Annotated in this window: 94 protein-coding genes, 5 pseudogenes and 1 riboswitch (2 of these 100 running past the window's edge); of the genes and pseudogenes, 53 read left to right on the top strand and 46 right to left on the bottom strand. The window is 72.4% G+C overall.

Features of this window, described 5'->3' with window-relative positions:
- The 7 genes from ACZ4MF_RS19685 to ACZ4MF_RS19715 all read left to right on the top strand — a co-directional run.
- On the top strand, window positions 1-385 hold the 3' end of the coding sequence (locus ACZ4MF_RS19685) for an MBL fold metallo-hydrolase (RefSeq protein WP_467493241.1). It extends 1229 nt beyond the left edge of the window; only the last 385 of its 1614 coding nucleotides appear in the window; its start codon lies off the left edge, out of view; it ends in the stop codon at window positions 383-385.
- Window positions 386-404: 19 nt separating this feature from the next.
- The gene (locus tag ACZ4MF_RS19690; RefSeq protein WP_467493242.1) at window positions 405-1199 is read left to right on the top strand and encodes a thioesterase II family protein; all 795 of its coding nucleotides are present in this window, start codon (window positions 405-407) and stop codon (window positions 1197-1199) included.
- Window positions 1196-1990 carry a thioesterase II family protein gene (locus tag ACZ4MF_RS19695; RefSeq protein ID WP_467493243.1) on the top strand — a complete coding sequence of 265 codons (795 nt, stop codon included), beginning with the start codon at window positions 1196-1198 and terminating at the stop codon, window positions 1988-1990. The genes ACZ4MF_RS19690 and ACZ4MF_RS19695 overlap by 4 nt, the downstream gene beginning before the upstream one ends.
- A gap of 85 nt (window positions 1991-2075) precedes the next feature.
- Entirely contained in the window at window positions 2076-3770 is a 1695-nt protein-coding gene (locus tag ACZ4MF_RS19700; RefSeq protein ID WP_467493244.1) for an ABC transporter transmembrane domain-containing protein, read from the top strand.
- Between the two features lie 49 nt (window positions 3771-3819).
- Window positions 3820-5574 carry an ABC transporter ATP-binding protein gene (locus ACZ4MF_RS19705; RefSeq protein WP_467493245.1) on the top strand — a complete coding sequence of 585 codons (1755 nt, stop codon included), beginning with the start codon at window positions 3820-3822 and terminating at the stop codon, window positions 5572-5574.
- Between the two features lie 62 nt (window positions 5575-5636).
- Window positions 5637-6752 carry an ornithine cyclodeaminase family protein gene (locus ACZ4MF_RS19710; protein WP_467493246.1) on the top strand — a complete coding sequence of 372 codons (1116 nt, stop codon included), beginning with the start codon at window positions 5637-5639 and terminating at the stop codon, window positions 6750-6752.
- Window positions 6753-6758: 6 nt separating this feature from the next.
- Window positions 6759-8390, top strand: a complete 1632-nt coding sequence (locus tag ACZ4MF_RS19715; RefSeq protein WP_467493247.1) for an amino acid adenylation domain-containing protein — start codon at window positions 6759-6761, stop codon at window positions 8388-8390.
- On the opposite strand, the gene ACZ4MF_RS19720 is transcribed toward ACZ4MF_RS19715, so the two are convergent.
- Window positions 8366-9202, bottom strand: a complete 837-nt coding sequence (locus ACZ4MF_RS19720; RefSeq protein ID WP_467493248.1) for a putative nonproteinogenic amino acid hydroxylase — start codon at window positions 9200-9202, stop codon at window positions 8366-8368. The two genes, ACZ4MF_RS19715 and ACZ4MF_RS19720, sit on opposite strands and share 25 nt — an antisense overlap.
- 129 nt (window positions 9203-9331) lie before the next feature.
- Between ACZ4MF_RS19720 and ACZ4MF_RS19725 the strand changes: the two genes are divergently transcribed.
- Both ACZ4MF_RS19725 and gntD (ACZ4MF_RS19730) read left to right on the top strand, forming a co-directional pair.
- Complete coding sequence (locus ACZ4MF_RS19725) at window positions 9332-10900, top strand: condensation domain-containing protein (RefSeq protein ID WP_467493249.1); 1569 nt, start codon at window positions 9332-9334, stop codon at window positions 10898-10900.
- A gap of 56 nt (window positions 10901-10956) precedes the next feature.
- Window positions 10957-11991, top strand: a complete 1035-nt coding sequence (gene gntD, locus ACZ4MF_RS19730) for a guanitoxin biosynthesis L-enduracididine beta-hydroxylase GntD (RefSeq protein WP_467493251.1) — start codon at window positions 10957-10959, stop codon at window positions 11989-11991.
- Between the two features lie 82 nt (window positions 11992-12073).
- Here the strand turns inward: gntD (ACZ4MF_RS19730) and ACZ4MF_RS19735 are convergent, their stop codons facing one another.
- The gene (locus ACZ4MF_RS19735) at window positions 12074-14503 is read right to left on the bottom strand and encodes a non-ribosomal peptide synthetase (protein ID WP_467493252.1); all 2430 of its coding nucleotides are present in this window, start codon (window positions 14501-14503) and stop codon (window positions 12074-12076) included.
- A gap of 435 nt (window positions 14504-14938) precedes the next feature.
- On the opposite strand from ACZ4MF_RS19735, the gene rsgA reads away from it, so the two are divergent.
- Together rsgA and ACZ4MF_RS19745 are read left to right on the top strand one after the other, a co-directional pair.
- Window positions 14939-16033, top strand: a complete 1095-nt coding sequence (gene rsgA / locus ACZ4MF_RS19740; protein ID WP_467493253.1) for a ribosome small subunit-dependent GTPase A — start codon at window positions 14939-14941, stop codon at window positions 16031-16033.
- Window positions 16034-16249: 216 nt separating this feature from the next.
- A complete protein-coding gene (locus tag ACZ4MF_RS19745; protein ID WP_467493254.1) occupies window positions 16250-19891 on the top strand; it encodes a non-ribosomal peptide synthetase in 3642 nt (1213 codons plus the stop codon).
- A gap of 65 nt (window positions 19892-19956) precedes the next feature.
- Here the strand turns inward: ACZ4MF_RS19745 and gntD (ACZ4MF_RS19750) are convergent, their stop codons facing one another.
- On the bottom strand, window positions 19957-21039 hold the full coding sequence (gene gntD / locus ACZ4MF_RS19750; RefSeq protein ID WP_467493255.1) for a guanitoxin biosynthesis L-enduracididine beta-hydroxylase GntD: 1083 nt from the start codon (window positions 21037-21039) through the stop codon (window positions 19957-19959).
- Window positions 21040-21569: 530 nt separating this feature from the next.
- On the opposite strand from gntD (ACZ4MF_RS19750), the gene ACZ4MF_RS19755 reads away from it, so the two are divergent.
- Window positions 21570-25967 (top strand): amino acid adenylation domain-containing protein, encoded by a 4398-nt coding sequence (locus ACZ4MF_RS19755; protein WP_467493256.1) that lies wholly within the window; start codon window positions 21570-21572, stop codon window positions 25965-25967.
- On the top strand, window positions 25964-27253 hold the full coding sequence (locus ACZ4MF_RS19760) for a cation:proton antiporter (RefSeq protein ID WP_467493257.1): 1290 nt from the start codon (window positions 25964-25966) through the stop codon (window positions 27251-27253). The genes ACZ4MF_RS19755 and ACZ4MF_RS19760 overlap by 4 nt, the downstream gene beginning before the upstream one ends.
- Before the next feature lie 66 nt (window positions 27254-27319).
- On the opposite strand, the gene ACZ4MF_RS19765 is transcribed toward ACZ4MF_RS19760, so the two are convergent.
- The 7 genes from ACZ4MF_RS19765 to ACZ4MF_RS19795 all read right to left on the bottom strand — a co-directional run bounded on the left by ACZ4MF_RS19765 (window position 27320) and on the right by ACZ4MF_RS19795 (window position 36615).
- A complete protein-coding gene (locus tag ACZ4MF_RS19765) occupies window positions 27320-29086 on the bottom strand; it encodes an NAD(P)/FAD-dependent oxidoreductase (protein WP_467493258.1) in 1767 nt (588 codons plus the stop codon).
- Window positions 29083-30906 carry a non-ribosomal peptide synthetase gene (locus ACZ4MF_RS19770; RefSeq protein ID WP_467493259.1) on the bottom strand — a complete coding sequence of 608 codons (1824 nt, stop codon included), beginning with the start codon at window positions 30904-30906 and terminating at the stop codon, window positions 29083-29085. The genes ACZ4MF_RS19765 and ACZ4MF_RS19770 overlap by 4 nt, the downstream gene beginning before the upstream one ends.
- A gap of 99 nt (window positions 30907-31005) precedes the next feature.
- Window positions 31006-31746 (bottom strand): thioesterase II family protein, encoded by a 741-nt coding sequence (locus tag ACZ4MF_RS19775; RefSeq protein ID WP_467493260.1) that lies wholly within the window; start codon window positions 31744-31746, stop codon window positions 31006-31008.
- 419 nt (window positions 31747-32165) lie between these two features.
- Entirely contained in the window at window positions 32166-33614 is a 1449-nt protein-coding gene (argG, locus tag ACZ4MF_RS19780; protein ID WP_356033388.1) for an argininosuccinate synthase, read from the bottom strand.
- 158 nt (window positions 33615-33772) lie between these two features.
- The gene (locus tag ACZ4MF_RS19785; RefSeq protein WP_467493261.1) at window positions 33773-34246 is read right to left on the bottom strand and encodes an HIT family protein; all 474 of its coding nucleotides are present in this window, start codon (window positions 34244-34246) and stop codon (window positions 33773-33775) included.
- Window positions 34243-34740 (bottom strand): aminoacyl-tRNA deacylase, encoded by a 498-nt coding sequence (locus ACZ4MF_RS19790; RefSeq protein WP_467493262.1) that lies wholly within the window; start codon window positions 34738-34740, stop codon window positions 34243-34245. Before ACZ4MF_RS19790 ends, ACZ4MF_RS19785 begins: the two co-directional genes overlap by 4 nt.
- 219 nt (window positions 34741-34959) lie before the next feature.
- Window positions 34960-36615, bottom strand: coding sequence for a penicillin-binding transpeptidase domain-containing protein (locus tag ACZ4MF_RS19795; RefSeq protein WP_467493263.1), 1656 nt, complete (start codon window positions 36613-36615; stop codon window positions 34960-34962).
- A 284-nt stretch (window positions 36616-36899) separates the two neighbouring features.
- Here ACZ4MF_RS19795 and ACZ4MF_RS19800 point away from each other — a divergent pair, with 284 nt between their 5' ends.
- Complete coding sequence (locus ACZ4MF_RS19800) at window positions 36900-39242, top strand: glycosyl hydrolase family 95 catalytic domain-containing protein (RefSeq protein ID WP_467493264.1); 2343 nt, start codon at window positions 36900-36902, stop codon at window positions 39240-39242.
- Window positions 39243-39569: 327 nt separating this feature from the next.
- Here the strand turns inward: ACZ4MF_RS19800 and ACZ4MF_RS19805 are convergent, their stop codons facing one another.
- Window positions 39570-40136 carry a TetR/AcrR family transcriptional regulator gene (locus ACZ4MF_RS19805; protein WP_467493265.1) on the bottom strand — a complete coding sequence of 189 codons (567 nt, stop codon included), beginning with the start codon at window positions 40134-40136 and terminating at the stop codon, window positions 39570-39572.
- 84 nt (window positions 40137-40220) lie between these two features.
- Here ACZ4MF_RS19805 and ACZ4MF_RS19810 point away from each other — a divergent pair, with 84 nt between their 5' ends.
- Both ACZ4MF_RS19810 and ACZ4MF_RS19815 read left to right on the top strand, forming a co-directional pair.
- The gene (locus ACZ4MF_RS19810) at window positions 40221-41144 is read left to right on the top strand and encodes an SDR family oxidoreductase (RefSeq protein ID WP_467493266.1); all 924 of its coding nucleotides are present in this window, start codon (window positions 40221-40223) and stop codon (window positions 41142-41144) included.
- Between the two features lie 269 nt (window positions 41145-41413).
- Window positions 41414-41857: an AfsR/SARP family transcriptional regulator gene (locus ACZ4MF_RS19815; protein WP_467493267.1), complete on the top strand. Its 444-nt coding sequence runs from the start codon at window positions 41414-41416 to the stop codon at window positions 41855-41857.
- Here ACZ4MF_RS19815 and ACZ4MF_RS19820 read toward each other — a convergent pair.
- On the bottom strand, window positions 41791-42537 hold the full coding sequence (locus ACZ4MF_RS19820; protein ID WP_467493268.1) for a TioE family transcriptional regulator: 747 nt from the start codon (window positions 42535-42537) through the stop codon (window positions 41791-41793). The two genes, ACZ4MF_RS19815 and ACZ4MF_RS19820, sit on opposite strands and share 67 nt — an antisense overlap.
- Before the next feature lie 134 nt (window positions 42538-42671).
- On the opposite strand from ACZ4MF_RS19820, the gene ACZ4MF_RS19825 reads away from it, so the two are divergent.
- On the top strand, window positions 42672-43829 hold the full coding sequence (locus ACZ4MF_RS19825; RefSeq protein ID WP_467493269.1) for an erythromycin esterase family protein: 1158 nt from the start codon (window positions 42672-42674) through the stop codon (window positions 43827-43829).
- 28 nt (window positions 43830-43857) lie between these two features.
- Window positions 43858-44256 (top strand): ACT domain-containing protein, encoded by a 399-nt coding sequence (locus ACZ4MF_RS19830; RefSeq protein WP_467493270.1) that lies wholly within the window; start codon window positions 43858-43860, stop codon window positions 44254-44256.
- A 23-nt stretch (window positions 44257-44279) separates the two neighbouring features.
- Here ACZ4MF_RS19830 and ACZ4MF_RS19835 read toward each other — a convergent pair whose 3' ends face one another.
- The 4 genes from ACZ4MF_RS19835 to ACZ4MF_RS19850 all read right to left on the bottom strand — a co-directional run bounded on the left by ACZ4MF_RS19835 (window position 44280) and on the right by ACZ4MF_RS19850 (window position 48485).
- A complete protein-coding gene (locus ACZ4MF_RS19835; protein WP_467493271.1) occupies window positions 44280-44459 on the bottom strand; it encodes a hypothetical protein in 180 nt (59 codons plus the stop codon).
- A gap of 152 nt (window positions 44460-44611) precedes the next feature.
- Entirely contained in the window at window positions 44612-44782 is a 171-nt protein-coding gene (locus ACZ4MF_RS19840) for a hypothetical protein (protein ID WP_402065645.1), read from the bottom strand.
- Between the two features lie 12 nt (window positions 44783-44794).
- Window positions 44795-47599, bottom strand: coding sequence for a lantibiotic dehydratase (locus tag ACZ4MF_RS19845; protein ID WP_467493272.1), 2805 nt, complete (start codon window positions 47597-47599; stop codon window positions 44795-44797).
- A gap of 1 nt (window position 47600) precedes the next feature.
- Window positions 47601-48485 (bottom strand): thiopeptide-type bacteriocin biosynthesis protein, encoded by an 885-nt coding sequence (locus ACZ4MF_RS19850; RefSeq protein WP_467493273.1) that lies wholly within the window; start codon window positions 48483-48485, stop codon window positions 47601-47603.
- Window positions 48486-48841: 356 nt separating this feature from the next.
- Here ACZ4MF_RS19850 and ACZ4MF_RS19855 point away from each other — a divergent pair, with 356 nt between their 5' ends.
- Window positions 48842-49555 (top strand): LmeA family phospholipid-binding protein, encoded by a 714-nt coding sequence (locus ACZ4MF_RS19855; RefSeq protein ID WP_467493274.1) that lies wholly within the window; start codon window positions 48842-48844, stop codon window positions 49553-49555.
- Window positions 49556-49733: 178 nt separating this feature from the next.
- Here the strand turns inward: ACZ4MF_RS19855 and ACZ4MF_RS19860 are convergent, their stop codons facing one another.
- Entirely contained in the window at window positions 49734-50798 is a 1065-nt protein-coding gene (locus ACZ4MF_RS19860; protein ID WP_467493275.1) for a cobalamin-independent methionine synthase II family protein, read from the bottom strand.
- Between the two features lie 190 nt (window positions 50799-50988).
- On the opposite strand from ACZ4MF_RS19860, the gene ACZ4MF_RS19865 reads away from it, so the two are divergent.
- Both ACZ4MF_RS19865 and ACZ4MF_RS19870 read left to right on the top strand, forming a co-directional pair.
- On the top strand, window positions 50989-52080 hold the full coding sequence (locus ACZ4MF_RS19865; RefSeq protein ID WP_467493276.1) for a MerR family transcriptional regulator: 1092 nt from the start codon (window positions 50989-50991) through the stop codon (window positions 52078-52080).
- Window positions 52047-52670, top strand: coding sequence for an FMN-binding negative transcriptional regulator (locus tag ACZ4MF_RS19870; RefSeq protein ID WP_467493277.1), 624 nt, complete (start codon window positions 52047-52049; stop codon window positions 52668-52670). The genes ACZ4MF_RS19865 and ACZ4MF_RS19870 overlap by 34 nt, the downstream gene beginning before the upstream one ends.
- A 25-nt stretch (window positions 52671-52695) precedes the next feature.
- On the opposite strand, the gene ACZ4MF_RS19875 is transcribed toward ACZ4MF_RS19870, so the two are convergent.
- Together ACZ4MF_RS19875 and ACZ4MF_RS19880 are read right to left on the bottom strand one after the other, a co-directional pair.
- Window positions 52696-53184, bottom strand: coding sequence for a GNAT family N-acetyltransferase (locus ACZ4MF_RS19875; protein WP_467493278.1), 489 nt, complete (start codon window positions 53182-53184; stop codon window positions 52696-52698).
- Between the two features lie 10 nt (window positions 53185-53194).
- Entirely contained in the window at window positions 53195-54037 is an 843-nt protein-coding gene (locus ACZ4MF_RS19880; protein ID WP_467493279.1) for an alpha/beta fold hydrolase, read from the bottom strand.
- 299 nt (window positions 54038-54336) lie between these two features.
- On the opposite strand from ACZ4MF_RS19880, the gene ACZ4MF_RS19885 reads away from it, so the two are divergent.
- The 4 genes and pseudogenes from ACZ4MF_RS19885 (at window position 54337) to ACZ4MF_RS19900 (ending at window position 58332) form a co-directional block, all read left to right on the top strand.
- Window positions 54337-55065, top strand: coding sequence for a hypothetical protein (locus ACZ4MF_RS19885; RefSeq protein ID WP_467493280.1), 729 nt, complete (start codon window positions 54337-54339; stop codon window positions 55063-55065).
- A 796-nt stretch (window positions 55066-55861) separates the two neighbouring features.
- Window positions 55862-56496: pseudogene (locus ACZ4MF_RS19890) on the top strand (alpha/beta hydrolase fold domain-containing protein); the annotation flags it as partial.
- A 406-nt stretch (window positions 56497-56902) separates the two neighbouring features.
- On the top strand, window positions 56903-57472 hold the full coding sequence (locus tag ACZ4MF_RS19895; RefSeq protein ID WP_467493281.1) for a methyltransferase family protein: 570 nt from the start codon (window positions 56903-56905) through the stop codon (window positions 57470-57472).
- Between the two features lie 110 nt (window positions 57473-57582).
- Window positions 57583-58332 carry an SDR family NAD(P)-dependent oxidoreductase gene (locus tag ACZ4MF_RS19900; RefSeq protein ID WP_467493282.1) on the top strand — a complete coding sequence of 250 codons (750 nt, stop codon included), beginning with the start codon at window positions 57583-57585 and terminating at the stop codon, window positions 58330-58332.
- A gap of 48 nt (window positions 58333-58380) precedes the next feature.
- Here ACZ4MF_RS19900 and ACZ4MF_RS19905 read toward each other — a convergent pair whose 3' ends face one another.
- Entirely contained in the window at window positions 58381-58551 is a 171-nt protein-coding gene (locus tag ACZ4MF_RS19905) for a hypothetical protein (protein WP_467493283.1), read from the bottom strand.
- 29 nt (window positions 58552-58580) lie between these two features.
- On the opposite strand from ACZ4MF_RS19905, the pseudogene ACZ4MF_RS19910 reads away from it, so the two are divergent.
- From ACZ4MF_RS19910 to ACZ4MF_RS19920, 3 pseudogenes are all read left to right on the top strand, one after another.
- Window positions 58581-58876 (top strand): annotated as a pseudogene (locus tag ACZ4MF_RS19910) (sensor histidine kinase); the annotation flags it as partial.
- Between the two features lie 118 nt (window positions 58877-58994).
- Window positions 58995-59180: pseudogene (locus ACZ4MF_RS19915) on the top strand (MerR family DNA-binding transcriptional regulator); the annotation flags it as partial.
- Window positions 59181-59183: 3 nt separating this feature from the next.
- Window positions 59184-59550: pseudogene (locus ACZ4MF_RS19920) on the top strand (aldo/keto reductase); the annotation flags it as partial.
- A 162-nt stretch (window positions 59551-59712) separates the two neighbouring features.
- Here ACZ4MF_RS19920 and ACZ4MF_RS19925 read toward each other — a convergent pair.
- The 6 genes from ACZ4MF_RS19925 to ACZ4MF_RS19950 all read right to left on the bottom strand — a co-directional run bounded on the left by ACZ4MF_RS19925 (window position 59713) and on the right by ACZ4MF_RS19950 (window position 67652).
- On the bottom strand, window positions 59713-61155 hold the full coding sequence (locus ACZ4MF_RS19925; RefSeq protein ID WP_467493284.1) for a phytoene desaturase family protein: 1443 nt from the start codon (window positions 61153-61155) through the stop codon (window positions 59713-59715).
- 76 nt (window positions 61156-61231) lie between these two features.
- A complete protein-coding gene (locus ACZ4MF_RS19930; RefSeq protein ID WP_467493341.1) occupies window positions 61232-63502 on the bottom strand; it encodes an FdhF/YdeP family oxidoreductase in 2271 nt (756 codons plus the stop codon).
- An 84-nt stretch (window positions 63503-63586) separates the two neighbouring features.
- Window positions 63587-63664: a 50S ribosomal protein bL37 gene (locus tag ACZ4MF_RS19935; RefSeq protein ID WP_466384113.1), complete on the bottom strand. Its 78-nt coding sequence runs from the start codon at window positions 63662-63664 to the stop codon at window positions 63587-63589.
- A 62-nt stretch (window positions 63665-63726) separates the two neighbouring features.
- Window positions 63727-63987, bottom strand: coding sequence for a hypothetical protein (locus ACZ4MF_RS19940; protein WP_467493285.1), 261 nt, complete (start codon window positions 63985-63987; stop codon window positions 63727-63729).
- A 13-nt stretch (window positions 63988-64000) separates the two neighbouring features.
- Window positions 64001-66565 carry an ATP-dependent Clp protease ATP-binding subunit gene (locus tag ACZ4MF_RS19945; protein ID WP_467493286.1) on the bottom strand — a complete coding sequence of 855 codons (2565 nt, stop codon included), beginning with the start codon at window positions 66563-66565 and terminating at the stop codon, window positions 64001-64003.
- Window positions 66566-66698: 133 nt separating this feature from the next.
- On the bottom strand, window positions 66699-67652 hold the full coding sequence (locus ACZ4MF_RS19950) for a Dyp-type peroxidase (RefSeq protein ID WP_467493287.1): 954 nt from the start codon (window positions 67650-67652) through the stop codon (window positions 66699-66701).
- A gap of 172 nt (window positions 67653-67824) precedes the next feature.
- Here ACZ4MF_RS19950 and ACZ4MF_RS19955 point away from each other — a divergent pair, with 172 nt between their 5' ends.
- A complete protein-coding gene (locus tag ACZ4MF_RS19955) occupies window positions 67825-68754 on the top strand; it encodes a LysR family transcriptional regulator (protein ID WP_467493288.1) in 930 nt (309 codons plus the stop codon).
- A 14-nt stretch (window positions 68755-68768) separates the two neighbouring features.
- On the opposite strand, the gene fdhD is transcribed toward ACZ4MF_RS19955, so the two are convergent.
- Complete coding sequence (gene fdhD / locus ACZ4MF_RS19960) at window positions 68769-69605, bottom strand: formate dehydrogenase accessory sulfurtransferase FdhD (protein ID WP_467493289.1); 837 nt, start codon at window positions 69603-69605, stop codon at window positions 68769-68771.
- Window positions 69593-71896, bottom strand: a complete 2304-nt coding sequence (locus ACZ4MF_RS19965) for an FdhF/YdeP family oxidoreductase (RefSeq protein ID WP_467493290.1) — start codon at window positions 71894-71896, stop codon at window positions 69593-69595. Before ACZ4MF_RS19965 ends, fdhD begins: the two co-directional genes overlap by 13 nt.
- A 149-nt stretch (window positions 71897-72045) precedes the next feature.
- On the opposite strand from ACZ4MF_RS19965, the gene ACZ4MF_RS19970 reads away from it, so the two are divergent.
- Together ACZ4MF_RS19970 and ACZ4MF_RS19975 are read left to right on the top strand one after the other, a co-directional pair.
- A complete protein-coding gene (locus tag ACZ4MF_RS19970) occupies window positions 72046-73329 on the top strand; it encodes a molybdopterin molybdotransferase MoeA (RefSeq protein WP_467493291.1) in 1284 nt (427 codons plus the stop codon).
- A 94-nt stretch (window positions 73330-73423) separates the two neighbouring features.
- Window positions 73424-73795 carry a thioesterase family protein gene (locus tag ACZ4MF_RS19975; protein WP_467493292.1) on the top strand — a complete coding sequence of 124 codons (372 nt, stop codon included), beginning with the start codon at window positions 73424-73426 and terminating at the stop codon, window positions 73793-73795.
- A 10-nt stretch (window positions 73796-73805) separates the two neighbouring features.
- Here ACZ4MF_RS19975 and ACZ4MF_RS19980 read toward each other — a convergent pair whose 3' ends face one another.
- The 3 genes from ACZ4MF_RS19980 to ACZ4MF_RS19990 form a co-directional block, all read right to left on the bottom strand.
- A complete protein-coding gene (locus ACZ4MF_RS19980) occupies window positions 73806-74168 on the bottom strand; it encodes an NUDIX hydrolase (protein ID WP_467493293.1) in 363 nt (120 codons plus the stop codon).
- Window positions 74169-74249: 81 nt separating this feature from the next.
- Window positions 74250-75131 carry a diacylglycerol kinase family protein gene (locus tag ACZ4MF_RS19985; RefSeq protein WP_467493294.1) on the bottom strand — a complete coding sequence of 294 codons (882 nt, stop codon included), beginning with the start codon at window positions 75129-75131 and terminating at the stop codon, window positions 74250-74252.
- Between the two features lie 64 nt (window positions 75132-75195).
- Window positions 75196-76800, bottom strand: a complete 1605-nt coding sequence (locus ACZ4MF_RS19990) for an FAD-binding oxidoreductase (protein ID WP_467493295.1) — start codon at window positions 76798-76800, stop codon at window positions 75196-75198.
- A 130-nt stretch (window positions 76801-76930) separates the two neighbouring features.
- On the opposite strand from ACZ4MF_RS19990, the gene ACZ4MF_RS19995 reads away from it, so the two are divergent.
- Together ACZ4MF_RS19995 and ACZ4MF_RS20000 are read left to right on the top strand one after the other, a co-directional pair.
- Window positions 76931-77530, top strand: a complete 600-nt coding sequence (locus ACZ4MF_RS19995) for a TetR/AcrR family transcriptional regulator (RefSeq protein ID WP_362817762.1) — start codon at window positions 76931-76933, stop codon at window positions 77528-77530.
- Window positions 77527-79110, top strand: a complete 1584-nt coding sequence (locus ACZ4MF_RS20000) for a glycerol-3-phosphate dehydrogenase/oxidase (RefSeq protein WP_467493296.1) — start codon at window positions 77527-77529, stop codon at window positions 79108-79110. The genes ACZ4MF_RS19995 and ACZ4MF_RS20000 overlap by 4 nt, the downstream gene beginning before the upstream one ends.
- Before the next feature lie 139 nt (window positions 79111-79249).
- Here the strand turns inward: ACZ4MF_RS20000 and ACZ4MF_RS20005 are convergent, their stop codons facing one another.
- Window positions 79250-80701, bottom strand: a complete 1452-nt coding sequence (locus tag ACZ4MF_RS20005) for a WGR domain-containing protein (RefSeq protein WP_467493297.1) — start codon at window positions 80699-80701, stop codon at window positions 79250-79252.
- Between the two features lie 92 nt (window positions 80702-80793).
- The gene (locus tag ACZ4MF_RS20010) at window positions 80794-81465 is read right to left on the bottom strand and encodes a TetR/AcrR family transcriptional regulator (protein WP_467493298.1); all 672 of its coding nucleotides are present in this window, start codon (window positions 81463-81465) and stop codon (window positions 80794-80796) included.
- 160 nt (window positions 81466-81625) lie between these two features.
- On the opposite strand from ACZ4MF_RS20010, the gene ACZ4MF_RS20015 reads away from it, so the two are divergent.
- Window positions 81626-82411, top strand: a complete 786-nt coding sequence (locus ACZ4MF_RS20015; RefSeq protein ID WP_467493299.1) for an SDR family NAD(P)-dependent oxidoreductase — start codon at window positions 81626-81628, stop codon at window positions 82409-82411.
- A 64-nt stretch (window positions 82412-82475) separates the two neighbouring features.
- On the opposite strand, the gene ACZ4MF_RS20020 is transcribed toward ACZ4MF_RS20015, so the two are convergent.
- The 4 genes from ACZ4MF_RS20020 to ACZ4MF_RS20035 all read right to left on the bottom strand — a co-directional run bounded on the left by ACZ4MF_RS20020 (window position 82476) and on the right by ACZ4MF_RS20035 (window position 86104).
- The gene (locus ACZ4MF_RS20020; RefSeq protein WP_467493300.1) at window positions 82476-83444 is read right to left on the bottom strand and encodes a threo-3-hydroxy-L-aspartate ammonia-lyase; all 969 of its coding nucleotides are present in this window, start codon (window positions 83442-83444) and stop codon (window positions 82476-82478) included.
- A 22-nt stretch (window positions 83445-83466) separates the two neighbouring features.
- Window positions 83467-84105, bottom strand: coding sequence for a helix-turn-helix transcriptional regulator (locus ACZ4MF_RS20025; protein WP_467493301.1), 639 nt, complete (start codon window positions 84103-84105; stop codon window positions 83467-83469).
- 98 nt (window positions 84106-84203) lie between these two features.
- On the bottom strand, window positions 84204-85190 hold the full coding sequence (locus tag ACZ4MF_RS20030; RefSeq protein ID WP_356033277.1) for an aldo/keto reductase: 987 nt from the start codon (window positions 85188-85190) through the stop codon (window positions 84204-84206).
- 209 nt (window positions 85191-85399) lie between these two features.
- Window positions 85400-86104 carry an SDR family oxidoreductase gene (locus ACZ4MF_RS20035; RefSeq protein WP_467493302.1) on the bottom strand — a complete coding sequence of 235 codons (705 nt, stop codon included), beginning with the start codon at window positions 86102-86104 and terminating at the stop codon, window positions 85400-85402.
- 168 nt (window positions 86105-86272) lie between these two features.
- Between ACZ4MF_RS20035 and ACZ4MF_RS20040 the strand changes: the two genes are divergently transcribed.
- Window positions 86273-87412, top strand: a complete 1140-nt coding sequence (locus ACZ4MF_RS20040; RefSeq protein WP_467493303.1) for a 4Fe-4S binding protein — start codon at window positions 86273-86275, stop codon at window positions 87410-87412.
- Window positions 87413-87885: 473 nt separating this feature from the next.
- On the opposite strand, the pseudogene ACZ4MF_RS20045 reads toward ACZ4MF_RS20040, so the two are convergent.
- Window positions 87886-88270, bottom strand: a pseudogene (locus tag ACZ4MF_RS20045) (ABC transporter ATP-binding protein); the annotation flags it as partial.
- A gap of 365 nt (window positions 88271-88635) precedes the next feature.
- Window positions 88636-88848: riboswitch (cobalamin riboswitch) on the bottom strand.
- 134 nt (window positions 88849-88982) lie between these two features.
- On the opposite strand from ACZ4MF_RS20045, the gene ACZ4MF_RS20050 reads away from it, so the two are divergent.
- Window positions 88983-89783: an SAM-dependent methyltransferase gene (locus tag ACZ4MF_RS20050; protein WP_467493304.1), complete on the top strand. Its 801-nt coding sequence runs from the start codon at window positions 88983-88985 to the stop codon at window positions 89781-89783.
- A 415-nt stretch (window positions 89784-90198) separates the two neighbouring features.
- Window positions 90199-91677, top strand: a complete 1479-nt coding sequence (locus ACZ4MF_RS20055) for a glutamate-cysteine ligase family protein (RefSeq protein WP_467493305.1) — start codon at window positions 90199-90201, stop codon at window positions 91675-91677.
- Window positions 91678-91683: 6 nt separating this feature from the next.
- Here the strand turns inward: ACZ4MF_RS20055 and ACZ4MF_RS20060 are convergent, their stop codons facing one another.
- The 3 genes from ACZ4MF_RS20060 to ACZ4MF_RS20070 form a co-directional block, all read right to left on the bottom strand.
- Entirely contained in the window at window positions 91684-93057 is a 1374-nt protein-coding gene (locus ACZ4MF_RS20060) for a S41 family peptidase (protein ID WP_467493306.1), read from the bottom strand.
- A 115-nt stretch (window positions 93058-93172) separates the two neighbouring features.
- The gene (locus ACZ4MF_RS20065; RefSeq protein WP_467493307.1) at window positions 93173-93589 is read right to left on the bottom strand and encodes a nuclear transport factor 2 family protein; all 417 of its coding nucleotides are present in this window, start codon (window positions 93587-93589) and stop codon (window positions 93173-93175) included.
- A gap of 52 nt (window positions 93590-93641) precedes the next feature.
- Complete coding sequence (locus ACZ4MF_RS20070) at window positions 93642-94007, bottom strand: winged helix-turn-helix transcriptional regulator (protein WP_467493308.1); 366 nt, start codon at window positions 94005-94007, stop codon at window positions 93642-93644.
- A 130-nt stretch (window positions 94008-94137) separates the two neighbouring features.
- Here ACZ4MF_RS20070 and ACZ4MF_RS20075 point away from each other — a divergent pair, with 130 nt between their 5' ends.
- The 3 genes from ACZ4MF_RS20075 to ACZ4MF_RS20085 all read left to right on the top strand — a co-directional run bounded on the left by ACZ4MF_RS20075 (window position 94138) and on the right by ACZ4MF_RS20085 (window position 96683).
- Window positions 94138-94788 (top strand): FMN-dependent NADH-azoreductase, encoded by a 651-nt coding sequence (locus ACZ4MF_RS20075; RefSeq protein WP_467493309.1) that lies wholly within the window; start codon window positions 94138-94140, stop codon window positions 94786-94788.
- A gap of 441 nt (window positions 94789-95229) precedes the next feature.
- Entirely contained in the window at window positions 95230-96024 is a 795-nt protein-coding gene (locus tag ACZ4MF_RS20080; RefSeq protein ID WP_467493310.1) for a thioesterase family protein, read from the top strand.
- Between the two features lie 56 nt (window positions 96025-96080).
- Entirely contained in the window at window positions 96081-96683 is a 603-nt protein-coding gene (locus ACZ4MF_RS20085) for a flavin reductase family protein (RefSeq protein ID WP_467493311.1), read from the top strand.
- Between the two features lie 9 nt (window positions 96684-96692).
- Here ACZ4MF_RS20085 and ACZ4MF_RS20090 read toward each other — a convergent pair whose 3' ends face one another.
- Window positions 96693-97454: a PDC sensor domain-containing protein gene (locus ACZ4MF_RS20090; protein ID WP_467493312.1), complete on the bottom strand. Its 762-nt coding sequence runs from the start codon at window positions 97452-97454 to the stop codon at window positions 96693-96695.
- A gap of 37 nt (window positions 97455-97491) precedes the next feature.
- Window positions 97492-98241: a FadR/GntR family transcriptional regulator gene (locus ACZ4MF_RS20095; protein WP_467493342.1), complete on the bottom strand. Its 750-nt coding sequence runs from the start codon at window positions 98239-98241 to the stop codon at window positions 97492-97494.
- Window positions 98242-98341: 100 nt separating this feature from the next.
- Here ACZ4MF_RS20095 and ACZ4MF_RS20100 point away from each other — a divergent pair, with 100 nt between their 5' ends.
- The 8 genes from ACZ4MF_RS20100 to ACZ4MF_RS20135 all read left to right on the top strand — a co-directional run bounded on the left by ACZ4MF_RS20100 (window position 98342) and on the right by ACZ4MF_RS20135 (window position 106493).
- Window positions 98342-99373: an ABC transporter ATP-binding protein gene (locus tag ACZ4MF_RS20100; protein WP_467493313.1), complete on the top strand. Its 1032-nt coding sequence runs from the start codon at window positions 98342-98344 to the stop codon at window positions 99371-99373.
- Window positions 99374-99407: 34 nt separating this feature from the next.
- Window positions 99408-100604: an ABC transporter substrate-binding protein gene (locus ACZ4MF_RS20105; protein ID WP_467493314.1), complete on the top strand. Its 1197-nt coding sequence runs from the start codon at window positions 99408-99410 to the stop codon at window positions 100602-100604.
- A 3-nt stretch (window positions 100605-100607) separates the two neighbouring features.
- The gene (locus ACZ4MF_RS20110; RefSeq protein ID WP_467493315.1) at window positions 100608-101501 is read left to right on the top strand and encodes an ABC transporter permease; all 894 of its coding nucleotides are present in this window, start codon (window positions 100608-100610) and stop codon (window positions 101499-101501) included.
- Between the two features lie 24 nt (window positions 101502-101525).
- Window positions 101526-102341, top strand: a complete 816-nt coding sequence (locus ACZ4MF_RS20115) for an ABC transporter permease (RefSeq protein WP_467493316.1) — start codon at window positions 101526-101528, stop codon at window positions 102339-102341.
- A 39-nt stretch (window positions 102342-102380) separates the two neighbouring features.
- Window positions 102381-103046: a maleylpyruvate isomerase N-terminal domain-containing protein gene (locus ACZ4MF_RS20120; RefSeq protein WP_467493317.1), complete on the top strand. Its 666-nt coding sequence runs from the start codon at window positions 102381-102383 to the stop codon at window positions 103044-103046.
- A 75-nt stretch (window positions 103047-103121) separates the two neighbouring features.
- Window positions 103122-103403, top strand: coding sequence for a hypothetical protein (locus ACZ4MF_RS20125; protein ID WP_356033231.1), 282 nt, complete (start codon window positions 103122-103124; stop codon window positions 103401-103403).
- Between the two features lie 215 nt (window positions 103404-103618).
- Window positions 103619-105370 (top strand): carbohydrate binding domain-containing protein, encoded by a 1752-nt coding sequence (locus ACZ4MF_RS20130; protein ID WP_467493318.1) that lies wholly within the window; start codon window positions 103619-103621, stop codon window positions 105368-105370.
- A 241-nt stretch (window positions 105371-105611) separates the two neighbouring features.
- Window positions 105612-106493, top strand: a complete 882-nt coding sequence (locus tag ACZ4MF_RS20135) for a DMT family transporter (RefSeq protein WP_467493319.1) — start codon at window positions 105612-105614, stop codon at window positions 106491-106493.
- A gap of 33 nt (window positions 106494-106526) precedes the next feature.
- Here ACZ4MF_RS20135 and ACZ4MF_RS20140 read toward each other — a convergent pair whose 3' ends face one another.
- Window positions 106527-107135 carry a TetR/AcrR family transcriptional regulator gene (locus ACZ4MF_RS20140; RefSeq protein WP_467493320.1) on the bottom strand — a complete coding sequence of 203 codons (609 nt, stop codon included), beginning with the start codon at window positions 107133-107135 and terminating at the stop codon, window positions 106527-106529.
- 82 nt (window positions 107136-107217) lie between these two features.
- Between ACZ4MF_RS20140 and ACZ4MF_RS20145 the strand changes: the two genes are divergently transcribed.
- Entirely contained in the window at window positions 107218-108039 is an 822-nt protein-coding gene (locus ACZ4MF_RS20145; RefSeq protein ID WP_467493321.1) for an SDR family oxidoreductase, read from the top strand.
- Between the two features lie 156 nt (window positions 108040-108195).
- Window positions 108196-109425 (top strand): polysaccharide deacetylase family protein, encoded by a 1230-nt coding sequence (locus tag ACZ4MF_RS20150; protein ID WP_467493322.1) that lies wholly within the window; start codon window positions 108196-108198, stop codon window positions 109423-109425.
- Window positions 109426-109827: 402 nt separating this feature from the next.
- Here ACZ4MF_RS20150 and ACZ4MF_RS20155 read toward each other — a convergent pair whose 3' ends face one another.
- Window positions 109828-110436: a 3-oxoacyl-[acyl-carrier-protein] synthase III C-terminal domain-containing protein gene (locus ACZ4MF_RS20155; RefSeq protein ID WP_467493323.1), complete on the bottom strand. Its 609-nt coding sequence runs from the start codon at window positions 110434-110436 to the stop codon at window positions 109828-109830.
- A 12-nt stretch (window positions 110437-110448) separates the two neighbouring features.
- Here ACZ4MF_RS20155 and ACZ4MF_RS20160 point away from each other — a divergent pair, with 12 nt between their 5' ends.
- The 3 genes from ACZ4MF_RS20160 (at window position 110449) to ACZ4MF_RS20170 (ending at window position 113337) form a co-directional block, all read left to right on the top strand.
- Window positions 110449-110886 (top strand): alcohol dehydrogenase catalytic domain-containing protein, encoded by a 438-nt coding sequence (locus ACZ4MF_RS20160; protein ID WP_467493324.1) that lies wholly within the window; start codon window positions 110449-110451, stop codon window positions 110884-110886.
- A 158-nt stretch (window positions 110887-111044) separates the two neighbouring features.
- Entirely contained in the window at window positions 111045-111335 is a 291-nt protein-coding gene (locus ACZ4MF_RS20165; protein WP_467493325.1) for a hypothetical protein, read from the top strand.
- A gap of 388 nt (window positions 111336-111723) precedes the next feature.
- A complete protein-coding gene (locus ACZ4MF_RS20170; RefSeq protein ID WP_467493326.1) occupies window positions 111724-113337 on the top strand; it encodes a glycosyltransferase family 2 protein in 1614 nt (537 codons plus the stop codon).
- A 12-nt stretch (window positions 113338-113349) separates the two neighbouring features.
- Here ACZ4MF_RS20170 and ACZ4MF_RS20175 read toward each other — a convergent pair whose 3' ends face one another.
- Window positions 113350-114508: the 3' portion of a bifunctional glycosyltransferase/CDP-glycerol:glycerophosphate glycerophosphotransferase gene (locus tag ACZ4MF_RS20175; RefSeq protein WP_467493327.1), read on the bottom strand. Its footprint extends 1049 nt past the window's final position; only the last 1159 of its 2208 coding nucleotides appear in the window; its start codon lies off the right edge, out of view — the gene reads right to left on this strand; the stop codon is at window positions 113350-113352.

Below are 114508 nucleotides of genomic sequence, written 5' to 3' on the forward strand. Positions count from 1 at the left end.
CGACCGGGTGCGGGACATCGCCGGCGAGGTGGACGCTCTCTTCGTCGGACTGGAGTGCGTCGGCGCGCCGTTGGGCTGGCTCTACGGCCCGCTGATGGAGGTCAAGCTGTCCCGCGAGCACAACAAGGCGCGCCGCCTGAAGGGTTCGGACGCGACCCTGGCCGACCGGCTGGCCCGGCAGGTGGGCGCGCGGCATGTCTACGCGTACGCCATGGGCCTCGAACCATGGCTCAAACACCTCACCGGCTCCGAGTACGACGCCGCGTCCGAACCGGTGCGGCAGAGCCGGGTGCTGGCGGAGTTGTGCGAGCGACGCTCGGTGGGCTCGGAGCTGCTGCACCGGCAGGCCGAACGGGCCTGGCCGGCCGCCGGGCGCCGGTCCTGAGCAGGCCGGGCTCCCGTCGATGAGCGACTCCACCGCCGCCGGACGCCCGCTGAGCGGGCGCGAACTGGTGCGCCCGCGGCCCCGGCCTGCGGCGCACACGGTCCTGTACTGCCTCCCGCACGCCGGCGGCGGCGCCTCGGCCTACCGGGACTGGCCGGATGCCCTGCCCGACTGGGTGGAGGTGGTGGCCGTACAGCTCCCCGGGCGCGAGCACCGCGTCGCCGAGTCCCCGTGCGTCGATCCGGCCCGGCTGGCGGCGGCCGTCCGCGCCGATGCCGTCCGGCACGCACGGCCGTACGCCGTGTTCGGGCACAGCATGGGCGCCCTGCTCGGCTTCGAGGTCGCGCGCCTGCTGTGCGCCGACGACGGGCTGCGCGCTCCCGCGCTGCTGGCCGTCTCGGGGCTGGACCACCCCGCGTCGGAGCGGATCCGCCCGGCGCTGTCCAGGCTGCCCGAGCCCGAACTCGTTGACTGGATCGCTGGGTTGGGCGGGTCGCCCGCCCAGGCCCTGGCCCACCCGCAGCTGCTGGAGCTGCTGCTGCCCGCGCTGCGGGCCGATCTCCGGTGGCTGGAGGACCACACGTACCGGCCGGGTCCCCGGCTGCCGTGCCCGGTCTCGGCGTTCGCGGGCGAGCGGGACGACCGGGTCACGCTGCCGGGCCTTGAGGCCTGGGCCCGGGAGACGACCGAGACGGCGACCGTACGGCGCTACCCCGGCGGCCACTTCTGCACCGTCGAGCAACTGTCCGCCCTCGCCCACGACCTGGCGGGCGATCTCGCCGAGGCACTGGACACGGCGGAGGCGGTGCGGTGAGCGCAGGTCCACAGCGCTGGCTGATGGAGTGGCAGGCGCCCGCGTCGGCGCCGCTGCTGCTGGTGTGTCTGCCGCACGCGGGCTCCGGAGCCGTCCAGTTCCGTGCCTGGCAGGAGTTCGCCGGCCCCGGGATCGGCGTGGTCGCCGTACAGCTGCCCGGGCGGGAAAACCGGTGGCGGGAGGAGCCCGCGACGCGCGCCGAGGACGTCGTCGAGGCGCTCGTTCCCGCACTGGCCGCGCGGCTGGACCGCCCTTACGTGGTGTTCGGGCACAGCATGGGCGCCCTGCTCGGGTACGAGGTGGCCCGTGCCCTCGGCAGCCGGTCCGGGCAGTGGCCGCTCGCCCTCGTCGCGTCCGCGTGCCGGGCGCCGGACGACCAGGGGGAGCCGACCGGGGCCGCCGGTCGCAGCGACCGCGACCTGGTGGCCGAGCTGGCCGCGGACGGTGCCGTCCCCGAGCACGTCGTGACCAACGACAAGCTGGTCTCCCTCCTGGGCCGCCCGCTGCGCGCCGACCTCACGCTGTGCGATCGCTATCTGCCGCCGGCCACGCTCCGGCGGCTGCCGTGTCCCGTCCACGCCTGGCGCGGCAGCGCGGACCTCGGCGTCACCGACGGGCACGCCCGGCGCTGGCGCGCCTGGTCCGCCGTACCGGGCGGCCTGCGCCGGTTCGACGGCGGACACCTGTACCACCTCGGCCGTCCGGCCGAGGTCGTGGACGCCCTGTGCCGGCTCGGGGCGGACGCCCTGAAGGCCGCGCCGGAGCCAGCGAAGGAGACCGCCGAGCACTGACCCTGGCCACCGCCGGCCGACGCGGCCGTCCCGTCCCCTCGTCCCCGATCCCCGCGCTCGCCGAGACTCGTCAGAAGGAATCGTGTTGCCGAGGAACAACCCACTGTCAGACGTCGGAGAGCCCGATCTCCGGTCGCCCAGGAAATATCTGCTCTGGCTGCTGCGCCGGCAGGCCGGCACGGCGTCCCTCGGCGTGTTCTGGGGCACCCTGTGGATGGCCAGCATGGGGCTCACCCCGCTGGCCATCGGACGGGCGATCGACGCCATCGCCCGCAAGGACACCGGCGGACTCGTCGGGTGGACCGGCGTCATCGTCGGGCTCGCCCTCGTGACCACCGCCGGCAGCCTGCTGCGGCACCGGTGCGACACCATCGGCCGCCTCAAGGCCAACTACCTGACGATCCGTCTCGTCGCCCGGCAGGCGGTCCGGCTGGGCGTCCGGCTGCGCGACCGCGTGGCCGAGGGCGACGTCGTGACCATCGGTACGGCCGACATCTCCCGGCTCGGGGCGCTGCCCGGCGCGGTCGCCCGCGGCACCGGCAGCGCGGTCACCGTCGTCGTCGTGGCCGTCGTCCTGCTGTCCACCTCCCTGTCTTTGGGACTGCTGGTGCTCATCGGCGTCCCGGTCCTGCTCGCCGGCACCGGTCCGCTGCTCAGCCCGCTGCACAAACGTGTCGGCCGCTACCGCGACCTGGAGGGCGAACTCACCGGCCGGGCCTCGGACATCGTGGCCGGGCTGCGGGTACTGCGCGGCATCGGCGGCGAGAAGGCCTTCGGGGAGCGCTACCGCAAGGACTCCCAGCGGCTGCGGCACGCCGGTGTGGAGGTCGCCAAGGTGGAGTCGGTGCTCCCGGCCGCCGAGGTGCTGCTGCCCGGTGTGTTCGTGGTCGCCGTGGTCTGGGTCGGCGCGCGGCTCGCCGTCGGCGGGCACATCTCCGCGGGTGACCTCGTGTCGGCCTACGGCTACGCGGCGTTCCTGATGCTGCCGATGCGCACCGCGACGTCGGCCGTGCAGGTGCTCGTCGCCGCCGACGTGGCCGCCCAGCGCGTCGTACGCGTGCTCGCGGAGGCACCCGACGCCACCACCGGCACCCGGCCGGCCGAGCTGCCGGACGCGCCCGATCTGGTCGACGCCGAGACCGGTCTGACGGTGCGTCATGGCCGGCTCACCGCCGTCGTGTCCGCGTCCCCCGAGGAGAGCGCCGGCATCGCGGCGCGGCTCGGGCGGTACCGCCCGGGCGAGGTGTCCCTCGGTGAGGTGCCGCTGTCCGCACTGCCGGTGGAACAGGTGCGCCGGCACGTCCTGGTCGCCGAGGACGGCGACACCCTCTTCTCCGGAGTGCTGCGCGACGAACTCGCCTGCGGGCGTACCGAGGAGGAGCTGCGGGCCGCGCTGCACAGCGCCAACGCGCAGGACATCGTCGAGGCGCTGCCCGACGGGCTGGACAGTGTGGTGGCCGAGCAGGGCGCCACCTTCTCGGGCGGTCAGCGGCAGCGGCTGCGGCTGGCTCGCGCGCTCGTCGCGGATCCGCCGGTGCTCGTCCTGGTCGAGCCGACCAGCGCGGTGGACGCGCTCACCGAGGCGGCCGTCGCCGAGCGGCTGCACCGGGCGAGGCAGGGGCGGACCACCGTGGTGATGAGCACCAGCCCGCTGCTGCTGGACCGTGCCGACGAGGTCGCGTTCGTCGTCGACGGCAAGGTGATCGCCACCGGCACGCATCGCGAACTCGCCACCCGGACGCCCCAGTACGCCGCCACCGTCCTGCGGGACGGGACATGACCGACCGCGTTCTCGCCCGATCGATCGCCGCTGTGCGAAGGAGTGCCCCGTGAGTCTCCCGGTCGCCGACGCGCCGGAGGTGCGCCGTCAGGTCCGAAGCCTGGTCAGAGGCCATTTCGGCCTCCTCGGCCGCACCGTCCTCTGGTTCGTGCTCGCCACCGCGTGCGGGCTGGTCGTGCCCGCGCTGCTCGGCCATCTGGTCGAAGGCGTGGAGAAGGGCATCTCCACCACCCGGGTGGACGTCATCGTCGTGGTGATCGCCGGACTGCTGCTGGTCCAGGGCGTGTTCACGCGCACCGCCCGGCTGCTGGGCGCCCGGCTCGGCGAGCAGGTGCTGGCCGACATCCGCGAGGGCTTCGTACGCCGGGTGCTGGCGCTGCCGCTGTCCGCCGTGGAGAAGGCCGGTACCGGTGATCTGCTCACGCGCAGCACCCGGGACGTGGACGCCCTGTCCAACGCCGTACGGATGGGAGCCCCGGCCATTCTCGTGGCGAGCCTGTCGGTGCTGCTCACGTTCGTGGCGCTGCTGGTGACCAGCCCGCTGATGGCGCTGCCGTGTCTGGTGGCGGTCCCCGTGATCTGGGGGTCGACGCGCTGGTACCTCAGGCGTGCGCGCTCCGCCTACCTTGCGGAGGCGGCCAGTTACTCGGATCTGACGCAGGGGCTCGCCGAGACGGTGACGGGTGCGCGTACGGTCGAGGCGCTGGGCCTCGGCGAGCGGCGGCTGTCCCGGACGGACGAGGACGTGCGGCGCTCCAACGCGGCCGAGCGGGGCACCCTTTTCCTGCGCAGCGTGTGGTTCCCCCTGATGGACTTCGGCTACATCCTGCCGGTGGCCTCGACGCTGCTGTTCGGCGGCCTGTTCTACGTGCACGGATGGGTGAGCCTCGGGGAGGTCACGGCGGCCGCGCTGTACACCCGCGCGGTGATCGACCCGCTGGACGAACTGCTGGGCTGGCTGGACGAGTTGCAGGTCGGTGACGCCTCGCTGGCCCGGCTCGTCGGCGTCGGCGCGGCCGTCCCGGAGGCCGTGGGCGGCGGGCGGCGCCCCGAGGACCACCGGCTGGCGGCGGACGGGGTCAGCTACGCCTACCGGACGGGCCACGACGTCGTCCGCGACGTCACCCTGCGGGTGCGGGCCGGGGAGCGGGTGGCCGTCGTCGGGCCGTCCGGAGCGGGAAAGTCGACACTCGGCCGGATCCTCGCCGGTGTCCACGCCCCGCGCGAGGGCTCGGTCACCGTCGGGGACGTACCGGTGGGCGAGCTGCCCCTGGAGGAGCTGCGCCGGCATGTCGCGCTGGTCACGCAGGAGCATCATGTGTTCCTCGGGACGGTGCGCGACAACGTGACGCTGGCGGACCCCGAGGCGGCGGAGGAGCGGGTGTGGAACGCGCTGGACGCGGTCGACGCCGGGGACTGGGTGCGCGAGCTGCCCGACGGGCTCGCCACCGAGCTGGGCTCCGGCGGCCACGAGGTCTCCCCCGGCCAGGCACAGCAACTGGCCCTCGCCCGGCTGGTGCTCGCCGATCCGCACACCCTGGTGCTCGACGAGGCCACCTCGCTGCTCGACCCCCGGGCGGCCCGGCACCTGGAGCGTTCCCTGGCGGCCGTGCTGCGCGGCCGTACCGTCATCGCCATCGCCCACCGGCTGCACACCGCGCACGACGCCGACACGGTGCTCGTCATGGAGGACGGGCGGATCACCGAGCGCGGCAGCCATGACGACCTGGTCACCGCAGGCGGCTCCTATGCCGCGCTGTGGGACTCCTGGCACGGTCCGGCCGCCGATGCCCCGGCCGGCTGAGCACGGCCCGGCCGGGGCGCACCACCCTCCGGAAGCGGGACACGAACCATCGGGAGAGTGACGTGAAACCGGACCCCACCCTGGTAGTCGATGCCGCGGCCGTCGCGACGATCGTCGGCGAGATCGGCATCGGCCCGTTGTACGACCTGGCGATCGAGCGGCTGACCGAGGTGCTCACCTCGGCCGGCCCCGCTCCCGCCGCTCCTCCGGCGCCTTCTCCTCCCGCTCCCGTCGAGATGAAGGCGCGCGACGGATTCCTGCTCACCGCACCCCGGCTGGGTCTGCTGGAATGGATGCCGGCCGTCCGGCACGGGGCGACGGTCTCCATGAAGCTGGTGGGCTACCACCCGCACAATCCGGTCAAGAACCAACTGCCCACGATTCTCTCGACGTTGCTCGCCTTCGACGTCGACTCCGGTCATCTGCGCGCGATCGTGGACGGCACGTTCGCCACGGCCGTCCGCACCGGTGCGGCCTCCGCCCTGGCGACGCGCACGCTGGCCAGGCCCGGCGGCTCGGTGCTGGGCCTCGTCGGCTGCGGCGCCCAGGCGGTGACCCAACTGCACGCGCTCGCCCGGGTGTTACCACTGACCGAGGTGCTGGTGTGTGACAGCGACATCCGCGCGGAGACCACCTTCGCGGCGCGGGCCCGGGTGCCCGAGGGGCTGGTCCGGGTCGCCGAGCCCGCGGAGGTCGAGGAGCGCGCCGACGTCCTGTGCACGGCGACCTCCGTCGCCCCCGCGCACGGGCCGGTGATCCAGGGCACCGCCCTGCGCCCCTGGGCGCACATCAACGCCGTCGGCTCGGACATGCCCGGCAAGACGGAGCTGCCCGTGGAACTGCTGCGGCACGCCGTCGTCGTCCCCGACCACCGCGAGCAGGCCGTGGCCGAGGGCGAGTGCCAGCAGCTGCGTCCGGACGAGATCGGCCCCTGCCTGCCGGACCTGCTGAACGATCCCCGCCGGCAGCGGGAGCTGCGTGGCCTGCGAACCGTCTACGACTCGACCGGGCTGGCCCTGCAGGACCTCGTGATGGTCGAGCTGCTGGAGGAACTGGCCCTCGACGTGGGCGCCGGAGAACGGCTCGTGATCGAGGCGACCGCCCACGACCCACAGGACCCCTACGGGTTCCTGCCCGAATCGGTCACGCGGGCGTGCTGGCCCGCAGAGGAGGTGTGACCCCCCATGTCACAGCACACCGAACCGCCGGCTCCCCCCGACGACTGCGCCCCGCCGGGACATCACCGGGGACCGGTCGTGGACATCGGCGCGCGGACCGCCCTGGACCTGGTGGACCGGGAGACCGCGGCCCGCCCCGACGCCTTCGCGGTCCGCGAGCAGGGCCGCCGGCCCGTGTCGTACGCGGAGCTGGACCGGCTCGCGAGCACCGTGACCGACCGTCTCCTCGGGGAGTTCGGCGTCGGCCGCGGGGACACGGTGCTGATCGCCGCGCGCGCCGGAGTGGACTTCACGGCGGTGGTGCTCGGGACCCTGCGGGCCGGGGCGGCCTATCTGCCGGTGGACATGACCTATCCGCGCGAGCGCATCGAGCAGATCTTCCGCTCCAGCAGCGCCCGGCTGATGGTGCTGGACGACGGCGTGCGCGGCCCCGCCGTCCCGGGCACGGACACGCCGACGACGACGCTCACCCGGCTCCTCGTGGAGTACGCCGATCCACCGCCGCCCCGGCCGCGGATCGCCCCCGAGGACGCGTCCTACGTCATCTTCACGTCCGGCTCGACGGGCGCGCCGAAGGGCATCGTGCAGACGCACCGGACCCTGGCCAACCTGGCCGCCTGGCAGACGGGGGGCTCCGGGCTCGGCCGGGAGCGCCGGGTGCTCCAGTGCGCGCCGCTCACCTTCGACGTGTCGGTCCAGGAGATCTTCTGCACGCTCGCCTCAGGCGGCTGCCTGTGCGTGCCGCGGCCCGAAGTGCGGCGCGATCCACGGGACCTGATGGGCTACATCATCGGTGAGGCCGTCGAGGTCGTGGACTTTCCGCAGTCCCTGATCGACATCCTCATGTCCCTGCCCGTCACGCTCGAAGACGCCCCGGCCCTGCGGCACGTCATCAGCGCCGGGGAGACCGTACGGGTCACACCGGAGCTGTCCGGGCTGCTCACCCGGCGCCCCGAGATCACCCTGCACAACCACTACGGGCCGGCCGAGAACCACATGGTGACCAGCCACTCGGTGAGCGCGTCGAGGGGGAATCTGGAACCGCGCCCACCGGTCGGGTCCCTGGTGTGGAACACCTACATCCGCATCCTGGACGAGGAGTTGGCACCGGTGCCCGACGGCGAGGTGGGCGAGGTGTACATCGGCGGGGTCGGTGTGGCGCGCGGCTACACCGACCCCGGCCTCACCCGGACGGTGTTCGTGGCCGACCCCTTCGTCCCCGGGGCGCGGCTGTACCGCACGCGCGACCGGGGGGTGTGGCGCACCGCCGACGGCACGCTCCAGCTGCTGGGGCGGATCGACGACCTGATCAAGGTGCGGGGCAACGCGGTGGAGCCCCGGGAGCCCGAGACCCGGCTCGCGGCCCTGCCGGGGGTGAAGGACGCGGCGGTGTTCGGGGTGGCGCGGGCGGACGGCGGAACGGAGCTGCACGCGGCGCTCACCGGGGATCCGCCGCTGGCCCAGGAGCTGCGCCGTTCCCTGCTCGCCGTGCTGCCGGACTACATGGTGCCGGTGCGCTGGTGGGTGACCGACGAGCTGCCGTGCTCGGCCAACGGCAAGCTGGACCGCCGGGCCCTGCCGGGCCCGGGAGCCAGACAGCTGGCTGTGGTCCCTCACCAGTCGAACGCCTCGCGGTAGCCCCGCTTCTCGATGCAGTACGTCCGGAACGCCCGGGCCTTGTCGACCATGACTTCGTCCCCGGTGCGCCGGGCGGCCTCCAGGAACCAGTCGAAGGCGGCGGTGACCGGCGCGCGCCGCTCGAAGTGGAGCGCGGCGAACCGGCGGAAGGAGGTGCGCAGGGTGCTCCGGGTCAGCTCCGGTCCGCAGCCGATGAGTTCCTCGATGTCGGCCTCGGTCACCTCGGGGAGATCCATCAGCCGGACGGGTTGCGTCGCGGGGAGGTCGCCGCGGATCTCGACGGGTTCCTCGGCGTCCGCGAAGTCGAGGCAGAGGGAGAGCCGGGCGGGTCCGGCGGCACTGCGAGCCGAATGAGGATGTGTGGTGTGAATTTTCCAGACCTCACCAAGACGGAGGTGGTAGACGAGATTCCCCTCGGAATGCAGGGATTCCTCACTGGTGCGCAGCGGAACCTGCAGCCTGGTGCCCGGTTCGGCGAATTCGAGAAAGTCGACGTGCGGGGCGAGAATTCCGTCATCGAGGCTGAAGATCCGGACCCACTGGAGCCGGTCCAGCGGGAAGTGCTCGGTGACGAGAGACATGACGCCGGGCAGTCGCCGGCCCAGCTCGGTGAGGCTCAGGCGGTCGCCGTGGGGCCGGAACGCGGTGTCGGAATCGGCACCGGAGCCGTTGGCCAGCACGTGGGCCGACCAGGAGCCGAAGGTGAAGGCGTCGTACTCGCCGCCGGGGTCGTGCCGGTCCACGAGCGCCAGCTCGGCTTCCAGGCCGTGGGAATCGATGGGCAATACCGCAAGTCGCTGCGACTTGAGCATGGAGAATTCCCTTCATTGCCGGGCGCGTTGAGACAGCGGAAATCCACTGACTTCCGTTCGCCACCATAACGCTACCTAGACAGGCAATCTGTCAATCCCCGAAAACCCGCCGACCTATCGAGGGGAACCATGACCGATCCGATCCAGGAACTGTGCCTGCTGTTCGCCCGGGCGCTGGAGTTGGAGTACGTGACCGAGGACACGGACTTCTACCTGGCCGGTGGGCACAGTCTGTCCGCGCTGGCGCTCGCCGTGTCCGTCGAGGAGGCGGCGGGGGTTCCGGTGCGGGTGCGCGACATCTTCGAATGCGCCACGCCGAAGCTGCTGGCCGCGCGTCTCGCCGAGGCACGCGCCACCGCGGCCGGCGCCCGTCCCGCGCCGTCGTCGCACCCCGGCCCCGTGCCGGAGTCGGTCCGCTGGCTGTGGCTGGCACGCCAGGGCGAACACGGCGGGACGGGCGCGTACACGGTGCCGTGTCTGCTGCGCGGCGAGGGGGAGGTGGACACCGGGCGACTGGCCACGGCCGTCGCCACGCTGCCCGAGCGCCATCCGGCGCTGCGCACGGTGTTCGTGGAGCGGCAGGGCAGCCCCGAGGCGGTGGTCACCGACCGGGCGGCCCCGCTGGACGTGGTCGATCTGCGCGGCGGCCCCCTCGCCGACGGCACGCTCGAGGGGCTGGTCCACGCACGTGTCGAGGTCCCCTTCGACCTGGCGGAAGGCCCGCTCTTCCGCGCGACGCTCTTCCTGCTCCCCGAGGGCGCCTGGTGGCTGCTGCTGACGGCAGATCACCTGGTGTGCGACGGGCGGTCGTTGCGGATCCTGGCCGCCGAACTCGTCGCGGTGTACGGCGGGTTGTCCGTCCCCGGTCCCCGGTCAGCGCCCGGACCGGGGCGGGTAACGCGTTCACGGGAGGCGTCGCTGGCGTACTGGCGTGCGCTGCTGACTCCGGCGCCGGTGCCGCTGCTGCTGCCCGTGGACCGGCATCGGCGGGGGCGGGCGGGCGCGGTGACGGACACCGTGGTCCTGGACATCGAAGCGCGGCTGGTGGAGCGGCTCCCCGCGCTGGCCGCGGCCGCGCACGCCGGCACCTTCGCGCCGCTCGCGGCGGCCGTGGCCAGTGCGCTGGGCGAGCTGACCGGCAGCACCGACGTCTGCCTCGGCACCCCGGTGGACCGCAGGTCCCTGATCGGCCGGGACGGCGCCGTCGGCTTCCACGTCGCGACGGTCCCGCTGCGGCTGGATCTGTCCGGCCGCGCCGACCCGGCCGCACTCGTGCGCCATGTGGCGGCACGCACGGCGGACGCGCTCGATCACAGCGAGGTCGCCTTCGACGAACTGGTGGCGACCCTCGACCCGCCCCGGGCGCAGGGGCGCGGTCCGTTCTTCGACGTGTGGGTGGCGCTCTACCCGCACATCGACACCGGCCCCGCCGGACCGGGCGGCATCGCACTGCACGGCGGCCCCTTCCTGCTCCGGCAGGGCATGTTCGAGCTGTCGTTCCAGTTCGTCGAGCACGCGCGGGGGCTGCGGCTGTGCCTTCAGTACGACACCGCGCGCTACGACCGTGACACGGCCGAGCAGGTCGCCGGCCTCGCCCTCGCCGAACTCGGCCGCATCGCCGGGGAACCCGGGGCACCGCAGCCGCCTTCGGAGCCCGCGCCGGCACCTGCCTTCCAGGGCTTCCGTTTCGACACGTGACCGTCGCCCCGCCCTTACGCCTCCCCCTCCTCCTCCCCTTGCGACAGGAGACGCACATGACCACGATCCCGGACACCCTCCCGCTGACCGAACTCCGGCTGACGCCCGACGAGGCCGCCGAGACGGCCCGGCTGACCGGGAGCCTCGCCCGGGACCACCCCGCGGCGGACGGCGAACGCCTGCTGGAGGAACTGCCGTTGCTGGCCTCCCGGCTGCCCGAGCGGGTCCGCCGGTTCCTGCGTGCCTTCCAGCTGGACCGGGCGGGCGGGTACTGCGCGATCAGCGGTCATCTGGTGGACGACGAGCGGATCGGCCCCACTCCGGCGCACTGGCGCGACGAGCGGGTCCATCCCGAACTGCCGGAGGAGATCCTGCTGTTGCTCTACGCCGCTCTGCTCGGCGAGCCCTTCGGCTGGGCCACCCAGCAGGACGGGCACCTGGTCAACGACGTGTTCCCGGTCAAGGAGTACGAGACCCTGCTGCTCGGCACCGGCAGCCGGACCGCGCTCACCCTGCACACGGAGGACGCCTTCCATCCGTACCGGGCGGACTACATCGTCCTGGCCTCGCTGCGCAATCCGGACGGCGTGCCCGTGACGGTGGCGGAGGCCGACTTCACCACGCTGCCCGCGGACGTGCTGGACGTGCTCTTCGAGAGTCGGTTCCGGATCATCTCCGACGACTCCCACCTGCCGCACAACAACACCGTCAGCACACCGGAGGACCGCCGGATCTTCGCCGGCATCACGCGCCTGATCGCCGGACTCGGCCTGGTACCCGTGCTGTTCGGCTCCCGGACGGATCCGCTGCTGTGCTTCGACGCCACCCACATGTCACCGCCCGAGGACGATCCGCAGGCGGTACGCGCCTTCGCCGCCGCCCACGGGCTGCTCACCCGCGCCGCACGCCCGTGTGCGCTGGAGCCGGGCACATTCGTGTTCCTCAACAACCACCGGGTGGTGCACGGCCGCGAGGCCTTCACGGCGCGCTACGACGGCACCGACCGCTGGCTCAAGCGGGTGAACATCACCCACGACCTGCGCAAGTCACGGAGTCTGCGGCGGTCCGTGGGGACCCGGCTGATCGGCTGAGGCGGATCCGGCCGTGACGGCTGCGCGCCGAGGCAGGTCTCCCGGGTTGTCGGGCCGGGTGCCCGGTGCACCCGGCCCGGGGTCACGACCGGGTGGCCGCGGCCGCGCGGCAGACCCCGGCCACCGTGGGCTCGGCGAAGAAGTCGTCCAGCTCCACCCGCAGTCCGGCCCGGTTCTCCAGCTCGACCAGGAGCAGCGCGGCGGCCAGGCTGTGGCCGCCCAGGTCGAAGAAGTCGTCCTCGGGAGCCACCGAGCCCACCCCCAACACCTCGGCGAAGAGCTGAGCGATCTGGCCGGCGAGGGCATCGGCGCACTCCTCGGCCCTCGGAAGGGAGGAATCATGGCGCTGTTCCGGTACGGCGGCCCGCAGCAGCTCCGCCGCGCGCTCGGCGAGGGCGGCCCGGTCCACCTTGCCGTTGCGGGTGAGCGGCAGGGCCTCCAGCCGGACGAGCCGGCCCGGCACCATGTGGTCGGGCAGCACCCGGCGCCCTCCGGCGCGTACGGCGTCCGGGTCGGCGTCGCCGCACAGGAATCCGACCAGGGCGGGCGAGCCGTCGGCCCCGTCGGCGGCGACGGCGACGGCGGACGCGACGCCCGGCAGCGAGCAGAGCCCGGCCTCGACGTCGCCGAGTTCCACCCGGTGGCCGCGGATCTTGAGCTGTCTGTCGGCCCGGCCCAGGAACTCCACACCGGCGGGCGTCCACCAGCCACGGTCCCCGGTGCGATAGCGCCTGCCGCCCGGCTGTCCCGGCGCCTCGGTGAACAGGCGCGCGGTCAGGGCGGGGTCGTTGACGTAGCCGTCGGCCAGCGCGGTCCCGGACAGGTGGATCTCGCCCGGGAAGCCCGGCGGCAGCGCACGGCCGCGTTGGTCGAGGACTTCGAGGACGGTCGTGTCGAGGGGCCTGCCCACGGGGAAGCCGTGCCGGGGGCGTTCGGTGCAGTCGTAGGCGGTGGAGCCGACCGAGTTCTCCGTCGGCCCGTACTCGTTGACCAGCCGTACGCCGGGCGACAGGCGGAAGTGACGGGCGATCAGTTCGGCCGGGCAGGCCTCACCGGCCACTGTGACCAGGCGCAGACATCCGGGTGCGGCGAGCGCGTCGAGCAGGACCCGGTACAGGGACGGCACCAGGGTGATGTGTGTGGCGCGGTGCCGCTGCGCCAGGGCTGCGACGCGCTGCGGCACCAGCCGGTCGGCCTCCGGCAGGAGCAGCAGCGTGCCGCCCGCGCCGAGGACGGAGAACAGGTCGGAGACGGAGCTGTCGAAGGAGAGCGAGGGCACCTGCACGAGCCGGGTCCCGCCGTCCAGTTCGTGGTAGCGCCGCTTCCAGGCCAGGTATCCCGCGACGGCGGAATGCCGGATCGCGACGCCCTTGGGCGTTCCGGTGGAGCCGGAGGTGTAGATGACGTAGGCCAGATCCTGCGGGCCGGGCGGCGCGGGCAGGTCGTCGGGGTCCGTCGCGGGCTCGGGCGGCGCGGTGAGCGCGTCCGCCGCCAGGACGGGAACCGGGTGGCCGACGCGCGGTCCGGTGCCGTCGGTGACCAGGGCGGCGCAGCCGGCGTCGGCGAGGACGAAGCGCAGTCGCTCGGGCGGCAGGGCGGGATCCAGGGGTACGTAGGCAGCCGCGGCGCGCAGGATGCCGAGGATCACGGCCACGGCCTCGGCGCTCTTGGCCACGGAGGTGGCCACCCGGTCGCCGGGCTTCACCCCGGCCGCGCCGAGGCCGCGGGCGACGGCGTCTGCGCGGGCGCTCAACTCGGCGTAGGTGAGCCGTCGTTCACCGTCCACGACGGCGATCGCGTCCGGGGTCGCGCGGACCCGGTCGAGGACGGGCTCCAGCAGGGTGCCCGGCGGCTGCCGCGGGGCGTAGCCGGCGCGTTCCCAGCGGGCCACCTCTGCGCGGTCCTCGGGCGCGGCCAGGTCGATGTCCGCGCAGGTGGTGTCCGGTTCGGTGCAGGCGCCGAGCACGGTGACCAGGCAGCGCAGCACGACGGCGGCCCACCAGGGGTCCTGCCGTCCGGTGTCGCAGGAGGCGTGCAGGGTGCGGGCGCCGTCGGCTCCGTGGCGCAGGCCGACCACGAGGGCGGTGTCGGGGGGCGGCGGGCCGGGCAGCCGGTCGGAGCGGACCAGGAGGGCGAAGGGCAGCGCGGGGTCGGTGTCGGCCACGCCGGGCGCCTGCCGCAGCGCTCGGTCGACGTCGAGGATCAGCTCCCGCAGGGTGGCGTCCGTCGCGGTCCCGACCGGGCAGAGAAGGGTGCCACGGGGCCCGGCGACGGCGAGCACCGGTTCGGCCAGGTCCTCGGCCGCGCGCAGGACCAGGGCCGCGGCGGCGGCCAGGACGACGAGTTCCTCCAACGGGCGTTCTCCGGCCACGCGTTGCAGGCCCTGCCGTGCTGCCGGGGTCAGTTCCTCGGAGAGTTCGGCGCGTCCGCGCGCCCCGGACTCGGCCAGTCTGGCCCGCAGTGGGGTCGGCGTCGCGGCCGTGGTGTTCCGGCGTACGTTTTCAGAGCTCATGACGGGTCCTCAAGGGGGTCGGAGCAAGGAATGTCCTGCCGGAAATCCAGGATTCACTTCCCTTCGGGAAGCATTCCAAAACACTGGATTCCGCCACCGTAAAATCACGTTCAGCAAAGCTGTACGGAGCACTTCTGGATTCCATGGACGAGTGTCGTCCAGGTCATTTAATTCACTGCCCGGGAGTCTGAAAACAGGCTGCCCATTTTTCCGCATCACCACTCTGACCTGTGCCGATGATGCCACCTGGGCGAAAGTCCCATTAGTGTCACCGATTGCAGGATAGCAGCGGAGGAGATCGCTATACAGCCCCCCGCTTCCCTACGGCACAGCAACCTCAAAATCTCACCGTAAAACACTTGGCCGACGCCTCGCCACTATGGCACTCTCGACGGGGAAGGTCACGATCGTGAATGACGAAAGGACCGCACATCCATGACGCCCGAACCGGAGGAACTGACTCCACTCGGTTGGGACGAGGGCTTCGCCGGGAGCTGGACGACCGCCCTCGAAGACCTCGACCCCAGGTGGCGCGGCCTGGCCCGCCCCGCCCGCGTGGTCCGGGTGGACCGCGGGGTGTGTACGGTCCTCGACGGCGCCGGCGAGCAGCGCGCCCGGGTCTCCCTGCCGCCCGCGCTCCGCCAGAGCACCGAGGGCCAGCCGGCCGTCGGCGACTGGGCGGCCGTCGTCCCGCCCGAGACGGGGGACGAACTCGCCGGGTTGGTGGGCCTGTTGCCGCGCCGCTCCGCGTTCACCCGGCGGGCCGCCGGGCGGGAGACCGTGGAGCAGGTGGTCGCCTCGAACATCGACGTCGTCTTCGTCGTCGTCCCCCTGACGGGCCGTCAGCGGCTGCGCACCATCGAGCGCTATCTCGCGGTGGCCTGGCAGAGCGGCGCCCAGCCGGTCATCGTCCTGACCAAGGCCGACCTGTGCCCGGACGTCGCCGAGGCCGTGCAGGAGGTCGAGTCCGTGGCCTTCGGGGTGCCGGTCGTCCCGCTGAGCGTCCGCCGCGAAGAGGGCGTCGAGGCGCTGTACGACCATTTGCGGCCGGGGCGTACGGTCTCGCTGGTCGGCGCCTCCGGCGTCGGCAAGTCCACACTGGTCAACCATCTGTACGGGCAGGACCGGCAGGCCACCCGCGAGATCCGCAGCGACGGCAAGGGCCGGCACACCACGACGCATCGGGAGCTGGTCCCGATGCCGGACGGCGCCCTGCTCATCGACACCCCCGGGATGCGCGCGCTGGGTGCCTGGGACATCGAGGAGGGCCTCCAGCAGGCCTTCGGCGATGTGGAACAGCTCGCCGGCGAGTGCCGTTTCGGCGACTGCCGGCATCAGGGCGAGCCGGGGTGCGCGGTCAACGCGGCCGTCGACGCGGGCGATCTCTCCGGGGATCGCGTCGCCAACTGGGAGAAGCTCCAACGCGAGCAGCAGCGGCTGGAGTTGCAGCAGGACAGCCGGGCCCGCGCCGAGGAGCACAAGCGCGTCCGTGCCCGTCAGCGCGCGCTGAACCGCCGTCCACACCGCTGAGGCCGCCCCACCGCACCGCGTGCGCCTTACGGCCCGGGCGGGCGCGGTCCGGGCTCCCGGCACCGGGCCGACCGCTGCGTCGCCGCGCCGTGGGACCGGCGCTCACCGGTCCGCTCCGCGACCCGGCGGCGCATCCCTGAACCGTCCCTCCCCCACCAGCTCGGCATACCCCGTCCGGCGCCTCGGCCGAGGTGCCCCGTGGCAGAGGAGATCGTGGTGAGCGTTGCGGAAGGCCGAGCGCGGGTGACCGTCGCGCTCGACGACGAGACCGGTGCGGCGCTGCGCGCGCTGTGCGCGGCGGCGGGTGCCGAGACGCCGACGGCGGCAGCGGCCCTGCTCCGGATCCTGCTGCACCGGCTGACCCGGAGCACGGTCACTCCCATCCGGGTCGAACTGCCCGGCGGAGACGCGGTATTGAGCCCGCCGTTCGACCCGGACACCGGCTTTCGGGCCTGTCTGCGCGTGGAGCAGCGTGCCATGGAGGCGGCAGGTGTCGGCGCGTCGAGCCTCCGGAGCCGCACCGGTGTCACGCTGGTGGCGCCGGGGCACACCGTCGTCGCCGCCGAGAGCCCGGACCCGGCCGCCGTCCCGCTGACCGTGCAAAGCGACGCCTGCGACGCGCGCGGTGCCCGACGCACGGCGGCCCAACTCGCCCTCCTGGCACGGGAGGCCTGCGCCGCGCCGGACACCCCGGTGGGCCGCCTGCCGGTCCTGCCGCCCCGCCAGCACGCCGGTCTGCTCGCGCTCGGCACCGGACCACAGCAGCCGCTGCCGCACCACCGCACGGTGCTCGACCTGTTCGCCGAGCAGGTGCGCCTGCGCCCCGACGCCGGCGCCGCCGTCTGCGGCGACCGTGCCTACACGTACGCCGAACTCGACGGCATGGCGGACCGGTTGGCCGCGCGGCTGGCCGCGACGGCGCCGACCGGGCCCGAACGGATCGTCGCCCTGGTGTGCGCCCGCACCGAGTGGATGCTGGTCTCCCTCCTGGCCGTCCTCAAGACCGGCTCGGCGTTCCTGCCGCTGGACCCGGAGCAGCCGGCCCGCAGGCTCCGTGCGCTGCTTGCCGGCAGCATGGCGGTGGCGGTGCTGGCCGACGCCGCGCGGGCCGAGCTGCTGTCCGGCACGGACCGGCCGGTCGTGCCCCTCGGCCGGGACGTCCCCGCCGGCCCGGCCCCGGTACGGCTGCGGCCGGCGGGTCCCGGGGATCTGGCGTACGTCGTGTACACCTCGGGCTCCACCGGCTCCCCGAAGGGGGTCATGGTCGAGCACCTGGGCATCCTCAACACGGTTCTCCACCGCATCGGCTATTACGGTCTCGGCCCGGACTCCCGGCTCCTCCAGGTCGACCCGGTGCACGCCGACGCGGGCATCTCCGACGTGCTCTCCGCCCTCGGAGCCGGGGCGCAGCTGGTGGTGCTGGAGCGGGAGCAGCTGATCGATCCCGACGAGGTCGCGGCCGTGATCCGGCGGGAGGACGTGACCCATGTGCAGACCGTCCCCAGCCTCTACCAGCTGATCCTGGACTACGCCGGGGACCGGCTGCCCTCACTGCGTCAGGTCGTCCTCGGCGGCGAGCGCCTCACCGCGGCTCTCGCCGCCCGCCATCACCAACTCCTGCCGCACGCCGAGCTGTTCAACGAGTACGGCCCGTCCGAGGACAGCGTCGCCACTACACTCGTCAAGATCGAACCGGGTGTCGAGGAGCCGCCCGTGGGCCAGCTGTTCCCGAACAAGACGGTGGACCTCCTCGACGAGCACGGCGTGCTGGTGCCGTTCGGCGCTCCCGGGGAGATCTGTGTCGGCGGCGTCGGGCTCGCCCGCGGCTACCTCGGCGACCGACGGCGCACCGAGGAACGGTTCACGGCGAACCCGGTGCGCGGCGGGGAACGCATGTACCGCACGGGCGACCTGGGGCGATGGTTGCCCGACGGCAGCCTGCTGTGCCTGGGCCGGATCGACGACCAGGTGCAGATCCGGGGCCACCGGGTGGAGCCCGGCGAGGTCGCCGAGGTGCTGGCCAAGGCTCCCGGGGTGCGGAACGCGGTGGTGGTGGCGGTACCGGGCGGCGCGGACGGCGCGCTGCGGCTCGTCGCCTATGTCGTCGGCGCGTGCGAGCCCGCCCGGCTGCGGACCCATCTCACCGAGCGGCTGCCCGCACACCTGGTGCCCGACGCCTATGTCCCGCTTCCGGCGCTCCCGGTGACCTCCATCGGCAAGCTGGACCGCGCCGCGCTGCCGGCCCCGCCGGCCCCGGGAGCACAGGCCGAGGAAGCGGCCGGGGGCGCACTGACCGGAGCCGAACTCCGGGTCGCCGAGGTGTGGTCGGCGGTGCTGGGCCGCGGCGTGCGGCAGCCGGACGCCGACCTGTTCGCGCTGGGCGGCCACAGCCTGATCGCGGCCCGCATCGCCAAGGAACTCGGTGTGGCGGTCAGCACGGTCTTCGCCCGCCCGACGGTACGGCGGCTCGCGGCCGCGCTCCCCGAAGGCGCCCCGGTTCCGGCGGCGGCCCCCGCTCCGTCCCGGGGAGACGAGCAGGCCTTCCCGCTGTCCCGGGCCCAGCGCAGGGTCTGGCTGACCTCACGGCGCACCCACGCGGACCGCTTCATCGTCGCGGACCTCGTCCGCACCGGCCGCACCCTCTCCCCCGGCACGCTGCGCACCGCGCTGGAGGCCGTCGTCGACCGCCAGGAGTTGCTGCGGGCTCGGGTCCGGGCCTCGGGGGCGTCGGCCGAACTGACGGTGGCCGACCGGCTGCCCGACGGCGTACCCCTGCGTGTGACCCAGCTGCCGGGGGCCGATCCCGACGGGCCCGAGGTCCGGCAGGCGCTGCGAGCCGCCCGGGCCGTGACCTTCGACCTGGACCGGGCACCGCTGTTCGAGGTGTGCCTGATCACCGGCCCGGCCGGCGGCGACCTGCTGACGGTCAGCGCGCATCATCTGGTCTACGACGGTGCCAGTGTCACGGTCCTGCTGGACGATCTGTTCACGGCGTACGACGCGGTCGAGCGGGACGGCCGTGCCGAACTGCCCGCGCTGGACTACCAGTACCGCGACTGGGCCGCCGAGGAGCGGGCCTGGCTCGCCTCTCAGGAGGCGGCGCAGCAGGAGGCGTTCTGGCGGAAGCGGCTGGAAGGGGTGCGGCCGGCCCCCGAGTTGGTGGACCCCGCGCGCCGGGGGCGGCGCCGGGGCTCAGCGGGGCTGGTCCGGCGCACGCTGGCGGCCGACTCGCTGCACGGCGCCCCGGGAACGCCGTACGCCGTGGTGGTGACCGCGTTCACCGCGCTGCTGCATCGCACGACCGGAGCGACGGATCTGCTGCTGGGCTTCCCCGCGAGCCTGCGGCACACCGCGGCGGCCGACGCGCTGGTCGGCTACTTCGCCAATGCGGTGCCGCTGCGCCTGGAGTTCGCCGCCGAGGACGAGCTGGGCGCGCTGCTGGCGCATGTGGGAGAGCGCGTCGTGGAGGCGTACGAGCACGCGCGGCTGCCCTTCGACGTCCTCGTGGAGCGCCTCGGCATTCCGGCGCAGCAGGGCCGGAGCGTCCTGCTCGATCTGGGCGTGAGCTGGGAGAACGCGACCGTCGGCGGTGCTGCCCGGCAGGTCGAGGACGTGCTGGCGGACACGTTGCCCGCCGACAGCGACCTGTGGCTGTACGCGAGCGTCCACGGCGAGGTGCTGCACCTGGATCTCACCTACGACCGGAACCTGGTGACGCCGGACGAGGCGGCCGGCTTCGCCGACGATCTCGCGCGTCTGGTGTCCGCCGTGGTGGGCGAACCGCTCACACCGGTGAGCGCGGGCTCCCGCGGCCGGGAGGAGGCGGAGGTATGGGACACGACGCGTTACGACTTCTGACTCCGCAGCGTTCTCCGCGGGCCGCGGGGCGGCCCGCCGGTGCGGGCCGCCACCGCGCCGGTGACTCAGACCAGGGCCCGGCCGTGCGGTGCGTAGCGCCGTCCGCTGGCCCGGCGCAGGTCGGCCAGGACGTTGATGCGGCGCAGCCAGCGGTCGGTGCCGTCGTAGCGGGCGGCGAAGGGCCTGCGGCCGTGCACGGCACGCTTGTTGTCGACGATGAGCAGCTCGCCGGGGCCCACCACGACGTCGCGGAGGCCGGCGTCGATGGCGGCGATGGCCGCGTCCAGGGCCTCCAGCGCCTCGCCGTCGAGGGTGCGCGGCATGAAGGCCGGGTCGATCCGGATGTAGGGGGCCTCACGGTCGCCGTAGAGGACTGCCGTGCGCCGGGGCTCGCTCTGCTGGTCCGCGATGTCGCGGAAGGCCTCGGCGACCCAGCTCTCCTCGTCCACTCCTGTGGTCCGGCTGTTGAACGCTGCGGTGTGCGACTCGTCGGGCCGGATGACGAACCGTTCCTCGAAGAGCAACCGGCGCACCCGGTCGTCCAGTTGGACGTCCTGGACGGTGGCGAAGGTGGTCGGCACGCGGTCGTGGTTGCGGATCCCCGCCAGCATGATCCAGTCGGCGCGCAGCGGGTGGAAGGCGTCCTCGTTGTGCCACTCCAACGGGGTGGTGGAACTGGAGCCGAGCTGTTCCGCCTCGTGTCCCTTGATCGGGAACAGGTCGAGGACCAGGCGGCCGCGCTGCTGGGTCAGGAAGGAGACCGGATCGCCGAGGAACGTGCCGAACAGGAGCAGCAGGGCCGTGGTCCGCTCCGCTTCGGCACTGACCGGCTCGTGGACGTAGTCGGTCGGGGTCGGCCCGGCCAGCGCCTCGGACACGGGCAGGTTGGCGACGACGAGGCCGCCGTAGGGGCGTCCGGTGATCCGGAAACGCACGAGGTGGGAGCGGATCCGCACGGGCATCTCGTGGGCGAGCAGGGTCAGTTGGTCGAGTCGCCGGTCGAGCGGCTGCTCGTGGTTGTCGTCCAGGGCCGCCTCCGCCAGGTCGTGCAGGGCGGTGCGCTCCGCATCGGTCAGTTCCAGGCAGGGCATGCCGTCGTCGGCCCGCTTCGGGAGTTCCGCGACGGGAAGGGCTCCGCTGAGGTTCATGAGGTGTGCTTTCCTTTTCTCTATTCAGGCAGTGTTCGGGACAGGCGAACCCTCACGAGAGTTTTGGAACACACGGAGACCCGGGCCGAAGCAAACCTCTTCCGGCTTAAAATCCAGGAAAATTCGACCCGGTCGAGAATTTCCCGAGCGGCGCTTCGGAAACGCGGTCGGGCGCCCCCGTGCTCCCATTTCATCCACCGGCCGCCGTCCCCACGTCGCCGGAATAGACTGGGCGGAAGCCTAGTCTCACCACGGAAAATACCCCAGCGGCTCGTCATGTGAGCCGCATCACTCCCAGCGTCTCCTCGCCCTCCGCAGCCGCCAATCATATTCGGACCGGCGAGGGTCTCGACGTATTACGTCACCCCAGCCGGGTACCGGCCAGTTTTTTCTGACACGCGCCTTCTCCAGCCCTTTTCGAGCCCGAGGAGCCACCATTGCCGAAAGGCCCCGACCCTACCTCCGGACCGACCTGTTCCGCGCCCGAGACCACTCTTCTCGGCCATGGTGCGGAAAGGGACCCCGCCGCCGTGCGCGTCCACTGGCTCGCCGCGCTGAAGGGCATCCGCCGGGAGCCCCTGCTCCAGCCGGGCGGGGCGAGTGCGCCGGTGCCCGAGGCCGCGGGCTTGCCGGCCGAACGGACCGCGGCCCTGCGGCACATGGCGGGCGACGACCCGGTCGGCCTGCACCTGCTGCTCCTCGCCGCGACCCGGCTGTGCCTGGGCGCGTTCGGCGCCGCCGAGGACCTGGCCGTCCTGTGTCCCTCTCCGGACGGCTCCGGCGCCGAACTCGCCCTGCACACCCGGCTCGCACCGGACACGCCGATGACCGAGTTCCTCGCCTCGGCCCATGCCGACCTGGTCGCCGCGACGCCGTTCGCCTGGCGCCACCGTGACCCGCTCGCGTCCCGGCTCGAAGCCGCCGGTGCCGCCGAGTCCGGCGCCCTCGCCCAACTGTCCGTGCGCTGGGGGCCGCAGAGCGGGCCCCCCGCGGGGGTCGAGGTGCGCGGGCACCTGGCGGAGGACGGCACCCTGCGGGTGGAGGTCGCCGCCGCCCACGAGCGGGTTCCGGCGGCCGTGGCCGCCCTGCCCCGGTGTGTCGCGGCCGCGCTGGCCGACCTCGCCCGCGATCCGCGGCGCCCCGCCCGCGAGCTGGATGTCCTCGGCCCGGCCCAGCGCGCGGAGTTGGAGCACCGGAGCGGTCTGCCGCTGCCGGCCGCCTACCCCGCCCGCACCCTCGTCGACCTGGTCGACTCGGCCGCCGCGCACCACCGCGACAAGGCCGCCGTGGCCGCGGACGACACCCGGCTGACGTACGAGGACCTCGTCACCCGCTCGGCGTTGCTCGCCGCCACGCTGCGCGCCGAGCACGGGATCGGCCGCGGTGACCGGGTCGCCGTGGTGCTGCCGCGCGGCGCCGCGCTCGTCGTGGCCGTGCTGGCCGTGCTGCGCGCGGGCGCCGCCTGGGTACCCGTCGACCCCGCCCATCCCGCACAGCGCGTCAGCCATCTGCTCCGGCTGAGCCGGGCCAAGCTCCTCATCGGCGACCACCGCCCCGCCGGCCCCGCCCTGCCCACACTGCCCGCGGACCGGGTCCTCGACCCGCAGCCCCCGGCGAGCCACCCGCCGTCCGCGCCGCGCGTACGGCCCGCGGACGAGGCCATGGTGCTCTTCACCTCGGGCTCCACCGGCCTGCCCCGCCCGGTGAGCCTGCGGCACGACCAGCTGTGCCACAAGGCGGTCAGCTCGGCGCGACAGCTGGGCATCGACGCCGGCGTGCGGTGCGCCCTGCTCTCGTCGCTCACCTCGGACGCCACGGCGTACCAGATCTTCGTGACGCTCGGCGCCGGCGGCACGCTGATCGCCCTCGGGGCACCCGACGAGCTGGACCCCGTCACGTTCTGGGAGCGGATCCGCGCCGAGCGGGTCACCCTCGTCAACTGCGTGCCGGGCCTGCTCTCGGCCATGCTCGACGCGCTCCCGCCGTCGGCCGGCCTGCCCCTCGGCCATCTGATCCTCGGCGGTGACGCCGTACCGCGCGGCCTGATGGCCCGTACCCGGGGCCGGTTGCGCATCGGCAGACTGGTCAACCTCTACGGCCCGTGCGAGGCGACCGTGGAGTGCGTGTCGTACGTCTGTGACGGCGACCGGGCCGCCGAGCTGATGGCTGTGCCCATCGGCGCTCCCTCGCCGGGCTTCGGCGTGCTGCTCGTGACGCCCTGGGGCACGCTCGCACCCGTCGGCGTCCCCGGCGAGATCTACGTCGCCGGGCCGGGCGTGGCGGCCGGCTATCTCGACGCGCCCGAGGCCACGGCCCGGCGGTTCGTGGCCTGCCCGGTCGGCGACATCGGCCACAGCTTCCGCACCGGCGATCTCGCCCGCTGGAACGCCGACGGCACACTGGACTTCCTCGGCCGGATCGACGGGCAGGTCCAGCTGCACGGCCACCGGGTGGAGCCGGGCGAGGTGGAACAGGCGCTGGTACGGCTCGCCGGCGTGCGGGAGGCGGTCGTCCTGCCCCACTCCGGCGGCCGGGACGCCGTGACCCTGGCCGCCTGGTACACGGCCGACACGCCCCTCGAACCCGGCGTCGTACGGGCCCGGTTGGCCGAGCACCTGCCCGCGCACATGGTCCCCGCCCAGCTCACCCGGCTGGCCGAGCTGCCCCGCACGCCGCACGGCAAGACCGACCGTACCGCGCTCGCCGCCTTGCCCGCGCCCCGCCCGCAGACCACGTGGATGCCGCAGGACAACGCGGCACGGACCGTGGCCCGCGCCTGGGAGAGCGTGTTCGGGCACCCGCCCCGCGCCGCCGACGAGGACTTCTTCGCGGCCGGCGGCCACAGCCTCACCGCCGCTCAGCTCGTCAGCGCCCTGTGCGCGGCGGAGCCGGAGTGCGGAGTGGCCGTACGGCAGATCTTCACCGCGCGCACCCCGGCGGCCCTGGCCGAGGCGGTACGGCAGGGCCCGCGCCGCACCCCCGCGTCCTCGCCCGGCGCACCCCCGCAGCCCGTCCCCGACGAAGCCGCCGAGACCGAGGCAAGCAACGCGCAGCGGCGCATGTGGCTCCTGGAAGCCCTGGACGAGGGCGAGTTGCGTGCCTACAACATGGTCGAGGCGTACGAACTCGACCGGCCGCTGTCGCCGCAGGCACTGCGCGCCGGAGTGCGCGCCCTCGCGGTGCGGCACGAGTCGCTGCGCACCACCTTCGAGATGCCGCGCGACGGCACGGGGGCGGTGCTGCGGCAGGTCGTGCGCGACGTCGCGGACCTGGACCTGGAACCGGTGCTGGAGCGGGTCGCTCCCGACCGGTTCGAGGCCGCCCTCGCCCGGGCACGGGACGAGGAGACGCGGTGGCGCTTCGACCTGGCCGGCGGTCCGCTCCTGCGGTTGCGCCAACTGAGCGCCGAGGGGCGGCCGTCCGTCCTGCTGTTCAACATCCACCACTGCGTCAACGACGGCTGGTCGTACTCCGTCCTGCTGCGCGACCTGCTCACCGCGGCCGCCGCGTTCGAGGCGGGCCGTCCGTACGAGCCGCCCGCGCTCGCGGGCCACCGCGCGCACACCCGGGCGCTGGCCGGCCGGCTGGCCGGACAGAGCGGCGCGGCCCACGCGGCGTACTGGCGGCAGGCACTCGCCGGACTGCCGGTGCTCGCGCCGCTGCCCGCGGACCACGAGCCGAGTACGGTGCGCGCCGGCGCGGGCGGGCAGGTCCGGGTGGCCCTGGGCGAGGAGCGGACGCGGGAGCTGCGCGCCCTGGCCGTGCGGGCCGGCACCACGCCGTTCATGGTGTGCGTGGCGGCGGCGCGCGTGCTGCTGCACCGGCTGACGGGCGTCGCGGACCTGCCGCTCGGCACGGTGGTCGCGGGCCGTTCCCAGCCCCGACTGGCCGAGGAGGTGGGGCTGTTCGCGAACACGGTCGTGCTGCGCACCGTGCTGGATCCGACGGGCTCCTTCACCGATCTGCTCGACCGGGTCCGGCGGACGGCACTCGATGTGCAGGAACACGAGGAGTACCCGTTCGACCGGATCGTGGAGGATCTCGCGGTGCGGCGGGAGCCGGGCCGTAATCCGCTGTTCGACGTGCTCGTCGAGACGGTGATGTCACCGACCGTCGAAGCCGGCACGGGCGACGGCCGGCGCACCGCCCGGCATCTCGACGATCCGCCGGAGGTCAGCGACTTCGACCTCTGTCTCGGCTTCCTGATCGCGGAGCCCGGGTCCGGCCGCCCCACGGAGATCCGCGTCGGCTATCGCAGCGACCGGTACACCGCGCGGGGTGCGGCCCGGATCGGCGAGCGGCTGCGCGAGATCCTCGACGCCGTGCTGCGCGAACCCGACGCGCCGCTGCCCGGACTGCCGCTCTCGTCCGACGGCGCCGGAGCGGCCCGTACGACCACCGAACTGCCCCTGTCCGAGGGCGCCGTGCACGCGCTGGCCCGGATCAGTGGCGGCCGGGCGGCGGAGGAGCTGGTGGTGCTGACCTCCGCGGTGGCCCGGGTGGCGGCGGACACGGGCGGCGCCGGGGAGGTCCAGGTACAGCGGTCGGGGGCGCGGGTGCCCTGCCCGGTGGACGCGGGGGCCGCGACGACCCCGGCCGACCTGGTGGTCGCCGTGGACCGGGCGGTCAGGACGGGAGCCCCGGCCCGCGTACTGCCCGGGGTGCTCGTGGCGTCGGAGGCGGTCGCGGCGCCCGCCGCCGGCGTGCCGCTGAGCGTGACCCTGCTCGCCCCGGCCGCGGCCGGCCGGCGCGTGCTGCGGCTCGACGCGGGCCCGGGGGCCGCGGGACAGCGCACGGCCGAGGCCCTGCGGCACGAGCTCGACGCGGTGCTCAGCTCGTTCGCCCGGCCCCGGGAGCCGTTCCCGCACCGACAACCGCCGTGCGAGGCGTCCGTCGCGCACGGCGCCGACCCCAGGAGGAATGCGTGAGTCCGGACGCGTCCATCACCCATCTCGTCGGAGCGTCGGCGGTCGTCCTGCTGGCCGCCAACCTCGGCGGCTGGGCGTCCAGGAAACTCGGACAGCCCAGCATCGTCGGCCAGTTGATAGCCGGCGTCGCCCTCGGCCCGAGCCTGCTGAACCAGCTGCCCGCCGTCGTCGGCGACACCCTGTTCCCGAAGGCCATCGCACCGATGCTGACCGGGCTGAGCCAGGTGTCCCTGGTCCTCTTCCTCTTCGTCGTCGGCTACGAACTCAACCTCGACCTGCTGCGCGGCAGGTCTCGTACGGCGCTCGGCGTCGCGGCGGCCGGCTTCGCCGTGCCGATGCTGCTCGGCGCGGGCGCCGCCCTGCTCTTCCACGGCACGCTGGAACAGCTCGGCGCGCCCCGCGGCATGCCGGTGAGTTCCGTGCTCTTCCTGGCCGTCGCGGTGTCGATCACGGCCGTTCCCGTACTGATCGTCGTGGTGCGCGAGAACGGGCTGGCCGGCACCGTGCCCGGGGTCCTCGCGGTCTCGGCAGCCGGGCTCATCGACGTCGTGGGATGGGCGGTCCTGCTCGGCACCATCATGGAGCGCGGCGACGGCTCCGGCATGTCGCTGCCGGCGCGGCTCGTCCTGCTCCTCGTCTTCGTCGCCGTGATGGTGTGGCCGGTCCGCCTGCTGCTGCGGCGCGTGCTGCGCTCCCCGCACGTCTCCGCGCAGGCCCGGCTGGCGCTGCTGATCGGGTTCGCCTTCGCCGCCGCCTGGGGCACCAGTGTGCTCGGCCTGCATGTGATCTTCGGCGCGCTGCTCGCCGGTGTGGTCACCCCGCGCGAGCCGGACGGAACGCTGGACCCGGAGCTGGTGCACTCCCTGGACGGTGTCGGTTCGCTGCTGCTGCCGTTCTTCTTCGTGGTGTCGGGGCAGAGCGTCTCCATCGGCGCGCTGGGCGGCACCGCGGTGGCCGTCCTGGTGGGCGTGACGGTGCTCGCGGTCGTCGCCAAGGTGGGCTCCGGCGCGCTCGCGGCACGCGCCTGCCGGCTGGACCGGCGGACCTCGCTGACCATCGGGGTGCTGCTCAGCACGCGCGGGCTGACCGAGCTGATCGCCCTCAACGCCGGTTTCGAGGCCGGGCTGTTGAGCGGGCGGCTCTACACCGTTTTCGTGCTGATGGCCATCGCCACCACGCTTCTCACACAGCCCCTGCTGGTGCTCTGCCGCCGGATGCGGACGCCGGACGACGACGCGCTCGCCTCGGCGGATCCGGTGTCCGCGGGAACCGCGCGCGGTCACTGACCCGCACGGCACGGACGGCGGGTTCGCCCCCATGTGGGCGAACCCGCCGCGTGCGGGCGTGGCCCGCTACGACTCGTCGGGCGTGGCGGCCCGGTACAGCCGGCGCATCTCCGCCTCCAGTTGCGCGAGCTGTTCGGGGCGCGGCCGGCTCCGCGGGGTGAACAGGCCGTCCTTCTCCCAGCGTTCCGGTTCCAGGCTGACCGCCGACACGTTCAGCCAGCCGCGGGCGCGGACGGACGCCACGTGTTCGGGCAGGGCGTCCTCCAGCGCCAGGTAGAACACGACATGGGCCAGTTCCTCGATGCGGTCGATGCCGTCGCGGACGCTGGTGAGCACCTGGCCGAACGGCGGGACCTCGGCGTCGGTGGCGGGCAGGTTCTGCTCGAAGAGGCGGGCGAGGGTCGGCAGGTCGTCGTAGTAGTCGATGTAGTCGAACGCGAAGACGCCCCGGTAGCGGCGCGCCCAGGTCTTGAAGAGGCTGAGCATCGCGCCCTGGGTCGCCACCACGTGTCCGCCCAGCGCGCTGAGCGTCGTACTGGCGGACTCGTTTAGGAACGTCCTGCCGTAGAACTGCGGGTCGGAGAACGCCCAGCCCACGTAGTAGTCCCAGACCGTCTTCAGGGAGGTGACCACGGGGTTGTTGAGGAAGGGGTAGGCGCCCTGGATGTTCTGGGTGAGCCCCTCCGACAGGGACAGGAACCAGCGGTTGGCGTAGCGCACGTAGTCCGGTTCGAGGGTGCCCGCGCGGTCCCTGCCGATCATCTCGGTCACGAAGCTGTTGGCGTAGCCGATGAGGTTCGAGCCGACCGAGTAGTAGGGGTCGGCGAAGACGGCGGCGTCGCCGACGCACGCCCAGCGTTCGTGGGAGAACAACTGGTGCGTGGAGTGGCTGTAGTTCTTCAGGACGCGGAAGTCGAGCACCGGCAGTTTGCGGATGGCCGGGTCGAAGCCGGGGACGCGCTCGACCACGAAGTCGATGGCCTTCTCGATGCGGTTGAACTTCGTCACCGGATGGAGTGCGTCGGACACGACGATGCCGACGCTGGTGTGGTGGGGGGCCAGCGGGATGGCCCAGACCCAGCCGCCCTCGATCATGAAGTGGTTGGTGGACTGCCAGCGCGGCCCCTGCACCCGCTCGTGCCAGGCCGTGTGCTCGGCCGCCACCAACTCGTCGGTGTCGAGACGGCCTTCGAGCCGGAACCACACCGAGTTGTGCGGCTGGGCGAACCGTTTGGTCAGTCCGAGCTTGCGCTGGAGCAGACGGTGGCGCCCGGTCGCGTCGACGACCCAGCGGCAGGTGACGGTGGTCGCGCCCTCGCCGTCGCCGTCGGGCTGGTACGTCACCCGGTGCGGGGCGTCCCCCTCCCCGAGGTCGATGTCCAGGACCCGTACGCCCTGTACGAGCCGGGCGCCGGTGCCGGCCACGACCAGGCGGAGGTGCTCCTCCAGGGAACCGCGGTTGAGCTGGTAGCTCTTGGCGGGCAGGTACCGGTTGACGCCGTACTCGGACTCCCGGTGGAAGTCGGGGCGGTCGCCGAAGAAGTAGCGCAGGCCGAGCTTTTCGAGCTGGTGCTCCTCCAGGTAGTCCCTCAGTCCGACGACCGCGGCGAGGTAGTACGCGCCCACCTCGATCGTCGACTCGCCCACTTTGAACGCGGACAACGGGATGGGAGAGCGATCACGCTCGCACACGAGCACGCTGAGCTCGGGGTGGGCGTCCTTGAGCTGTTTGGCGAGGCAGAGCCCGGCGAGGCCGCCGCCCGCAATGACCACGTCGTGGTCGACGTCGGGGAAATCAGGGAAAGCGGAAGGAGTACCGGCCTGTTCGCTCACGCTGCGTCCACCTCGCTGCTTCGTCGGTTCTCGATCATGAGGGCCAGGCCGCGGACGGTCCGGCCCGTGTAGGGATCCGCGTTGTCGAGCTGGACGCCGAGTCGTTCCTCCACGTCGGCCACGAGGTCCATCACGCTGAGAGAGTCGCCGCCGAGGTCGAAGAAGTCGTCGTCGAGGCCGACTCCCAGGGGCGCGAAGATCTTCCGCCAGATCGTGAGGAGTTCGGCTTCGACGGGGGTCGCCGGCTCGGCCGGCGCACCGGTGCGGTCGGAGGCGTCGGCGTACAGCGCGGCCAGGGCGGCCTCGTCGACCTTGCCGTTGCCGGTGACGGGCACGGCGTCGACGGGGATGATCGCCGAGGGGACCATGTAGTCCGGCAGGTTCTCCCGCGCCGCGGCGCGCAGCCGGTCCACGTCCCGTGCGGTGGGGCCGACGACGAAGGCGAGCAGCCGGGGTGTCGCCGCGTCGGTGTCGCGGCGCAGGAGGTGGACGTGGTCGACGGTGTCGTCCGCGGTCAGCACCTCGGCCACCTGACTCAGTTCCACGCGTCGGCCGCGGATCTTCACCTGCTGGTCGCGGCGCTCGACGAACTGGAGGTCGCCGCCCTCGCAGAGCCGGACGATGTCTCCGGTGCGGTAGACGCGTTGGCCGCGGAAGCGGGGCGAGGAGGGGACGAAGAACTTCTCGGCGGTCAGTTCGGGATCGGACAGGTAGCCGCGGGCCAGTCCGGCTCCGGCGAGGAAGAGCTCACCCGTGCCGCCCGGGCCCAGGGGCTCGCCGTCCTCCCCCACCACGAAGGCCTCGGTGCGGTCGATCGGCCTTCCGATGAGCACCTGCCGGTCCGTCGGCGCGAGGGGATGAACCGTGGAGCACACGGAATTCTCGGACGGCCCGTATTCATTGAGGAGTTTCACGTCCGGGAGCCGCGAAAAGTGTTCCCGGACCAGACTGGAGGTAAACCATTCTCCGGCGATCGTGATGCTCCGCAGCGCTTTGGTCTGCTGCGGGTTCATGCCCCGGAGCAGCCGGTGGTACAGGGCGGGCGTGATGAGGAAATGGGAGACTTCACGCTGTTCCATCAATCCGACGAGATAACGCCGGTCGGTAATGCGGTCCCGTAGGGGCAGGAGCAGTCGCGTACCCGAGGTCAGGGCACAGAAGGTGTCGGCCACGGCACTGTCGAACGAGGGGCGCGGCATGGCCAGTGTCGTGTCGTCCGGGCCGAATCCGTAATAGGAGTTGCGCCAGATCAGGGTGTGGATGATCGAGTGGTGCTCGACGGCGATCGCTTTGGGTTTGCCGGTCGTGCCGGAGGTGTGGATCACGTAGGCCAGGTCAGTTGCGGCCGCCGCCGGGGCGGGGTCGGTGTCCGGCGTGGCGAGGGTCGAGGTCATGACGTCCGTGACGAACAGCTCGCCGCGGAAGTGGGCCGCACCCGCCACTGACGAGGACTCGACCAGTACCGCCCGGGGTGCGACGCTCTCGATGATCCGCTGGGTCAGGCCCGGCGGATTGTCCGGATCCAGCGCCAGGTAGGCACCGCCGGCCTTGAGGACGGCGAGCATGGCGACGATCACGCTCGGCGGATGGCGCACCAGGATCGCCACCGGATCGTCCGGCCGGACGCCGGCGGTGTCGCGCAGATAATGCGCCATTTTGTTGGCCCGGCGATTGAGATCGCCGTAGGCGATGCATTCCCCGTCGTACTCCAGGGCAATGTTTTCGGGCGTCTTCCGGACGCGCTCCTCGAAAAACTGGTGAAGGGTTCGCGGTGTGTCGGATATCATCGAAGCACGCCCCCTTGCGCGTATTCCATGCATTCTCGACTACGGCACTTTATCGGCGACCAATCGGACGATCAAGAGCGCGTCTCCACATTCCGCGACCACGGCAGCGGATGTCCCGGTGCATGCCCGATTTCAGCCTGACTGGGCTTGGAGGGCGCGCACGAGCGAGCCGACCGTGGCGGTCGCCGAGTTCTGTGGAAAGAAATGCCCGCCGGGTATCGCGGTGAGCCGGAAGGGTCCGGCGCACAGGTCACGCCAGGTGGCCGCCGCTTCGGCCGTCACATCGGAATCCTCGTCCCCGTACAGCACGGTGACCGGCGTGGTCAGGGCCGGCCGGTTCGCCGGCGGGCGGAAGGCGGCGTGCGCGGTGAGATCGGCGCGCAGCAGCGGAAAGAATCTCTCGCGGAATCCGGGGCGCGAGAGCCCCGCCGTGTTCGCGCCGAGGCGCTTCCACAGCAGCTCGATGTCGTGGTCGTTCCGGACGGCCGGGGGTGGCGCCGGTCCCGGCGCTCCGGCGGCGAGCAGGACGAGATGCGCCGGCGGGCGCCCGGCCGAGGTCAGCCGATGCGTCAACTCGTAGGCCAGACAGGCGCCGAAGCTGTGTCCGAGCAGGATCAGTGGTGGGCCGGGCAGTGTCCTGACGTCCGGCAGGGCGTCCTCGACGAGTTCGGCGACCGAGCCCAGGGGCATCTCCCTGCCCCGCTCCTCGCGCCCGGGGGCCACGTAGGCGTACAGCTCCAGCCAGCCGGGCAGCCTGCGCCGCCAGGAGGCGAACGTCGTCGCGCCTCCACCGGCGTGCGGGAAGCAGACCAGCGCGGCCCTCGGAGATCCGGGCGTCTCGGCGGCGGGCGGGGCGAAGCGGTGCAGAGACACGCCGGCGCTACCGGGGTCGAGATGCGTCGGGCATGGTGGGTTGTGCTGGCACAGTGCTCCCTTGACCGGTCGAAGAGGCTGGCGTGATCGGCTGAGGCGCGTCCGGTTTCCGCATCGGGCCGGATGCAGTGGCTCACGGGAGGTCGGGAGGTACGGTGTCCGATCTGGTCCCCGGAAAACCTGCGCGGTGCAGTGCAGTTGGTCGTGCCGCCGGTGCGTGGGCGTGCGTCTGAAGGTGGACCCCCGCTTCGCGACTTCCATGTGTACCACAGGTGACAGATCATGGACCTGACTATTTTGCGCCACTGGTGACAGCCGTTGGCGGCAGCCATCCGGACACGACGGCGGGCCCCGCCGGTGGTGAACCGACGGGGCCCGCCGTACCGGAACTCCGGGAGGCGTACGACCGTTGAGCGTGGTCAGTCCGTGCCGGACTCCATCGCGGCGCGGTCGAGCAGCACGTCCTCCTCCGGGGCCTCGCCGCGCGAGGCGATGGCCTCGGCGCCGCCGTGGGCCATCGCGCCGATCAGACCGGTCGACGCCGCCTGCGCCGCGCCGATCAGCGCCGGATGCTCGGTGCCGACCATACCGAGGCCCGCGTACTGCTCCAGGCGCGCGCGGGAGTCGGCGATGTCGAGGTTGCGCATGGTGAGCTGGCCGATCCGGTCCGAGGGACCGAACGCGGAGTCCTCGGTGCGCTCCATGGACAGCTTGTCCGGGTGGTAGCTGAACGCCGGGCCCGTGGTGTCCAGGATCGAGTAGTCCTCACCGCGCCGCAGCCGCAGCGTCACCTCGCCGGTGACCGCAGCGCCGACCCAGCGCTGGAGCGCCTCACGGATCATCAGCGCCTGCGGGTCCAGCCAGCGGCCCTCGTACATGAGGCGGCCCAGCTTGCGGCCCTCGGCGTGGTACTGGGCGAGGGTGTCCTCGTTGTGGATCGCGTTGACGAGGCGCTCGTAGGCGGCGTGCAGCAGCGCCATGCCGGGGGCCTCGTAGATGCCGCGGCTCTTGGCCTCGATGATCCGGTTCTCGATCTGGTCCGACATGCCGAGGCCGTGCCGGCCGCCGATGGCGTTGGCCTCCATCACGAGCTCGACCGGCGAGGCGAACTCCTTGCCGTTGATCGTCACGGGCCGGCCCTGGTCGAAGCCGATCGTCACGTCCTCGGCGGGGATCTCGATCGTGGGGTCCCAGAACCGCACACCCATGATCGGGTCGACGGTCTCGACGCCGGTGTCCAGGTGCTCCAGGGTCTTCGCCTCGTGCGTGGCGCCCCAGATGTTGGCGTCGGTCGAGTACGCCTTCTCCGTGCTGTCGCGGTACGGCAGCCCGTGCGCGAGCAGCCACTCCGACATCTCCTTGCGGCCGCCCAGCTCGGTCACGAAGTCCGCGTCCAGCCAGGGCTTGTAGATCCGCAGGTGCGGGTTGGCGAGCAGGCCGTAGCGGTAGAACCGCTCGATGTCGTTGCCCTTGAAGGTGGAGCCGTCGCCCCAGATCTGCACGTCGTCCTCCAGCATCGCGCGCACCAGCAGGGTGCCGGTGACGGCGCGGCCGAGGGGCGTGGTGTTGAAGTACGCGCGCCCGCCGGAGCGGATGTGGAACGCGCCGCACGCGAGCGCGGCCAGCCCCTCCTCGACCAGGGCCGCGCGGCAGTCGACCAGGCGCGCGATCTCGGCACCGTAGGTCGTCGCACGGCCCGGCACCGAGGCGATGTCGGGCTCGTCGTACTGGCCGATGTCGGCGGTGTAGGTGCACGGGACGGCACCCTTGTCGCGCATCCACGCGACGGCGACCGACGTGTCGAGGCCGCCGGAGAAGGCGATGCCGACGCGCTCGCCGACCGGAAGGGAGGTGAGGACCTTGGACATAGGAAGAGTATGCACTATTACGCATGGCCATGCATAGCCCGCAGCGCGGACGAGTGTCGCGGATCTCTCGGGCATGTCACGTCCGGCGATCGGGGCGGGCGTCAAAGAGCCGTACGCGAAGGCCTGCCCGAACCACGCCGAGCACGCCCCCGGCCCCTTCAGCCCTCCGCCGCGAGCGCCGCACGCAGCGCGGCGGCACGCTCACGACGCACCTCCCGCGACGCCGCGCGCAGTCCGGGCTCGGGCACCCGGTACCCGTCGTCCTCGAAGCGCGGGACGACGGAGATGTGCAGGTGGTGCAGCACCTGGCCGGGCGCGTGGTTGTTCTGCACGAGCGTGCTGCCCACGGCGCCGTACGCCCCACGCACCGCACGCGTCACTCGCGCGACGACCCCGAAGACCTCGGACAGCAGTTCGGGCGGCGCCTCGTCCAGGCCGGTCACATGGGCGACGGGCAGCACGAGTGTGTGGCCAGGGTTGTTGCGGCGCTCCATGAGGGCGGGGACGACGAAGACGTTCGGTGTGCGGTGGGCGATCAGATCCGTGTCGGTCTCGCCGCACCCGATCAGGCAGAAGGGACAGTCGCCGCCCGTCCTCCTCCTCGCGCTCGCCGCAGGCCGGGCGTCGGTCATACGGGCTCGGTCGCCGGGATGTCGGCGATCTGCGCCGTAGCGGCCGCCGGCACCGCGGCCATGAGCTGGGCCACGTCGATCTCGACGCTGCTGTCGGGCCGGCCGCTGCCGCAGTGCACCCGGCCCAGGCCGCCGACCGTCTCGTCGAACACCACCAGCGCGCCGCGGTCCCCGGAGACCGGGCACACCCCGCCGGGCCGCATGCCGGCCCTGGCCAGCCGGTCGGCCCCGGCCGGCGCGAGGTCGGTGCGGCGGATCCCGGCCGCGCGGGCCAGGGCGCCGTACCGCAGCCGGGCGTGGCCCGGCAGGGCCGCCAGCACCAGCCGGCCGTCGGGCGTGACGAACGCCAGGGTCTTCACGGTCCGCTCCAGCGGGACGCCGAGCGCCGCGCAGACCTCCGCGGCGTCGACCACGTCCGGGTGCTCATGCAGCCGGAACGGCACCCCGAGCGCAGTGAGTACGTCGAGCGGGCCGGACGATGCGGGTTCGTTCATCGCACGGAGACTACCGTGCCGGGCAACGCAGTTGCCTCTGCCGACGGCTGCTCTGCGCGTGCTCCCGTCGGCATCGGCCGGCCGGGGCTGTCCTCCCGGCCGAAGATCGCGCACAGCGCGTGCCGCCAGGAGGCGCGGTCCGGACGGCGTGGGCCGTTCGTCGCCCCTGGCCTGCTTCGCCCTCGCCGTCGCGACCGGGTGAGCGCGCCCGGCCGGCGGTCAGCCGCCGGTCAGCAACTGTCGTACGACGTGTCCGGCCGAGTCCACCCCCGAACTGCCTCCTTCGACGAGCGCCGCGGCCGAGATGCGGGAGTCGTAGGCGGTCAGCCAGCCGTTGGTGTGGTCCCCCTCCTCCGCGGTGCCGGTCTTGGCGCCGACACCCGTGAGTCCGCCCAGACGCGGAGCCGCCGTGCCGGTCGTGGCGACGCTGCGCATCAGCGACCGGAGGTAGCCCGCCGTGCCGGCCGAGATGGGCCGGGGTGCGCTCTCCTGGTGCTGTCCGGGGAGGATGACCGGCTGCTCGAAGCCGGCGTTGCGGACGGTCGCCGCCACGGACGCCATGAACAGCGGGGTGGCCGTGACCCTGCCCTGGCCGATGAACTGGGCCGCCTGGTCGCCGCCCTGCGCGTCCGGCGGGATGCTCGGATCGGTGGTGGCGACCCCGCCGCCGATCGACCAGCTGCCCATGCCGAAGACGTCCACGGCCTCGTCGTGCAGCGCGGAGGCGTCGCCGTCGTGCACCAGATAGTGGAAGCCGTCCTTGATGAAAGAGGTGTTGCACGACACCGTGAACGCCTGGGCGAGCGTGGCACCGGGATCGGCCGGGACACCGGGGTCGTTGTGGAACAGCTGGCTGTCGGCCATCAGCGAGTCCGTGCACGGGGCCGGGCTGCTCGGCGTGAGGCCCGCCCGGTCGAAGAGGGCCGCCGCGGTGATGATCTTCATGGTGGAGCCGGGCGACTTGATGCCGTTGATGGCGATGTCGTCGTCGCCGCTGTGCGCGACGGCGAGGATGTGGCCGGTGCGCCAGTCGAGCGCCACGGTGCCGGCGGGCTTGCCCTGGAGGTGGGCGTCCTGCACCGCCCTCTCGGCCACCGCCTGGAGCCCTGCGTCGATGGTCGTCCTGATCACCGGAGTCCGCCCCTTCGTGAAGACCTGGACCGTCTCCACGGCTCCGCCGTCGCCGTCGACCACGGCCACCCCCGTCCCGGCGCCGCCACCGGTGGGCTCGGCGTTCTTGCCGATGGTCGCCGCGATGTCCCGCAGGGACGGGAAGGCGGCCAGATCCGTCGCGCCGTCGCTCGCGACCACCTTCGCCGCGTCCGGGTCGGCCGGCAGCCTGCCCGCGATCAGCGAATCGCCGTCGCCCATGCCCGGGTACAGCACCGAGTTGTTCCAGTGCACCGCCGGCACACCGCTCGCGCTCTTCAGCACCGCGACGGCGCTGGAGTAGTTCCAGGTGCCGCCCGCCACCTGGGCGGTGACGTCGAAGGTGACCTTGGTGGCGCCCGGCGTCACCGCCGACGGCCCCACGGCCACGACGTGGTCGAACGACAGCTTCTTCAGATGCAGGCCGTCGGCGTAGTCGCGCAGGGCTCGTGAGGCGGCGTCCGGTACGTCGGTGTCGCTCGCCGCGCCGTCGACGTGCTGCTTGGACCAGCTGTCCAGGAACGCCCGCGTCAGCCTCACCGCCTCGGCGCCCGACGGCGGCTTGCCCGACAGCTCCGACGCGGCGAACGTGTCCCCCGCCGTGGGCCGGGTATCGCCCGCGGAGCCGGATGTCAGGCCGTTGAGCAGGTTATAGGTGCCGAGTCCCCCGAGAGCGAGCAGCGCGGTGCACGTACCGGCCAGGCCGAACCTCACAGCTCTGTTCATGTACCGGATCGTATGTACGTTCCGCGCAGTTCCGTACCGGTCCTCCATAGATCGTTATGGGACCGTCAAGCTGCGGCGTCCCCAAATGCCCTCGTCCACAGGGGAGTTCAGCGTAGATGCCGGGGCGCGACCGACGCGCGGACCATAACGTCCGCACAACCCGACGTAGACATCGGAGGTATCTCAGAGCAATCCCCGCCGGAGTCATTGACAGGTGCACGCGACATCCCTACGTTCCGCGATACACCCGATGTTTTGATGATCCGTCAGGTTGGAGAGCTCCGATGACCTCGCAGCCGGAGAAGCACCCGCCGGTCCGCCGCAGAACCGTGCTCGGCACCGCCCTCGGCGGTGCGGCGGTGGCGGCACTGCCCACAACCGCCCACGCCGGCGAGCCGGTCCAGTCCGTAGAGCCGGTTCAGCCGGCCGAATCAGGACAGCCGGCGGGCGCCGGGCGTCCCTGGCGGCTGCGCGACACCATGACCACCGACGGCTCGTGGCAGCGCTTCCTGCGCGGCCAGGACTTGGTGTGGAGCAGGCTGCCGGTCCTGTGGCACGAGGGGCCGTTCCTCGGGGACGGGCTGCTCGGCAGCATGGTCTACCAGGAGCCCGGCGCCAACAGCATCCGCTTCACCGTGCAGCACGGCCGTGTCCAGGACCACCGGCCCGAGTTCGGCAGCGGCTGGGGCACATGCCGGCTGCCGGTCGGGCACCTGACGCTCGATCCGGTCGGCACCATCACCGCCGTCGACTGGCGCCTGAGCCTGTACGACGCCGAGCTGACCGGCACCGTCACGACGTCCGCCGGAACGCTCACCCTCTCCGTCCTCGTCCACGACGAGGTCCTCGCCGCCCGCGTCACGGCCTCCGGCGACGAGCGGGTCGTGTGGACCTTCCACCCCGAGGAGGCGATCAGTCCACGGAAGATCCAGGAGGCCCCGCCCTCCGGCTACACCGCCAACCCGGCCTGGACCACCCGCACCACCCCCGACGGCATCGAGCAGGTCCTCCAGCCCCTGACCGGCGGCGGCCAGACCGCCACCGCGTACCGGCGCACCGGCGACGACCTCCTGCTCAGCGCCGGACACAGCTTCCCCTCCGGCACGGCCGCCGAGGCCGACTCGCTGCGCCATCTGCGCCGGGCCTCCTCGTACGGAGTGCTCCGGCGCCGGCACACCGACTGGTGGCACGGGTTCTACCGGAAGAGCTTCGTGTCGTTCCCAGACCAGCGGCTCCAGAGCTTCCACTGGATCCAGCTCTACAAGGTCGCCTCCGCGAGTCGCGCGGGCGGTCCCGTGATGGCCACTTCCGGCCCCTGGCTGGAGCCCACCCCGTGGCCCGCGGTGTGGTGGAACCTCAACGTCCAGCTGGAGTACTGGCTCATCCAGGGCTTCAACCACCCGGAACTCGACTCGCTCGCCACGACACTGCGGCAGAACCAGGAGCAGCTCGCCGCGAACGTGCCCGCCGCCTACCGCGCGGACAGCTCCGGCATCGGCCGCAGCTCCGACATGTTCGCGAACCGGGGGGTGGGGCAGCCGGGCACCGGCGCCGAGACCGGCGACCTCACCTGGGCACTGCACAACGTGTGGCTGTCGTACCGGCACTCCATGGACACGTCCCTGCTGCGCGACACGATCTACCCGGTGCTGCGCCGTGCGATCAGCTACTACCTGCACTTCCTCACACCGGGCAGCGACGGGAGGCTGCACCTGCCGAGCACCCTCTCCCCCGAATACCCCGTCGTGCCGCCGCAGGACACCAACTACGACCTGGCCCTGATCCGGTGGGGCTGTCAGACCCTGATCGACTCGGCCCGACTGCTCGACGTCAAGGACGAGTTGATCCCGCGCTGGCAAGAGGTGCTCACGCGGCTCACGCCGTACCCGGTCGACGACTACGGCTTCATGATCGGCGCCGGCACCCCGTACGCCCAGTCCCACCGGCACTACTCGCACCTGCTGATGGTGTACCCGCTCCACCTCGTCAACTGGGACCAGCCCGAGAACCGTGACCTGATCACCAAGTCCGTGGTGCGCTGGCATGCGCTGACCGGCGCCCACCGCGGCTACAGCTACACCGGCGCCGCCTCGATGTACGCGATGACCGGCGACGGCGACACCGCGATCGCGTATCTGCGGAAGTTCTTCGACCCCACCACCCGCTACCCCTGCCGGGCCAACACGCACTACACCGAGGCGGGTCCGGTCATCGAGACGCCGCTGTCCGCCTCGCAGTCCCTGCACGACATGTTCTGCCAGAGCTGGGGCGGCACGGTCCGTGTCTTCCCGGCGGTTCCGTCCGCCTGGGCGGACGTGACCCTGCACAACTTCCGTACGCAGGGCGCCTTCCTGGTCAGCGCCGTCCGCACAGCCGGGGTCACCCGGTTCATCCGGGTCAGGAGTCTGGCTGGCGAGCCGCTGCGGCTCCGGCACGGCCTGAGCGGGACCGTCACCGCGGTGCTGGAGGACGGCACCCCGGCCCACACCCGGGACCTCGGCGACGGCACCCTCGCCATCGACCTGCCCAAGGGCCACGAGGTGCTCGTCCACTCCGGCTCCCGACCCGACCTCGTCATCGCACCCGTCGCCGTCAGCGAGCCGGGTGCGGCGTGGGGCCTGCCGTAGCCCCTGCCACCCGAGGGGGCTCGGCCGGTCATGTGTGGCCCGTCCCCGAGGCAGCGCGCACACCCCGAGCACGGATGTCCCCGGACGACACCTCCGCATTCGACCTGCCGCCCACACGAGCGCGTGGCTCGGCGGCCACCGGGCCGAGAACGACGGCCCGTTCGGCCCGACGGGCCGCTCGCGAAAACCTGGCAGGCCATGGCACCGGCGACCTGGCCCGCCACGGGATCCACCGTCACCGGCGGCCTCGCGCCCGATGCCACCGCCCTGCCCAGGGATTTCACCGACCCGAGCGAGGACTCCGACCCCAGGCGAGCGCGTAGCCGTCTAGCCGTCCGAGGCTACTGCCCTCAGTTCGTCCAGCGACTCCCGGGTCAGTTCCGTCAGGGAGCACGTCTCACCCGCCGCGATCCAGCGTTCGAAGGCGATCTTGAAGACGGCGACGCCCGCCTCGGCGGCCAGGCTCGCGGTCGGCTCGGCCACGCCACGGCGCCGCAACGTGTCCGCGAGGGCGGCCGACAGCGAGGCGAGCTTGATCAGCTCGCGCTCGTGGAGCTCGGCGTTCCCCATGATCACCGCCTGCCGACGGCATGCGAACTCGCGCCGGTCGGTGAACAACTCGGCCGCGGCGTACAGCCCCCGCGCCACCGCGTCGAGCGGGGCTGCGGACCCCGGGGCGTCCGCGACGGCGGTCACGAACAGGTTCTCCAGTTCGACGGCGCCGGCGAACAGCACCTCGCGCTTGTCGGCGTAGTGCCGGAAGAACGTCCGCTCCGTGAGCCCGGCCCGCTTGGCGATCTCCGCCACGGTGGTCTGCTCGTACCCGCGCTCGCCGTACAACTCCAGTGCTGCCTTCGCAAGGCGTCCGCGCGCGTCCGGCTCCCATCTACCCATGGGCCGCATCCTACGTGATGACAGTGCCTGACATCCGGTGTACCGTCTATGACAGTCACTGACATCGACTCTTTGGGGCTTCCCATGCGCATCTTCGTGACCGGCGCCTCCGGCTGGATCGGATCCGCCGTCGTTCCCGAACTTCTCGACGCCGGACACCGGGTCGTCGGCCTCGCCCGCTCCGACGCCTCCGCCGCCGCGCTCGTCGAGGCCGGGGCCGAGGTCGTCCGCGGCACCGTCGACGACCTCGACGTCCTGCGGGAGGCGGCCGCCGCCTCCGACGGGGTGATCCACCTCGCCTTCAAGCACGACATCGCCTTCTCCGGCGGCTTCCAGGACGCCGCCGAGGCCGACCGCCGCGCCGTCGACACCTTCGCCGAGGCCCTCGCCGGCACCGACCGCCCCTTCGTCCTCGCCTCCGGCGTGGCCGGTCTCAAGCCGGGCGTGACGGCGACCGAGCAGGACATGCCGACGCTCGACGGCTCGCCGATGTCGGTCCGCGCGGCGACCTCCCTGGCGACGCTCGACCTCGCCTCACGCGGCATCCGCTCGTCCGTGGTGCGGCTGTCCCCGACCTGCCACGGCGACGGGGACAACGGATTCATGGCGTTCCTGGTCGCCCTCGCCCGCGAGAAGGGCGTCTCCGGCTACGTCGGCGACGGCGCCAACCGCTGGCCGGCCGTCCACCGCCTCGACGCCGCCCGGCTGTTCCGCCTCGCGGTCGAGAAGGCGCCCGCCGGCTCGGTCCTGCACGGTACGGCCGAGGAGGGCGTCGCCATCCGCGACGTCGCCGAGGTGATCGGCCGCCACCTCGACGTGCCGGTGACCTCCGTGGACCCGAAGGACGCGCCCGCGCACTTCGGCTGGCTCAGCGGCTTCATCGGACACGACGCCCCGACGTCCAGCGTCCTCACCCGTGAGCTGCTGGGCTGGGAACCGACCCGCCCCGGCCTCCTCGACGACCTCGACCAGGGCCACTACTTCGCTGCCCCGGCCACCTCCGAGTGACCGGCCGCCCACCCCGCTGACCAGGCCCTCCCCCGGGCCCACGATCCTCACCTTCTGCCGTGAAGCGACCCGGGGGAGGCACGCGGATGGAGTTCCGACTGCCCGGATCGGTGGTAGCTGTGATCACCGAGCACGGTGATGTGCTGCCGGCCGGCCAAGCGCTCCGGCCTGCTGGCCATGCTGCTCCTTCGGCCCAACACCGCCTGAGCGTGGATCAGTTGACCGCCGACCTGTAGGAGGACGAGCCGCCGGCGCGTTTCAGGACGGTCTTGCAGGGACACGTCTCCCGGCTGTGCGCCCTGCCCGCCGAGCACGGCGCACGGGAGTACGGCATCGCACTCGCCACCCACGCCACCGCGTACGAGCTGCGCATCCCCGAGTCCCTGGTGGACACGCACCGCTTCGAGGAACTGGTCGCGCTCTCCCGCGACCAGCGCCAACCCGCCGACGCCGTAAGGATGTTGCGGAACGCCCTGGCCTGCCGGCAGGGGCCCGCGCCGACCGGCGGCGTGGAGCACCTGCGCCTGGCCTCGGTGGAGGCCCTGGCCGAGGCGTACGGCCGGCCCGGCGAGCACGCCGAGGCCGCCGCCGTACCGCGCAGCCCGCCCCACTCCGTCCGCGCAGGTACCGGTCCCCGAACTGTGGCTCAGCCGGTTGGCGGGCGGTGGCCCGGGAACGGCTGGGGTGCGGTGAGGTCGAGCAGGGCGATGTAGGTGTCGAGGCGTGTGGCCGCGCGGAGCATGGCGAGGCCCTGTGCGGTGAGTTTGCGTTGCCAGTCCTCCAGGGAGGCGGCCAGCGCGTCCGTGCCGCCGGCGGCACGGATCTGCCGGACCACCGTGGCGATGTGGTCCAGGAGATGGCCGCCGCGGCGGAGCAGATGTGCCAGCTCGGCGTCGCGGATGTCGGCGGCGTCGAAGACGCGGTATCCGGTGGCCGGGTCACGGGCGGGGTTGAGGATGCCGGCCTCTTCCCAGCTGCGCACGGTCGCCGGAGTGACCCCGAGCCGATGCGCGAGCTCGCCGACGGTCCGGGGGCCGTGCGCCGGTGCGGGTGCCGGGGCGGTGCCGGACCCCGCCGTCAAGTGGTCCATGGCCGTGCGCACCGCTTCGAGGGTGTCCCGGTCACGCAGCAACCGGCTGTGCCCACGGTCGATGACCGCCAGGGCGTCGTCGAGCGCGTCCCGGTGGAGCGCGTTCATGATCTGCCCGCCGGCCGCGTGGCCGTACGCCGGGACGAGCGCGAGGAAGGCGCGGAGCGCGGCGGCGTGCAGCTCGGTGTAGACGCGGTAGCCGCTCGGTGTGCGCTGCGCGGGCGGGAGGAACCCGTCGCGCTCGTAGTTGCGGACCGCCTGGGTCGAGATGCCGTGCTCGCGGGCGAGATCGGTAGGTCGCATGTGTTCACCGATTGAGACTTCACGGGAGGGATCAGGAGAGGGATCACGTGAGGACGCGCGGGATATCGCGGCAAAGACTACGCCGATATCCGTCAAAAGTCTCAATCGGTCTTTCAAGGATACGCTTGAGGCTCATGACCCAGGACATCCGAGACTTCGTCACCCCGTCGTGCGACCTGCTGGCGCTGGGTGAGCCCACCCATCAGGAGCCTGCCTTCGGCCGGGTGCGCAACGAGCTGTTCGCCCAGCTGGTCGAGCGCGGCTACCGGTCCGTCGCCCTTGAGACCGACCGCGTGGCCGCGCTCACCCTGAACGACTACGTCCAGGGGGGAGCCGGCCGCCTGGACACGGTGATGAACGACGGCTTCTCGCACGGTTGGGGGGCGTTGGCCCCGAACAGGCAGCTGGTCAGCTGGATGCGGGACCACAACCGGAACCGGCCGCCGAAGGAACGGCTGGTCCTCCACGGCTTCGACACTCCGTCGGAGACCTACAGCGCGCCCAGCCCGCGCCCGTACCTGGAACACGCCCGCGACTACCTGGACTTCGACGTCGACCTCACCGACCTCGCCGGGGACGACGACCGGTGGAGCCGCGCGGAGGCGGTCCTGGACCCGGCCATGTCACCCGGGGCCACCAGGGAGGCCGAGAAGCTGCGACGCGTCGCGGACGACATGTACGGCTCGCTCCACACCCGCGCCCCCGAACTGATCGACGCCACCTCGCGCGAGCGGTGGATCCGGGCCAGGACCCATCTGACCGCCGGCCTCGGTCTGCTGCGCTACCACCGGCAGTCCGCGATCCAACCCGTCGACTCCAACCCCCGCCTCACCGCGCTGCTGGCCACCCGGGACGCCCTGATGGCCCAGAACCTGCTGGACATCCGGGACATCGAGGCCGCGCGGGGCGCCACCCTGGTGTTCGCGAGCAACCTCCATCTGCAGCGCAACCAGGCCGGCTGGCACCTGGGCGACGTGGGCGCGGACTGGTGGGGCGCCGGCGCGACCGTGGCGCGTCTGCTCGGCGACCGGTACCGCTTCGTCGCGGGCACCCTCGGCCGCAGTGATGCCCTCGGCCTGGGCGACCCGGTACCGGACACCTACGAGGCCGTCCTCCAGGCCCGCTTCCCCGACTGGGGCCTGACCGGGCCCGATACGCTCAGCGTCGCCCGAACCCGCACCCGCACCGACACCGCCCCGCGGCAGGGCTACTTCCCTCTCGACCGGGCGACCCTCGACGCGGCCGACGCGATCCTGCACATCGGTGACGGCTCGGCCGCCGCACAGCCATGACGCCCGACCCCGCCCGTACTGTGGGCCCATGACCAGCGAGACTGATCTGCGCAGCCTGCTCAGCGGCATGCGCCCGGAGCTGAATCCCGGCCGCTATGTCTTCACCATGGCGGAGGGCGCTGTGCCCTCCGGGGTCACCCCGGTGGTGACGGTCGCCGAACAGGAGGGCCTCACCCTCGTGGTGCCGCAGGCCGAGGCGGACGCGGCGGGGATGGCGTACGACTACGTGGCCGGGTGGATCACCCTGCACGTGCACTCCGCGCTGGCCGCGATCGGCCTGACCGCGGCCGTCTCCCGCGCGCTGGCCGACGCGAACCTGAGCTGCAACGTCGTCGCCGCCTTCCACCACGATCACCTTTTCGTGCCGTACGAGCACGCCGAGCGGGCGGTCGAGGTGCTGCGGCGTCTGGCACACGAAACCTCCTGAGGGCAAGCCCGTTCGCGAGGGCCTCAGCGCAGTCCGAGGCAGGGCAGCCAGGTCCGCGGCGCGCCGAGGAGTCCTCCGCTCTCCTGTCCGAGGGCGCTCAGCTCGGGCAGGCGCGCCAGCAGCCGGGCGAGCAGCCGCGCTTTCAGCTCGGCCGCCGCGGGCAGGTGTGCGTGGTGGTCGAAGGCGTCGGCCACGGCCAGCACGCCCGCCGCGCCGTGGCACAGCGCCAGGACGTCGGCCGGGCGGTCGCCGAAGAGGTGGAAGGTCTCGTCGTAGCGCTCGGCGAGCGTGGTGAAGGCCTCGGGGCACCCTTGCCGCGCCCTGAGGCCGCCATGGCAGGTGTGCTGCCGGGCCGTCAGCAGATGAAGCCGCTACAGACCACCACGGTGTCGCAGACGACGACCGTGCACACGCCGCTGCAGCCGCCGGAGTCGGCCTGCGCCGACGGCACTGATGTCTCGGTGATCCGGGCGTCCAGGTCACCGATGAGGGCGTCGAGGTCGGTGAGTTCCATGGTTGGGGGCATTGCTGTCCTCCTTCAAGGACGGGTTGGATGGGGGGCCGCCCCGGAGAAGGCCGGACTGCGTGGGGCGGGCGCTCCGGGGGCGTGTGGGGCGCCGCTCAGTGCGGCGGCGGCGAGCTCGGCGAGGTCTTCGGCGTCTTGGTCGCAGGGAAGTCTCAGCAGCAACTGGGCGGCCACGGCGGCACCCGCGTGCAGCGGATCGCGCAGCAGCAGCCGGCCGGGGGCGGGCAGCATCTCCTCGACCAGGAGTTCCGGGCCGGGCTGGTGGGCGCGGATCTGCTCCAGCAGGTGCAGGGCGGTCAGCGCCGCGAAGTCCACGGGTACCGGTTTCGCCCGGCACGCACCCCGCACGAAGGCGAAGCGGGGCAGTCCGGCGTCGTGCCGCAGGGCGGCCAGCGTGCGCGCCTTGGCCAGGTCGCTGTCGCCGGGCCGCCACAGCCGGGCCCGCGGCACCCGCCACAGGGCGGGGCTGACGACCAGTTCCCCGCCGACGGTCACCCGGGGCAGGTGTGCGGTGCCGGGAAACGCCTCGGCCGGACCGTCCAGCCGGATCACGCGCGAGGCGGCGGGGTGACCGGCGGCCGTCAGCAGCCGTACCAGGACGTCGTACGGCGGCAGGGGCGAGCGGGTGGCGTGATGGACGGGCAGGATGCGCCGCCCGTCGGCCTCGGCGATCACCTGCGGGCCGAGCCGGCGGAGCGTGATGCGGTCCAGCGGCAGATAGCGGGCGGCCGAACCGGCCGGCCCCTGGTAGGGCGCCGGGTCGGGATCGCCGGTCCACCGGTCGGTGACGACGGGGCGCCGTACGGCGTTGGCGGCGCGCTCGGCGAGCGGGGGCACCAGGAGTTCGACGAAGCGCGCGCCCGTCAGCCGTTCCACGCCGGTGAGAAAGGCCCGGTAGCCGTCCGGGCCGTCGTAGCTGCCGTACAGGCTGTGCAGGGCGGCGGCGAACCGGGCGTCCAGCATGCCCGCGGGCGAGGCCGTCTCCAGTACCGCGACCGGTCCGGGGCCGGGCAGGGGACGCAGCAGGCAGTCCAGGGGCCAGGCCGGCAGCGCGGTCCGCGCCGGTGGTGCGCCGAGGGCGTCCAGCAGGGTGTCGTCCAGGTCGACCTGCTCCGCGCCGGTGTGGGCGGCCAGGTGGGCCAGCAGCCGGGCGTAGCCGGAACCGGCGGTTCGGGCGGGGTGCCAGCCGGCGTACCGGTGCGCGGTCCGGGGCGGGGACGGCGGGGCGGTGCCGTCCGGCAGGGTGCGGGCGAGGATCTCGCCGAGGGGGCGCGGCCGTTCGTCGAGCGCCGCCGTCTCGGGGAGCCGGACGCGCTCCCGCGGTGACGGGAGCCGGTCCGCGTCGCGCAGCCAGGCCACGCGGGCGGCGATCCCCAGCCCCCGCTGCACCCGCTCCGCGGCCTCCCGGGGCACGGCGGCCGAGACGGTGCGGTACGAGTCGATGAACCAGGTCTCGGCGTCACCGGCGCGCGCACCCGACGCGGGGCCGGCGTCCCTTGCGGGCCGGGCCGGCGGGCCGTGCTCCCCCGGCTCGGGCGCCTGTGCCGACGCGGACGGGGATCCGGCGGGCGGGCCGTCGCCGGCCGGTACGGCACCGGGGGCGGGCGGTCGGACATGGTGCGCGTCGGCCTGAGCCGGTACGGGGCGCGGCAGGGTGTCGTGCGCGCGCACCGTCTCCGGGGACACCCATTCCGTGCTGCGGCGGCGGGGGGCCGCGCAGACCTGGAGGACGCCGAGTTCGACCAGGTGGGCGAGGAAGCCGCGCAGCACGGCCGGGCCCGGGTCGGCCGCCCGGATCGCCGCGGTACCGAGGAGTGCCGTCTCGATGTCCCCTAACTCCCTTGGTCCGTCGGCGAGTTGGCCGAGCACTGCGTCCAACGGCCGGGTGCGCCGGAGTACGACCTGCCGCATCCTGTCGCGCCCGCCCGGGTCGATCACCCAGCAGCGCAGCACCCCCGTGCCGGTGTCCGCGACGTCGCCCGGCGGGTCGAGGAAGTGCAGTGGTGCGGGGGCGAGGAAGGTCGCGGGGTCGGCCGCCCTGAGGTCCAGGCCGCCGAGCCTGCCGCGCAGCAGGTGCACGTTCTCCACGGCTTCGGCGGCCAGCGCACCGAGCGCCGTGCCGGGCGGAATCAGCGGCGTCGCCCCGCCGTCGCCGGTCCCGGCGTCCCCGGTCGTCGGGGCGAGCGGCAGCGGGACGACCTGGCCGGCCCATCCGCGCGGAGTCGTCTTCGCGGCCGCCCGCCCGAGGGCCCGCCACAGATACGCCCCGCGTTTGCGCAGCCGCTGCCCGTGCCAGGACTCGCCCTCGGCCAGCCGCCGGACGACGTCCGCGCACACGCCGGGCGCCGCTTCGTCGAGGAACGCCCGCATGACCGGAGCGGCACACACCAGGGACCAGCCCAGCTCCCCGACCCGCGCGCGCTCGGCCGCGACCGCCCGCTCCAGCTCGCGCAGATCCTCGTCCGCCGACGCGGCGTCGCGGCACAGCCGGACGGCCTCTTGCGCGAGGTCACCGGCGACGGACAGGCCCTCCAGGAGCCGGCAGTCCGCCGGCCGAGGGGCGGCGCCGGAGTGCAGTCGGCGGCGTAGGGCCAGTACCGCGCGCCGGTCGGCGGCGATCAGCTCGGGACGGGGTACGACGGTGTCGCCCACCTCTTCGGCCAGTGCGCGGGCGCGACCGGCGCGCCGTGTGCTGTCACGGGCGTGCTCGGTGAGCCGGGCGAACAGGTCCGGGCTGCCCGCCGCCGCCCAGGCCGCCAACGGCATCCCGGCCGCTCGGAGCAGCGCCGTGCCGCCCGGCATCGGGGTGTCGCCCATCTCAGCGCGTCCCGTCGTCGACGAGGGCGTGGGTCAGCAGGCTCTGCCGGGCGAGGGACAGCCGTCCGCGGTTCCAGTGGAAGATCACGTAGTAGGCCGCGGCACGGCGCGGGCCGACGACAGCGCCGCCCGACTCGAAGTACCCCGTGCGCCATCGCTCGGCACCCCGGCGCACGGCCTCCGCATGCGCCTCGACGGCCGCCCGCCGTGCCGCGGGCAACGGGGCGAGCAGCGTACGGGGACCGGCCTGCCAGGCGTCGCGGATGCCGGCGGCGGCCCGCTGGGCGTCCTCGTCCAGGCCGGTGCCCAGCCTGCGCCCGGTGTCGTCGCGCACCACCTCCCACACTCCTCGGTGCTCCCAGCCGACGACGCCGAGCCCGTCGAGGAGTTCGGCCAGCAGCGCCAGGGACAACCGCCAGTCCGCGAGCTCCCCTGTGCCGTCGCCGGTGTGGTGGTCGAGCCAGGCGAGGGAGTCCGCCGTGAACAGCTCGTGCACGAGCCGCATCGACGACGGGCCGCCGAACAGGTACGTCTCCGGCTCGTACACCGCGCAGACCGGTGCCGCGGTCTGCCCGTAGAGGCCCTTGAAGCGGCGTGACAACTCCGCGCGCAGCAGGCCGTGTTCCGGTTCGCGGGCCTCGAACCGGACACGCAGACCGGGCGGCTTGTGCATGAAGAAGAAGGAGCGCACCGTGCCCGAGGCGATGAGGTCACGGGCCGTGTCCGCGACGCAGCGGTACGCCGGCCGCCATGCCGCGCGGCCGGGTGCGAGATTGACCTGGATCCAGCCCGTCTCGGGTACGGCGGCGCGGAGCGCGGACAGACCGGCCGTCAGAAACGTGCGGCGGGCCGCCGCGTAGGCGGGACCGTCGCCGACGTCAGGCACGGTACCCAGGGAAATACCGCGTGCGTCCCGGAGACAATCGGCCAGCAAGTTTTGGACCTCCACTGTGCTCCTTCCCCCTGGCGACCGATGAGGGGCCGAGGTGAATATCCGCTCCCGCCCTTGGAATTCCGCAATGGCGCCCACCTGAAAAACAGACGGCAATTCTTCATATGATCAATGGGGTTGCGCCTGGTGCACGAAAAGCGCGCGATGTGCCACGGGCGCACTCCGCGCGCCGATGCGGGGGGGACGGCCGAGTTATCCACAGGGCTGTCGTGCGAGCCGCCATGTCGTGCATGATCGGCTTCTGCGCTGATCGTGTGCGGCACATGGCCGAGACAACGGGTGGGGTCGGTATGCGACGTCGATGGGTAAGAGTTCTGGCGATCACGGTCGTCGTACTGGCCGTGCTGCTCACGGTCGCCGACCGGGTGTCCGTGCACTACGCGGACAAGGAGGCCGCGCGCCTCGTCAAGCAGAAGTACGGCTACGCCAACTCCACCGACGGCCACGTGGACGTCTCCATCGAGGGCTTCCCGTTCCTGACGCAGGTGCTCGGCCAGAACTTCGGCCATGTCAGACTCACGGCCGGGCAGTTCACCGTCGACACCACGAGCAACGCCCAGGGCGGCTACCTGCACGTGAAGGAGTTCGATCTCGACCTGCGCGGTGTGACGGTGACATCGCTGACAGCCCGCAGCACCGAGGCGAACCTCGCCACCGGCACCCTGAAGCTCTCCTACGACGATCTCTCGGGCGTGGTGACACGATTGGCGGGCAGCGACGGCCCCCTGCGCGTCTCCCAGGCCCCCGGCTCGGCGGAGCAGGCGGCGAAGGTCAGGATCATGGGCACAGCCGGCGGACAGCACGTGGACGGCACGGGCACGCTGCTCGCCCAGGGCAACGAGCTCAGCCTGACCATTCCTGGTCTCCAGCGGCCGGCGCCCGTCTGGCGGGTCGACCTCCCGGAAGGCGTCGGCTTCACCGCGGCCCGCGCGACCGCGGACGGCGTCGAGATCAGCATGGTCGGCCACCAGGTGACGCTGGGCAGATCACGCTTCGAGAGATGAGTGTGCCGCTGCCGTCATGACCCGCGACGAGGAGCCGGCCGAGGTGCGGCGGCGGGTGCGGGTGCTCGCATCGCGGGTTCTTTTAGGGGGACTGCCGGGCCGGGCCCGGCACAGGTGAGCCCGCCCGTCCGTCGGCGCGAGGCGGACAGGGGGCCGGGCAGGGTGCGAGGGTGTGGCCTCACCCTCCGAGGAGTTCGGCCGCCTGGGCTGTTCCCTCGACGCGGGCGCGGATCTTGGCGAAGGCCGTCTCGCGTGATGTCGACGTGTCATCGGCGAAGGGTGCGAAACCGGCGTCGTCGCAGGTACCCAGCTGGTCGACGGGGATGTACCTGGCGGCCCCAAGCACCCGGTCACGGACTTCTTCGGGGGTCTCGACGCGCGGGTCGATCGGATCGGTCACGCCGACGAAGACCCGGACGCCCGGGCGGAGCTGGTCGGCGATGACACGCAGGACGCGGTCGGGGTCGGCCTCGCCGGCCATCTGGAGGTAGAAGTTGCCCGCCGTGAGCCGGAGGAACCGGGGCAGCAGCTCGGCGTAGTCGACATCGAGGCTGTGCGTGGAGCCCTGGTCGGCGCCGGGCCCGCAGTAGACGCCGATCCGGGCCTGCTCGCTCTCGGTGAAGCGGGACAGCACCTGGTTGTTCAGCTCGACGAGGTCGTTCAGCACTCCTCCACTGGGGTCCAGCTTGAGGGTGAGACGGGCCTCGTCGAAGTCGAGCTGGACGACATGCGCGCCCGCGTCGAGACACGCGCGGATCTCCGCCTCCGACTCGCCCATCAGCTGATGGAGGAACTCCTCGCGCGGGAATCCAGAGATCCCGCTCGGCGGATAGAACAGGCTCAGCACGGACGGCGCGACGACGGCCTGCTTCACCGGAGTGTTCGTGTACTGCCGGGCCGCCCGCAGGTACTGCTCGGCGGACACCTTGTACCGGAAGGGACCTGAGGTCAGCACGGGCAGTTGCCGCTGGTGACCGTCGGCGAAGGGGATCACCACACCCTCGGGAGACAGGCCGGGCGTGCCCGCGACGGGGTACGTGACGAAGTCGGGCTTGGACTGCTCGCCGTCGGTGACGACCGGCGAACCGGCCTCCTCCAGCCGCTCGATCGTATCGCGGACGGCCCGCTCCTGAACCAGCCTGAAGGTACCCTCGTCCGTCCGCCCGGCCTGGTGGTCGGCCATGGCGGTGAGCAGTTCGGGAGAACGGGGGAGGCTGCCGATGGGTTCGGTAGGAATGTTCACGGCGGCAGCCTAGGAACCACATCCGCCCGGACCCGGTCCGAACACCCCCGCGCCCGCCCAGGTCCACCCGCTCAGGGCATGGCCGCCCCTCCGGCGTTGACCTCGGACGACAGCCGGAGGACACCTCGCGGTTCTCGCCGCTTGACCTTGCCCCCGGGGGCAAGGTTTAGCGTGGAGCGAGGTGAGCGGCATGAAGATCAGTGAACTGGCGCGCCGGTCAGGCGTGACGACGAAGGCAGTGCGGTACTACGAATGGCTGGGGTTGATCACACCCGGGCGTCTCGCCAACGGCTACCGGGACTACGACGAGGACGACGTGCGCCTCGTGCGGGAGATCAAGGCGCTGCACCGGCTGGGAATCCCCGTCGAGCGCACCCGGCCCTTCCTGGAGTGCCTGGCGGCCGGGCGTGCGTACGCCGACGACTGCCCCGCCTCGCTGGCCACCTACCGCGAGGCGATCGACGAGCTGACCGAGCGCATCGAGGCACTCACCGCGCGCCGAACGACGCTGATCGCCAACCTGAACGCCGCCGCCCACCGCGGCAGCACCGTCGTACCGTCCGAGGCGAGCGGCACCGGGGACGAGGACTATCTGACGCTCCCGGCGGACCTGCCCGTCCCCGAGGACGACGGCGCCGCGGACCACCTGTGCGGGACGGCGGCGCCCGGGGCGGCCCTGTGCGACACGGCGGGCAGGACGATCCGACTGGACGCGCTCGGCCCTCGCCGTGCGGTCGTCTATGTCTACCCGCTCACCGGCCGCCCCGGCACCGATCTGCCGGAGGGCTGGAACTCCATTCCCGGAGCCCGCGGTTGCACGCCCGAGACATGCGGCTTCCGCGATCACTTCCAGGACCTCCTGGAAGCCGGCGCCGGCCGGGTGTACGGGCTGTCCAGCCAGGACAGCGCGTACCAGAACGAGGTCGTGGAGCGCCTCGGGCTGCCCTTCGACATGCTGTCCGACCCCTCTTTCGGGCTGGCCGACACCCTCGGCCTGCCCACGTTCGAGGCGGATGGCACGCGGCTGTTCAAGCGGCTCACGCTCGTCATCCGCGACGGTGTGATCGAGCACGTCTTCTATCCGGTCTTCCCTCCGAACGAACACGCCGAGCAGGTCCTGACCTGGCTGCGCGAGAACCCGCTGTACGACACCGGCCACCGCCTCCTCGCCGGCCAGCGCCCCGGCCCCACTCCGACCGCGCTCCAACCCGACCGAGAGGCCCGCCCGTGTACGTGCCCAAGCCCTTCATGCCCGAGGACGCCGACGTCCGCGATCTGCTGACCGACCTCGGCGCCGCCGACCTCGTCACCATGACCCCGCAGGGCCTCCAGGCCACCCTGCTGCCCTTCGAGCACGACCGGAACACCGGTGAACTCGGTTCGCTGATCGGTCACATGGCGCGGGCCAACGGCCACTGGCGCGAGCCGGTGCAGGGGGAGGCCATGGTGATAGTCCACGGGCCGCACGCCTATGTCTCGCCCACGTGGTACGCGACGAAGGCCGAGCACCATCGGGTGGTCCCCACCTGGAACTATGTCGTCGCCCACGTGTACGGGCAGTTGGTCGTGCACGACGATCCGGCGTGGGTCGAGGCTCAGATGCGCCGCCTCACCGACCGGCACGAGGCCGGTTCGGCCGAGCCCTGGTCCCTCGACCAGGCTCCGGCGAAGTACGTCGAGGGGCGGTTGCGCGCGGTCGTCGGCGTCGAAGTGGTCATCAGCCGGATCGAGGCCAAGGCCAAGCTCAGCCAGAACCAGCCCGAGCAGAACGTCGAGGGCGTCATAGCAGGGCTGGAGGCGCGCGGTCGGGGCGATGACATGGCGGTCGCCGCCGCGGTGCGGGCACACCGACGACACGCTGCCACCTCCTGAGGCCGCGGCGGTACCGGGCAGGGCTTCAGTGGCCGACGGCCACCGGCCCCTGCACCGGCTGCGGCTGCGGCTGCGGCTGCGGCCGGCGGATCATGAACACGTCCACCGGGTCCTCGGACTCGACCGTGAAGCCGTGGCGCGCGTAGAACATCAGGGCCCGGCTGCCCCGCAGCACGTTCAGCCGGACGGGAGTACCGTCGCGGTCGCAGCGCTCCAGCAGCATGCTCAGCACGGCCGAACCGATGCCTCTGCCCTGGAGGGCCGGGTCCAGGTAGAAGTGCTCCAGCCAATGTGCGTCGGCAGCCGGCCGCAGCGCCACGCAGCCGGCCAGGGCGCCGGCCGCCTCCACCACCCATGTGTGCGCCGGAGTGAACCCGTCACGCAGCCGCTGCCGCACGCGCCGCTCGTCGTAGCGCCCGAGTCGCTCTAGGTCCGCCCTCAACACCACGGCCCGCAGCTCGGCCACGGCCTCGACGTCCGCCGCCGACGCCTGCCGTATCTCCCAGTCAGCCACGAGCGCGATGCTACCGACCGCCCAGGAACGTCAGTACGGCCGAGCGGAACCGGTCCGGATCGTCCAGCCACGGGAAGTGTCCGGCTCCGGGCTGTACGACGAGTTCGGCGTGCGGGAACAGCCCGGCGAACTCGGCCACCACGGGCGGCGGGGCACCGGGGTCGACCTCCCCGGCGAGGAGCAGCACGGATGCCGCGCAGCGGGCGAGTGCCGCGCGGGTGGTGTCCGGGTCGAAGGCACCCTCGGCGCCGAAGGCCGCCACGATCCCCCGGTCGAGCTGTTCGTTCTCCGCGGCCCTGTGCGCCCGGGCCGTCTCGTCCCAGCGGCCGTACGAAAAGGGGGCAATGGCCTGGAAGTTCTCGGCCGTGGCCGCGCCCGCTGCGATGGCCTCCAGGGCCGCGAAGGCCGCCGGGAACCAGGGTTCGGCCCGACGGGATCGCACGGTCTCGCGCCGCAGCCCGTCGCTGATCGGCAGGCCGAGTGCCCGGACGCTCGGGGTGACGAGGGCGAGACGACCGATGCGTCCGGGGTGGCGGCCCAGGTACTGCACGGCGATGTTCGCGCCGGCGCTGTGCGCGAGCAGGTCCATGCGCTCCAGGCCCAGGTGCGTGCGCAGGGCCTCCACGTCGGCGACGAGGCGGTCGCACCGGCAGGAAGCGAGGTCCCGGGGCGTCGCGGACCGGCCGGTGCCCCGCAGATCCAGCCGGATCAGCGTGCGGTGCTCGGGCAGTCCGCCCAGGTCACCGAGGTAGGTCGACTGCTGGGGGCCGCCGGGCAGGCACACCACGGGCTCGCCTTCGCCGCGGACACGGTAGGCCAGCTCGGTGCCGTCGTACGAGATGAAGGATCCCATGGCTGACATAGTGCGGACCACCGCGCGCACCGGCAATCGGATATGCCGTGCCGTGACCCTGCCCACCGCATTTCCCGGGCGGGAAATGACTGAACACATGAACGGCCGTCGCAGCACATCTTGTTGACGCGCGGAACATCGGGTTCACTCGGTGCAACGCATATGTTTCACTCAGCAGAAAACAGGCTGACCCACCCGTATCATCCATGTGTTGTGCGCACCCAAGCGCAACTCACGCTCCCCGCCTGCCGTCATCGGCCGAGCGGGGCGGCACCTCACCGTCGGACACGGAGGAACAGATGTCTGAGAACACCTCACCCGTCACCGAGTTGACCTCGCAATACGTCAGCCAGGTGTCCAACGACCTCGATAACAACGTCAAGGAACAGGACCGCATCGCCGCGGAAATCTCCGCTCTGCAGAGTCAGTTGACGGCCCTTCAGCACGATCACGGCGTTCTGGTGAGCATGCAGCAGGCGCTCGGTATCACCGCCTCGGCCGGCGTGCCTGCCGGCACCGACGGTGCCGTGGTGCCCGCCCCGCGCAAGACGCCCACCTCCGCACCTGCCACGCCCGCCGCACCCGTCGTGGACAGGACGCCGAAGAAGGCGAGCGTCGCGGAGCCCGAGTCCACGAAGCGGGCCGCCAAGAAGCCCGCGGCGAAGAAGGCCACCGCGAAGGCCTCGCCGGCGAAGGTATCTGTGCCGAAGACGACGCCGACGAAGAGCTCCGCGGCGAAGCAGACGGTCCCCCAGACCGCTCAGCCCACGCTCGTCGAGCTGGTCCGGCGCCACCTGACGGACCAGACGGAGCCCCGCTCCGCGGCGGAGGTCACCGAAGCCCTCGGCAAGGCGCATCCCGACCGGGAGATCCAGACCAAGGTCATCCGCACCACGCTGGAGAACCTGGTCGCCCGCAACAGCGCCCAGCGCAGCAAGCAGGGCACGTCCGTCTTCTACACCGCCGCCCGCGCCGCGGAGTCCGCGCCGGCGGACAAGACCGAGGTCAAGCCGGAGACCACCGAATAGGTCATGGCCACACCTCTGCCGTGCCGAGCGTGCCGACCGGGCGACGAGGGCACGTCTCCACCGCTCGGGGCCGGTCATGGCCGCCATCGGCACGCAAGCTCACCGCACGACGGCAGGCCCGGCCCGAGCCCTGGCCGCGACCGAGACATGACGTGTACGCACCCACGGCCGCAACCCGGACGTGGACACGAACCAGGATGCTGACACGCGCCGGAACATGGACGCGGAAGGAAGCACAGGCGCGGGCATCAGCATGAGCGCGGGCATCAGCGTGGGCAGGGGAACGAGCGTGGGGGCGCTCGGCCTCGGCCCGCCCCAGCCAGGGTGTCCTCGGTCTGCGCGGGTCTGCGCGGCGACGGCTACGACCAGATCGGCGGCGGAGGCAGGTCGTCGATGAGGTCGGTCGTCTCGCCGCCTCGGTGCGGTAACGGGGGACCTCACCGACCGCGACAGCGGCGTCGTACGCCCTCACACCCCCACGCCCGCGCGGCCTCGGGTCGTCGGCGAGTTCGGGCACCCTGCCGCCCGGCCGCACCATCAGCCCCGGCAGGGACGACCCGGCCACGCGAGCCGAGTGGGGAACGGTCCGGCGGGAGGACGCACCGGCCCGCTCCCCGGAGCGCAGCGCGTGCGGAGCCGGGCGATCCGTGCACTGTGGAGGTACGGGCGGCACGCCCACGGTCCATCGCCCTGCGCGAGGTGGATGCGCGGTGGTGTTCCCTGGTGTCGCAGGACACGAGGGCACGTGCGGGACGACCGACGGATACTCGGCCCCCGGTGCACGCGAGGAGATGCGATGTCCGTTGCCGTAGCGCCGGTTCGGCCGGTCCTGGAACCCGCGGCCGCGGAGTTCGCGAAGGTGACGGCCGATCTGCCGTACCTGTTCGCGTTGCCGCCCGCGGAAGGCCGTAAGCGCCGGAGCCGAGGGCGCCGGTCGGTGCACGAGCCGGCCGTCGGGGCGGATGCCGTGGTCGACTCCCCCGAGTACGGCCTTTCGCCCGAGGCCCACTACCCGGTGACCCAGCAGGTGCTGTTCCACCCGGTCACCGACGCGTCCTTCGACACGCCGTCCTACGGCCAGTTCGCCACGGGTTACTATCGGCGCCGCGACGCCATGCGGTGGTTCTGGGACCAGTCCACGGCCGACGCGGACGAGCGCTCCCGGATCACCGCCTCGCCGCTGCGCGCCACCGCCGAGGAGTTGTCGGGGCTGCCCCCGGCGCCGGTCGTCACCGCCGAGGCGGACGTGCTGCGTGACGAGGGCGAGGCCTACGCCAACAAGCTACGTGCGGCGAAGGGGTACAGGTCACGGCGCTCCGGTTCCAGGGCATCGTCCACGACTTCGTGATGCTCGACGCCCTGCGCGGCACCCAGGCAGCGGGCGCGGCCATCGGCCTGGCGCCCCGGACCCTGCCCTCCGCCCTGCACACCGCCTGGGACGGCCGGTGCGGCGGTGTGCCGGCGGCGGTCCGCTCCCCCAAGAAACCGCCGCCGGCCGTTTGGAGCCGATTGCCTCGTCACCGCTGCGGCGAGGCGAACTCGGCAGTGGCACCGTGTCCGTTGAGACCGATGCCGAATTCAGGGAGTTCGATTCTCCGGTGCTTTTCCCTCACCCGTCCACATTAAGGGTCACCGCCATGAAGAAATGATTCCTCGACCACATTTCATACTGGACGACTATTCCCCTCTCCGCACTCGCACCTGGCTGGTGCCTGGCAGCGCTCACCCGTGGGGTGGAGACCGTTTCCACCCTCGATCCACCCGTGGATGCGTGCGTCGGGCGTGCCGGGTGGGCGATCGTGGACGGTGACATCGCCAAAGGTGAGGAGCGTGCGGGATGACTCTCTCTAGTGACTTCGCCCTGCTGGGCATCGTGTGCTGGATCGGGTACGAGGTGCTGCTGCGCCGCCGGGAGTTCACTGCTGCGGGGACGTGGCAGGCCGACGACCGCGACCGGGGTTCGACCCTGCTGCTGATCGTCTGCTTCGTGGCCACGGGTGTGATCAACACGGTGTTCAACAGCACGGCGACGGCCCAACTGCCCACACCGCTGCGCTGGTTCGGCATAGCGGTCCTGGCCGGAGGGCTGGCCCTGCGGGCCTGGGGCATGCGCACGCTGTCCCAGTACTACACCCGGACCCTGCGCACGGTCGACGGTCAACGGGTGGTCCAGGAGGGCCCGTACCGGCTCATACGCCACCCCGGGTATTGCGGCAGCCTGCTGGTGTGGATCGGCTACTCGCTGAGCCTCGGCAGCTGGGCTGCGGCCCTGATCGTGGCAGCGCTGCTGACGGCGGCCTACCTGTGGCGCATCAGCACGGAGGAACGGCTGCTGACAGCGACCTTCGGCCCGGCGTATGCGGACTATCGCGAGAGGACGAAGCGTCTGGTGCCCTATGTCTTCTGACCGTTCCGAGTCCGCGGGTCGCCCACCGCCACGGTGTGTGTCCGCGCCCCCGTCAGGTCGAGGTCCGTTCACCGCCAGCGTGCCCCGCGCCGCACCCGTGCAATGGACACATGACTTCACAAGCACCCCTGAACGGCAAGAAGGTACTCGTCACCGGCGGCAGCCGGGGCATCGGCGCGGCGGCGGCACGGCGACTGGGGCGGGAGGGCGCGGACGTGGCCGTGACCTATGTCCACGGGAAAGAGGCGGCTGAGGAGGTGGTACGGGCCGTCGAGGCACACGGGCGGCGGGCGGTCGCGCTGCGCGCGGATGCCGCGGACGCGCAGGAGGCGGCGGGAGCGGTACACCGTGCGGCGGAGGCGCTCGACGGTCTGGACGTGCTGGTGAACAACGCCGCCCTCGGGCTGATGCAGCCGCTGGAGGACATGTCGCTCGACGACGTGGACCGGCTCATCGCCGTCAACATCCGCGGGGTGTTCCTCGCCTCCCAGGCCGCTGCCGCGCTCATGGCGCCCGGCGGGCGGATCATCACCGTCGGCAGTTGTATCACCGCTCGCGTGCCCGGCCCCGGGGCCACCCTGTACGCGATGAGCAAGTCGGCCGTCGTCGGGCTGACGAAGGCGCTGGCCCGGGAGCTGAGCGGGCGCGGGATCACCGCACACATCGTCCACCCGGGTCCGATCGACACCGACATGAACCCCGCCGACGGTCCCTCCGCGTCCGGCCAGGCGGCCATGACCGCACTCGGCCGCTACGGCACGGCCGAAGAGGTGGCGTCCGCGATCGCCTACCTCGCGCGACCGGAGGCGATGTACATGACGGGCACGGAGCTGTCGGTGGACGGCGGCTACGCGGCATGAGCGGGTGGGGCGCGCCGGGCACGGATGCCGCAGCCACCGGCCGACGTCTCAGGCGCGCTCGGGCTGTGCCTTGCCGCGCCTGCAGGTGAGCAGGCCGAACCCCGCCCCCAGCGAGACGAGGCCCATGCCCACCGCGGCCATGACTCCCTGTGCGCCGTCCACCGCTACCGCGCAGAATGCGGCGACGGCACCGTTGAAAAGGAAGAGGAACCACAGCACCGGCCATGCGGGCAGGAACGACGTGACCGGAAGGACCGCGGCCCCCGGCGGCGAGCGAGGCCGCCGCGTACTTCGCGTGGCCGAGGCGCTGACCAGCGCGGTCAGGCACGGGGGCGGCCGGCGGGCGGACGTACGGCTGGAGCGACTGCGCGCCGGGGTGCGGGCGGTGATCGGCGACGACGGTCACGGCGGCGCCGACGAGCAGAGCGGGACGGGACTGCTCGGCGTCCGCCGCCGGGTGACCGCCCTCGACGGCGAACCGACCGTGTCCAGCCCGCCCGGCGGCCCGACCGTGATCGTGGTGGCGCTTCCGTGCGTCTGGTGACGTGCTCTCCCCCTACACCCGGTGAGCACCGCTACACCCGGTGAGCACCGCGCGGAGGCGACGGCGGTCGTGGGACGCACTTGCCTGAAGCGCACTTGAAGGATCTGGCGTGTTCGTCATGACGGTGGTCGACAGCAGCCCCGTGAAGTCCCCGGCCGTGGGCGCCTGTTCCGCGATCGCCTCGGTGCGGCCCCGGCCCGACGGCCAGGGGCTGTACACGATCAGTGAGGTCGCCGCGTTCACCGGGCTTCGTGCGCACACGCTGCGCTGGTACGAGCAGATCGGGCTGATGCGGCAGGTCGAGTGGGGCTTTCTCACCGGGTCCTTCTCGGACGCGGGCAAGGAGTTGTCCGGCGGGGACGTCCGGCAGCTGATGCCCCGGTTCAACGTCGACGACGCGAAGGCGAACGCCCGCGCTGCTCGCGCCGCTGCACACGATCGCGGCCGCGGGGGCGACGGTCGCGCAGATCGTCCTGGCCTGGGTGCAGCAGCGGGCGCAGGTGCACGGTCTCACCGCGGTGCCGATCCCCGGCACCCGCAGGCGCAGCCGTCTGCTGGAGCACGCCGGTGCCACCCGGATCACGCGCGGCGCCGACGAACTGGCGCTGCTGGAGCCGATCGCGGGCCAGGTGGCGGGCGAGCGCTACGCCGACATGTCTCTCACCTCCGTGGCCCTAGGAGCCCCATGCCATGCGCGCCCGCCCGTCTCCGTCCCGGGCAGCCGGTCCGGGACGGAGCACCGCTTCGGCATGCGCGGGAGGCTGCCCGAGCCGTGGAGTGCCCGTACCTGCTGCGGGGCCGCTGGCATCGCCGGTCCGGGAGGGTGCTCTTCGGCGTCAGCCGCCGTCGAACAGCCCTGAGGTCCGCACTCCCAGGTGGCGCAGTGCCGCCGCGGCGGCTCCGGCGCCGCACATGCCATGGGCGCCGGGGCCCGGCGGGGTGGCGGCCGAGCAGAGGAACACCCCGGGCAGGCCGGTGGCGTACGGGTCGAGGGCCGGGCGGGGGCCGAGGAGGAGCTGAGAGGTCGTCTTGGCTCCGGTGATGATGTCGCCGCCGGTGAAGTTGGGGTTGGCGGCAGCGAACCGGGCGGGCCGGACGGCCTGTCGGGCCACGACGCGGTCACGGACACCGGGGGCGAACCGCTCCAGCTGCCTCAGGATCGCGTCGGTGGCGTCGCCGTCGTAGTCGTACGGGACATGGGCGTAGGTGTACACGGGATGCACGTCACCGACCGACCGGGTGGGGTCGGCCAGGTACTGCTGGGCGACCAGGACGAAGGGCCGCTCGGGCATGCGTCCGGCCACGACGTCCTGGAGCGTCCGCGCCACCTCGGCGAGCGGGCCGCCGAGGTGCACGGTGGTGGCCCGGCGCGCATGCTCGTTCGTCCAGGGCACGCCGCCCTCGACGGCCAGATCGAGCTTGAAGACGGCGGGCGCGCGAAGGAAGCGGCCGTACGCGGCGCGCGTCCGGGGCGGCAGCCGGTCGCCGTAGAGGGCTGCGGCCTGGCTCGGGTCGAGGTCGAGGAGGGTGACGTCGGCAGGCGGGAGTTGACGGTGGTCGGTGACACGGACGCCGGTGTGGACGGTACCGCCGTACCGGCGCAGCACACGTTCCATGCTGTACGCGATGGACTGTGAGCCGCCCTCGGCCACGGCCCAGCCCGCGTCGTGGCCCGCGGTGAGGATGCCGAGCGCGATGGCCGAGGTGAACGGGCGGGACAGCGGGCGCAGGGCGTGTGCCGCGACTCCCGCCCACAGGGCCCGCGCCTGCGGGGTGCGGAAGAGGCGGGCGAGGGCGGTGGCGGGCAGGGTGGTCGGGATGCCGAAGCGGGCGAGCAGCAGCGGGTGCGCGGGCAGGTGCGGCAGCGGGCCCAGGACGTCATGCGCCAGAACGTTCCAGTGCCGCACCGGGGTGGCGAACAGGGCGCGGTAGCGGTCGCCGTCGGGTCCGAGGAGACGGGCGGTGTCCGGCACGGAGCGCAGCAGGGCCCCGCCGCTGCCGTCGTCCAGCGGGTGGACGCAGTCGACGTCCGCCGTCCGCCAGCGCAGCCCGTGCTGTTCGAGGCCGAGCGCGCGCAGCGCCGGGGAGCCGGCGGCGGTGGGGTGGACGGCCGAGCAGTGGTCGTGGAGGAGGCCGGGCACAAGTGCCTCGGAGCTGCGGGTGCCCCCGCCGATCTCGTCGGCGGCTTCCAGGACGGTCACGGCGAGCCCCGCCCTGGCGAGAAAGGCCGCGGCGGCGAGCCCGTTGGGCCCGGCGCCGACGACGACCGCGGACGTCATGCCGCACCCCCGAGGTGTCCCGTGTCGGAAATCGGTCGTGAAATCGGTCGGATATCGGTCGGATGCCGGTCGGGAATCACGTGGCCGGGGTGATCGTAACCCGCAGGTGTTTCATGAGGGGCTGGTCGCTCTGCTCGCTGTGGTCGCACAGGGCGACGAGCACGTTCATCTCCGGCATGTACCCGGCCGCGCAGCCGCGGGGCATGTCGTACGGGATCGCGAGGAAGCCGTCGAGGGTGCGGGTGGTGCCGTCCTTGGCCGTGCTGACGATGTCCACGGGGTCGCACTCGCCGATGCCTCGTTCGCGCATGTCGTCGTCGTTCATGAAGACGAGGGTGCGCAGGTTCCTGATGCCGCGGTAGCGGTCGTTGTCGGAGTAGACGGTCGTGTTCCACTGGTCGTGGGAGCGCATGGTGCCGAGGGCCAGGGTGCCCGGGGCGGGGACGACGTCGGGCAGCGGGGCGGCGGAGAACTCCGCCTTTCCGGATGGTGTGCGGAAGACCAGCTCACGGGCGGGCTGCTTGATGCGGAAGCCCAGCGGCAGTCGCACCCGTCGGTTGAAGTCCTCGAATCCGTCGAGGACTTGGGCCATGGTGTCGCGGATCCGGTCGTAGTCCTCGACGTACCACTGCCAGGGCGTCGGGCTGTCCGGCAGGGCGGCGCGGGCCAGGCCGGCGATGATGGCGGGCTCGGAGAGCAGGTGCCGGGAGGCGGGACGCTTCATGCCGACGGACAGGTGCACCATGCTCATCGAGTCCTCGACCGAGGTGCTCTGCGGGCCGGTGCGCTGCTGGTCCTTCTCGGTGCGGCCGAGGCACGGCAGGATGAGCGCCCGGCGGCCGTGGACGAGGTGGCTGCGGTTCAGTTTCGTGCTGACCTGGACGGTGAGGTCACAGGAGCGCAGCGCCTCGTGGGTGAGCGGGGTGTCGGGCGCGGCGAGCGCGAAGTTGCCGCCCATGCCGACGAACACTCTGACGTCGCCCCGCCGCATGGCCGCGATGGTGCCGACGGTGTCCAGGCCGTGGGCGCGGGGCGGGTCGAACCCGCACACCTGGGCGAGCCGGTCGAGGAACTCGGCGGTCGGGCGGTGGTCGATGCCGCAGGTGCGGTTGCCCTGGACGTTGCTGTGCCCGCGCACCGGCGACGGTCCGGCGCCCTCGCGGCCCAGATTGCCGCGCAGCAGAAGGAGGTTGACGATCTCGCGGACCGTGTCGACGCCGTGTTCGTGCTGGCTCACGCCCAGGCACCAGCTGACGATGCTGCGATCGGCGTCACGGTAGACGCGGGCCGCCCTGAGGATGTCGGCGCGGTCGAGGCCCGACTGGCGCTCGATCTCCGCCCAGGGCGTGGCCTGGCACTGTTTCCGGTAGTCGTCGAAGCCGGCGGTGTGGCGGTCGATGAACTCCTGGTCGAGTGCCTTGGGATCGCTGCCGGCCTGCTCCAGCAAGGCCTTCGCCATGCCGCGCAGCAGGGCCATGTCGCCGCCGACACGCACCTGGAGGTTCAGGTTGCTGGTGCGGGTGGAGTGGAAGGTGGCCATGCCGGTGATGTCGTGCGGGATGATCGTGCGCCGTGCGGCCGCCTCGATCAGCGGGTTGACGTGCACGATCCGGGCGCCGCGGCGATAGGCCTCGGCGAGGGCGGTGAGCATCCGGGGCGCGTTGGAGGCGGCGTTCACGCCCATGATGAACAGGGCGTCCGTAGTCTCCCAGTCCTTCAGGTCGACCGTGCCCTTGCCGGTGCCGAGCGAGGCCTCCAGGGCGCGTCCGCTGGCCTCGTGGCACATGTTGGAGCAGTCGGGCAGATTGTTCGTGCCCAGCTCCCGGGCCATCAACTGGTACAGGAACGTGGCCTCGTTGCCGAGCCGGCCGGAGGTGTAGAAGGCGGCCTGGTTCGGGTCGTCCAGCTCGCGCAGGGTCCGCCCCACCAGTTCGAAGGCGTCGCGCCAGCTGATCGGGACGTAGTGGTCGGAGTCGGGATCGTAGACCATGGGCTCGGTCAGCCGACCCTGGTCCTCCAGCGCGAAGTCGCTCCACTCGGACAGGTCACTCACCGAGTGCCGCGCGAAGAACGCGCGGTCGACCCGCTTGCGGGTCATCTCCCAGGTGACGTGCTTGATCCCGTTCTCGCAGATGTCCAGGCGCAGGCCCTTGGTGTCGTCCGGCCAGGCGCACCCGGGGCAGTCGAAGCCGCCGTTCTCGTGGTTCATCTTCACGATCGCACGCGGTCCGTCCACCAGCGCGCCCTCGCGCAGCAGGAATCCGCTGACGCTCCTCGCGGCACCCCAGCCGGCGGCGGGGTGGCGGTAGGGGCGGAAGGACGGTTCCCCGCCGGGAGCGGGGCCCACGTGGAGCTCCCGCTCTTCCGCCCCCTGCGCCGGCCGCCGCGGCTGATCGTCACTGGAGTGACGGGAGGTGCTCACGACTCTCCCTCAGGACTGGGGCCGCTTGCCGTGGTTGGCGGCGTGGTTGCGCCGTGCCTTCTTCTTCCTGCGTCGCTTCGAGGACATGGCAACCTCCTGTCGATACGAGAAACATCCTTCGTCCGAATGTTTCGGACATGTTCAGGGAGCTATTCCCTGCGGTCCTTGCGCCGGCTCTCGCCGGACTTCATGCGGCCCTCGCGCACCTCGCGGTCGACCTCGGCGTGTGCCTGCTCGTACGCCGCCCCGGGGTCCTCCCGGCGCCCGCCGCGCAGACCCGCTTCCCGCCGGTCCTCCCTGGTGCGCTCGGCGAGTTCAGGCTCGTCCGGCCGGCGGGGCAGGCCCCGGCCGTGACCGGTGTCCGGCTCGCCCTCGACCCGCTTGTTGGACTTGTGGTGATGGTGCGCCATGAGTTCTCCTCCGTCACTTCTCCGTCGCCGCGGAGCCGGCCTCGGCGGGCCCGGCGGGCCCGGCTGCCCCGGCGGTCCCGGCCCGCTCGCCGGAGTCGCCGTTCTTCCGCACCGAGCAGTGCAGCGAGTCGTCCACCACGTCGGCGACGATCGTGTTCCCGGGCTCGGCCTCGCCGCTCAGCAGCAGGGTGGCGATGCGGTTGTCGAGTTCCGCCTGGATGGTGCGACGCAGCGGGCGGGCGCCGAACTCCGGCTGGTGGCCGTGCGCGATGAGGAGCTTCTTCGCGGCCTCCGTGACCTCCAGTTCGATGCCCTGCGCGTGCACCCGGCGCTTGCTCTGGTCCAGCAGATGGTCCACGATCCGGCTCAGGTCGTCCTCGGTCAGGCCGTGGAAGATGATGATGTCGTCGATGCGGTTGAGGAACTCCGGCAGGAACCTGGTCCGCAGGTCGTCCATCAAGTCGTCCTTCAGGTCGGACACATCACCCTTGTGGTCGAGGATGCGGTGCGCGCCGATGTTGGACGTCATGATGACGACGCAGTGCCGGAAGTCGACGGTACGGCCCTGGCCGTCGGTGAGCCGGCCGTCGTCGAGGATCTGCAGCAGGGTGTTGAACACGTCGGGGTGTGCCTTTTCCACCTCGTCGAACAGCACGACGCTGTACGGCTGGCGGCGCACCTTCTCGGTCAGCTGGCCCGCTTCCTCGTAGCCGACGTATCCGGGCGGGGCGCCGACCAGCCGGGCGACGGTGTGCTTCTCCTGGAACTCGCTCATGTCGAAGCGGATCATGCGGTCCTCTTCGCCGAACAGCAACGCCGCGAGGGTCTTGGCGAGTTCGGTCTTGCCGACGCCGGTGGGGCCGAGGAAGAGGAAGGAGCCCACGGGCCGGTTCGGGTCGCCCATGCCCGCGCGGTTGCGGCGCACGGCCTGCGAGACGGCGGTGACCGCCTCGTCCTGGCCGACGATCCGGGCGTGCATCTCCTCCTCCAGCCTGAGGAGTTTCTCCTTCTCGCTGGCGGTGAGCTGGGCGACCGGAATGCCGGTGCGGCGGGAGACGACGTCGGCGATGTCGGCGGCCGTGACGGACACGACGCCCTCGCGGCGCTCCTCGATCCCGGCGAGTTCGCCCTCCACCCCGGAGATCTCCCGCTTCAGCTCGGAGGCCTTCTCGAAGTCCTCGGCGGCGACGGCCTGTTCGAGCTCCCGGCGCAGCCTGGCGATACGGTCCTCGCGACTGACCACCTCGGTCGAGCGGCCCACGCTGCGCAGCCGTACCCGGGCGCCGGCCTGGTCCATGACGTCGATGGCCTTGTCGGGCAGGAAGCGGTCGGTGATGTAGCGGTCGGACATCTCGGCGGCGGCCGCCAGCGCCGCGTCGTCGAAGCGGACCTGGTGGTGGGCCTCGTAGGAATCGCGCAGCCCTTCGAGGATCTGCACGGTCTCCTCGACACTGGGCTCGGGCACCAGCACGGGCTGGAACCGGCGCTCCAACGCCGCGTCCTTCTCGACGTACTTGCGGTACTCGTCGATGGTCGTGGCGCCCACCACGCGCAGTTCGCCGCGCGCGAGTGCGGGCTTGAGCATGTTGCCCGCGTCCATGGATCCCTCGCCGGTGGCGCCGGCGCCGACGACCGTGTGGAGTTCGTCGATGAACAGGATGATCTGGCCCTTGGCGGCCTGTACGTCCTCGATGACCTTCTTCAGCCGCTCCTCGAACTGTCCCCGGTACTGCGCTCCCGCGACCATGCCCGACAGGTCGAGGGAGACGACCCTCTTGTCCTTCAGGGTGTCCGGGACCTCGCCCGCCACGATGCGCTGCGCCAGCCCCTCCACGATGGCGGTCTTGCCGACGCCGGGTTCGCCGATGAGGACGGGGTTGTTCTTGGAGCGCCGGGAGAGGATCTCCACGGTCTGCTCGATCTCCTCGGCGCGTCCCACCACCGGATCGAGCCTGCCCGCCCTGGCCTCTTCGGTGAGGTCCCGGCCGTACTCGTCCAGCGTCGTGGCCGGCTGCTTGCGCTCGGCGGGCAGTGAGTCGGCCCGGGCGGCCTGCTCGGCGATGCCCGACAGCTTCTCCGTGTCCATGCCCTCGGCGCGCAGCAGCTTGGCGGCACCGCTGTCACTGTCCCCCAGCAGGGCGCTGAGGATGTGCTCCGGACCGATGTACGACACACCGGCCGCCTGTGACTGGGCGTAGGCGGCACCGAGGGTGCGCTTGGCCGCGGGGGTGAGTCCCGGCTGCGCGGACGGCTCACCGGACTCGCGCGGCAGGATCTTGGCGATCTCGGCCGCGAGCGTGTCGGGATCGACGCCCAGCTGGGACAGCAGCCGCCGGGACGAGTCGACCTTCGTGGCGGCCCAGAGCAGGTGTTCGGTGTCGAGGTCGGTGGTGCCGTCCTCGACGGCCCGCCCCGCGGCCAGGTTGAGCAGTTCCTGGGAGGCCTCCGTCAGCAGCCGTCCGATGGGCACGCGCTGCACCGCGGGCGGTGATGACGCCGGCGACATCCCGAAGAACCGGTTGAACAACTCGCTGAACGGATCCGACGAACCGAAAGGAGCACCGAACGACATCGACATGACATCTCCTGAGCGCGGCGAAACAGTGATCCGCGGGGGGGTCGTACGCGATCCGGGGTCAGTACTCACTGAACCCCTCCGCACACGGCACCGCAAACGGAGCGGCCGACACGGAGCGGGTCGGCCGCGGACGTCAGGGTCCTGCCGTCGCCGCACCGCCCGGAGCGGCCGGGAGGTCGTCGAGGAAGCCGATGCTCGGCACATGGAAGAGGCAGCCCGTGACCGGCACGGAGAAGTCGAGGATCCGGTCGTGCTGTCCCGGCTCGCGGCCGAGGAACATGTTCCGCAGCATTTCCTCGGTCACGTCCGGGGTGCGGGAATAGCCGATGAAATAGGTGCCGAACTCGCCGGTCCCGATGGTGCCGAAGGGCATGTTCTCGCGCACGATCTTGCGTTCGTCGCCGTTCTCGTCGGTGATGGTGTTGAGGGCGACATGGGAGTCGGCGGGCTTCACGTCGTCGGGGAGTTCCACGTTCGCCAGCTTGGTGCGCCCGATCACCAGGTCCTGCTCCTCGGCCGACAGGGCGTTCCAGGCCGTCATGTCGTGCAGGTACTTCTGCACGATCACATAGCTGCCACCGGTGAATTCCGGGTCCTCGTCGCCGATGAACACGGCGCCGTCCGCGACCGTCCCCTCGGGGTTCTCGCTGCCGTCGACGAAGCCGAGCAGATCACGTTCGTCGAAGAACCTGAAGCCGTGCACCTCGTCCACCACGGTGGCCGCACCCTGAAGGCGCTCCCCGAGCAGCCGGGCCAGTTCGAAGCACAGGTCCATCCGCTGGGAGCGGACGTGGAAGAGGAGGTCACCGGGGGTGCCGAGGGCCCGGTGGCGCGGCCCGACCAGGTCCACGAAGGGGTGCAGCTCGCGTGGCCGGGGCCCGTCGAAGAGCCGGTCCCAGGCGTGCGAGCCGATGCCGACGACACAGCTGAGCCGCTCGGCGGGCGCGCGGAACGCCACCGAGCGACGCAGGCCCGACACGTCCTCCAGCAGGTCACGGACGGTGCCCTCGCCGCCGGGCACGAGGGTGACGACGAGGAGGACGGCGGCCCTGGCCGGCGTGACGATGACGGGCTGCGACTCGACCACGGACGTCTGCCTCCTCGGCGGATCCTGCGCGACGAACCGCTCACCGCACCCCTCGTGCACCGTGGTATCGCGGCCGGCTCCTTCGCACCAGCATGGCGCCGCCCGCCCGGCTCGGCAGTTCGGCAGCCGGACGGGATTGGCGTTCCGGTCAGCCGTCGGGTACACCCGTCCCGTGCTCTTTCGTCAGCTCGAATACCTCGTCGCGCTCTCCCGCGAGCGGCATTTCGCCCGCGCCGCCCAGGCCTGCTACGTGTCCCAGCCGGCCCTGTCGGAGGCACTGCGCAAGCTGGAGGAGGAGCTCGACGTGCCGCTGGTGCGGCGCGGCCGCAAGTACGAGGGCCTCACTCCTGAGGGCGAGCGCATCGTCGTATGGGCGCAGCGGATCCTGGCCGACCGCGACGCCCTCAAGGACGAGGTCGACGCGCTGCGCGGTGGCCTGACCGGCCGGATACGGATCGGTTCGGTGCCGACCGCGTCCGCCGCCGTCGCCCATCTGACCGGCCCGTTCTGCGCGGCGCACCCGCTGGTCACGGTGCAGGTCAGCGCGGACATGCAGTCGGTGGACATCCTGCGGCAGTTGCAGAACTTCGAGCTCGACGCGGCCGTCACCTATCTGCGCGAGGACGTGTCGGAGCAGTTCTTCCACACGGTGCCGCTGTACCGGGAGCGCCACGTGCTGCTGCTCTCGGCCGACGACGACCTGGCCCGGCGTACGACGGCCACGTGGGCGCAGGCGGCGCGGTTGCCGCTGTGTCTGCTGAACCAGGGCATGCAGGGGCGCCGGGTGCTGGACGAGTTGTTCGCGCGGGCCGGGACGCAGGCCTCGCCCCGGCTGGAGACCGATTCCGTGGCGGCTCTGTTCGCGCATGTCAGGACGGGGCGGTGGGCGAGCATCGTGGCGCAGGCTTGGCTGCACGTGTTCGGTGTGCCGCCCGGCATGCGGGCGGTGCCGCTGGTCGAGCCGGCCGCCTCGGTGCCCGTGGGGCTGGTGGTCGCCGCCCGGGAGCCGGGGTCGGTCATGGCCCGGTCCCTGACGGACATCGCCCGCACGACCGACGTGGCCACGGCCCTGGAGCGCGTCCCCGGGGATCCGGGCCGCTGATCGCTCCGTGGGGGTCAGCCGACCGGCTCGGACGCGAGGCGCTCGGCGCCGGTGTAGACGTTCATCGAGGTGCCGCGCAGGAACCCGACCAGGGTCAGCCCGCTCTCGGCGGCCAGGTCCACGGCCAGCGAGGACGGCGCGGAGACGGCGGCGAGCAGCGGGATCCCGGCCAGTACGGCCTTCTGCACCAGCTCGAAGGAGGCGCGCCCGCTGACCATGAGCAGGGTTTCCCGCAGCGGCAGCAGACCGGAGCGCAGGGCGTGTCCGACGACCTTGTCCACGGCGTTGTGCCGGCCCACGTCCTCGCGCAGGCACAGCAGCTCGCCGTCGGCCGTGAACAGGCCCGCCGCGTGCAGTCCGCCGGTGCTGTCGAACACCCGCTGGGCCGCCCGCAGCCGCTCGGGCAGCGCAGCGAGCAGCTCCGGACCCACGCTCAGCGGGTCCTCGGCCACGGACCAGCGGCGCACCATGCGCACCGCGTCCAGGCTCGCCTTGCCGCACAGCCCGCACGAGGAGGTGGTGTAGAAGTTCCGCTCCAGCGACGCGGCGGGCAGCGCCACCCCGGGGGCGAGGGCGATGTCGACCACGTTGTAGGTGTTGCCGCCGTCCGCCGTGGCGCCCGCGCAGTAGCGGATCCCGGTCACGTCGTCGGCGGCGTGGACCACACCCTCACCGGCCAGGAATCCGGCCGCGAGGTCGAAGTCGTCGCCCGGGGTGCGCATGGTCACCGTGAGCGGCCGGCCGCCTACCCGGATCTCCATCGGTTCTTCGGCGGCCAGGGTGTCGGGCCGGTGCGCGGGCACGCCGTCCCGGATGCGCAGCACCCGCCGCCGTACGGTCACCCGTCCCATGACGCCGCTCCGCGCGCGGGCTCCAGACGGACCAACACCCCTTTGGACGTGGGCGTGTTGCTGATGTCCGCGACGCTGTCCAGCGGCACCAGGACGTTGGTCTCGGGGTAGTAGGCGGCGGCCGAGCCACGGCTGGTGGGGTAGGCGACGACCCGGAAGTCCGGCGCCCGGCGCTCGCGTCCGTCGTGCCAGACCGCGACCAGGTCCACCAGGTCACGGTCGGCGAACCCGAGGTCCTGGAGGTCGTCGGGGTTGACGAGGACGACGCGGCGGGCGTTGTGGATGCCCCGGTAGCGGTCGTTCATCGCGTACGGGACGGTGTTCCACTGGTCGTGCGAGCGCAGCGTCTGGAGCAGCAGGTGCCCCTCGGGGATGTCGGGCATCGTGAAGTCGTTGCGGGTGAAGACGGCCTTGCCGCTCGGGGTGCGGAAGACGCGCTCGTTGACCGGGTTGGGCAGCCGGAAGCCGCCGGGCTCGGCCACGCGGGCGTTGAAGTCCTGGAAGCCGGGGACGACGCGGGAGATGCGGTCGCGGACGGTGCCGTAGTCCGCCTCGAAGTCTTCCCAGGGGATGGCCGGGGTGTCGCCGAGGGTCCTGCGGGCCAGCCGGCTGATGATCGCGACCTCGCTGAGCAGGTGCGGGGAGGCCGGGGGCAGCTTGCCGCGGGAGGCGTGCACCTCGCTCATGGAGTCCTCGACGGTGACGAACTGCTCGCCCGCCGCCTGGACGTCCCGGTCGCTGCGGCCGAGGGTGGGCAGGATGAGGGCGATGTCGCCGCAGACCGCGTGGGAGCGGTTGGGCTTGGTGGAGATGTGCGCGGTGAGCCGGCAGCCGCGCATCGCCTCCTCGGTGACGTCGCTGTCCGGGGTGGCCCGGACGAAGTTGCCGGCGACGCCGAGGAACACCTTGGCGGTGCCGTCGCGCATGGCCCGGATGCTGTCGACCGAGTCCAGTCCGTGCTTGGTGGGCGGGGTGAAGCCGAACTCGCGCTCCAGGGCGTCGAGGAACGGCTGGGGCATCCGCTCCCAGATGCCCATGGTGCGGTCGCCCTGGACGTTGCTGTGCCCGCGCACGGGGCACACACCCGCGCCCGGCCGTCCGACATTGCCGCGCAGCAGAAGGAAGTTGACGACCTCGCGGATGGTCGGGACGCCGTGCTTGTGCTGGGTGAGTCCCATCGCCCAGCAGACGATGATCTTTCCGCTGCGCAGCACCTGTTCGTGGACGGCCTCGATCTCCTCGCGGCTCAGCCCTGTCGCGGCGAGGACGTCCTCCCACGCGATCTTCCGGGCGTGGTCGGCGAAGTCGCTGAAGCCGGTGGTGTGGGCGCTGATGAAGGCGTGGTCGAGGACGGTTCCCGGGCGCTCGTCCTCGGCCTCCAGCAGCAGCCGGCCCAGCGCCTGGAACAGGGCGAGGTCGCCGCCGGGGCGGATCTGGAGGAACTGGTCGGCGATCGCGGTGCCCCGGCCGACGACCCCGCGGGCCTTCTGGGGGTGCTTGAAGCGGAGCAGTCCCGCCTCGGGCAGCGGGTTGACCGCGATGACCTTGCCGCCATTGCGCTTGGTCTCCTCCAGCGCGGACAGCATGCGCGGATGGTTGGTGCCCGGGTTCTGTCCGACGACGAACACCAGGTCGGCGGTGTGGATGTCGTCCAGCGAGACGCTGCCCTTGCCGATGCCGAGCGTCTCCATCAGCGCGGATCCGCTCGACTCGTGGCACATGTTGGAGCAGTCCGGCAGGTTGTTGGTGCCGTAGGCGCGGGCGAACAGCTGGAGCAGGAAGGCCGCCTCGTTGCCCACCCGGCCCGAGGTGTAGAAGAGGGCCTCGTCCGGGGAGTCCAGCCGGCGCAGTTCCGCTGCGAGCACCTCCAACGCCTCGTCCCAGCCGACGGGTTCGTAGTGCTCGGCACCGGACCGTCTGATCATGGGCTCGGTGAGCCGGCCCTGCTGGTTGAGCCAGTAGTCGGACCTGGCGCCCAGTTCGGCGATCGAGTGCTCGCGGAAGAAGTCGGCGGTGACGCGGCGCGTGGTGGCCTCGTCGTTGATGTGCTTGGCGCCGTTCTCGCAGTACTCGTTGAGGTGCCGCTTGCCCGCCGCGGGCTCGGGCCAGGCGCAGCCCGGGCAGTCGGTTCCCTTGGCCTGGTTGATGTTCAGCAGGGTCAGCGCGGTGCGGCGTACGGAGGTCTGTTCCAGGGAGTACGTCAGCGCGTGCGCCACCGCCGGGACGCCGGTGGCCCAGCGCTTGGGCGGGGTGACCGACAGGTCGTCTACGGGGTCCTCGATGCCGCTCATGATCCGGCAGCATCCGCCTCGTCACGCGGAGAAGTCAAAGAGGTGTTCTCGATGAGCCGATAAGCGGCGGTTATGACATAGGCGGCATCTATCGGCCGACAAACGGCCCCTCTTTGACTTCGCCGGATGCCTGATCAACGATGACCGGCATGAGGGCATCCGGGACGGACACGGCCGACGGCACGGCACCGCACGGAGCGGCATCGCGCGCCACCGCACCGCACGCAGCCTCGGACGCGCTGCGGGCCGGCCGGGACTGGGAGCGGGCCCGCTCGATCGCCCGGTCCTGTGCCGGGCGGTCGCTGCCCGCAGGCCCGCGCTCCCTCGCCGACGCCCTCGGCCACGCGCTCGCCGACCCGCTCCTCGCACTCACCGATCTGCCGTCGTTCGACACCGCCGCCATGGACGGCTGGGCCGTGGCCGGACCGGGCCCGTGGCGGCTGCGCGGCGCCGGAGTCCTCGCCGGCGCGGAGCCCGGTCCGCTCGGCCGGGACACGGCCGTCCCCATCGCGACCGGCGCCCCGGTGCCGCCCGGCGCCACCGCCGTGCTGCGCCGCGAGCACGGCGAGGCGGACCCCGCGCATGACCTGCTGTACGACCGCTCCCCCGGGCCGGTGTGCGAGGGGCAGGACATCCGGGCGCGCGGCCAGGAGTGCCGCTCCGGTGAGCCGCTGCTGCCGGCCGGCACCACCGTGACCGAACGCGTGCTGGGCCTCGCGGCGGCGGCCGGGTACGACCGGCTGACCGTGCATCGCCGCCCGAGCGTGGAACTCCTCGTCCTCGGCGACGAGTTGCTCGACCAGGGTGTGCCGCGCGGCGGGCGGGTCCGGGACGCGCTCGGCCCGCTGCTGCCGCCCTGGCTGCGGGGCCGCGGCGCCGAGCTGATCGGCCATCGCCGGGTCGCGGACGACCCCGGCCCGCTCCGTGAGGCCGTGCGCAGCTCACCCGCCGACGTCGTCGTCACCACCGGGAGCACCGCGGCGGGCCCCGTGGACTTCCTGCACGACACGCTGCGGTCGGTGGGCGCCCGGCTGCTGGTCGACTCCGTGGCGGTGCGACCGGGCCATCCGATGCTGCTCGCCGAGCTGCCCGCGACCACGGACGGCCGGGCGCGCCGGCTGGTCGGGCTGCCCGGCAACCCGCTGGCCGCGGTGGCCGGCCTGGTCACGCTCGCCGAACCGCTGCTGCGCCGGCTCGGCGGCCATCGCGAGGCCGGTCCGGTCCGGCTGACGACGACCGCCGCCCTGCCGGGCCATCCGCGCGACACGCGGCTGCTGCCGGTGTTCACGTCCGGCCAGGAGGCGACACCGCTGCCCTTCGACGGCCCGGCGATGCTCCGCGGCCTCGCCCTGGCGGACGCCCTCGCGGTGGTCCCACCGGGCGGTGTCGCGGCCGGCACCACCGTGGACGTGCTGGAACTGCCCGGCCGCTGAACCGCTGACGTCCCGGTGCCGACCGGCGGATCCGCGTCGTACGACAGCTCCGTGCCGTACGGCGGCCCGCGCTCGGCGGCACTAGCGTGGGGGCATGCGTCACGAGGTGACCGAGGCCGACACCGCGGCCGTGGTGGGCAGTGGTGACGTGCCCGTGCTGGCCACGCCCCGGCTGATCGCCTGGCTGGAGGCGGCCACCGTGCGGGCCGCCGCGCCCCTCACTACGACCGGTCAGACCACTGTCGGCACCGAGGTGCGGGTTCGGCATGTGCGGGCCACCCGGGTGGGCGGCCGGGTGGAGGTGAGCGCCCGGCCGCTGCCCTCCACGACGGACCGGCGGCTGACCTTCCTGGTGCGGGCCGTCGACGGCGCGGGCCTGCTGGTCGCGACGGGCGAGATCGACCGGGCGGTCGTGGACCGGCAGCGCTTCCTCGCGCAGGCACCGGACCCGGCGGCGGAGCGCTGACCTGCACGCCTCACACCGGTGTGTGCCCTTCCAAGTACGTCCGTACGACCGCCGGGAGGTCGGCGTCGACGGTCTCGGCGAGCGAGGCCCAGCGCAGTCGGTCCGGCGCGAGACGGGCGCCGTCGGACGGGGACTCGCTCAGCAACTGGCACACGACCGCCGTGGCCCCGTCCTGCGGGGTCAGGCTCTCGGTGCCGTCGACGAGGTAGCCGGTGAGTTCGTAGACGACGCGCGCCGCGGTGGCCTCGGCCGGCTCGGCCTGTTCGGGAGCGCCGGACGGCAGTCTCCAACCCTCGCCCCGCTCCGCCAGCAGCAGCCGTCCGTCGTACAGGACGACGGCCTGCACCACGCCTTCGGCGGGCTCCAGCGTCATGACCGACCAACCCCTCCCCCGGCGCGCTCGGCCGGGTTCTCCTCCCCCTACCCAGGGCCGGGCACACGCACGCCGCGCCGGTCAGTACAGCACCGGCAGGTCCCCGGGCCGTACCCGCACCGTCACCGGCAAGGTGGCCTCGACCTCGCCGTCGGCGCCGTAGTAGACGGGCCGGTTCGCCTCGATGCGCAGTTCGCGGCCGCGCAGGACGCGTACCTCGGGGCGGCCGACGTGGCCGCCGGTCTTCAGCTCGTTCATGAGGGCGAAGAACAGCCGGCGGGGCGCCTCGCGGATCATCACGATGTCCAGCAGCCCGTCGTCGACCCGGGCGCCGGGGGCGATGAGCCGTCCGGAGCCGTAGTAGGGCGAGTTGGCCGCGACGACGGTGTAACCGCGGTGGGTGTGCTCCTCGCCGTCGACGGTGACGCGGTAGTCGGCCGCGCGCCAGCCGGTGACGGCGCGCAGGCCGCCCGCGTAGTAGGAGGCGGAGCCGCGCAGCAGCCGGGCGTGGTTGGCGTGCCGGTTGGCCACGGCGTCGACCCCGGCGTACACGCTGCCGAGGACGACGGTGCGCGCGTGGAGGGCCGACTCCACCTCGACGGTGTCGACCGGGCGGGGCTCGGCGCGCAGCAGGATGCCGGCGAGCGCGGCGGGGTCGGAGGGCAGGTTCAGGGCGCGGGCGAAGTCGTTGCCGCGGCCCGCGGGCACCAGGCCGAGGACGGCTCCGGTGCCGCTCAGCGCGCCGCCGATGCCGCCGGCGATGCCGTCGCCGCCGACGGCCAGGACGATCCGGCCGCGCTCGCCGGCCCGGCGTGCGAGGTCCTGGGCGTGGGCGAGGCTGTGGCTGTACTCCGTCTCCAGTTCGGCGCCGGCCTCGCGCAGCAGCCGGGCCAGGGGCAGCAGGGTCGCCGCCCCGGTGGAGCCGCCCGCGGTGGGGTTGACGACGGCGGTGAACTGTCGCATCGGTGTGCCTCCGGGGCGGTGACGGGTCGCGCTGAGGGGACGGTGGGGTGGCCGGCGGGCCGGGTCAGTCGGTCAGGCCGTGGTCGGGCAGCAGGACGCCGGGGTTGAGCAGGCCCTCGGGGTCGAGGCGGCGCTTGACCGCGCTCAGGGCAGAGATGCCGAGCGGTCCGGCCTCGCGGACGTACCAGTCGCGGTGGTCGGTGCCGACGCCGTGGTGGTGGGAGATCGTACCGCCGGCGGCGAGCACGGCCTCGTTGGCCGCGTGCTTGGCGGGCGCCCAGTGGGCGACCGGGTCCTCGCCCTGGGCGCTGACGACCGTGAAGTACAGCGAGGCGCCGTTCTCGTACACGTGGGAGATGTGGCACATCACCAGGGGCGGGGTGCCGGCCTCGGTGAGGGCGTCGGTGAGCGCGGTGCGCACGGCGGTGTAGAGGTCGGGGATGCGGGACCAGAAGGCCGCGGTCTCCAGGGTCTCCGCGAACGCGCCGACGTCGAGCAGCGCGTCGCGCAGGTACGGCGCCGAGAAGCGGCCGTGGGCCCAACGCTCGCCGGGTTCCGCGCCGGCCGGTGTGCCGCCGCAGGCGGTGAGGACGGCGGCGGCCTGCTCCCGGCGGAGCGCGGTGTCCTCGGGCGTGCCCTCGTAACCCGCGATGGCGAGGCAGCCGGCCGTGCTCTGGCTCAGGTCGCCGCCGATGGAGTCGGGTTGGGCCAGGCCGATGAAGGTCTCGGTCTCGTCGGACAGGCGCAGCACGGTCGGCCGGGGTCCGTCCTGGGCGAGCGTGCGCAGCGCGGCGGCGCCCTCCGCGAAGGAGGCGAACCGCCAGCCCTCGTAGACGCACGCCTCGGGGCGGGGGCGGATGCGGACGGTGACGGAGGTGATGACGCCGAAGGCGCCCTCGGAGCCGAGGATGAGCTGGCGCAGGTCGGGTCCGGCGGCGGAGCGCGGGGCGCGGCCGGTCTCGATGGTGCCCTCGGGGGTGGCGAGGGTCAGGCCGAGGACCATCTCGTCGAAGCGGCCGTACCCGGCGGAGGCCTGGCCGCTGGAGCGGGCCGCGGCGAAGCCGCCGATGGTGGCCCACTCGAAGGACTGCGGGAAGTGACCGAGGGTGAAGCCCTGTTCGGCGAGGAGTGCCTCGGCCTCGGGGGCGCGCAGACCGGGCTGGAGGACGGCGGTGCGCGAGACGGGGTCGAGGTCGAGCAGGGCGTCCATGCGGCGCAGGTCCAGGGCGATGAACGCGCTGCGCTGCGGGGCGAGTCCGCCGACGACCGAGGTGCCGCCGCCGAAGGGGACGACGGCGAGGCCGTGCGCGGCGCAGGCGCGCAGCACGGCGAGGACCTCGTCGTGCGAGCCGGGCAGGACGACGGCCTGCGGGACGTCCGTGACGTCCGCGGCGCGCATGCGCAGCAGGTCGGGCGTGGACTTGCCGCGGGTGTGCCGGATGCGGCTCTCGCCGTCGGTGCGGACGTGCTCCGCGCCGCCGACGGCCTCGGCGAGCGCCTTGATCGCGACGGGCGAGGCCGTGGTGGCGGGCACCTGGATGTCGTCGAGCGAGAGGGCGGGGGTGGTGCGGGGCTTGACGCCGAGGAGGTCGCGCAGCAGGCCGGTCACCGAGTCGGGCAGGGGCGCCGCCTTGGCCGGGTCGCCCCAGCCGTTCCACAGCATGTCCATTGAACGGTCGTCCTCACAGGTCGGTGTGCTCGGTTCGGTGCTCGGTGTGCTCATTCGCGCTACGGCCCCGGCGGCCGTTGTCGGGGAGGGTCTTCTCCTGCCGGACCCTCGGGGCGTTACACTGTGACACATGACGCCTATTCGTCACAACGGTTCGGACAACGATCATGTGCTCGACGCGGTACGCGACTGCGTGCTGGCCGTCGGAGTCCGCCGCACCACCCTCGCCGACGTGGCCCGCCGCGCCGGGGTCTCCCGGATGACGCTGTACCGGCGCTGGCCGGACCTGCGGACCCTGGTGGGCGATCTGATGACCCGGGAGTGGATCGACGTCGCCACCCGGGCCATCCCCGAGGTCTCTGACGGCACGGACACCCGCACCCGGATCGTGGACGGGCTGGTGGCGGGCGTCGAGGCGTTCCGGGCGCATCCGCTGTTCCGCAAGATCGTCGACGTCGATCCCGAGCTGCTGCTGCCGTACGTGCTCGACCGGCGCGGAGCGAGCCAGGAGGCGCTGCTCGCGCTGCTGGCCGACGCGCTGCGCGAGGGCCACACGGACGGCTCCGTGCGCTCCGGCCATGTCGAACGGCAGTCCCGCGCGCTGCTGTTGACCGTGCAGTCCTTCACCCTGTCCCTGCGCACGATGACCGACGAGGACGATCCGGAGCTGGACTCCGCCGCTTTCCTCGGCGAGTTGCGCACCCTCCTGGAGAGGATCCTCACGCCATGAGCCACACCAGGATCGACGCCGGCTCGTCGCTCGACGCATCGCGACGGGCCCGGGAACTGAGCGAGGCCGCGGACGGCAGGGTGGTGGACGTCCTGGTCGTCGGGCTCGGCGCCACCGGTGCCGGGGTCGCGCTGGACGCGGCGGCGCGCGGACTGGACGTGGTCGCGGTGGACGCCCACGACCTGGCCTTCGGAACCTCCCGGTGGAGCTCGAAGCTCATCCACGGCGGGCTGCGCTACCTGGCCTCCGCGCAGTTCGACGTCGCCCACGAGAGCGCCGTCGAGCGCGGGGTGCTGATGACGCGTACGGCCCCGCACCTGGTGTCGGCCCAGCCGTTCGTCCTGCCGCTGACCCCGCTGGTCTCCCGCGCCCAGGCCTCGCTGGCATGGGCCGGGCTGCGCGCCGGGGACGTGCTGCGCCTCGCCGCCCGGACCCCGCGCCAGGTCCTGCCCGCCCCGCGCAGGCTCACCGGGACGGAGGCCCGGCATCTCGCGCCCTCGGTCCGCCCGGCCGGGCTGCGCGGCGGGCTGCTGTCCTGGGACGGCAAGGTGACCGACGACGCCCGGCTGGTCACCGCGCTCGCGCGGACGGCCGCCGCGCAGGGAGCCCGGGTGCTGACCCGGGTCCGGGCACTGGAGCTGACCGGCACGGGCGCCCGGATCCGCGACGAACTGACCGGCGAGGAGGGCGAGATCAGGGCCCGCGCCGTCATCAACGCGAGCGGGGTGTGGGCGGGCGACCTCGTCGAGGGCATCCGGATCCGCCCCTCCCGCGGCACCCACCTCGTCCTGCGCTCGGAGCGGCTCGGCTCGCTGCCGGCCGGCCTGCACATCCCGATCCCCGGCGAGACCAACCGCTTCGTGCTGGTCCTGCCGCAGGGCGACGGCCGGGTGTACGTCGGCCTCACCGACGAGCCGGTCGAGGGCGACATCCCGGACGTGCCCGAGGTGCCCGAGACCGACATCGGTTTCCTGCTGGACGTCCTCGGCTCCGCCCTGGACGCGCCGGTGACCCGGGACGAGGTCGTCGGCGCCTTCGCCGGGCTGCGCCCCCTGCTGGACACCTCCGGCCACGGCGGCCGGGACGGGGAGGCGGCCCGCACCTCCGACATCTCCCGTCGGCACGCGGTGCTGACGTCCCCCGACGGCGTCACGACGATCGTCGGCGGCAAGCTCACCACCTACCGGCGGATGGCGCAGGACGCCGTGGACGCCGCGACCGCCGCCCGGCATCTGCCCGCCGCCCCCTCCCGCACCGCCGCGCTACCCCTGGTCGGCGCCGCCTCGCCCGCGCGGCTGCGCGCCCTGCCCGCACCGCCGCGCCTGGTCCGCCGCTACGGCACCGAGGCCGACGCCGTCCAGGCCCTCACGTCCCAGGACCCCGCACTGGCCGAGCCGGTGCTGCCGGGCCACCCGGTCACCCGGGCCGAACTGGTGTGGGCGACCCGGCACGAGGGCGCGCTGGACGAGTCCGACCTGCTGGACCGGCGCACCCGCATCGGCCTGGTCCCGGAGGACCGCGCCGAGGCGCTCGGCGTGGCACGTGAGGTGCTGGCGGAGGCGGCGGCCGTACGGTCCTGACCCTTCGGCCCGCTCGGGACGGATCTGGAGCGGGGCGCGGGTGGCGGCGCCGACGCGCTGGCGGTGACCCGGGCGGTGCCGATACGGAGGGCGGCCGTACCCTGGACCGCCGGTCGGTGGCAGGGCGTCGCAGGGCGGGTCACAGCAGGCGGCGGATGTCGCCGCGGACGCGGTAGAAGCCGCCGGCCGCCGGGTGCAGGGCGTCCACGACATAGCGGGCGCCCGGTTCCCGTATCGCGCGCGGGAACTGGACGTTCCAGGAGGTGTCGTAGCCCTCGGACACCACGTGCACCCGCATCCGGCCGCCCTCCTGGATGCACTCGACCACGACCGATCCGACGGGAGCCCGGTCGACGGCGGACACCGCGGCCACGGCGGTGGCGGGCTGGTAGGTCGGCAGGGCCGCGACGAGCTTGACGTCCCGCGCCACCGGCACCGTGCCCCGCTGGGCCGCCGAGATCGCCGCCTCGCTCGCGTCGACGCACACCAGCGAGCCGTCGGTGGTCACCAGGTACAGGCGTCCGTCGCGGTACTGCATCGACAGCGCCGAGCCGCTGCCCGTGCCGAGCTTCCACAGCCGGGTGCCGTCCTGGTCGAAGCAGTAGACGGACGAGGCGGCGTCCCCGGCGAAGACGAACCGGCCGCCCGGGGAGGTGGCACAGGAGTAGACGGCGCCGTCACAAGCGTACGTCGCCTCGATCCGGCCCGCGGCCTTCGACAGCCGCTGGACCACGTGGTGCCCGGTGCCCGCGTAGACGGCGCCGTCCTCCTGCCAGCCGAACAGCACGCTGCCCCGGGTGGCCGTGTGCCACAACTCGCCGCCGCCGTCCGGCGCGTAGGCGGTGACGCCCCGGTGGTGGCCGTGGTAGACGGCGCGGTCGTCGGCGCGGACCATCCAGGCGTGCTCGCCCTGGCTGCGGCGGGACCACTGGTGTTCGTCCTCGTGGTCGATGACGGTGAGCCGGCCCGCGCGGTCCGAGACGTTCAGCACGCCCTCGTGGATGTCGAGCCAGAAGATGTCGACGTCGGCGGCGATGTCGTACGCGGCGAACGGGAGCTTGGAGGACAGGTCGTAGACCTTGCCGTCGTCACAGCCGGCGTAGATCCAGAAGTCGTCGGCGACCAGGCACTTCACGCCGTCCGGCAGGCCGAACCGGGCGAGCACGACGCCCTCGTGGTCCAGGGTGTAGACGTCACCCGCCTGGTTGCCCACCCAGCAGCGGTCGTCGTCGACATGGATGCCGAACGCGGACGAGCCGGTGCGAAAGCGCCACAGCACCGGGGCCACGGCGCGGGCGGTCGACGGGGCGGAACTGACCTGACGCCGGGTCACCGCGCGCGGGGCGCGCTGCCCCTGTACGGCCGGTGCGTATCCCTTGCGGACCTTCTCCCCCACCTTCTTCGCGGCGGCCGCCTTGGCCTTCTCCACGGTCGGGAACGTCGTCGTCTGGCTCTGCCCGGCGGCACCGATCCTGCCGTACCGCACCGTCACCACCAGGCCGTCGACAGTGACTTCGTAGAACTTGTGGGCGCCGCCGCCCTCCTGCGACAGCTCCAGATACGTCGTCGACACCGCGGACGCCGTGGACATGGCAGACCCCTCCCCAGGATGGACCCGCGGCCGTTCCCGCAGGTCCTCACTGGTCACAACCGTAGAGGCCACCACTGACAACGGTCCGGTGCCTAGGTCTGGGCCGTCCCGTCCGACGACAACGCGCCCATCCCGCCCATCAGTTGGCGCAGGCAGTGGAGTGCGAGGGCGGCCGGGGAGCCCCTGCCCGTGACGCCCGCCTCCGTGTCGGCCCAGGTCTCCAGGGCGATGCGGATCGCGTCCGTGGCCGCCGCTGCGACCAGGCGCACCTGTACCGCCTCCAGGTGGCCGTCCGCGAGGCGGGCGACGACCGGTACGAGACGCTCCTCGGACTCCTGGTTGACGCGGTACCAGACCGCGCGCAGCGCGGGATCGTCGGCGGCGGCACGCAGCAGCCCCCGGGTCCGCAGCAGCGCCCGGGCGGCATCCTCGTCCGGTGCCGCCAGCGATTCCTCCACGGCGGCCTCAAGTGCCCGGGACAGCCCGGTGCCCGGTTCGGCCGACTCCAGCAGCGCTCGCCACCGGTCCGCACCGGCGGCGAGCAGCGGGCTCACCGCGTCCTGCTTGGAGCGGAAGTACCGGTAGAAGGTCCGCAGCGCGACCCCCGCGTGCCGGGCGATCTCCTCGGCCGTCGTCGCGTGCGGGCCCTGGGCGGCGAAGAGCTCGGCCGCGGCGTGTGCGATCTCGAGTTGGGTGGCGGCCTTGCGGCGCTCGGTCAGGGAGGTGGGCGGCGTGCTGCTCGCCCCGGACGGCTTGGTGCTCACCCCAGAAGGGTACGGCCCGACAGCACGCCATGGCACACAATGACGAAGTGGCAAAACGTGCCACCAAGGCGTAACGTGAAACGCATGGGGACGCCGGCGGGCAGGAGATCCGGCGTCGCGAAGGCCCCGCCGTACAGCGACGGGGCGGTCAGGAGAAGACATGAACCGCTACGAAGGCCGCCGCGCACTGATCACCGGCGGTGGCTCGGGCATCGGCCAGGCCACCGTGCTGCGCCTGCTCGCCGAGGGCGGCACCGTCGTGGCCGCCGATGTGAGCGAGCGGGGCCTGAAGGACACACTGGCCAAGGCGGGAGCGCACGCGGACCGCCTCACCACGCTCGTCGTGGACGTCGCCGACGAGACCTCCGTACGCGAGGGCGTCGCCGCCGCGGTCGCCGCGCTCGGCGGGCTGGACGTGCTGGTCAACGCGGCGGGGATCCTGCGCTCCTCGCACACCCACGAGACGACCCTTCAGGACTTCACCCGCATCCTCCAGGTCAACCTCGTCGGCACCTTCCTCGTCATCCGCGAGGCCGTACCGGCACTGCTGGGGGGCCGCGACGCGGCGGTGGTCAACTTCAGCTCCACCTCGGCGACGTTCGCTCACCCCTACATGGCGGCGTACGCGGCGAGCAAGGGCGGGATCCAGTCCATGACCCACGCCCTCGCCGCCGAGTACGCGAAGCGGGGCATCCGCTTCACCGCCGTCCAGCCCGGTTCCATCTCGTCCGGCATGACCGACGGCAGCGGCGCCAGCGGACAGAGCGTCGGTCCGGGGCTGCCCGCGGACGCCGACATGTCCCTGTTCGCCAAGCTCTCCCCGGCACTCGGACAGGGCTTCGCCGGTCCCGAGACGGTCGCCTCCGTCGTCGCGATGCTCGCCTCGCAGGACGGCGGGTTCATCACCGGCACCGAGATCCGCGTCGACGGCGGCACCCACTTCTGAATGCGGGAGGCCGCACCGTGCCGCCGACTCCGGCGATGCGGCCCGCCGCGCGGCGGTACGGCCGTCAGGAGCCGAGGAGTTCGACGAACCGCTCGATGTCGATGTTGCCGCCGGAGGCGATGACGCCGACGCGCGGCGGGAGGCTGTCGACGCGGCCCGCCAGGAGTGCGGCCAGGCCGGTGGCGCCGCTGGGTTCGAGGACGATCTTGAGGCGTTCGAAGGCGAACCGCATGGCGGTGATGATCTCCGTGTCGCTGACCAGCGCAATACCGTCGACCAGGCGCTGGTTGATCGGGAAGGTGAGCTCGCCGGGCGTCGGCAGCGCCTGGCCGTCGGCGATGGTCCGGGGGACGGGCCGGGTGACGCGGACACCTCTCTCCAGCGACCGCTTGGTGTCGTCCCCCGCCTCCGGCTCCACGCCGAGGACCCGGATCGCGGGGTGCAGCGCCTTGGCCGCCGTGGCGCTGCCGGCGATGAGTCCGCCGCCCCCGACGGGCACGAGGAGGGCGTCCAACGGGCCGGTCTCCTCCAGGAGTTCGAGGGTCGCGGTGCCCTGGCCGGCGATGACCTGCGGATGGTCGTAGGGCGGGATGAGGGCGAGACCCCGCTCCTCGGCGAGAGCGTGGCCGAGCGCGGTGCGGTCCTGGGTGTAGCGGTCGTAGGTGACGATCTCGGCCCCGTACCCGGCGGTGGCCTCGCGCTTGGCGCGGGGGGCGTCCTCGGGCATCAGGACGACGGCGGTGGTGCCCAGTTCGCGGGCGGCGAGGGCGGTGGCCTGGGCGTGGTTGCCGGAGGAGTACGCGGCGACGCCCTTGGCGAGCTGCTCCGGCGGGAGCTGGGCGATCGCGTTGTAGGCGCCGCGGAACTTGAAGGCGCCGACCCGCTGGAAGTTCTCGCACTTGATGAACACCTCCGCGCCGACGAGGGAGTTCAGGGTGCGCGAGGTGAGGACGGGGGTGCGGTGGGCGACGCCCGCGAGGCGTGCGGCGGCGGCACGGACGTCGTCGAACGTGACGGGTGAAGCGGCGGCCATGGCGAGATCCTCTCCCGGTGCGTCATTTCGCGTAGTTGTAGACGGTGGCCCGGGAGACGCCGAGCAGGTCCGCGATGGTCTGCGCGGCGTCGCGCGAGTCGAAGTACCCGTCCTGGTACAGCTGTCGTACGAGCGTCTTCTTGTCCTCCCGGCCCAGCGACCGGGGCGTGGCGCCGCGTTGGGCGGACAACTCCTCGACGGTGCGGCGCAGTTCGCGGGCGGTGCGGTCGCGCAGGGTCTCCAGCGGGCGGTCGCCGTGCGCGGTGTCCGTGGCGACGAGGTTCGAGAGGGCGAGTGTGACGGGCGACAGGACGGAGATGTCGAGGTTGAGGCAGAGCGCGGCGACGTACTCCCCCTCGGCGTTCTTGATGCCGATGGACGTGCTCTTCGCGGGGCGGCCGTCCGGGAAGCGGTTGGGGTAGTTCTGGACGACGCTCGGGAAGTCCGGGTCGGCGATGCGCGCGAGTCCCAACTCGGTGGCGGAGTCGCCTGCCTGACGTCCCGACAGGTCGTTTTCGATCACCCGGATGGCGTGCCGCGGGTCCCGCAGGTCGTGCAGCACCACCTCGCACAGGCCCGGAAACATCCGCCCGAGCGCCACGGCGATCTTCTCGACCTCCCGGACGAGGTGCTCCTCGGACTCCGCCGCCACCTCACTCACCAGCCCTGCACTTGGAATGATTTTCCAATACTGTACATGAATTCCAAATGCGCGCCGCAGGACGGGTTCGTACGGGCGCGCCCCACGAGGGCGCGGGCTCAGTGGCCGCTGATCCCGCGCGGCGTGTACGGCTCCTCCAGCCGCCGCACCTCTTCGTCGGTGAGCCTCAGGTCGAGGGCCGCGACGGCGTCTTCGAGGTGGTGGGCCTTGGTGGCGCCGACGATGGGGGCGGTGACGCCCGGGCGGGAGGCGACCCAGGCCAGGGCCACCTGGGCCCGCGGGACACCGCGGCTCTCGGCGATCGCCGCGACGGCGTCGACGATGCGCTTGTCGTCGGGCTGGTAGAGGTTGCGCAGGATGGCGTCCGACTCGCTGCGGGCACTGCCGGCGTCCCAGTCCCGGGTGAGCCGTCCGCGGGCGAGCGGGCTCCACGGGATCACCCCGACGCCCTGGTCCGCGCAGAGCGGCAGCATCTCGCGCTCCTCCTCGCGGTAGAGGAGGTTGTAGTGGTTCTGCATGCTGACGAACTTCGTCCAGCCGTGCAGCTCGGCGGTGTGCTGGAGCTTGGCGAACTGCCAGGCGTACATCGAACTCGCCCCGATGTAGCGGGCCTTGCCCGCCCTGACCACGTCGTGCAGGGCCTCCATGGTCTCCTCGACCGGGGTGCGGGGGTCGAAGCGGTGGATCTGGTAGAGGTCCACGTAGTCGGTGCCGAGCCGCCGCAGGCTGTGGTCGATCTCGGCCATGATCGCCTTGCGGGACAGCCCGGACCGGTTGGGCCGCTCGCTGCGCGCCGCGCCGTTCTCCACCGCGAAGAACACCTTGGTGGCGATCACGACGTCCTCGCGCCGCGCCATCTCGCCGAGTGCCCGGCCGACGATCTCCTCGCTGGTGCCGGCCGAGTAGCTGTTGGCGGTGTCGAAGAAGGTGATCCCCGCGTCCAGGGCCTGGCGGATGAACGGGCGGGCGACGTCCTCGGCCAGCGTCCACGGGTGCGGACCCCGGTCGGGAACGCCGTAGCTCATGCATCCGAGCGCCAGCCGCGAGACCTCCAGGCCGCTCGCGCCGAGCTTTGCGTACTCCATGTTCGGTTCCCCTCGTCGATGCCGGTCCCGCCACCGCACCCCGGCGCGCGTCCGGGGACGGGGCGGGCCTGCTCCATCGGTACGAGCGTGATCGTACCGAGGGGCGTACGGCGACCCGAGGGGCGTACGGCGACCGGCCCGGCGGACTCGAACGCCCCCGACCGCACTCCGGACGCCGCCCGGACCGAGGGTGTGCCGACGGCGTGCCGTCAGCCGGCCAACTGCGGGTACAGCGCCGCCAGGTCGCCGGCGAGGCCCGCCTTCACGTTCCGGGTGAGCTCGTCGGCCAGCACTTCGTACGCCCCGGTCTCGACGCCGTCGAGCGCGAGGGAGGCGACGTCGTGCGGTGTGGACTTGGGGGCGTCCACGGCCGCGGCCATGTCGGTGTCGATGTAGCCGACGTGCAGCCCCGTCACCCCGATGCCACGCGAACTCAGCTCCAGGCGCAGGGAGTTGGTCTGGGACCAGAAGGCGGCCTTGGTGGCGCTGTAGGAGCCGGCGAGCCCGAGCCAGGAGAGCACGGAGTGCACGTTGAGGAGGTGTCCGCCGCCATTGCGCTCCAGGACCGGGACGAAGGCCCGGGTGACCAGCAGCGGGCCGTAGAAGTTGGTCTCGAACTCCCGCCGCACGACATCGATTTCGGCGTCCAGGAAGGAGTGCGCGCCGAACGAGACACCCGCGTTGTTGATCAGGACCGAGACGTCCTGCGCCTGCGCGGCGGCCGCAGCGACGGAGGCCGGGTCGGTGACCTCCAGGGCGAGCGGAACGGCGTCCGGGTGGGTCACGGTGCGCGGGTCCCGGGCCGTGGCGTACACCTTGGCGGCTCCGCGCGCGTACAGCTCCTCCACCAGCGCCTTGCCCAGGCCCCGGCTGCCGCCGGTGACCAGGGCGACGGAGTTCTTGATCGCGGTCATGTCGTCTCCAGAGGAAGTCACACGTGGAAACCGATCGGTTTCCATCGGTCGCTCCCACCGTAAACCGATCGGTTTCCAACTTCAAGTGCGCACCGAGACCACTCCCTCGCACCCCGTCCACTACTCTTCCAGAGAGTTTGATTTTCCAACCCAGTAGGAGGAGGCCGCATGAGCGAGCAGCGCAGGGCAGAGGGAGCGGGGAGCCGGAAGCTGCCCGCCCGCCTCGCCGCCCACCCGTCCGTACGGGCCGTACTGGCATCCCGCGCGAACACCGCTCCGGCACCGCCTCCGCCGGTGATCGACGCGGACTGGCTGCGCGCGCTCTGCCTGGAGGCCGGTGCGGACGACGCCGCGGCGGTGAGCCTGGACCACCCCGACCTCGCCGGGGAGCGGGACCATGTCCTGGCCGCTCTGCCGGGCACGCGCGCGCTGGTCTCGCTCATGGTCCGGATGAACCGTGACAACACCCGCTCGCCCGCGCGCAGCGTCGCCAACCAGGAGTTCCACCAGACCGACGAACAGGTCAACGCCGCCGCCCGCAGGGTGGTCCGGGCCCTGGAGGACGCCGGCCACCGCGCGCTCAATCCGTCCGCCGGGTTCCCGCAGGAGATGGAGCGCTTCCCCGGCCGTATCTGGGTCGTCGCGCACAAGACGGTCGCCGTGGCCGCGGGCCTGGGCGTCATGGGTCTGCACCGCAATGTCATCCACCCCCGGTTCGGCAACTTCGTGCTGCTCGCGACCGTGCTCGTGGACGCCCCGGTCAGCGCGTACGGCCGGCCGCTGGACTACAGCCCCTGCGTGGACTGCAAGTTGTGCGTCGCGGCCTGTCCGATCGGCGCCATCGGCAAGGACGGCTCGTTCGACGCCCTGGCCTGCACGACCCACAACTACCGGGAGTTCATGAGCGGCTTCACCGACTGGGTGCAGACCGTGGCCGACAGCGCGGACGCGGCCGACTTCCGCTCGCGGGTGACCGACCCGGAGAACGCCTCGATGTGGCAGAGTCTCGCGTTCAAGCCGAGCTACAAGTCCGGCTACTGCCTGGCCGTGTGCCCCGCCGGCGAGGACGTGCTGGGCCCGTACCTCGACGACCGCAAGGCCTATCTGGAGACCGTTCTGCGCCCGCTCCAGGACAAGGCGGAGACCCTCTACGTCCTGCCGGGCTCCGACGCCCAGCGGTACGCCGAGCGCCGCTTCCCGCACAAGCCGGTCAAGGAGGTCTCCGGCGGCTGGCGGCCCCCCGCCGGGCGCCGTCCCGTCGAGCGGCCCGCCGGCGAGGAGCGCCCGGAGTCCCCCGGCCCACGCTGAGCACCACCACCCGCCGGGCAGCCCTCGTCACCCGGGCGGCCCGTCTCCGCTGGCCGTCGCGCGTCCGGTGACGGAGGGTCTGAACAAGATCGGTGGGTCGATGCCTCGTCCGACCGGTCGCCGAGTCGCCCCTCCCTGTCCGTGACGACGTGCCGAGGCGGGCCGACCCACCGGGGGGCGGGGAGCGATCAATCCATGCGCTCGGGTAGTTCCCCGCCCTCTCCCACCCCGCCCGTGCCGTCCGCCGACCCGCGGTCCCGCGCGGAGCAGCTCCGATCGCTAGGGCCTGTCGTCACATATCCGCCTGCCGTGCGACGCCTGGCACGCGCTCCCCCAGAGGGGCACCCCCAGCGGCGTTGTCGTCGGTCGCCGACTCCCCCACGCGTCGACTCCCTCCTCCGCCTCGCAACTGCACGCACCGGACCCCGCGCGGCCCGCCCTTCGGGCGGACGACGGGAATGTGACGACACCCCCTAGCCACCGCGCCGCAGGAAGCGGATCACCGGGTCCCCGTCCGCGGTGGTGACCGCGGCGTCGACGCCGTACACCCGCTTGATCAGGCCGCTGGTCAGGACGTCGCCGGGCGGGCCCCCGGCGACCGCCCGGCCCGCCGTGCAGCACGAGCAGCCGGTCGCAGTACATCGCGGCGAGGTTGAGGTCGTGCAGGGCGATCACCGTGGTGACCGGCAGGCTCGCGACGAGGTCCGGCAGATCGAGCTGGTGCTGGATGTCGAGGTGGTCGGTCGGCTCGTCCAGAAGCGGTTCGCGGGGTTCCTGGGCCAGGGCGCGCGCGATCTGGGCGTGCTGGCGTTCACCGCCGGACAGGGTGTGCCAGGACTGCCCGGCGCGGTCGGCGAGCCGGGGCACCTCGGCGTCCGCCTTCTCCAGTCCCTTCATCACCGGGTCGGTCCAGGTCGCGGTGCCGGCCATGCGGTCGGCGAGCCCCAGGGAGAGCAGGATCTCGGTGGTGCCCTGGTTGCGGGAGACGGCCCGCTTCGGCGGCGCCTTCAGGGTGACCCGGTGACCGCAGTTGGCGATCGTGCGGATAGCCGACTGCGGCCCCGGCGCTGTCGGCATCCGCGCTGCCGGCACGGCCGCAGGCGGTGAGCGGCAGGGCCGGGGCGAACAGCAGGGCGGCCGGGCGGAGGAGGGTGCGGACACGGATGTGCCTCGGCTGTCGGGGCTCGTACGCGGAGCCTGGTCTACGGACGTCCTCCGCGCCCGGCGGCGCGAAGGTGCCAGCAGGTATGCGGACTCGGGTTCGCCCGGCCGGGGCGCCTTCCCGGCAGCGTTCCGCGTCCGCTCTTCCGGCGGCCCGGTCCCTCCCAGTGGCATGGTGTGCCCCGCCCGTCCCCCTCACCGCTGCGCGTCAGTTCCGGATTCGCACCGGATTCCCTGGCCTCGGCTGTGGCACGACTGGCTCCGGAAGGCCATCAGCACGTCCGTTCGCCGCCCCGGGCACAGCCGTCGGCAGGCGGAACTGTGGGCACGAGCGAGGTAGTTGATATGGGAAGCTTTGGCCAATCGTTCACGGGACCGAGGCCGTGACGGTCGGGGAGAGGAGCCCACTGTGACTCAGGACGGCGGCCAGGCCGTGCAGATCGACACCAGCAAGCCGCATCCCGCGCGCATCTACGACTACCTCCTGGGCGGCAAGGACAACTACGAGGTGGACCAGCAGGCGGGCGACCAGCTCGCCGCGGCGGCGCCCGAGGTGTGGATCTCCGTGCGCGCCAACCGCGCCTTCCTGCACCGTGCGGTGCGCTACATCGTCGACAGCGGTGTCCGCCAGATCCTGGACATCGGCACCGGCCTGCCCACCTCCCCGAACGTGCACGAGGTCGCCCAGGAGCTGGCGCCGGACGTGCGCGTCGCCTACGTGGACAACGACCCGATCGTGAAGGCGCACGCCGACGCGCTGCTCAGCCGGGCCGGCACGACCGGCATCGTGCTCGCCGACCTGCGCGATCCGCAGTCCGTCATCGATCATCCGGAGGTCCGCCGGATCATCGACTTCGGCCGGCCGGTCGCCCTGTTCCTCGTCGCCGTGCTCCACTTCATCCGTGACACGGACGAGCCCGAGCGGATCGTGGCCACCCTGCGCGACGCGCTGCCGGCCGGCAGCTTCCTCGTCCTCTCGCACGCGACGGGCGACTTCGCCGACGACCGCAGCGACGCCGAGGCCGTCTACAACGGCGCCACCGCCACCATGAACCTGCGCTCCCGCGACCGGGTCGAGCGGTTCTTCGACGGCCTCGAACTGGTCGAACCCGGCCTGGCCCAGGTCCCGTTCTGGCGCCCGGACACCACCCCGCCGGCCGGCTCCGAGGAGATCGGCTTCTACGGCGCGGTGGCCCGGAAGAACGCCTGAGCACGGCGTGTCCGGCGCAGGGCCGAGCCGCGAGGCGAGGAGACCTGCGCCGCTTTCGTGCGCGACCGGTGCCCGACGGGTGTCGTGGACGAGACGGCGGGAGTGCTGGTGCAGTGTGGGCTCGGTCCGAGGACGGCCGCGTTCGACTTCGGCCGGCACTGTTCGCCCTGCCCGTTGGCCCAACGGCAACGCCCCGGTCACCGAACGCGTCCGCCGCGACCACGCACGGTGCACGCCGGGCTGCACGGACCTCGGGCCGGCCGCACCCGGGGGACGGGCGGCGCCCGCCTGGCCCCGGGCCTCGGCCACATGTGAGCACCGCCCGTCGTAGGGGGTCCGCCCGCTTGGTGGGTGCCGTCCGATGGTGCGACGCTGGGTGGAGAGGTGACCGACCCCGGGGAGTCCTGGAGGGCCGATGGGACGTGACGTCCCGGCGCTCGTCTTCACCCGCGAGGACCGCCGCCGGTACCGGATCAAGATGCACGGGTGCCTCGACGCGCTGGCGCAGATGCTGCGCGAGCAGCGGTTCGAGGCCGAGCGGCCCCAGGTGGGCCTGGAGATAGAGCTGAACCTGGTGGGCGACGACGCCGAGCCGGCGATGCGCAACAGCGATGTGCTCCAGGCCGTCTCCGACCCCGCCTGGTCCACCGAACTGGGCCGGTTCAACCTGGAGATCAACGTCCCGCCCCGGCGGCTGACGGCGGGCGCCCCCGACGCGTGGGAGGCCGAGATCCGCGCCGCGCTGAACCACGCCGACGAGCGCGCCCGCACGGTCGGCACCCGGCTGATCATGATCGGGATCCTGCCCACGCTGCGCCAGGAGGACATCGGCGAGGGCGCCCTGTCGGAGAACCCCCGCTACCGCCTGCTCAACGACCAGATCTTCGCGGCCCGGGGCGAGGACCTGCGCATCGAGGTGGACGGCGCCGACCGGCTGCGGACCTACGCGGACACGATCACCCCGGAGGCGGCCTGCACCAGCACCCAGTTCCATCTCCAGGTCTCCCCGGAGGAGTTCGCCGCCTACTGGAACGCGGCGCAGGCGATCGCCGGCGTGCAGGTGGCGCTCGCGGCCAACTCCCCCTTCCTGTTCGGCAAGGAGCTGTGGCACGAGACCCGTATCCCGCTGTTCGAGCAGGCCACGGACACCCGCCCGGAGGAGATCAAGGTGCAGGGCGTACGGCCCCGGGTGTGGTTCGGGGAGCGGTGGATCAACAGCGTCTTCGACCTGTTCGAGGAGAACCTGCGCTACTTCCCGGCCCTCCTCCCGCTGTGCGACGAGCAGGACCCGGCCGAGACCCTGGACCGGGGTGACGTCCCCGAGCTCGGTGAACTCACCCTGCACAACGGCACGATCTACCGCTGGAACCGCCCGGTGTACGCCGTCACGCACGACGTGCCGCACATCCGGGTGGAGAACCGGGTGCTGCCCGCCGGCCCGACCGTCGCCGACACACTCGCCAACGGCGCCTTCTACTACGGTCTCACCCGGGCCCTGACCGAGGAGGACCGGCCGGTGTGGTCGCGGATGTCGTTCGCGGCGGCCGAGGACAATCTGCACACCGCCGCCCGGCACGGCATCGAGGCCCTGCTGTACTGGCCCGGGATGGGCGAAGTCCCGGTGCCGGAACTGGTGTTGCGCCGGCTGCTGCCGCTGGCGCACCGGGGGCTCGCGCTCTCCGGGATGGACGAAGAGTGGCGCGAGCCGCTGCTCGGCATCATCGAGCAGCGCTGTGTGACCGCGCGCAACGGCGCGGTGTGGCAGAAGGAGACGGTCCACCACCTCGACGCCACCACGCACACCAGCCGCCACGAGACACTGCGCCGGATGACCCAGCTCTACATCGACTACATGCACCTCAACGCCCCGGTGCACACCTGGCCGGTGGACTGATCCGGCTCAGCCGCGGCCACTCAGCAGATTGACGGCCCGGTCGAAGGCCGAGTCCCGGTTCTTGGCGAACTCCTCCTTGGTGAAGACCGGTTCGGTCAGCTGCGGCGGAATGCCGGTGCCGTCGAAGGCGCGCCCGGTGCGGGTCAGGTACTCCTCGTCAGGCAGGCCGAAGACGAGCCCGTCGGGCAGGTTGCGCATCAGGACGTCCGAGAACACGCCCTGGGTGGGCTGTCCGATGCGCACGGTGCGTGCGGGCCGGTCGATGAGCGCCTGGGTGAAGGTCTCTCCGGCGCTGACCGTGGAGCCGCCGGTGAGGACGGCGACCGGGCCGGTGTAGCGGGGCGCGTCGGCGGGGACGACGGACACGGGTTCGGGCCGGGTGTGCCGGGCGGGGTCGGCCGGGTCGTTGCGGGCGCGCTTGGCGTACGCGGTGTAGGGCGCGTCCGTCAGCCGCCGGGCGATCCGGACGCCGAGGCTGTCGGCCCCGCCGCCGTTGACACGCAGATCGATGACGAGCCCCTTGAGCCGCTTCGTCCGCCGGGCGTCGAGCACGGTGTTCAACGCCCGGTCCAGTTCGGCCTGTTCGGCGGTGTACGGCGCGTTCTCGCCGGCGTATCCGCCGAAGCCGGAGATGCGCAGGTAGCCGAGGTCGCCCGGCAGGTCGGCGTAGGTGATCCGGCCGGCGCCGAAGTCCTGGCGGTGGGCGGCCTCCCTGAGATCGCGGCCGACGATGAACTTCTTGACCTTCGCGTCGAGTTCCTCGCTCGGCATCTCGGTGCCGGGGCGCACCTCGGCGAACCGACGGTGGCCGTCGATGACGCCGACATGGGCGTCGTACAGCGGGCGCACCATCCGGCTGAGGATGGTGAAGAGCTGGTCCTTGGTGGTGTCCCGGTGGACCAGCGGCCGGTAGCGGTCGCGTACGGCGTGCCAGTCGATGCCCTTGGCGGCGAAGAACGGGTAGTTCTCCTCGAAGGTCTGCCAGAAGATGCCGAAGGCGGTGCGCGGGTCGGTGGACGACGGGCGTGCGCAGTCGGCGGGCAGGGCGGGCAGGCGGCGCAGGTGCCGGTGTCCCACCGAGCTGTCGGCGGCGAACAGCGCGCGATCCCGGTCGTGCTGGATCCGTACGGTCAGCACCGAGCCGTCGGTCGTGAGGTAGGTGCCCGGTCCCGTCTGCCGCGAGGTGTCGCCCTTGAGACAGCTGACGGACGTCGTCTGATACTCCTGGAGCACTCCCCCGCCGGCGACGAGGACGGTGCCGTAGCCGTCGACACGCCATACGCCGTCGGTGCCGGGCGGGCCGGCCTGCGCGGCGGCCGCGGCCGGTACGGCTGTGGCGGCGAGGGCCAGGACGGCGACGGTGGCCGTGAGGGTACGCACGATGGGGTCCTTCCGGTTCGGTGCACGCCGGCCTCCACCGTCGCCGCTCCGCCCCTTGCCGCACCATCCGGTGTCCCGGTGCACCGGCACGGGGGACAGCCCCCCCGTACGCGCCTCACCCGGACCGGTGCACGCCGTTCAGGGGGACTCGCCGCGCGGTCAGTGTGCGGTGGCTGATCCGCCAGCCGTCGGGGGTGCGGACGAGGAGGTCGTCGTAGGTGAGGGAACCGCAGGTGCCGTCCGCCCGGACGCCGAGCCCCTTGGAGCGGGCGCGGACCTGGCCGTCCGGCTCCTCCCGCACGACGATGTTGGTGACGTGATGGGCGACGGGGTTGCCGTCCCCGAGTGCCAGCGCAGCCTGTCGGAGGGCGGCCAGGCCCACCAGCGGGTCCTGGCCGACGTCGGACACGTCGTAGACGACGTCCGGGGTGAACAGCTCGCCCAGGCGGTCGAGCTGTCCGTCGTCCACGAGGTGACCGTGCCGCGCGATCAACTCTCCGATGGCGACCCGGTCTTCGAGCTCCAGCGTCATGTGCTTCCCCCTCGGCCGACTCCTGCGCGCATGCCCCGGTCGGGCGCTCCCGCTACACCGCGCCCGGACACGGCGGCGCGTCCGGCAGATGGGTCTTGGCCCAGTCTCCCAGTTGCCGCAGCGCGGGCTCCAGGGCGGCACCCGCCTCGGTCAGGCGGTAGGAGACGCGCAGCGGCGGGCCCTCGTCGACCTCACGCACGACGAGGCCGGCGGCGCCGAGTTCGGCGAGCCGGTCGGACAGCATGCGTTCGCTGATGCCGGGGACGGCCCGGCGCAGGTCCGCGAAGTGTGCGGGCTGCTCCACCAGGACGGAGACGATGGGACCGCTCCAGCGCTTTCCCAGCAGTTGGAAGACACGGGTGATGCTGTCGTCCACCCGCTTGCACATCTCACTGCCGTAGTTCTGCTCCGCCGCCATGTGACCAGGGTACTACTCCACCGTAGGGAGGTGAAAAAAAGTAAGCCCCTGTGCTATTCATAGTTAGGTACGAAACTTCAGCCCGGGACGTCCGTGCCGGGCTGCCTTGATCAGTTTCCTGGAGTTCCCCATGGCCACCCTGCTGCACATCGACTCGTCCCTGTTCCCGGCCGAGATCTCGTCCTCCCGCGCCGTGACCGCGGCCTTCCGCAAGCACTGGGAGGAGCAGCACCCCGAGGGCACGGTCGTCTACCGCGACCTGAACGCGCAGCCCGTCCCGCACATCACCGCCGCCTCGCACACGGCCGGCTTCGTGGACCCCGCCGCCCACACGCCCGAGCAGGCCGCCGCCTTCGCCGAGCGCGTCCGGCTGATCGAGGAGCTGGAGCAGGCGGACGCGGTGCTGATCGGCGCGCCGATGTACAACTTCACGGTCCCCTCGACCCTGAAGGCCTGGCTGGACAGCGTGATCCTGATGGGCCGCACGGCGGGCGAGACCCAGTCCGCCAAGGGCACCCCGGTGACCGTCGTCGCGAGCCGCGGCGGCTCGTACGAGCCGGGCACCCCGCGCGAGGACTTCGAGTACGTGCGCAACTACCTCGGTGCCGTCCTCGGCGCGGGCCTCGGCCTGGACGTCGACTTCATCGTCCCGGAGCTGACGATGGCCCCGCAGAACCCGGCGATGGCCGAGCTGGTCCCGCTGTACGAGGCCTCCCGCGACCGCGCCCTGGAGCAGGCCGCCGCGAAGGCCGGACAGCTCGTGGAGCGTCTGGCCGCCTGAGCCCGCCCCGTCCGACCCGGGCACCGCCGACGAGGGCGGGCCCGGGTCGACGTGTGTGCGTGCGCGAAGAGCGTGCCGGACGGCGCGACGTCGACCGCGGTGCCCGCCAGGATGGTCAGTGGCGCGTCGCGGCGCCACAGGTGCAGGCCGACGGCGGCGGCGAGCTCCGCGAGCGGGGCCGGTACGGCGGTGCGGGCGACCGGCAGGTCGCGCAGATCGCCCCGCCGGTCACGGACGGCTCAGTACAGGACCGAGGCCGACGGTACGGCGGCGGTGACCAGGCCGAAGAGCAGGAACTCGAAGGACGGCCGCGGACGGGGACGCGTCACGGCCGGCGGCAGGAGACCAGTCGGCGCCAACGATCGTCCGACGTTGCAGGATGTACCGTGCACGTACCTGCTCGACGCCCCGTGATCATGGACACCCGAGGAGAGTCACCCGTTGTCCGCGAGCTACTTCGAACGCATCGACCCGCAGCACTACAAGCCCACGGCGCACGCGAGCGGTGCGTGGGACACCGACGAGATGCACTTCAGCCCGCTCGCCGGGCTCGTCGTCCACGCGATCGACGGGTATCTCGCCGAGCGGCCGCGGCAGGGCGCGCTGCTGGTCTCCCGGATCAGCTTCGACATCCTGGGGCGGCTCGCGCTGGACGAGTGCGAGATCCGGGTGGAGTCGATCCGGCCCGGCCGCACCATCGAACTGCTCGAAGCGGTCGTGGACATCGCGGGACGGACGGCCGTACGAGCGCGCGCCTGGCTGCTGGCCGAGGGGGACACCCGTGCCGTGGCCGGCGGCGGTGACGCCCGCCTCACCCCGCCGCCGGACGCGATCGCCGCGCGGTCGCTGGGTTCCATCTGGCCCGGCGGACACTGCGCGTCCGTCGACTTCCGGCCGCTCCCTCCCGCGGAGCCGGGCCGCGCCACGGCCTGGATCTCCACACACCTCGACCTCGTCGCCGGCGAACCGAGCAGCCCGCTCGCGTCCTACGTCGCCCTGATCGACACCGCCAACGGCATCGCCGTACGACGCTCGCCGACCGAGTGGATGTTCCCCAACGTCGACCTGACGATCCACCTCCACCGCCAACCGGAGGGCCGCTGGGTCGGCTTGGACACCACGGTCGTCTTCGGCCCGACCGGCCAGGGCCTGACCAGCTCCGTCCTGCACGACCTGACCGGCCCGGTCGGCCAGGCCCAGCAGGCCCTCACCGTGCGCCCGCTGCCGGGCGCGTGACCCTCCACCATGCGGGCGGCCCTCAAGGCCCTGATCGGATGACATACGGTGCTGTCATGCGCGTCGACTACTCGCCCGAGTCCCTGGGGGCAGGGGCCTTCTACCGTCTGCTCACGTCCGTCGTCGTGCCCCGGCCGATCGCCTGGGTCTCGACCCTCGCGCCGGACGGCGGGACGGCGAACCTGGCTCCGCACTCGTTCTTCACCGTCGCCTGCACCGATCCGCCCGTCGTCCAGTTCACCGCGGTCGGCCGCAAGGACTCGCTGCGCAACGTCGAGGACACCGGGGAGTTCGTCGTCAACCTCGCCCCCGAGCCGCTCCTCGCCGAGATCAACGCCACGGCGACCGAATTCCCCCGGGACCAGGGCGAGTTCGAGGCCGTGGGCATCGAGCGGGAGCCCTCGCTGCGGGTTCGGCCGCCGCGGGTCGCCGCGTCCCCGGTCGCCCTGGAGTGCACGCTGCACTCGACGCTGCGCCTCGGGAACTCGACGGTGGTGTTCGGCCGGGTCGTGCACGCCGCCGTCCGCGAGGACGTGCTGGTGGACGGCCGACCGGACATCGGCCGTCTGCGTCCCCTCGCGCGCCTGGGCGGGAACGAGTGGGCCACCGTGGGCGAGGTCCGCGAACTGGCCCGCGTGCCGTACCGGGGGCGTGCCTGACCGTCCGCCTCAGGCCAGCACCAGCACGAGGGGCACGCCCGCGCACGGCACCAGGCCGAGGCCGTCGTGCGTGCCGGGGCGTGCCGTGCCGAGCAGGTCCCCGAAGCGCGGGCCCCGGGTGAGGGAGCCGGCCAGACGGGCCGGGTCGGCGGAGGCGGCCACCCGGCCCCGTGCGTTCACCAGATGCGCGGGCCGGGGCAGGCTCCGCAGCAGCGGCAGGACGGCCGCCTCGAAGTGCCGCAGATACACGTCGGCGGCGGCCACTCCGGCGAACCGGCCCTGGACGAGGACCGGTTCGGACAGCGTGAGGCTGTACTCGTCGGAGCAGAGGTAGTCGACGTAGGGTCCGGCGACGGCCCGGCGCCCGGTGTCGCGGGGCAGCGCGAACCAGTCCCAGTGGGTGTAGTCGGCGTACGCCGACTGCCCGGAGTCGAGGTCGAGGTGGAGCGGGCGGACCGCGCCGTCGGCGCCCGACTGCCACCACTCCAGCCAGGCGGGTACGTCGCCGAGCAGGCCGGGCGCCGCGACGAAGCCGGCGCCGGAGACGAGGTCCTCACGGGTCAGCTGCCGGTGCAGTCCCGGGCGCAGGGCGGCGAGGTCGGCGCTGGCGGGCCGCCGTTCCTCGGCGGTCGCCCGGCGCAGCAGGTCCTCGGTCTCGGCACGGGTCGCGGCGACCGTGTCGAAGACGGCCTCCAGCGCGCCGCCCACCTGCGCGGCCACCCACGTCTCCGGGTCCGTGTCCAGGGTGGCGAGCGGGGGGCTCCAGCCCATGGTGTCCTCCAGCGGACGGGAACCGTACGCGGCGCGGTCAGAGCCCAAGGCGTACGGCGACGAGCCGCGCCACCGGCTCCCTGACGCACCGCTCGGCCAGCGTGCCGGCCGTTTCGTGGGTCCCATCCTGCACGGCGGAGATCACGGCACGGTGGCGGTCCGCAACTTCTTCACGAAACGCGTCGTCGGCGAGGACGAGGCAGAGCAGGGCGCCGATCTCGCTCTGGAGGGCGACCTGTTCGCGGGTGAGCCGGGCGGACTGGGCGGCGGCCGCGAGTTCGACGTGGAAGCGGCCGTACAGCCTGCCGCGGGCCGCCGCGTCCCCGGTGCGCGCCAACTCATCGGCGGTACGGCGCAGTTGCCGAAGGTCGTCGGGTTCGGTGCGCTGGGCGGCGAGGCGGGCGGCGGCGCCGGACAGGGCGGCCCAGTGGTCGCCGAGGTCGCGCAGTTCCTCGGTGCTCCAGCTGCGCAGCCGGGCCTTGAGGCGGTCGTCGGCGGGGACTTCGGGCACGGAGACGAAGCTTCCGCCGCCGCGGCCCCGGCGGGTGGTGACCAGGCCCTGCTGGCGCAGCGCCATGAGCGCCTCACGCAGGGTGACCGTGGAGACGCCGAGCTGTCCGGCCAGTTCGCTCTCGCCGGGCAGTTGCTCGCCGTCGGCGATCAGGCCCAGCTCTATGGCGTCGCCGATGCGGCGCACCACCGCCTCCACGCGAGCCCGGTTGTCCACCGGGCTGAAGACGGCCTTGCGGGCGGCGCCCTCTCTTGCGTCCTGCTTCACGGCCACCACCTCGTGCACTGACTCAAGCTTTACCCTAAGGGGCTCTTGAGCTATGAACTATGACTTCATATGTTTACGCCAACGTTGAGCGAGCCAGAAAGGTTCCCGTATGGAGGAAATGGCGGTCCGGCTGCACGACCTGCACAAATCGTTCGGCGGGACGACCGCCGTGGCCGGGGTCGACCTGGAGATCCGGGACGGGGAGTTCTTCTCCATGCTCGGCCCGTCCGGGTCCGGCAAGACGACGGTGCTCCGGCTCGTCGCCGGCTTCGAGCCCCCGGACCGGGGCCGGATCGAACTCGCCGGGCAGGAGGTCACCGGACTCGCCCCGTTCGAGCGGGACGTGCACACCGTGTTCCAGGACTACGCCCTGTTCCCGCACATGACGGTCGAGCAGAACGTCGCCTACGGCCTGAAGGTCCGCAGGGTACCCAAGGCGGAACGCCTCGTCCGCGCCCGCAAGGCCCTCGCCGAGGTCCGCCTGGAGGGCTACGGCCAGCGGCGCCCGGACCGGCTCTCCGGCGGCCAGCGCCAGCGCGTCGCACTCGCCCGCGCCCTGGTCGGCCGGCCCCGGGTGCTGCTGCTCGACGAGCCCCTCGGCGCCCTCGACCTGAAGCTGCGCGAGCAGATGCAGGTCGAACTCAAGGCGCTCCAGCGGGAGGTGGGCATCACGTTCGTCTTCGTCACCCACGACCAGGAGGAGGCGCTGACGATGAGCGACCGCATCGCCGTGTTCGACCAGGGCCGCATCGCCCAGGTCGGCACGCCCGCGGAGATATACGAACGCCCCGCGACCCCCTTCGTCGCCTCCTTCGTCGGCACCTCGAACCTGCTCGACGGCGAGACGGCCCACCGGATCGTCGGCGCACCGGGCACGTACAACATCCGGCCGGAGAAGATCCGCGTGCTGAAGGAGTCCGCCGAGGCCGACGAGCCGGACCACGCCACGGCCACCGGCACCGTGGCCGACGTCGTCTACCTCGGCGACGCCACCCGCTTCCTGGTCGACCTGGACGGCGGCGGTCGGCTCACCGCGCTCCAGCAGAACCTGGAGACCTCCGCCGAGGACGTCGCCGGCTACCGCGGCACCCGGGTGCGCCTGGCCTGGCACCACCGGCACGCCGTACGGCTGCCCTCCTGACCGCTCCCGTCCCTACGCCTTCCTGGAGATCGTCGTGCGTCTCAACCGCATCCCCCGGGCCGCCGCGGTGGCCGCCGCGCTGCTGCTCGCCGCCGCGTGCGGCTCCTCCGGCTCCGGCGGCTCGTCCGCCACGGGACTCAACCCGCCTCACCTCAAGGCCCCGGCGAAGCTCGGCGCGACGGAGGGCCAGGTGAATCTGATCGCCTGGGCCGGGTACGTCGAGGACGGCTCCAACGACCCCAAGGCCGACTGGGTCCACGCCTTCGAGAAGCAGACCGGCTGCCAGGTGCACTCCAAGGTCGCCGCCAGCTCGGACGAGATGGTCAAGCTGATGAAGACCGGCGAGTACGACGCCGTCTCCGCCTCCGGCGACGCCTCCCTGCGCCTGATCGCCTCCGGCGACGCGGCCCCCGTCAACACCACGCTCGTCCCCAACTACAAGGATGTCTTCGCCGGGTTGAAGCACGGCGCCTGGAACTCGGTGAGGGGCCAGATGTACGGCATCCCGCACGGCCGGGGCGCCAACCTGCTGATGTACAACACCGAGAAGGTCAGGCCCGCGCCCACCTCCTGGTCGGCGGTCTTCGAGGACGCGGCACGCCACAAGGGCCATGTCACCGCCTACGACTCCCCGATCTACATCGCCGACGCGGCCCTCTATCTCAAGGCCACCAAGCCCGAGTTGAAGATCCAGGACCCCTACGCGCTCGACCAGAAGCAGTTCGACGCGGCCGTGTCCCTGCTCAAGCAGCAGAGCAGAAGCGTCGGCGAGTACTGGAGCGACTATCTGAAAGAGGTCTCCGCGTTCAAGAGCGGTGACTCGGTGGTCGGCACCACCTGGCAGGTGATCGCCAACCTCGCCGCCTCCGAGGGCGCGAAGGTCAAGGCGTTCGTGCCGAAGGAGGGATCGACCGGCTGGTCCGACACCTGGATGGTCTCCAGCAAGGCCGAGCACCCCAACTGCGCCTACAAATGGCTGAACTGGATCGTCTCGCCGAAGGTCAACGCCCAGGTCGCCGAGTACTTCGGGGAGGCCCCGGCGAACTCCAGGGCCTGCGCCGAGACCAGCGACAAGAACTTCTGCACGGTCTACCACGCCGCCGACGAGGGCTACTGGAAGAAGATCGCCTTCTGGAACACACCCATCGCGCAGTGCCTCGACGGCCGCAAGGACGTGAGTTGCGTGCCGTACGACCGGTGGGTGCAGGCCTGGACCGAGATCAAGGGCTGAGCCGTGGCGACCGACACGGGTACCGCCGCCGGCCGGGGCACCCTCCGGCGGCTCGCCGGAGGCCTGCACCGCAGACCCCGGCTGCGCCTCGCCCTGCTGCTCTGCGCCCCGCTGCTGTGGCTGGCCGTCCTCTACCTCGGCTCGCTGGCCGTGCTGTTCGCCTCCGCGTTCTGGACGACGAACTCCTTCACCTCGCAGGTGGTGCGGGTCTGGACGACGGACAACTTCCACGAACTGTTCACCACGCCCGTCTTCCGCGAGGTCGTCTGGCGCAGCGTCGGCGTGGCGCTCGCGGTGACCGCTCTGTGCGTGGTGCTCGCCTTCCCGGTCGCCTTCTACACGGCGCGCGTGGCGAGGCCCCGGTGGCGGCCACTGCTCGTGGTGGCCATCCTCACCCCGCTGTGGGCGAGTTACCTGGTGAAGGTGTACGCCTGGCGGCTGATCCTCTCCCAGGGCGGCCTCGCCGACTGGCTGCTGGCGCCGTTCGGACTGAGCGGGCCCGGCTTCGGCCTGCCGGCCACGGTCCTGACCCTGACGTACCTGTGGCTGCCGTACATGATCCTGCCGGTCCACACGGCCCTCGCCCGCCTCCCGGCGAGCCTGCTCGACGCGTCGGCCGACCTCGGGGCGCGGGCCGGGCGGACCTTCCGCTCGGTGGTGCTGCCGATGGTGCTGCCATCGGTCGCGGCGGGCTCGGTGTTCACCTTCTCGCTGAGCCTCGGCGACTACATCACCGTGCAGATCGTCGGCGGCAAGACGCAGCTGATCGGCAATCTCGTGTACTCCAACATCGAACTCAACCTGCCGATGGCCGCCGCGCTCGGCACCGTCCCCGTCGTCGTGATCGTCCTGTACCTGCTGGCGATCCGCCGCACCGGTGCCCTCAACAGCCTCTGAACCCCTGCCGGAAGGAAGAGCGCCATGCATCTCGGCCGCACCGCGCGCATCGCCCTGCGCGCCGGCGCCGCGCTCGGTTTCGCGGTGATCTACGTGCCGCTGCTGCTCGTCCTCGTCAACTCCTTCAGCCCCGACCGCAGCGCGAGCTGGCCGCCGACCGGGCTGACCGGGCACTGGTGGTCGGTGGCCGTGCACAACTCCGGTGCGCGGCAGGCCCTGTGGATCTCGGTGAAGGCGGGTCTCGGGGCCACCGCGATCGCGCTCGTGCTCGGCACGCTCATCGCGTTCGCCGTGACCCGGCACCGCTTCTTCGGCCGGGACACGGTCTCGTTCGTCGTGGTCCTGCCGATCGCGCTGCCCGGCATCGTCACCGGCATCGCCCTCAACTCGGCCTTCGGCACGGTCCTTCAGCCGCTCGGCGTGGGCCTCGGGCTGTTCACGGTGATCGTCGGTCACGCCACCTTCTGCATCGTGGTCGTCTTCAACAACGTGGCGGCCCGGCTGCGCCGTACGGCGGCCTCGTACGAGGAGGCGGCCATGGACCTCGGCGCGACCAGCTTCCGCGCCTTCGCCGACGTCACCTTCCCGCTGGTCCGCTCCGCGCTGCTGGCGGGCGGTCTGCTCGCCTTCGCGCTGTCCTTCGACGAGATCGTGGTCACCACGTTCACGGCGGGCCCGGGGATCGAGACGCTGCCCATCTGGATCTTCGACAACATGACCCGGCCGCAGCAGGCGCCGGTGGTCAACGTGGTGGCGGCCGTCCTCGTCCTGCTGTCCGTGCTCCCGATCTACGTCGCCCAGCGCCTGTCCGGGGACACGGCGACGTCGAGCCGGGTGTGACACCCTGGGCGGCCGACGGGCCGACGGACAGGGGGCGTCATGGACACCGGAGCACGGGTGCTGCGCGCCGCGTACGAGGCCGCCGCGGACGTCGTCAGGGACCTGGGCGACGAGGAGTCGTGGCGGCCGAGCGGGCGTACCGGCTGGGCGGTCCGCGATCTCGTCTTCCACTGCCTCGGTGACGCCCAGCGCGGGCTGGTGGCCCTGCACACACCGTCGCCGCGCCCGGCGGACCGGGACGCGGTGACGTACTGGCGGGACTGGCGGCCGAACGCCGTCGGGGCGGCGAACGGCCGCCGCTGGGCACGGGTGAGCGCGAGCATGTTCCTGGACTGGGGACAGCTGCGGGGCCTGTACCTGGAGGCACTGGCGGCGGCCGTGCACGCAGGGGACGCGGCCGATCCCGACCGGCGTGTGGCGACCCAGGGACATGTGCTGACCGCCGGGGACCTGCTGACCACCCTCGCGGTGGAGGCGACCGTCCACCACCTGGACCTGACCGTCGGCCTCCCGCACGTCCCGGGCCCGGCGCCCGAGGGGCTGGCAGCGGTGCGCGCCACCCTGGACGGTCTGCTGGGCCGGCCCGCGCTCCCGCAGTGGAGCGACGGGCACTACGCGCGTGTGGGCACCGGCCGGGCTCCGCTCACCGCGGCGGAGCACGCCGCCCTGGGCCCGGCGGCGGACCGGTTCCCGCTGTTCGGCTGAGACCTGCGGACCCCATCTGCCGACACACCGTCAGAGAGCACACACGCAGGCCGGGTTGATGGAAACGTGCGGGTCATGAACCAGCCGCCCAGCATCAACAGTTATGTCGACCGCGTCACCGCAGGCCCCGGTGGCGCCCTGACCGACGAGGCCGGTGTCCTCACCGGAGAACTGACCGTTGCGACCATCCTGCGGCCCGACGGCCACAGCGCGCGCGTCGCCGTCCAGCCCTTCGACAGCGACAACTGGTACACCCTGAGCGGCAGTCCGGCTCCGGTGCCCGCCGGGCAGCTCGCCGCCTATCACCGGGATCTGCTGGGCCGCATCCGGCGCGGCGGCGGCACCCGGGCCAGCTGAGCCCCGGCCCGGCGGGATCCCGCATGTCGTGCCGTCAATATCCGTAACCGCCGGGACGCTTGACTCCCTCATGAACGTGCAAAAGGCGGCCCCAGCCCTTGACCGAGGCTTGGTCTAGACCAATCATGGCCTAGACCAATAGCCCGGCCGGGCTGCTCGACCCGTTCGACCGCCCGTCGTTCGATCGACTGTCGTTCGCTATCCGGGAGTACCCGATGACACGTCCGAGATCCGTACGCGCCCTGCTCGCCGGCGTGGCCACCCTGGCCGCGTCCGCGGGGCTGGCCCTGGGGGCCACCGGCACGGCCCAGGCGGCGACCCCGCTGCCCACCCACGTCTTCGCGCCCTACTTCGAGGCCTACAACGGCGACAGCCCCGCCGCGCTCTCCCAGGCCTCCGGCGCCAAGTACCTCACCATGGCCTTCCTCCAGGCCGACACGAAGGGCTCCTGCACGCCGTACTGGAACGGCAACACCGGCACCCCGGTCGACGCCTCCGTCTTCGGCTCCGACTTCGCCACCATCCGCGCACGCGGCGGCGACGTGATCCCCTCGCTCGGCGGCTACGCCGCCGACAACGGCGGCACCGAGATCGCCGACAGCTGCACCAACGTGGACTCCATCGCCGCGGCCTACGAGAAGATCATCACGACCTACGACGTGTCCCGGCTCGACATGGACGTCGAGGACAACTCGCTGACGAACACCGCCGGCATCGACCGCCGCAACCAGGCCATCAAGAAGGTCCAGAACTGGGCCGCCGCCAACGGGCGCTCGGTGCAGTTCTCGTACACCCTGCCGACCACCACGAGCGGACTCGCCGACAGCGGGCTCGCCGTGCTGCGCAGCGCGAAGAACGCGGGCGCCAGGATCGACGTGGTCAACATCATGACGTTCGACTACTACGACGGCGCCACCCACCACATGGCGACCGACACCCAGACGGCGGCGAGCGGACTGCACGACCAACTCGCCTCGCTGTACCCGAACATGTCGGACAGTCAGCTGTGGAACTCGATCGGCGTCACCGAGATGCCGGGCATCGACGACTACGGCGCGGCCGAGACCTTCACCACCGCCGACGCGACGAGCGTCTACGACTGGGCGGTCGCCAAGGGCATCAACACCCTCTCCTTCTGGGCCCTCCAGCGCGACAACGGCGGCTGCCCCGGCACCGGAGGCTCCGACAGCTGCTCCGGCATCGCCCAGGACACCTGGTACTTCAGCCACACCTTCGCACCCTTCACCGGCGGTACGACGACCCCGCCGGCCAACGACTTCAACGTCTCCCTCTCCCCCACGACCGCGTCGGTCGACCCCGGCGGCTCGACGACGGCGGCCGTGAAGACGTCGGTGACCTCGGGCAGCGCCCAGAGCGTGAACCTGGCCGTGAGCGGCGCGCCGAGCGGAGTGACCGCCTCCCTCAGCCCGGCCTCCGTCACCGCGGGCGGCACCTCCACCCTCAGCGTGCGGACCAGCTCCTCGACGGCACCGGGCACCTACACCCTGACCGTCACCGGCACGGCCGGCTCGGTCTCGCACAGCTCCTCGCTCACCCTGACCGTGAACGGCTCCGGCGGCGGCACGACCGCGCTCGCCAACGCCGACTTCGAGACCGGCTCGCTCGCCCCCTGGACCTGTGACAGCGGCGCGTCCGTGGTCACCTCGCCCGTGCACGGCGGCTCCCACGCCCTGAAGACCGCACCCTCGGCCTCGCAGACCGGCCAGTGCGCGCAGACCCTGACCCTGAAGCCCGACACCTCCTACACGCTGAGCGGCTGGGTCCAGGGCCCGTACGCCTACCTCGGCGTCAGCGGAGGCGCCACGGCCAGCACCTGGGCCTCGCCCTCGTCGTGGTCGAAACTGACCGTCCCGTTCACCACCGGCTCCTCGGGCACGGTCACGGTGTACGTGCACGGCTGGTACGGCCAGGGCGCGGTGTACGCCGACGACCTGAGCGTCGCCTGATCCACCGCCCCCCTCCACACGGCCCCGCCCGGCACTCACCGGGCGGGGCCGCGTCCGCGTCAACGCCGTCGCCCCCCCCGACCGCGCCTCCTTCGTCCACGGCGGCTGCCACGTGGTCGACGGCGGCCGGTCGGTGATCCTTTCCCACGGCCGACCCGGCACGCGGGCCGTGCCTTCCGTAGGCTGAAGAGGTCCGAGGCTCCTCCGGGACCGGGAGGTGCCCCGCAGGCAGGAGACGGTCGTGATCGTATTGGCCGCGGCGTTCGCCGTCGCGGGAGCGGCGAGCAACGCCGTGGGCACCGCCTTCCAGCGCAAGGCGGCGTCCACGTCCCGCAGGAGCGGGATCCGTCTGCTCGCGGAGCTGGCGCGGCAGCCCTTCTGGGTGATCGGCATGGCCGGGGTGGTCTGCGCCGCGCTGTTCCAGAGCCTCGCCCTGGTCAACGGCCCGCTCGCACTGGTCCAGCCGCTGTTCATCCTGGAGCTGCCGTTCGCGCTGCTGGTCGCGGCCCCGCTGATGCACAAGCGGATGCCGCGCTCGGGCTGGTGGGGCGTGGGCGGCTGTGTCGCGGGCCTCGCGGTCCTGCTGATCGCGGCCGCCCCGCACGGGGCCACGGACCACGCGCCGCTCACCCGCTGGATCCCGGCCCTGTCCGTGTGCGTCGGCGGAATGGCTGCGGCCGTGCTGCTGGCCGGCCGGGGCCATGCGCCGGCCCGGCGCGCCGCGCTGCTCGCGGCCGCCTCCGCGACCGGTAACGCCCTGACCGCCGCGCTGCTGAAGTCGGCCAGCGGCACCTTCGCCGACCACGGCTTCGCGGCCTTCCTGCGCGCCTGGCAGACGTACGGCTTCGCGCTCGCCGGAGTGGCCTCCGTGATCCTGCTGGAGAACGCGCTCCAGGCCGGCCCCCTGGTCGCCGCGCAGCCGGCGCTCACCATCGGTGACGCGATGGTGAGCCTGACGCTCGGCATGACCCTGTTCGACGAGCGGATCCGCCTGGGCTGGTGGCTCGTGCCGGAAGCCTGCGGCGCCCTGCTGATCGTCGCGGGCGTGGTGGTCCTCAGCCGTGCCGTCCAGAACATCACCACGGTGCCGGTGGCAGCGGAGCAACGGCAGACGGCGGCGTGACACCGGTTCCCCGGGGCTGATCGCGCCCGGCCGCTACCGCCCCGCTGCGATCCCGTCGATCCAGGACTGCAGACGCTCCCCCTGGGCCGCCATCAGGCCGGGATCGCGCAGAGTGTTGGTGAGGACGGACATGCCCTGGTAGGCCGCGACGAGTTCGACGGCGAGCGCGGCGGCGTCGGCGCGGCCGAGCTCGGCGAACTGGGACTCCACCCAGTCGAGCAGGGCGCGCATGACCTTCGCGGCGGCGAGGTCCAGTCCGTCGTCGCGCTTGTCCAGTTCGGTGGCGAGGGTGCCGAAGGGGCAGCCGAAGCGGGCGGCGGTCTCGCGCTGGTCGACCCAGCCGGCGACGAGCGCCTTCAGTCGGGCGGCCGGGTCCGGGAGGCCGTCCAACTGCCCGGTCAGGGAGTCGAGTTGGGCCCAGTGGGCGTCCACCGCGGCCTCGACCAGCAGGTCCTTGGTCTTGAAGTAGTAGTAGACGTTGCCGAGCGGCACCTCGGCCGCGCGGGCGATGTCGCCGAGCGTGGTCTTCTCCACGCCCTGCTCGTGGAAGACCTGGACGGCCGCCCGCACCAGGCGCTCACGCTTGCCGCCCCGGTCCGGCCGCGCGGCCTTCTCCCGGGTGGCGGAATCTGAGTCAGTCACCTGACTGAGGATAGACAGCGAGCGGGGATCCGGCTAACGTCTGAGTAAGTCAGTCAACTAACTAACTCAGGGGGAACAGACCATGATCGTCGTCACTGGCGCCACGGGGAACGTGGGCCGAGCACTGGTCGCCGAACTGACCGAGGCCGGGGAGACGGTGACGGCCGTCGCACGGCACATCGGTGGCGACGCCGTCCCGCCGGGAGTCCGGGCCGTGTCCGCCGACCTCGGGAAGCCGGAAAGTCTCGCACCCGCCCTGGCAGGCGCGAAGTCCGTGTTCCTGCTGGTGGCGGGCGAGGACCCGGAAGGTCTCCTGCGCACGGCCGCGGCAGCCGGGGTGACGAAGGTGGTACTGCTGTCCTCACAGGGCGTGGGCACCCGGCCCGGGGCATACCCGCAGGCGGCGGCCTTCGAGGCCGCGGTCGCCGGCTCCGGACTGCCCTTCACGGTCCTGCGCTCGGGCGGCCTCGCCTCCAACGCGCTCGCCTGGGCGGAACCGGTCCGCCGCCACCGTACGGCCGCCGCGCCCTTCGCCGACGTGGCGCTGCCGTTCGTCGACCCGGCCGATGTCGCGGCGGTGGCGGCGGTCGCGTTGCGCGAGGCCGGACACACCGGCGCGACCTACACCCTGACCGGCCCGCAACCCCTCACACCGCGACAGCGTGCGGCCGCCCTCGCCGAGGCACTGGGAGAGCCGGTGGCCTTCACGGAACAGAGCCCCGACGAGGCCCGCACGCAGATGCTCGCATTCATGCCGCCCGCGGTGGCCGACGGCACACTCGCCATCCTCGGCACACCCACCCCGCAGGAGCGGACACCCACCGGCGACGTAACCCGCCTACTCGGCCGCCCGGCGACACCCTTCGCGGACTGGGCGGCACGCAATGCGGCGGCGTTTCGCTGACGGACCGGCACACCGAGGCGATGACCTCCCTTTTGCGCGCCACACCGACCCAAATGAAGTATTTGTCGGTTTATCAGTTCTATGGTGCGAGGTGTTCGGATTCTTGACCGAGGGGGCGCACAACGCGTCGCGGAAGGGCGCGGGTTGGGATGGGCGATGAGTGGAATCAGCCGCCGGGGCCTGGCACGGCTCGGGCTCGGTGCCGGTGTCGGTGTGGCCGCCGCCTCGCTGACCGGATGCGGAGGTCAGGACCGCAACGACGGCCGCGAGGGGCCGGAGGCGGCGCCACGGCTGCTCGGGGACGGCTCGACGTCGTACACCGGACCTCAGCCCCACCAGCCGCCCCCGCCCACTCCCCTCGAACCAGGCCGGACCCCGCCGCAGTTCGTGGTGTTCTCCTGGGACGGCGCCGGCGAGTTGGGCACCGGCCTGTTCCCGCGCTTCCTGCGGCTCGCCCAGGACCACGGCGCACACATGACCTTCTTCCTCTCCGGCCTCTATCTGCTGCCGGAGGACAAGAAGCGGCTGTACCGGCCGCCGAACAACCCCGTCGGCGCCTCGGACATCGGCTACCTCACCGACCATCACCTCAAGGAGACCCTGACCTATGTGCGTCAGGCCTGGCTCGACGGCCATGAGATCGGCACGCACTTCAACGGCCACTTCTGCGCCGGCCCCGGCTCGGTGGCCGGCTGGACCCCGGCGCAGTGGCGTTCGGAGATCGACCAGGCCCGCGCCTTCGTCACCTCCTGGCGCACACACACCGGGTGGGACAGCGAACCGCCGCTCCCGTTCGACTACGACAAGGAACTGATCGGCGGCCGCACCCCGTGCCTGCTCGGACAGGCCAACCTGCTGCCGGTCGCCCAGGAGCTGGGCTGGCGCTACGACGCCTCCTCCCCCGGCGGGCTTCAGCGCTGGCCGAGGAGGCGCGGCGGCGTCTGGGACCTGCCGCTGCAGAGCATCCCCTTCCCGGGCCACAGGTTCGAGGTGCTGTCCATGGACTACAACATGCTGGCGAACCAGTCCCTGAACACGACGAGGGCGCCGTCGTACAACTACCCCTTCTGGCGCGCCCAGGCGACACAGGCGTACGTGGCCGGGTTCGAGCGGGCGTACGCGACCAACCGGGCGCCGCTGTTCATCGGCAACCACTTCGAACAGTGGAACGGCGGCATCTACATGGACGCGGCCGAGGAGGCGCTCAAGCAGATCGCCGGCCGCGAGGACGTCCGCCTGGTCTCGTTCCGGCAGTTCGTCGACTGGCTCGACGCCCAGGAGCCCGAGACGCTCACGAAACTGCGCAGCCTCCAGGTCGGCGAGAGGCCCGCGGGCGGCTGGTCGACGTTCCTGCGCCCCACAAGCCACTACAGCGAGGCGGCGTGACCAGCGAGGCGCTCCGGCGTGTCGCCGTACCGCCCGGGAGGTCTGCACCGGCGCGTGGTACGGCTTGGGGTCCTGCTTGTCGATGGAGATCCGCCGCCGGCGACGCACACCGACGGGCCTGACCCCCGACACGTGACGACCCGGACGTTCACGTCCGCGGGCGCCTCGCGGTACGGCGTCCGGTCTTGTCTCGGGAGAGGACGTGCGGCCCTGCCTCGTACGCCAGCACCACGGTGCGGACGACGAGACCCGTCACCGCTTCGCTCAGCCTCCATGGGACGGACGCGCCCGTACGGGACGCGCCGGGTTCACGCGGAGGCCTTTTCATGATGGGTCCTTCAAGGCGTGCGGCGCTTCGGGGCAGTTCGTGCGGCTGCAGGAGTTCGGTGACCGGGAAGCGGCTCAGGGCGTGGGTGCGAGGGCTGCGGATGACGCGCAGCCAGGTGTCGCTGACGGCGGCCGCGGCCGTTGCGAGGCGGGGTGGGACGGCGCACCAGCGGGCGTCGATGCCGGCGGCTGCCGAGAAGTGGTGGACGATCTCGCGCAGGGACGCGGGCCGTCCTGGCCGATGAGGTAGGCACGGCCGCCGGCCGCCGGGGACTGCTGGAGACGGTCCGGGGCAAGGAGATGGGCGTGGGCGGCGGTGCGCAGGTGCGTGGTGTCCACGAGGTTGCCTCCGTGCCCGATGTCCCCGCTCTCGACATGGTCGGCCTCCCGGGCCTTGACCAGTTGCAGTGGCAGGGAGGCCGCGGCGGCGTTGCCGTGTTCGAGCACGGCAGGCATGCATCTGCGCTCTGGCAGGGAGAACAGCTGGATCACCTCCCGGTACTGCGGCATCGCGATCTGGTGGAAGGCGATGAAGGCGCCGGCGCGTGCCGTGTCGAGTTCGGTGCGTTCATCCTGGACGTACGCGACCCGAGCCGGAAACGCCGCCTGGTATGGCGGCAGACAGACATCGTCGAGCCCGGGCCGGGCGAGGTCGCCATCGAGATGCGGTCCGTGGCTCTCCACTACCGCGACCCCATGCGCGCCAATGGATTGCTGTCGCCCGAAGCAGTCGAGAACAAGCCCCCCAGCCGCGGACTGGGCACGGACGGCGCCGGCGTCGTCTGCGCCGTCGGGCAGGGCGTTGACCATCTCAAGCCCGGCGACCGGGTCTTCGGCCTCGTCCCCGCCGGCCTCGCCTCCCACGCGACGAGCCCTGCCTACGGCCTGCACCGTATCCCCGAGAACATGAGCTTCGCCGAAGCAGCGACCTTCCCCGTCGCCTTCCTGACCGTCCACCACACCCTCGTCGAACAGAGCCGCCCCTGCCCCGGGGACACCGTCCTCGTACACGGCGGAGCGGGTGCGGTCGGCCTGGCCGTCCTGCAGTGCGCCCGTGCCTGCGGCGCCCGCGTCATCGCCACCGCCGGGACCGAGACCGAGCGAGACCTGCTGCCCACCCTGGGCGTCGAATAGGAAGGACAGGGAAGATCTTGGGCGGGTCGGATCGGCGGCCCGCTCGGGGCTTCCGTGAGGCCGCCCGCAGAGGCCGGCGAATGCTTCGCCCGGCGACACCCCGCTTCCACCCCTTCGAATCACCGGGCAGCCGCAGGGAAAGCGACAGGATCGGCACCATGAGTACCGAGACGGACTGGACATACCGGGTGGAGGAGCCGCACGGCTCCGAGGGGTGGCGCCTCTACGGCGGCCCTCCAGGGCGTTGGCGAGGAACCGTCACCACCGACGACCCGAAGGAGAACGCCGAGTACGTCGCCGCCCTCGTCGTCACCGACCTCGTGACCGAGTGGGACCGCGAGGGCGCCGTCCGCAAGCACGTGCGCGTGATCGTCTGGGAGGGCGAGGAAGGCACCGGTCCCGCCGACGCGGCCTTCACCGTCGAGATCCAGCCCGCCGACGGAGACTGACACATCGTGGTTGGTCAGCTGAGTGAAGTGAGGAGGGTGTTGAGTGCCCAGGGTCCAGTCGCCGGTCGCGGTGCCGACGGCGAAGGTGACCAGGACCGCGAGCCAGTAGAAGAGTTCACGGGGACGAGTGGTGATGGTGTGGACCGACAGGGTCCGCTCACGGGCGTACCAGATCCCGAAGACTACGGCCGGCACACCGGCGAACACGCTGCTGCTCAGCGCGAGGGTAACGCACGGACATGCCGGCCGACTGTCGTGCCGCACACGGTGCCGGAGTCCATCAGGCCAGTCCTACATAATGTAGGAGTTCATCGGGCGCCGCCCACCGGGTCCTCTGCTCCATCAACGACGGAGAGCGCCTGTCACGACCGCACGAACGGGAGCAGAGTTGTCCAGCGCACACGACGGGGCGGTCACGGTGGTGGTCATCGCCTACAACGACGCGGAGCACGTCGCGGAGGCGGTGGCCTCGGCGCTCGCACAGGGCGACGCGGTCGGCGAGGTCGTCGTCGTGGACGACGCTTCCACCGACGACACACCTCACGTACTGGCACAGCTCGCGGCCACCGAGCCGCGCGTGCGCGTCGTACGCCGTGCGGTCAACAGCGGCGGCTGCGGCACCCCGCGCAACGACGGCATCGACGCGGCCCGCCACCCGTGGCTCGTCTTCCTCGACAGCGACGACGTGCTTCCGCCGAAGGCCGTGGACACGCTCCTCGCCGTCGCACTCCGGCATGACGCCGACGTGACGGCAGGCCGGTGCGTGCGGCGCGAGCTGCCCGGTGGACGTGAGATCCCCTGGCAGGAACAGCTGTTCACGGCGGAGTCGGTGCACGACGGGGTGGCCGGGCGTCCGCGGACGCTGTGGGACACGCTGTCGGTGAACAAGATCTACCGCCGTGACTTCCTGCTGTCGCGGCGGATCCGCTTCCCCGACGGCGCCGCGCACTACGAGGACTTCGTGTTCACCGCGCGTGTCTACGCGGCCGGGCCGCGTTTCGCCGTCACCCCCGAAACCGTTTACATCTGGCATGTGCGCTATGGCACCGGCCAGGCTTCGATCTCGCTTCGCCGGAACCTGATCCAGAACTGGCAGGACCGGGTCGCCGCCCATCGGCAGGTGCTGGAGATCATGCGGGACAGCGGCGACCAGGATCTGCTGATCGCCGCGCAGACGAAATTCCTTGAGTTCGATCTCGCTGTCTACCTGCGCGAACTGCCGCAGCGCACGCCGGAGTACCAGGACGCCTGGTGGCGGATCGCCCGTGAGCACGTGGGCGCCTTCGAGGCCGAGGCCGCTCGCCGGGCCACTCCCGCTGCCCGCTGGCGTACCGAGGTGCTGCTCGGCCGCGAGCGGCATGCCGTGGACATCCGGCGGCTGGCCGAGCTGGCGGCCGACCCGCCGCGGCTGGCGCCGCCGTACGCCGGTGACGCGCGGCGACCGCTGTGGGACGAGGCGGATTCCATCCCCGAGGCGGCGGACGAGATCGTGCTCGACGGTCTTGACGACATCCCTGTCGCACTGCTGCCCTTCCACGTCCTCGGGAACGTGGGCGCGGGTCGCCGCCTCGTGCTCGAACTACGACTGGCCGACCTCTACGGCAGGACCGCGCACGCCGGTCCGGAGCGAGCAGCGGTCGAGTTGCGGCACCGGGTGACGGGCACGGCGCACCGGTACGAGGCAGCGTGGGAAGCCGAGCCGGGCGGACACGGCTGGCGTGCCGTCGTCACTGCCGACGTGGCGGCGCTCTGTGAAGGCGGAACGATCACCACCTGGGATGCCTGGGTGACCCTGACCTTCCGGGACGGCGCGTCGGCCACGAGACCACTTCGCGCGGGATCCGGACTCAGGCGGCTGGTACGGATGGGCCGCGGGGGACGGGTGCTGCTGCTCCAGCCGTACGCCACCACCAGTGGCTGCCTCGCCGTGCGCGTCACGGATGGCCTTTCCGGGATGCGCCGCGTTGTCGCGGGACGGATCGCCCGCCGCGTGCGGCGCTGAACGGCGACGACGTCAACTGCCCGCCCGTACCGGTCCGTTCGTGTTGGCCGGCTCTCGCAGGAAGACGCTGCGCACCACGCGTTCGGCCGCGTGCCCGTCGTCGTAGGGGCAGAAGCGTGCCCGGAATCCGGAGCGCCGCTTGGCCATGTGCGGCCCCGTGTACTCGCCGCTGAGGAAGATCTCGGCGAGTTGCTCCTGTGTGGTGGCGACCGCTCCGGGCGCCTCGGCGAGGAGGTCGAAGTAGACGCCTCGTGCGCGGCGGTACGTGTCCCAGTCGGGCGCGTAGATCACGATCGGCCGGTCCAGGGCGGCGTAGTCGAACATCACCGAGGAGTAGTCGGTGATCAGTACGTCGGCAGCGATGCACACATCTTCGATCGACGGGTGGGACGAGACGTCCACGACGCCCGGCGCCGGGACGGTCCCAGGTGTGTCGAAGTAGTGCGCACGCACCAGCAGGACATGGTCGTCACCGAGTTGATCGGCGAACCGCCGCACGTCGAGCAGGGGTGCCGCCTGGTCCTGGTGGTCGCGGTGGGTGGGCGCGTAGAGGACCGCGGTCTGCCCAGGGGCGATGCCCAGTTCGTCCCGCACCCGGTTCACCTCGTCGATCGAGGCGTTGACCAGCCGGTCGACGCGCGGATACCCGGTCTCAAGTACCTCGTAGTCGCCGGGGTAGACCCTGGTGAACACCTCGGTGGTGTGCGGGTTCGGCGAGACCAGGAAGTCCCAGCGCCCGCACTGCTCCACCAGCCGGTCGAAGTTCATGCCGCGTGCGGCTGCGGGGTGGTCCCGCAGGTCGGTTCCCATCTTCTTCAGGGGGGTGCCGTGCTGTGTCTGCACCAGCACCGCGCGGCGCCGCTTGGGCAGTTCATAAGGGAAGTTGACGTTGTTGACCAGATACTTGGCCCGCGCCATGGTGCGCAGGCATCGTGCCGACCCGTCCACCACGTACTCGACCCCCGGCGGGATGGATGCCGTCCTGTCCTTGGCGACCACCCACACCCCGCGGATGCCGGGCGCGAGCTCGCGGGCCTTCTCGTAGACGGCCGCGGGGTTGCAGGCGTAGCCGCGGTTCCAGTAGGCGGCGTAGACGGCGAGGCTGTCGTCGACGGGAAGCAGCAGACAAGCGCGGTAGTAGGCCCGCCGCAGCGCCGTCGCCACGAGGCGG

The sequence above is a fragment of the Streptomyces sp. NPDC025793 genome (assembly GCF_055558375.1).

Excerpts from the sequence above, each read along its gene's own strand:
- ACZ4MF_RS20130 (WP_467493318.1), top strand. The coding sequence starts at position 103,619 with ATGACACGTCCGAGATCCGTACGCGCCCTGCTCGCCGGCGTGGCCACC.
- ACZ4MF_RS20075 (WP_467493309.1), top strand. The coding sequence starts at position 94,138 with ATGGCCACCCTGCTGCACATCGACTCGTCCCTGTTCCCGGCCGAGATC.
- ACZ4MF_RS20055 (WP_467493305.1), top strand. The coding sequence starts at position 90,199 with ATGGGACGTGACGTCCCGGCGCTCGTCTTCACCCGCGAGGACCGCCGC.
- ACZ4MF_RS19795 (WP_467493263.1), bottom strand. The coding sequence starts at position 36,615 with ATGAACAGAGCTGTGAGGTTCGGCCTGGCCGGTACGTGCACCGCGCTG.
- gntD (WP_467493255.1), bottom strand. The coding sequence starts at position 21,039 with ATGAACCTCAGCGGAGCCCTTCCCGTCGCGGAACTCCCGAAGCGGGCC.
- ACZ4MF_RS19840 (WP_402065645.1), bottom strand. The coding sequence starts at position 44,782 with ATGCCCCCAACCATGGAACTCACCGACCTCGACGCCCTCATCGGTGAC.
- ACZ4MF_RS20000 (WP_467493296.1), top strand. The coding sequence starts at position 77,527 with ATGAGCCACACCAGGATCGACGCCGGCTCGTCGCTCGACGCATCGCGA.
- ACZ4MF_RS19725 (WP_467493249.1), top strand. The coding sequence starts at position 9,332 with ATGACCGATCCGATCCAGGAACTGTGCCTGCTGTTCGCCCGGGCGCTG.
- ACZ4MF_RS19965 (WP_467493290.1), bottom strand. The coding sequence starts at position 71,896 with ATGAGCGGCATCGAGGACCCCGTAGACGACCTGTCGGTCACCCCGCCC.
- gntD (WP_467493251.1), top strand. The coding sequence starts at position 10,957 with ATGACCACGATCCCGGACACCCTCCCGCTGACCGAACTCCGGCTGACG.
- ACZ4MF_RS19790 (WP_467493262.1), bottom strand. The coding sequence starts at position 34,740 with ATGAACGAACCCGCATCGTCCGGCCCGCTCGACGTACTCACTGCGCTC.
- ACZ4MF_RS20160 (WP_467493324.1), top strand. The coding sequence starts at position 110,449 with ATGCGCGCCAATGGATTGCTGTCGCCCGAAGCAGTCGAGAACAAGCCC.
- ACZ4MF_RS19935 (WP_466384113.1), bottom strand. The coding sequence starts at position 63,664 with ATGTCCTCGAAGCGACGCAGGAAGAAGAAGGCACGGCGCAACCACGCC.
- ACZ4MF_RS19880 (WP_467493279.1), bottom strand. The coding sequence starts at position 54,037 with ATGGGATCCTTCATCTCGTACGACGGCACCGAGCTGGCCTACCGTGTC.
- fdhD (WP_467493289.1), bottom strand. The coding sequence starts at position 69,605 with ATGGGACGGGTGACCGTACGGCGGCGGGTGCTGCGCATCCGGGACGGC.
- ACZ4MF_RS19970 (WP_467493291.1), top strand. The coding sequence starts at position 72,046 with ATGAGGGCATCCGGGACGGACACGGCCGACGGCACGGCACCGCACGGA.
- ACZ4MF_RS20070 (WP_467493308.1), bottom strand. The coding sequence starts at position 94,007 with ATGGCGGCGGAGCAGAACTACGGCAGTGAGATGTGCAAGCGGGTGGAC.
- ACZ4MF_RS20020 (WP_467493300.1), bottom strand. The coding sequence starts at position 83,444 with ATGGCCGCCGCTTCACCCGTCACGTTCGACGACGTCCGTGCCGCCGCC.
- ACZ4MF_RS20120 (WP_467493317.1), top strand. The coding sequence starts at position 102,381 with ATGGACACCGGAGCACGGGTGCTGCGCGCCGCGTACGAGGCCGCCGCG.
- ACZ4MF_RS19945 (WP_467493286.1), bottom strand. The coding sequence starts at position 66,565 with ATGTCGATGTCGTTCGGTGCTCCTTTCGGTTCGTCGGATCCGTTCAGC.
- ACZ4MF_RS19900 (WP_467493282.1), top strand. The coding sequence starts at position 57,583 with ATGACTTCACAAGCACCCCTGAACGGCAAGAAGGTACTCGTCACCGGC.
- ACZ4MF_RS19720 (WP_467493248.1), bottom strand. The coding sequence starts at position 9,202 with ATGCTCAAGTCGCAGCGACTTGCGGTATTGCCCATCGATTCCCACGGC.
- ACZ4MF_RS20165 (WP_467493325.1), top strand. The coding sequence starts at position 111,045 with ATGAGTACCGAGACGGACTGGACATACCGGGTGGAGGAGCCGCACGGC.
- ACZ4MF_RS20005 (WP_467493297.1), bottom strand. The coding sequence starts at position 80,701 with ATGTCCACGGCGTCCGCGGTGTCGACGACGTATCTGGAGCTGTCGCAG.
- ACZ4MF_RS19865 (WP_467493276.1), top strand. The coding sequence starts at position 50,989 with ATGAAGATCAGTGAACTGGCGCGCCGGTCAGGCGTGACGACGAAGGCA.
- ACZ4MF_RS19715 (WP_467493247.1), top strand. The coding sequence starts at position 6,759 with ATGTCACAGCACACCGAACCGCCGGCTCCCCCCGACGACTGCGCCCCG.
- ACZ4MF_RS20035 (WP_467493302.1), bottom strand. The coding sequence starts at position 86,104 with ATGACCGCGATCAAGAACTCCGTCGCCCTGGTCACCGGCGGCAGCCGG.
- ACZ4MF_RS19830 (WP_467493270.1), top strand. The coding sequence starts at position 43,858 with ATGACCAGCGAGACTGATCTGCGCAGCCTGCTCAGCGGCATGCGCCCG.
- ACZ4MF_RS19770 (WP_467493259.1), bottom strand. The coding sequence starts at position 30,906 with ATGCATGGAATACGCGCAAGGGGGCGTGCTTCGATGATATCCGACACA.
- ACZ4MF_RS19885 (WP_467493280.1), top strand. The coding sequence starts at position 54,337 with ATGTCTGAGAACACCTCACCCGTCACCGAGTTGACCTCGCAATACGTC.
- ACZ4MF_RS20150 (WP_467493322.1), top strand. The coding sequence starts at position 108,196 with ATGAGTGGAATCAGCCGCCGGGGCCTGGCACGGCTCGGGCTCGGTGCC.
- ACZ4MF_RS19785 (WP_467493261.1), bottom strand. The coding sequence starts at position 34,246 with ATGACCGACGCCCGGCCTGCGGCGAGCGCGAGGAGGAGGACGGGCGGC.
- ACZ4MF_RS20065 (WP_467493307.1), bottom strand. The coding sequence starts at position 93,589 with ATGACGCTGGAGCTCGAAGACCGGGTCGCCATCGGAGAGTTGATCGCG.
- ACZ4MF_RS20125 (WP_356033231.1), top strand. The coding sequence starts at position 103,122 with ATGAACCAGCCGCCCAGCATCAACAGTTATGTCGACCGCGTCACCGCA.
- ACZ4MF_RS19995 (WP_362817762.1), top strand. The coding sequence starts at position 76,931 with ATGACGCCTATTCGTCACAACGGTTCGGACAACGATCATGTGCTCGAC.
- ACZ4MF_RS19940 (WP_467493285.1), bottom strand. The coding sequence starts at position 63,987 with ATGGCGCACCATCACCACAAGTCCAACAAGCGGGTCGAGGGCGAGCCG.
- ACZ4MF_RS19820 (WP_467493268.1), bottom strand. The coding sequence starts at position 42,537 with ATGCGACCTACCGATCTCGCCCGCGAGCACGGCATCTCGACCCAGGCG.
- ACZ4MF_RS20015 (WP_467493299.1), top strand. The coding sequence starts at position 81,626 with ATGAACCGCTACGAAGGCCGCCGCGCACTGATCACCGGCGGTGGCTCG.
- ACZ4MF_RS20145 (WP_467493321.1), top strand. The coding sequence starts at position 107,218 with ATGATCGTCGTCACTGGCGCCACGGGGAACGTGGGCCGAGCACTGGTC.
- ACZ4MF_RS19810 (WP_467493266.1), top strand. The coding sequence starts at position 40,221 with ATGCGCATCTTCGTGACCGGCGCCTCCGGCTGGATCGGATCCGCCGTC.
- ACZ4MF_RS20100 (WP_467493313.1), top strand. The coding sequence starts at position 98,342 with ATGGAGGAAATGGCGGTCCGGCTGCACGACCTGCACAAATCGTTCGGC.
- ACZ4MF_RS19845 (WP_467493272.1), bottom strand. The coding sequence starts at position 47,599 with ATGGGCGACACCCCGATGCCGGGCGGCACGGCGCTGCTCCGAGCGGCC.
- rsgA (WP_467493253.1), top strand. The coding sequence starts at position 14,939 with ATGACGCCCGAACCGGAGGAACTGACTCCACTCGGTTGGGACGAGGGC.
- ACZ4MF_RS20115 (WP_467493316.1), top strand. The coding sequence starts at position 101,526 with ATGCATCTCGGCCGCACCGCGCGCATCGCCCTGCGCGCCGGCGCCGCG.
- ACZ4MF_RS19975 (WP_467493292.1), top strand. The coding sequence starts at position 73,424 with ATGCGTCACGAGGTGACCGAGGCCGACACCGCGGCCGTGGTGGGCAGT.
- ACZ4MF_RS19800 (WP_467493264.1), top strand. The coding sequence starts at position 36,900 with ATGACCTCGCAGCCGGAGAAGCACCCGCCGGTCCGCCGCAGAACCGTG.
- ACZ4MF_RS19735 (WP_467493252.1), bottom strand. The coding sequence starts at position 14,503 with ATGAGCTCTGAAAACGTACGCCGGAACACCACGGCCGCGACGCCGACC.
- ACZ4MF_RS19690 (WP_467493242.1), top strand. The coding sequence starts at position 405 with ATGAGCGACTCCACCGCCGCCGGACGCCCGCTGAGCGGGCGCGAACTG.
- ACZ4MF_RS19855 (WP_467493274.1), top strand. The coding sequence starts at position 48,842 with ATGCGACGTCGATGGGTAAGAGTTCTGGCGATCACGGTCGTCGTACTG.
- ACZ4MF_RS19895 (WP_467493281.1), top strand. The coding sequence starts at position 56,903 with ATGACTCTCTCTAGTGACTTCGCCCTGCTGGGCATCGTGTGCTGGATC.
- ACZ4MF_RS19805 (WP_467493265.1), bottom strand. The coding sequence starts at position 40,136 with ATGGGTAGATGGGAGCCGGACGCGCGCGGACGCCTTGCGAAGGCAGCA.
- ACZ4MF_RS19990 (WP_467493295.1), bottom strand. The coding sequence starts at position 76,800 with ATGGACATGCTGTGGAACGGCTGGGGCGACCCGGCCAAGGCGGCGCCC.
- ACZ4MF_RS19925 (WP_467493284.1), bottom strand. The coding sequence starts at position 61,155 with ATGACGTCCGCGGTCGTCGTCGGCGCCGGGCCCAACGGGCTCGCCGCC.
- ACZ4MF_RS19825 (WP_467493269.1), top strand. The coding sequence starts at position 42,672 with ATGACCCAGGACATCCGAGACTTCGTCACCCCGTCGTGCGACCTGCTG.
- ACZ4MF_RS19985 (WP_467493294.1), bottom strand. The coding sequence starts at position 75,131 with ATGCGACAGTTCACCGCCGTCGTCAACCCCACCGCGGGCGGCTCCACC.
- ACZ4MF_RS20085 (WP_467493311.1), top strand. The coding sequence starts at position 96,081 with ATGCGCGTCGACTACTCGCCCGAGTCCCTGGGGGCAGGGGCCTTCTAC.
- ACZ4MF_RS20090 (WP_467493312.1), bottom strand. The coding sequence starts at position 97,454 with ATGGGCTGGAGCCCCCCGCTCGCCACCCTGGACACGGACCCGGAGACG.
- ACZ4MF_RS19870 (WP_467493277.1), top strand. The coding sequence starts at position 52,047 with ATGCCCGAGGACGCCGACGTCCGCGATCTGCTGACCGACCTCGGCGCC.
- argG (WP_356033388.1), bottom strand. The coding sequence starts at position 33,614 with ATGTCCAAGGTCCTCACCTCCCTTCCGGTCGGCGAGCGCGTCGGCATC.
- ACZ4MF_RS19980 (WP_467493293.1), bottom strand. The coding sequence starts at position 74,168 with ATGACGCTGGAGCCCGCCGAAGGCGTGGTGCAGGCCGTCGTCCTGTAC.
- ACZ4MF_RS20040 (WP_467493303.1), top strand. The coding sequence starts at position 86,273 with ATGAGCGAGCAGCGCAGGGCAGAGGGAGCGGGGAGCCGGAAGCTGCCC.
- ACZ4MF_RS20030 (WP_356033277.1), bottom strand. The coding sequence starts at position 85,190 with ATGGAGTACGCAAAGCTCGGCGCGAGCGGCCTGGAGGTCTCGCGGCTG.